A 115343-nucleotide genomic window follows, 5' to 3' on the forward strand; every position below is an offset into this window, starting at 1 on the left:
AAAGGCTCATCAGGCCGCCGCCACGGGAGGCGGATTCGCGCGGCGGGGTATAGCGAAGCGCAGAGTTCGGCACCAGCAACACATCCTTCACGTCCTCAACGACGATGTTTGCGGTCGCCGTCATACCCGGGCGAAGCAGAAGTTCCTCATTGTCGACCGTCAGAATGCCCTTGTAGGTCACGACATTGGAGACCGTTTCCGAGGCAAACCGCACGGTTTCGATTTCTGCCGGGAAGCTGCGGTCGGGATAGGCATCCACATTGAATGTGGCCTTCTGTCTTGCCTCGACCTTGCCGACATCAGCCTCATCGACGGATACCTGCAATTCCATGTGCCGCAGATCGCCGGCAATGGTGAACAGAACGGGCGCGTTGAGTGAGGAGGCGACGGTAGCACCCGGATCGACATCACGGGTCAGGATCACGCCATCGATCGGCGAAACGATCTTGGCCTTGCCGAGATTGACTTCAGCCAGTCTCAGATCCGCCTCGGCGGAAAGCACGGTCGCTTCGTTGACCTCAAGCGTGGCGGCTGCTGCATCGTGGCTGAACTGGGCTGCATCGAGATCCTGCTGGCTGGACACCCGGTTCTGCACCAGAGATTTCAACCGTTCGAGCGATGTCTTGGCGGAGCCGAGATCGGCGCGCGCCTTCAGCACATTTGCCTTGGCGGAGGCAAGCTTGGCACGGGCGCTCTGCACGTCGGCTTCAAGTTTGTTCGTATCGAGTTCGGCCAGGATGTCGCCGGCCTTGACCGGCGAGTTATAGGTCACATTGACCTTGCGCACGGTGCCGGACAGTTCGCTCGATATATCCACTTGATCCGTCGGCTGAACGGAGCCGGTGGAGGTGACGATTACCGCAAGATCACCGCGTCTGGCAGCCTCTGTCGTGTAGCTATAGGCAACTCCAGCGGTCGCGGAACGATAATAATAGGCGCCTGCGGCACCCACCAGCAAAAGACCGGCGACGATGTAGATCGAGCGGCGCGATTTTTTCTTGCCCGACCGTGCAGAGCCGAGAATTTCTCGCAAATCGGGCTGGTTGTTGTTCGGGTTCGAGCCGTTACCGTCTGCTTCGCTCATTTTCATCACCTGAAAAACCCGAAATACCACGGTGGATTGTTTCCAGCCGTCTTTCTGTCTCGGATATTGCTGTTTCTATTCCTCTGATTGTGGGGAGTGGCACAGCTTGACGAAAGGGGGAAGTGAAAACTTGGTAATATTTCTTACAGTCGTCGATGCTTATAGATAAAATGAAACATGCCAGACATACGAGCTTACTTCCTTAGCCGGTTTGACTGGTGACCTCTGAAAAATGATACGCAGGACATGAAACAATGAACGACAACGTGGTGCAGTTCCGCAAGCCGAAGCCACCGAAACAGCCGCGCAAGCCGCTTGGGCCGAATGCCAAAAAGGCGCTGACGATTGCTGCTATCGTTCTCTTCTTCGCCGCGACTTACGGCTACTTTACATTTGTCGGGCAGTGAACCTGCCCGAAACACATTGCCTGTCAGCATTGTTCGAATTGCCGTGGCGCATGACGTTACGGCAATTCAGGGGGAGATTTTGCTCTGCGTCGATCCTGCTGATCGCGGAAGGGTAGGTGACGATACCGGCCTTGCTGCCGACTGCTGCAGTCGTGAAAACGGCGCGCGCATTTCCCGCATCTCTCTTGTCGAGAGCCATCAAGCCTAACTTTTGATTTTTTGGGAAAAGCCAATCACATCAACAAGATGTTGATGGTCGGAGTGGAGAGATTCGAACTCCCGACCCTCTGGTCCCAAACCAGATGCGCTACCAGACTGCGCTACACTCCGCCGAAGCGATGGGTGGGGAGATACACGGTTCATCTCGATACCGCAACAACAAAAATCGACTTTTTCCACATTGTTTCATTGTCAGCAGAAACCATCGTGCAAATGCGGGCCATTCAACAGAATCGAATGGCCGCTGGCGGCTTGACTCTCACATGGAGTCGGTCCATTCCAGATTTATCGTACATGACACGATTTGGTTACGTCGTTCCTGTACGCCAATAGTCGTTCAAGGGTAAAAGCCCGTCGTCTCACCGGAGTCGTTTCGAAATGTCTGCGAAGATCTATCGCCCTGCAAAAACAGCCATGCAGTCCGGCAAGGCGAAGACAAATATCTGGGTTCTGGAATTCGACGCCGAGGTTCCGCGTAAGATCGATCCGATCATGGGTTACACCTCCACGTCCGACATGAACCAGCAGGTCAAGCTGACGTTCGAAACGCAGGAGCAGGCGGAAGCTTACGCTCAGCGTAAAGGTATTGAATATCGCGTTATCCAGCCGAAGGAAGCGACGCGTAAGGTCGTGTCCTACACGGACAATTTCCGCTTCACTCGCACGCAGCCCTGGACGCACTAAAGATTATTTGACGCCGAACTCAATCGGCGTTTCGGCCCCTTAGCTCAACTGGATAGAGCAACTGCCTTCTAAGCAGTAGGTCGCAGGTTCGAGTCCTGCAGGGGTCGCCACTTTCCAAGCGTATCCTGCCCCGGTTTCTCCGTTTGGGCAACAAAATGGGCAACACTTTGCAGTGTTGCCCTGTAACTAGGCTCAGTATATTGTAAAAAAAAGCGGGCGAGGCGCCCGCTTTTCATTTTTGTGATTTCAAGGCCGCGTTGCAATCCAATTATCTATTTCAGTTACTAGGAAGCCAATTCGACGTGGCCCTAATTTTCTTGCTCTTGGAAAATTCTCATCCAAGCGGCGCAATCGGCTGATTGTAGGACGAGACAGACTGGTTTTTTGCATCAGTTGTCTCACTGTCAAAAATACTTGGTCCTCAATTTTTCGCATCGTGTACTCCATACAATCACGCAATGGTGGTGGACTTCAGATACTGCAAGGCAGGCTTGGAGGTTCTGCCTCGCCCGTTTCTTACACCAATCTGCATAAAAAAGCAAATTTTCGCGACTATGAAACTGTAATTGTTGACATCAAATCAGATAGTTAGGTTTTTTCTACGAAAAATGTGGGTGTATCGAATCTTTGGGTGAATGTAATTTTTTGTAAGAATATCGATTGACATTCTATTTGTTTATGATCATTTTGATCACTGCATGATCTTTTTGCTCTAATTGGGTGGTGGCATTAAATGTCTACTCGGTAAACATGGTCAATCCCATCTGCACTCTTTCGAAGGCCAGCGAGTCTTTAGAAGTCTCACTACGTAAGCCAAGCATTCGGGCTGAGGTTGACGAATCCAATAAGTCCTTGGTTTCACAGATATTTGTGGAGGTCACTATTCGACCTGTAGATGGCGTTACGTGACTAATGGAATAAAAAAGAGGGCTCGCACATCATTCTGAGCGAGTTCTCGATGTCAGTTCAGTCATGTTGAACATGCATTTGCCTAGGAGGTAGAAATGAAACTTCAATATGCTCCGGCCGATACCATTTCTCGCTTGGCTGAGGACCTCCGGTTTGTAGAGGCAGGCGTTTTGCTACCATTTGACCTATCTGAAGCTCCAATCATCTACAATCATAGGATTCAAAGACTTCCAGTGGGATCCCTTGAGGGGGTCGTAGAAGGTCATCCGAGGCTTGGCTCAGGAAAAAATATTACGACGAGCCAAGTGTTTTTCATCGATACCGAATGGGGAGTCGCAAGAACGCTAAGCCGTTGGTATCGCCTGGATCCTTCCCCACAAGGGAAGGGCCGCTGACATGGGCTGCCTGCTTCACTAGCGATGGTAAACCGATCGTATCAACCGTAAATGCCCCTTGTATCCGAAAGGAACTAAGATGCGTCGGAATGGTCCCAGTCAGCGTCTCGATAAGCTCCGACAAGCCCCGTCGGTTTTTCTCGCATATTCTGGTCTGCGCCGTGCACTCAGGAAAGCGAACGCGTTTGGGCTCATCGGTCAAGGTCTCGTAATTTTCATAACGCCGGCAGGCTATAGGCAGAACGAGTATTGCACCGCAGCGAGATACCTTCTTGAGGGCGTTCCAGAGTTCGATTGGGTCGAGGGCAATTCCAAGATTAGGACTGCGATCCCTAAGCATTCGAACGGAAGGTTGGAGAAAAGTGTTTCCGCCTTCGACCTCGAAGGACTCGCGATTTTGGTGGCTATGAACATTGAGGAAGTTCCGCTGGAGGTGCGCTTCGCTGCGGCCGCAATCTTGGCAATAGAACTTCCTACTCCATCTGAAATCCAGGCAATTCGACGACTTACCGGTAGAAGTCCCTTGCCTGATCGTGTTACTGCTTTGTTGACAACCAGCACGCAGAGCATCCTTCTTGCGGCGATCGGGCGTCAGACTATCGACGAAGAGCACATCTCTATGCTCAGCGATATACAAAGCTCTTCTTTTCACGCGCCGAGCCTTTTTGAGCTTCCCGGTTATGAGGCACTGAAGGATTGGGCAAGGCAGCTCGCCAAGGATGTCAATCTTTGCCGGGAAGGCAAACTGTCGTGGAAAAAAATACGCACAGGCGTTCTGATCCACGGTCCGACAGGTGTGGGAAAGACCTTTGCCGCAAAAGCGCTAGCAGAGTCTCTTGGGATGAAATTCGTCGAATCATCCGTTGGCGCCTGGCAGTCGAAAGGTCATCTCGGAGACATGCTAGCGGCGATGAGGGGGTGCTTCCAGGCAGCGCAGGACAGTCGCGGAGCTGTACTCTTCATCGACGAACTGGACAGTATTGGTAGCCGGGGCAATTTCACCGATGATGCCCACGGCCAGTACTGGCAGTTGGTTGTGAATGAATTTCTAATCCGCCTCGACAAGTTGCAAGATAATGTATTGTTGATTGGAGCGACTAATTTCCCGCTGCTAATTGACCCTGCAGTTTTGCGAAGCGGACGCATAGAGAACAAGTTCGCGATCTCGTTGCCAGACAGTGAGACTCGCGCCGCGATACTGAAATGGCATACTTCCGGTAAGATCGAATTTGAATCCTTGCTAGAAATAGCAGAGCACCTAGAAGGTTGGTCTGGCTCCGATCTGGAAAGGCTCGTTCGAGATGCCAGCGCAATATCCCGTAACCAAGACCGCGACCTCGAGATAGGCGATCTACTTGCCAAAATTCCGGAGCGAGGATCGTTTTCACCAAATGATATGTTTCGCTTGTCCGTTCATGAGGCAGGCCACGCGCTCGTTGCCCTATCTCTGGGTTACGCTACGAGCGCAGTGATTACAATCAAGCCGACCTTTGATCCTGCCTCACCCGGTCGATTGGGGGGCGTTACTGAATACGAGTATGAAGAAAAGCATATTCCAACCGATGCCACTCTCTGCAACGGCATTGCCGTATCCTACGCGGGCATGGGGGCCGAATTCGTAGTGTTTGGAGACCGCTCGACTGGGTCAGGGAGTGATGTCGAGCGAGCAACGACGATTGCTCGGAGACTGGTCTATTCATACGGTCTGGGAAATACGCCGATTTTTGCAGAAATGAATCCCAGAGTGAAAGACAGCGCTATTAACTGGCGTTTGGAGGACAACGTTTTCGAAATCCTTGATGCCCAATATGAGAGAGTTCTAGCCATGCTTGAGCCACAGCGAGATAGGATTATTGCTCTCGCGAAAGAAGTGATGTTGAGCCTACATATCAAAATCGAGTGCGCGGAATAATTGTTGCAGCGTAGGGACGATATCGGTCTCCAGCGAATGTGGTCTCGTCGGAACAAAAACGTTATCAACGCGGAACAGAAACATTCTGTACCTGGAAACGTCGTGTGGAGTGAACCTTTCGGGCTGGACCTCGGGAGTTTATGAGCCTCCTCCGATTGAGGCCCATAGAGCGTATCAGTTTTTTCGTGTCCGTGGTCCAGCCCCAAGGGGTTCACTCCAACGCCGGTCAATTCTCAGTGGCAAGGCCACACTCGAATGGATTCGTTCAAATGTGATCCACGAATGATTTCACGTGGCAGGGTACGTCATTAGCCGGAACAAACAAGGTGCCCTGCGACCGGAGTTTGCTGACAAGCAGCGAGTATCCCGAGGACTGGGTGCTGCGCCTATTTGTTGCTAATGATGGTTGCGATAATAACGACGGTTGGCTGTTTGTCGCTACGAAGATCACCGAAGAGCTCTTCCAAGGTGATTCATGGGTCGCTGAATTCAGGAAGATACTTCTTATTGCCTCGTCATCGACAAGCTGATGGCGCATACGGCTCATTTCTCGTCCCGTTGAAACTCGCTAGAGCCCATCGCCGTCCATCGCTAGTGAGGGTCATAGTTGCCAAAGGGGCCGCCGATATTTTCCAGAGGGAACTTAGCGGAGCATCGACAACGTCGAGGAAAATCAGTCGGAAGATCATACTGTGTGTAACGGCGAGTGTGTGTCCGCCGTTAGCAAGTTCTCCCGATACCCACTCTCTCGCACGCTTCTGTCCAACTGAGAGAGTTTCGCCTCCGTGAGGAGCAGACTCTGGATCTTCAATCCATCGTTGAAGTGCCTCCGGCCATCGCGTAGCGACATCGCTGAGATTTAGTTCATTCCAACAACCGTAATCGACATCTCGTAGGGCAGGGCAAGATCGAGCATTTTCTGAAAATGCTGTCGCGGTCTCTTCTGCTGCAACGTCCGGTGCGTGCCAGACGGTGTTGAAACGAGGCGAACGTGCGGCAATAGCTTCCAATGCGGCGCGCTCTCTCGAAAGCAGCCGGCCTTGAGAAGAGAAGACCACATCGTGGTTGGCTTGTGTCGCACCGCGGCACAGGATCGTAAGGCGAGTGGCTCTCGTACTCATCGTGTGTTGCTCCGGGGAAGACCACTGTTTCGGGAAGGTTTAAGCGCTCGGGCATATGGCGCGAGACCAAAACGTCGATTGTGTTGTGCGTTTAATGCACGATGGATGGACGTTGTTGAACGTTTATTCGATAGCGAGGTCACAGTATTACAGAGGTGTCGATGCTGAGCCGATACAAGCCAATCGACCGTTCGTGGCAGGTGATACGCACAATCTGGACCATGCGCGCGCAAACAATCATTTAGAAGCCAAGACAATGCAAACAATAATTGAAGCTGTGCTCCAGGCGGGACGCAGCGCGGTCGATATCGCTCTATACACGCTCCTTCCCATCATGTTGGTTATGATGGTTCTTATGCGTTTCCTGCATGGAGCGGGTGTCATCGACCGAGCGGTGAGGATAATGGAACCAGCGTTGTCACCGTTCGGGCTCAACGGGCTTTCGGTGCTGGTCATGATCCAGATCAGTCTTGTGAGTTTTGCAGCGCCTCTACCGACGTTGACCCTCATGGAAGATCGGGGAACATCAAACCGGAGGCTGGCTGCTGCGCTTGCTGCTGTACTCGCAATGGCTCCAGCGAACGCAACATTTCCGATGGCGGCAATTGGAGTTAACGCGGGCTTGACAGTTCTACTCTCCGTAATCGGAGGGCTCGTCGCATCATCCTGCTGTTTTTACGTCTTCGGAAGAAAACTTTCGGCTGACCCGCTGGAGCCGAACGCGATCGAGAAACGCGCCACTACAAAGCCTTCGATCTTGAAAACCATTGAGATAGGAGGCTCTGAGGCAATGCTTGTAGTGCTACGGGTGATACCAATGCTGCTTCTCTCGCTTTTCGTAGTCTATTCTGCGCAATCGGCTGGTGTAATAAATATCCTGAAGACGGTTCTTGCACCATTGTTCTCGTTCCTGGGCCTGTCGACCGATCTCATTCTGCCAATAATCACGAAATATTTGGCTGGTAGCACCGCTCTGGTCGGGCTTTACACCGACCTCGACCGTAGTGGCACGGTTTCATCGATCCTCACGAGTGACTCGACTATCGGCTTCCTTCTGCATCCATTCGATCTACCCGGAATAGCAATTCTACTTTCCGCTGGCCCGCGGATCGCACGGTGTGCCCTGCCAGCGTTGGTTTCGGCCCTGGTGGGAATAGGTATTCGCTCCGCGCTTGGTTTCGTAGTCGCCTGAAGTTATTTCAGTTCAGAAAAGGGAAGGGCGATCGGTCGCCCTTCAAACCAAACGACAGTCAAGAGCGATACAGTCTACTGATGTACGAGAAATCTCTTAACGCTGAGCCAGACTCCAGGTTGGAGCACATCGAGTACAGGCTCCTCGCGAGTGCACCCATCGGCGTGGTGTAGCGCGATGACTGAGCACAATCCAGGGCGAGATCCAAATCCTTGAGCATCAGACCCAATTGGAAGCCGCTCTTGTAGTCATTGCTTGCAGGTGCGTCCGGATCAACACCCGGCCAAGGATTCCATCGAGTTAGTAGGTTGCTCCCCCCAGTACTGCTTTGCATGACTTTGGTAAGGGCGCTGGGGTCGAGGCCATTGCGAACACCCATGCCAATCGCCTCGGCGGTCCCGGTCATAATGATGGCCGCCAGCATGTTGTTGCATTGTTTCGCTACCTGACCAGCACCGTGGTCCCCCATGTGCACTATGGAAGTGCCCATCGCCTCAAGCAAAGGGGTGACACGCTCGAGTTGGCTAACGTCACCGCCCACCATAAAAGTAAGCGTGCCGTTGCGAGCGCCGATCGGTCCACCAGAGACTGGCGCGTCTAGCGTGGCCGCGCCGAATTGCTCAACGGATAACGCCAGCTTTTTTGTCACATCGACTGAGACACTGGAGCAGTCGACAAATAGGGTGCCGGCAGCGACACCTTCCAGAAAGCTTGGATCAGCAAGAAACAGGCTCTCTAGCACAAGGTCGTTTGGCAGCATCGTGAAGACCACTTCAGCCTTCGAAATGGCTGTGCGGGGATCGGCGGCAGTGCGTCCACCATCCGCTTCAAAACCAGCAACGGCATCAGCGCTCAAATCGAAACCAACGACATCGAAGCCTTTTCTAAGAAGATTACGGGCCATGTGTCCGCCCATCGTGCCTAAACCAATAAATGCGATCTGCATCGTTTTCACTTGCCTCCTCCAGGTTTTCACTCAGGCAACGACGCTATCACCCGAGATCAACTTGTTCCTCGATCTAATTCGTGTATCGCTTGTGCGTAGATGCACAGCCTGATCGCTAAGGGAGGGTGATTGATGGAATGGGACGATCTTCGGTACCTTCTCGCGCTTGCTCGAGCCAAAACACTTGCTGGCGCGGCAAGGAAGCTTGGTGTCCGTCATACGACCGTGGCACGGCGCATTAAAGGACTGGAAGCGTCTCTGAATTGCCATCTCTTCGACCATTCTTTCGAAGGCTACATCCTGACGGAGAAAGCAAGGCAGCTAGTTGCTGCGGCAGAGGTCATGGAGCGCGAATTCGTGGCGGCCTCCCGTGCTGCGGACGCTGTGACTGATGACACAGTTGGAACTGTACGGATCGGATGTGCTGAGGGATACGGCACTATGGTGTTGCCTCGTCACCTTGCTCAGTTCCAAGCAAAGAACCCAAACACTCTGGTTGATCTGCTCACGGTACCTAGGCCAATCCACATACCGAAAAATGAGGCCGACATCGTTATCACGATCGATCGGCCCAAGCCGGGACCATATGTAATAACGAAACTCGCCGACTATAGTTTGAGGCTCTACGGTTCATTGGGCTATCTAGAGGCATCGTCTCCGCTAAAGAACTTGGAGAGTTTGAGAGAGCACCGATTTGTCTCCTACATAGACGAGATCGCAGTAGCAAAATCATTGCCTAATCTCATTGGAACACTCGACAAGCGCCCGGCGATTAGAAGCACAAGCTTGATCTCCCAAGTTGAAGCTGTGCGTTCCGGTGCCGGCCTAGCGATCCTTCCGTGCTATGTTGGGAACAGGCATAACGATCTAACGTCTGTACTTGAACGCGAGATGAGCTTCATTCGCACTTACTGGATGATCATGCCGATGGAGTTGAAGGGTGACAGGCGGGTCCGCGCAGTCTGGGACTATCTGCGCGATGCTGCTCGATCCGAAAAACTTACAGATGATCGTCGGTGAAGAGGTGCCTGTCCGCTAGGCCGCACGAAACGCTTTCCAATATTTGAGTGTGAATAGTTGACTACCATCATTGTCAGTAGTGGGCGTTCTAGCGCCCTCATAGTGTAGCTTCCCTTTGTTTGCACTGTCTGTTCTGCGTTTCGTATTTGAGCTGTGGCAAATGTCAGATTTGAAATCATTCCATTGACAGCCTGCGCCAGTCGTGATGCTAAATTGCAAATCGAATTCAGCGAAAGTGCGAAAATGGCGCCTGCCAAATTGTACATTGGACGCAAGGTCCGACAGATTCGCGAGCAGAACAACGCGACGCAGGCGTTCTTTGCTGAGCGGCTCGGAATTTCGACGAGCTACCTCAATCAGATCGAGAACAACCAGCGACCTGTCTCTGCGAGTGTGCTCATTGCTTTGGCCGATCGTTTCCGGATCGACATTGCGGAAATTTCTGCGGGAGAGAATGAGCGACTGCTTTCCGCGCTGTCAGAAGCATTCACGGATCCGCTCTTCGATGCCTATTCCCCGACTGTTCAGGAATTGAAACTGATCACGCAGAACGCACCAACCTTTGCTCATGCTTTGATCACCAGTCATCAAGCTTACAGACGGAAAAGTGAGCAACTGGCTAGTTTCGATGACAGACTGGAGCGTCCCGGTGCGTACCCGGAAACGACACCGTATGAGGAAGTCCGTGACTTCTTTCACTTCGTGGACAACTACATCCATGATCTTGATCTAATCGCTGAAGCCCTGGCCGAGAGGCTGTCTGTCGGTAACCGTGACTCGTATCTCGCGCTTACGACATTTCTCGAGAGCGAATTCGACGTTCGAACGATCGTTGGTGAACGAGGTGAAGATTTCATTCGACGTTTTGATGCTCAGGCACGAACGCTCACACTAAATCCATATCTGCCCATCGCGACAAAAGCTTTTCAGGTCGCTTTCCAGATCGCGAACCTTCATGCGGGTGCCAAGATCGAGGAGATCGCCTTCGCTGCGAGTTTTCGAAGCGAGGAGGCTCAGGAAATCTGTCGGGTGGGCTTGCAGAACTATTTTGCGGGTGCGCTAGTGTTGCCATACCGGAAGTTCCTACTCGCTGCACGCGAACTCCGTCACGATATAGAACTCTTGGCAGTCCGGTTCGGGACTTCTCTGGAGCAGGTTTGTCATCGTCTCTCAACGCTGCAGCGTCCCGGTGAAAAGGGCGTGCCTCTTTTCTTCGCTAGGATCGACCGTGCCGGCAACATAACAAAAAGGCATAGTTCCGCAAAACTGCAATTCGCAAGATTCGGAGCAGCCTGTCCGCTTTGGAACGCCCATCAGGCATTCGAAGCGCCGGGCAAGATCATCAGGCAGTTGGCAGAAACCCCGGATGGAGTTCGGTATCTCTGTCTTGCCGTTCAGGTGAACAAGGGGCTCGCTGGTTTCAAGGCGACACAGACACCTTATGCACTCGCGCTGGGGTGCGAGATCTCCTACTCCGACGAATTCGTATATGCAGATGACATCTATGTGGGGAGCGGTACGGGGTTCGACCCCATCGGGATTTCTTGTCGCATCTGTGAGCGAGTAGCTTGTCCCAGTCGGGCGATCCCACCCGTTAAAAGGAAGCTCTCGGTTGACCACAGTGAGCGGGGAATTCTTCCCTACAACTTGCCGTAAAGGCCTCACTATCCGTGGCAGCGGATTACAGGACACCGGACATGACAGGCACACCAATGGATTGGAATGATCTAAAGTACTTCCTTGCGGTCGCGAGGGCGAAAAGCCTAACTGGGGCTGCTACTAGGCTGAAAGTCAGTCAGGCCACTGTTTCTCGGAGAATCACTGCGTTGGAAAGCTCTTTGAAAACGAGCCTATTCGCGCGCGGAATTGGCGGTTTTCTCCTCACTGAAACCGGGCAAGCCCTTGTGGCTCACGCCGAAGAGGCTGAGGCGCATATGCTATGGATAGAGCGGGGTGCGACATCTCCTGCGGATTCTCTATCAGGAACCATTCGCCTGGAAGTGCCGGAGCTGTTGGGGCAGTATTTCATCATTCCCGAGCTAGCAGAGTTCGCTCTTCGCCATCCTGATATTCAACTCGAAATTATCGCAGATGTTCGTTCAGCTCGACTCTCAAAAGGCGAGGGGGACGTACTCATACGGCTTTCCCGTCCGGACCATGGCGACTACACCATCCGAAAAATCGGCCGACTGACGTTGGGTCTTTATTGCGCTCAACAATATATTGATCGGTACCCAGATTGGGATCGCGCGTCACTCACCGGTGACCATAGGCTGATTGGGTGGGAGGCATCCCTTGGCTACCTACCGATGGCACGATGGCTTGAGGAACAGGGCGGCGGCTCCGGCCTCAATTATTCGGTACGGTCACATACAATGGGCAGTCAGCTAGCTGCTGCACAGGCTGGCATCGGGATGGCTGTGTTGCCAAGCTTTCTTGCCAAGCGAGCCGGATTGGAGCGCGTCCTGCGAGGTGCGCAGCCGTTTGAAACCGATATCTGGCTATTGCAGCAAAGCGATTCTCACAAGCTGACCCGCGTCCGCGCATTGTCTGATTACCTAAGTGAAGCGTTCGCCAAGGCATCGAATGAACTGATTGAGTCCTGACGAGACTTGGTGGGATTGAGAGAATGTACTTAAATAAATATTCAGCTTCGGGTAGCAATTGCATTAGTCAATCTTCCTGCGACTTGAACATGCGGTGTCATGATCCGAATTGATCGCTCCGTTTATCCAGACGCTCATGGAAAGCGGCATAACGAGTCCAGCAGCAATCGGTTGCTTCGAAGGTTAGGGCAAGATTGAAGCATATCCTCCCTTTGAGGAGAATAATCTTTATAACTGCGTTTCAACTCTCTGATCGGATTTCTCAAGAAAGTTTCAGATGAGAATGGAGTCTTGTTTGTGACTTACAGTCCGGCATTCGCGGTATAGGAGTGGTTTATCTCGGATTTTGCCACTACTGGTACTGTAAGGTATTCAGTTCCATCATTCCGCAACTCGCGTTTGACCCGTCTGCACTGTTCTTTTCTCGAGGAAAAAATGCATATTGACACGCTTACTTTTAATGCAGGTTCGACAGAAGGAGAACCTGCACTCCGTATTTCTCCTAAGCGCGTTACAGTTTTCGTCGGCCCAAATAATGGGGGGAAAAGTGCTTCGTTGAGAGAGATCCACCACAGCATCACGACGGGGCGGGACGCGGGGGTTATCTTTTCAAGAATTGATCATTCAATACCAGAATTAGAGGATCTCGGCGCCTTACTTGATCGGTTCACTTTTCGAGACATACCTGCTTCGAATCCTGGACATGTCCAATTTGGGTATCGCGGCAATCGTCAAGAAGTGAACCTTCAGTTCCTTCGCGAAAGGTTCTCCATGATTAATGGCCGACCTTCCGATTATGCCTACGCCATGGTGCTACAACACCTAGTACTGAGCCTCGGCGGTGAAAACCGATTGGGAATGGTCAATGGTGGCGGAGCGCAGCCGCTAACACAAAAGCCGCAATCCACAATCGCCGCGATATTCTTGGAGGACGAATTACGGAAAAAAGTTTCCGACATCGTTTTTGAGGCATTCAATCAGCATTTGGTTGTAGACCCCACAAACATGGGTTTTTTGTCATATGTATTCTCGGACGACTACCCCTCAAGTGAGATTAGTCAATCGTTCGGGCGAGCCTCGATCGAATTCTTCTCCAAGTGTTCACCCGTAGTCGCGACCTCAGATGGTACTAAGGCCTTCGTCGGCATAATGACAGAAGTGATCGCCGGATCGCATGATATTTTGACTATTGATGAACCTGAAGCATTTTTGCATCCAGCACTCGCGTACCTGCTGGGGCGCGAAATAACGCGCAATCTGGCCGACAAGAAACAAATGTTTGTTTCCACCCATAGTCCTCACTTTCTCATGGGCTGCATTTCAGCAGGATTGCCTGTCGATATAGTCAGGCTGACATATAAGGCGAAAAAAGCGACAGCAAGACTACTGCCATCAGATCAAGTAAAGAGGATGATGTACGACCCGCTTCTCAAGTCGATTGGGGTTATGGGCGCACTTTTTTTCGAGAGCGCGGTGGTCGTAGAAGCGGATAGCGACCGTGCGTTCTACGAAGAAATCAACAGCCGCTTGAACTTATTCGGTGACGAGGGGGTCCGGCACGCTTCTTTTCTAAATGCTCATAACAAGCAAGAGGCTGTCCATATTGCCAGAGTATTGCGCAACATCGGGATTCCCGCTGCAATAATACTCGATCTCGATTGGATTAAGGAAGATGGAAAGGTTGCTCAACGTTATTTCGCCGCGGCGGGCGTGCCAGTAGGCTTGCGGCCCGGTTTGCTTGATACACGCCGCCGAGTGAGAGCGTCGCTTGACGCGGCAAATGAGCAATACAAGACTAAAGGCGGGATCGGTCTCCTTAAGGGAGAAGAACTTGAGACCGCAAAGTCTTTCTTCGACCAAATGGCGGCCTATGGATTATTCACCGTGCGAAACGGAGAACTCGAGAACTGGCTTCCTCACCTTGGTATAGATGTCCGCAAAGATTTATGGTTGAGCGCGATGTTCGAACGCCTTGGCTCCAATCCCGCTAATGAGGGTTTTGTTAAGCCCGCCGAGGGCGACGTATGGCAAGAAATTCGAGCGTTGAAAAACTGGATCCAGAAAACTGACAGGCAGGGAATGACCTACGTTGATCCCGCAGAATTGTGAAAAGTCGCGCCTTCTCAGACCTTTCCATGGGATACGATTTTCGTGTAGCGTTTGATTGAACTCCGAGCACCGTTGAACTTGCGCGAGGCATCGGTACGCGTGCAATAGATTTCGTTTCTATACCGATTTCCGAAGACGCCGTCGTACTCGTATGATCCCTGAACGATCATAGTTTGTCCTTGTCCGTTGACTGATAACGGAAAGCGTGCTCGCCAATCTGTTGAACCGAGTTGGCCTCGTATCATTCGAGTGGATGCCTGATATTTTCCGCGTCGATCTTCGGTAATCGAAGAAATGCGGTAATTTCGTTGTCGTCTACGGCATCGAGTGCATTCGGCACCCAGCGTGGGTGGCGATCCTTATCAATGACGGCTGCGCGAACACCCTCATAAAAATCTGGCGTTTCGAGAATCTGGAGACAGGCTCCGAGCTCTCGGTCAAGGCACGTGGCAAGACTCGAACTCGTACGGCCGAGCCGGAGAAGGCGAAGGGTCAATTTCAAGCTCGTAGGCGAACGGCTATCGAGGGTTTGCATAGTAGAGGCCGCGAACGCTTCATCTTCTGTGCGTAGTGCGGCTCGTATGGCCTCAATCTTGTCGAAGGCGAATGTCCGATTGATCAAATCTACGTACGGCTCGAGTCGAGCCTGCGGAGGGCTGATGGCGAACTCTATCACTTCTTCGCGGATTTTCTCCGCACTTATCCACGATGGCATGCGCGATATTGCGTCAATTAGTCCCGGGAGGTCTGAAGAGTGAACATAGTAATCCGCAAGCCCGGCCAGAATTGCGTCAGCGGCTCCAACGGTAACTCCCGTTAGGCCGAGATACGTACCAATCTCGGAGTCGCCGCGTGATAGTAGCCAGGTGGCACCTACGTCTGGAAAGTAGCCGATCCCGGTCTCTGGCATTGCCAGCCGGGTTCGTTCCGTAACGATCCTAATGTTGCCGTGTGCCGAGAGACCGACTCCGCCTCCCATCGTGATACCGTCCATTATCGCAAGGTAAGGCTTTGGATAGTTCGCAATAACCTGGTTCACGAGAAACTCGGTCTGCCAGAACTCCTGCGCGTAACTTGTTCGGTTGCTCCCACTGTTATGGAGCGCACGGATATCTCCTCCTGCGCAAAATCCTCGTTCCCCGTTGCCCAAGATCACAACGCTCGCGATCTCGGGATCCGCCGCACAATTATCTAGCGCGGCCGCAATGGCCTGAACCATAGGCAGCGTAAGACTGTTGAGAGCATTTGGTCGGTTAAGGCGAATGTGACCTGATGATCCCTGTTTCTCGAATATTACCTGCTCGTTCAGCGGGTGATGCAAACCGATCTGCGACATTTTTACCTCCCAGTGCGGTCGAAACTCTCCTCCAGCTCGACTGCATGTCACCGATGAGGATTTGCATTCGCTGCGACTAAGCAATCCTCAAAAATGAAAAATGATATTTCATTATTGGTGATTGTCGATCTTTAGCTCCTGAGCGCGATGTTTGCAGATTTGCAAATAGCAAAACATGCCTTTGCAAATCTACGCAATGTCACATCATCTGATCTTTTCAGGTCGCTATGAACAGGTACCTTCCTCGTCATTTACTTGATGGAGGCCCTCGAATGCTGCACCTCAATACGGACTGGCGAATTGTCAGTTCAGACCGCAAAACTACGATCCACTTAACCGACGAAACCTTCCCAGCATATTCGGAAGGGGCGGTCTGATGCGCGACATTCTGGAACAACTTGAGGACCGTCGCTCGAAAGCAAGGCTAGGTGGGGGGCAGGCCCGCATCGACGCTCAGCATTCGAAAGGAAAGCTTACCGCGCGTGAACGTATCGAGGTTCTCCTCGATGAGGGATCATTTGAAGAATACGACATGTACGTAACCCACCGGGCCACAGAGTTCGGTATGGCCGCGCAGCATTATCCAGGTGATGGCGTTGTGACTGGATGGGGAACGATCAATGGCCGACAGCTTTATGTTTTCAGTCAAGATTTTACCGTACTCGGCGGATCTCTCTCTGAAACCCACGCGCAGAAAATCTGCAAGATCATGGACATGGCCGTCAAGAACGGCGCGCCCGTCATAGGACTCAACGATTCTGGTGGTGCCCGAATACAAGAAGGGGTCGCATCGCTCGCCGGCTATGCCGACGTATTCAAGCGAAACGTGGAGGCATCGGGGGTCGTGCCCCAGATTTCCGTCATCATGGGGCCATGCGCAGGCGGTGCAGTGTACTCCCCTGCGATGACAGATTTCATCTTCATGGTTCGTGACACGTCATACATGTTTGTAACTGGCCCTGATGTCGTCAAAACCGTGACAAACGAGATCGTCACTGCTGAGGAACTGGGGGGCGCACGGACACACACGCAGAAATCATCCGTCGCAGACGGGGCCTATGAAAATGACGTTGAGACGCTCGAGGCTGTGCGCGCACTCTTTGACTTTTTGCCATTGAACAACAGGGTCAAGCCACCCGTGCGGCCTTTCCACGATGATCCGGGCAGGTTGGAAGCTAGGCTCGATACCCTGATCCCTGATAGTTCCAACAAGCCATACGACATGAAGGAGCTTATCCTTGCCTTGGCTGACGAGGGCGACTTCTTTGAAATACAAGAAGCTTTCGCTCGCAACATAATAACTGGCTTTCTCCGTCTTGAGGGCCAGACTGTCGGTGTGGTGGCGAACCAACCAATGGTCCTTGCGGGTTGCCTTGATATCGACTCTTCGCGCAAAGCCGCGAAGTTCGTGCGGTTCTGCGATGCTTTCAACATCCCTATTCTTACGCTCGTAGACGTGCCGGGCTTCTTGCCTGGAACCAGTCAGGAGTACGGGGGAGTAATTAAGCACGGAGCAAAGCTTCTGTTTGCGTACTCCGAGGCGACGGTTCCAATGGTGACGCTGATTACCAGAAAAGCGTACGGCGGCGCTTACGATGTGATGGCATCGAAGCACATAGGTGCCGACATCAACTACGCTTGGCCTACAGCCGAGATCGCGGTCATGGGTGCGAAGGGTGCCGCGGAGATTCTATACCGATCGGAGCTCTCTGACCCTGACAAGATCGCTGCCCGCACGAAGGAATATGAACAGCGCTTCGCCAACCCGTTTGTGGCTGCGGAGCGTGGATTCATTGATGAAGTGATCATGCCGCATTCCTCGCGAAAGCGGATAAGTCGGGCTTTTGCTGCCCTCCGGACAAAACACATAGAGGGGCCTTGGCGTAAGCATGACACGATCCCTCTCTGAACTCATCGCTGGCGACGTGGCCCCTGGATCATTGTCAATCCGCCCTGCAAGCCAGGGGGATGAGGCCTTCATCCTTTCCTTGGAGCGTTCTCACTCTAGCTCCTTCATATCCGACCGATGGGGGAGACCCGCGATCGAGCGTCCTGGGTTGGGAGACGCATTTCCGCACGCGTATTTCATTATTCAGAACGCGGGTCAGGACATCGGATGCATCGCGTTGTTTGAGGAACACGATGTTCTTCAGATCGAACAACTCTACGTAAAGGTCTCGGAGACAAAGGAACAAGTAGTCACCGAGGTTCTCAATCATCTGCTGCTGAAATCCGCCAATGCGTTCCAAAGGGTGTGTGTGATCGACGACAAGGATAGTCCGTCGCTCCGCGCATTCGAAAAGGCAGGATTTAAAGCAGTTTCCGCAGAGTCCCATAAGGCATTGCTCGAGCGGAAGATAACAATAGAGGATGGGGTCTCCCGCTATGTTTAAGAAGATTCTGATTGCAAACCGTGGCGAGATCGCTTGCCGAGTTATCAAGACTGCGAAGAAGATGGGGATCGCAACTGTAGCGGTGTACTCTGATGCGGATGCGGAAGCTCTTCACGTCAGAATGGCTGATGAAGCCGTGCACATCGGCGCGTCGCCGTCATCTCAATCGTATCTCGTTATCGACAAGATCATGGACGCTATCCGCACTACCGGCGCAGATGCTGTCCACCCGGGCTACGGGTTTCTTTCCGAGAACCCTATTTTCGCCGAGGCCTTGGCGAAGGAGGGGGTCGCGTTTATCGGCCCCCCGCCGACAGCTATTCATGCGATGGGTGACAAGATCACGTCCAAGAAAATCGCTGCCGAAGCTGGAGTGTCGACAGTTCCCGGTCACATGGGAATTATCGATACGGTCGATGATGCTGTGCAAATCGCCAGCTCAATTGGTTACCCTGTCATGATCAAGGCTTCGGCTGGCGGTGGTGGCAAGGGAATGCGAATTGCCTGGAGCGATGCCGAGGCGCGTGAAGGCTTCCAGTCATCCAAGAACGAGGCGAAGAGCTCGTTCGGCGACGATCGGATATTTATTGAGAAGTTCGTCACTGATCCCCGCCATATTGAGATTCAGGTGTTGGGCGACGCGCATGGCAATTGCCTGTATCTCGCGGAACGAGAATGCTCGATCCAAAGGCGAAATCAGAAGGTGATCGAGGAGGCTCCGTCACCCTTCCTTGATGAAGCGACTCGGAAAGCCATGGGCGAACAGGCTGTCGCTCTTGCCAAGGCTGTGGGATACACGTCAGCCGGGACCGTGGAATTCATTGTCGACGGAAATCGCAATTTCTATTTCCTTGAAATGAACACGAGACTCCAAGTCGAGCACCCGGTGACAGAACTCATTACGGGAATAGATCTCGTTGAGCAGATGATCCGCGTTGCGGCGGGTGAAAAACTGTCGCTCACGCAGAACGATGTCAAACTCACAGGCTGGGCAATCGAGAGCCGCCTTTACGCTGAGGATCCATACCGCAACTTCCTTCCCTCAATCGGGCGGCTTACACGATACCGGCCACCTGTCGAAGGTGAAAGGGATGACGGAACCATTGTTCGCAACGATACAGGGGTTTTCGAGGGTGGTGAAATCTCGATGTATTATGACCCCATGATTGCCAAACTCTGCACCTGGGCGAAAGATCGCTCAACTGCAATTGAGGCGATGGCCGACGCACTCGATAATTTCGAGGTAGAGGGAATTGGCAACAACCTTCCGTTCTTGTCTGCTGTCATGGGGCATGAGCGCTTTCAGGCAGGGCGACTGACAACAGGATTTATCGCCGAGGAATTCCCTTCCGGGTTCACGGGCATAGAGGCAAACGAGATCGTCTCGCGGCGTCTCGCGTCGATTGCGGCTTTTGTTCAGAACAGCCTTCAACAGCGTGCTGTTCAAATCTCCGGGACTATCGACAACCACCGCAGGGTCGTTCCAGGCCAATGGTCAGTTGAGCTTGGACAACGAAATGAAATTCTCACTGTACAACAGACCAACGCAGGATTGCTCGGAACATTCAATGATGGTGAACAGCAGACAGTTGCATCCGATTGGGTGCCGGGATGCAAACATGCCAGCTTCGTTGTCGCTGGGCAGGTGATGGGTGTAAAGGTCGATCTCGTCGGATCCAAGATCAGGCTGCGCTGGAGAGGCATCGACGTTTCAGCTCACGTCCGTAGTCGTCGTGTCGCCGACCTCGCGCGCCTTATGCCCCACAAGGAGCCCGCCGACACCTCAAAAATGTTGCTGTGCCCAATGCCCGGCGTACTTACATCGGTAGTCGCTGTTGAAGGCGACGTGGTTGAAGCGGGCCAGGCGCTTGCGACCGTAGAAGCGATGAAGATGGAAAACGTCCTGCGGGCGGAAAAGAAATCTGTCGTCAAGAAAATCGCTGCGTCCGTGGGGCAAAGCCTGTCGGTCGACGAACTGATCATGGAGTTCGAATGACAATGATGCGCGACAATACCAGCAACGGGAGTTCTTAAGCATGACTGCAAAGACCGTAGAGGACTGGTCGACGCTTGCCGAAAAAGAACTCAAGGCTCGTCCGGAAACAATAACCTGGCACACGCCAGAAGGGATTGAAGTCAAGCCTCTGTACACAGAGGCTGACATCGCCGATGCGCAGCATGTCGGATCACTCCCGGGCTTCGCGCCGTTTACGCGTGGTCCTCGTGCCACGATGTACGCGGGCCGCCCTTGGACGATTCGTCAGTACGCTGGCTTTTCGACTGCGGAAGCATCAAATGCTTTCTATCGTAAAGCGCTTGCTGCGGGACAGCAGGGTGTCTCTGTTGCATTCGACCTCGCCACTCATCGCGGCTACGACAGCGACCACCCGCGTGTCGAAGGCGACGTGGGAAAGGCGGGCGTGGCGATCGACAGCGTCGAGGACATGAAGATCCTTTTTGACGGCATTCCGCTCGAGAAAATCTCTGTCTCAATGACCATGAACGGCGCGGTTATTCCGATCCTCGCCAACTTCATTGTCGCTGGGGAGGAGCAGGGCGTATCGCGTGCTCTTCTCTCCGGAACCATTCAGAACGATATCCTCAAGGAATTCATGGTCCGCAACACCTACATCTACCCTCCCGAGCCCTCAATGCGCATCATTGCGGATATCATCGAGTATACTGCCAAGGAGATGCCCAAGTTCAATTCGATCTCCATCTCCGGCTACCACATGCAGGAAGCGGGCTCGACACTTGTGCAGGAACTGGCCTTCACGCTTGCTGATGGTAGAGAATACGTTCGGGCCGCAATCGCAAAAGGGCTGAATGTCGACGATTTCGCAGGCCGCCTTTCTTTCTTCTTCGCTATCGGAATGAACTTCTTCATGGAGGCCGCGAAGCTCCGCGCAGCACGTTTCCTCTGGACACGCATCATGGAAGAGTTCAATCCGAAGAAGGCATCGTCGCTGATGCTGCGAACCCATTGCCAGACTTCTGGAGTATCTCTCCAGGAACAGGATCCATATAACAACATCGTGCGGACAGCTTTCGAGGCGATGTCTGCAGCGCTCGGTGGCACGCAATCCCTACACACGAATTCGTTCGATGAAGCGATCGCTCTACCCACTGAGTTTTCGGCTCGCATCGCGCGCAACACGCAGCTTATTTTGCAGCATGAAACGGGTGTGACGAAAGTCGTCGATCCACTCGCGGGATCGTATTACGTCGAAAGCCTGACCAAGGAACTGGCAGACAAAGCTTGGGCGTTAATCGAAGAGGTTGAAACTCTGGGAGGGATGACGAAGGCCGTGAACGAAGGCCTTCCGAAGCGGTTGATTGAGGAGGCTGCAACTCGCCGCCAAGCCGCAGTCGACCGTGGCGAGGAGGTCATTGTCGGTGTCAATAAATACCGACTCGAGAACGAAGATGAAATCGAGATCCTTGCGATCGACAACGCAATTGTCCGGGCTGCTCAGGTCAAGCGGATCGCGGAGACGCGGCGGCGACGCGATCCACTAATGGCGCAGCAAACACTGGATGCTTTGGAGAGATGCGCTCGGACTGGTGTTGGCAATCTTCTTGCTGCCGCGGTTGAGGCTGCCCGTGCCCGTGCGACTGTAGGCGAGATTTCCGATGCGATGCGCAAGGCATTTGGGGATCACGCGGCAGTGCCCGAAGTGGTAAAGGATGTCTACGGACAGGCCTACGATGGTGATCCCGAAATGCAGATCCTCTCCGACCGCCTTCAGGAGTATAATAAGGCGAAGGGAGGTACACCGCGAATCCTTATTGCGAAGCTCGGTCAGGACGGGCATGACCGTGGAGCTAAGGTCATTGCATCAGGTTTCACCGATATAGGGTTTGATGTCACCATGGGCCCGCTGTTCCAGACACCAGACGAAGCAGCCGATCTCGCAATCGCAGAGAAAGTGAATGTCGTCGGCATTTCTTCCTTGGCTGCAGGCCACAAGACGCTTGCTCCCCAGCTTGTCGAGGCTCTGAAATCAAGAGGTGCGGGAGATGTTGTCGTTGTCGTAGGCGGGGTCATTCCTAGACAGGACTACGATTTCTTGTTGGAACGAGGCGTTTCAGCCGTCTTCGGCCCCGGAACGGTGGTCATAGACGCGGCGCGCTTCATCCTCGATCTGGTCGAGGGCCGGATGCGAAACTAAAGGTAGTGACCATGCTTGAACGACTGAACCATATTGCCATTGCAGTTCCTGATCTCGAGAGCGCCATAGCGTCATACAAGCGGCTGGGATGTACCGTCTCGAGCCCGCAGACTCTTCCAGAGCACGGAGTAACCGTGGTCTTCATCGAACTTGAAAACACAAAGATCGAACTGCTTCATCCTTTCGGTCCGTCATCACCGATCACGTCGTTTCTTGAGAAGAATCCGGCGGGTGGGATACATCATTTTTGCTTGGAGGTTTCGAACATCGAACAGGCAAGCGAAGCGACCCGAAACAGCGGTGTGCGTGTGCTGGGGGACGGTACGCCAAAGATTGGAGCACACGGCAACAGGGTAGTGTTCCTGCATCCCAAGGACATGAACGGAGCACTCGTCGAACTTGAAGAGACAGGACTTCACTAGATACTCAGGCTTGGTCGCAGCTCTGGAGGGACCACGTAATGCCACGTATTGCTGCTGGCGTACTCGACATAGCTTACAGTGACGTTGGTCCTGTCGACGGCCCCGTTGCCATACTGTTGCACGGCTTCCCTTACGATGTGCGGTCCTATGATCAGATCGCAACGCACTTGGCAAATTCTGGTATCCGATGCGTGATACCCGAACTTCGCGGCTATGGTGCTACGAATTTCCTTTCCCATGAAACGTTTCGTTCTGGGCAGCAGGGCGCACTCGCGTCAGACCTCATCGCTATGATGGACGCTTTGAAAATTTCAAAGGCGGTGCTTGCAGGATACGATTGGGGCGGGCGCGCAGCTTGTATTGTTGCGGCTCTCCGTCCGGAAAGAGTTTTGGGATTGGTAAGTTGCGGAACGGGATACAACATTCAGGATTTGCGTAATCCGGAGCGGCCTATAGCTCCGGATCAAGAGCACCGCTTCTGGTATCAGTACTACTTCCATTCCGAGCGCGGAAGAGCCGGACTTACGCGTAACCGGAGCGATCTCTGTCGACTTCTATGGAAGCTCTGGTCTCCGTCATGGGATTTCAATCAGACCACTTTCGACCAGACGGCAGTGTCCTTTACCAATCCTGATTTTGTCGATGTGGTGGTGCATTCCTACCGGCATCGCTTTGGTCTGGTCGCAGGCGATCCAAGATATCAAGACATTGAGCGTGAGTTACTTCGCCAGCCCACAATTTCGGTTCCAACGATCGTCCTCCAGGGACAGGACGATGGCGTTGATCCGCCGACACGAGCAGGCGAGTTGGGTGCCAAATTTACGGGTGAATACGAATACCGTTTGCTGCCCGGGGTGGGGCATAACGTTCCCCAGGAGGCTCCGTACGAGTTCAGCGCGAGCGTAGTGAACCTGCTGAAAATCTCCTGAGCTGTTGATTACGTGTCATGACGTGGCTTTGTAGTGGGAGTGAAAGCGCAGACTGTCAAAAGTTCTTCGAACATAGCGGAGACCCACATCTCTGAAAAATGAACCTGCACAAATATGCGTGGGAATGCGTAACCTTACGGGCCATTGTTAGGATCCCTAGTCAAATGAGGATCTCCGATGGCGACGACCGCGCAAAGCTTCAAATTTCAAAAAACGGGTTCGGCTGAAGTACTCGAATGGAGAGAGGAGCCGCTGAGTGCGCCGCCAGCAGGTCAGGTGCAGGTTCGCCACGAGGCGATTGGTGTTAATTACATTGATATCTATCATCGTAGTGGAACCTATCCACTGCAGCTACCAAGTGGCATTGGGGTTGAAGGCGCAGGAACGATCGAGGCTGTCGGGGAAGGTGTCGAAGGCTTCAAAGTTGGTGACCGTGTCGCCTACGTTGGCGGTGCGCCTGGTGCCTACTCAACTGTTCGCCACGTCGCAGCAGCTCGTGTAGTCAAGTTGCCCGACGCGATCAGCGCTAAAACCGCCGCAAGCCTAATTTTCAAGGGGCTGACCGCTGAGTATCTCATTCGGCGGTGCCACGAGGTAAAGGCTGGTGACACTGTGCTTTGGCATTCGGCCGCTGGTGGTGTGGGGAGTATCGCCTGCCAATGGCTTCGTCAGATTGGAGCCACCGTCATAGGGACGGTCGGATCAGAGGATAAGGTGGAAGCCGCGAAGGCTAACGGTTGCGCCCACGTCATCGTGTTGAAAGACGTGGATCTGGCTGCTCGGGTCAAAGAGATTACCAACGGCGAAGGCGTATCCGCCGCGTATGACGGCCTTGGTGGGGATGTCTTCTACAAGACACTCGATTGCGTGCGTCCTCGTGGCATCGTGGTGTCGTTCGGAACCGTGGCTGGCCCAGTCGCACCGCTTGATCTCGGTGCCCTCGGTTCTCGAGGCTCGCTATATGTGACGAGACCCTCAATTGCCCATTACACGGCGAAAAGAGAGGAACTTGAGGCCGGAGCAAAGGCTCTGTTCGATATGATCGACAATGGTCACGTCACTGCAGGGGAACCCGTAACATACACCCTTAGAAATGCTCAAAAGGCACATCGCGACCTCGAATCTGGGAAGACCAAGGGATCCGTTCTTCTAATTCCTTGAATTAGGGGCAGGACTAGAAAGGCGCGCCGAACGGGCGCGCCAGATGTCCCGTGCATAGGAGGATCGATGGGAAACAGGAAGAAGGACAACACCTGGGACGGATTTAGATACTTTCTGGCCGTAGCGCGAACGGGCACGCTCTCGGCTGCAGCGCAGCAGCTCGAAACAGAACACACCACGGTCGGTCGGCACATCAGGATGCTGGAAGAAAATCTGGGGTGCCAACTCTTTCATCGAAGCAATCACGGTTACGAGTTGACAGATCCCGGCGCAAAGCTTCTGAGCAAGGTCGAAGCTGTCGAAGGAGCTATCGTTGAAGCCCGAAGCGCGACAGCGGATGAAAAAGAGATATCCGGTATCGTAAGGATAGGGGCTCCCGATGGTTTCGGTACGGTGTTTCTCGCGCCAAAACTCGTTGAACTGCGCCGGAGGCATCCGGGCCTTCATGTCGAAATCTTCGCGACCCCACGCGTGTTCAGTCTCACGAAACGTGAGGCAGAGATAGCTGTGAGCCTTTCGGCACCCAGCCAGCTTCGCGTCGTCTCCCGGCGGCTCACCGACTACCGACTGTTCGTGTTCGCTTCGGAAGAATACCTTGCCTCAGCTTCGCCGATCACGTCAGTCCGAGACATGGAAAGACATGAGTTCGTCGGCTATTCGGAGGAGCTTATGTTTTCTCCTGAGGTAAGCTATCTGAAAAGCGTGGGGCCTGACGTTGACGCTGGAATACGAAGCGTGAGTTTAGTTGCGCAGGCATATGCTGCTCTCGCCGGAGGCGGCCTCTGTGTCCTTCCCGCCTTCTTCCACGATGCCTTTCCTCGGCTTATCCCGGTTTTGCCAACGGCGTTTTCGCTGCAACGACAATTTCACATGCATATCCACGAGGACCACAAGAAAGCGCCTCACGTAAGAGCTGTCGCGACCTTCATCGCCGAACAGGTTGCCCGCGCATCGACTCAGTTCGACGGTAGCCAAGTCCTCGAAGGCGCATAACCAGGGAAACCACGCTGGTCTTTTTTGCACAACGGGTGGGCGGCTATTCGACTTTATTGCTCGAAGTTACGACGTACTCTGCCCCACGGTGTCGGTCACATCTCGCCGACAGAGGATAACTAGGAGGAGTTAGACAATGACGAAAATTGCTTGGATCGGACTTGGCTTGATGGGTAAGCCGATGTCGAAACACATGCAGAACGCTGGATACGAGGTGGTCGGATTCGATATCGATGCGACTGCACGCGAGCAGTCCCGCGCCCTCGGCCTGCCAGTTTCCGACACTCTGATTGCAGCAGTCAAGGATGCAGATGTTGTGTTCACGATGGTGCCTACTGGGAGCGATGTGAAGGACGTTCTCCTTGGGCCGAACGGTGTATACGCAAATGCCCCGAAGGGCGTTCTTGCAATTGATTGCTCAACAATCGGTGTCGACAACGCTCACGAAATCCATGCGGCAGCCAGAAATGTTGGCTCGGAATTCATGGAGGCTCCGGTTTCCGGTGGCACCGAGGGTGCTCGTGACGGCAACCTGACCTTCATGATCGGTGGCGACAAGAAGAACGCGGATCGCGTGACAGAGCTCCTACAGCCAATTGGTGACTATATCGCCTACGTCGGTGGCGACGGAGCAGGTCAGGCAGCAAAAATCGTGAACAACCTCATCATGGGCGTTTGCGTGACCGTCAACTGCGAAGCGACCGATTTGGCTAACCGCCTGGGTCTCGATCTCAAGGCGCTTTACGAGATCGTTTTGCGTTCCTCAGGCAACAACTGGGCCTTCAAGCTCTGGAACCCAGGGGTCGGCGTTGTACCCGAATCTCCTGCATCGAACGGCTACAAAGCTGGTTTCAAAACTTGGCTGCTTGCAAAAGATCTTTCGCTGGCCTTGGAGGTCGCACGCAATGCCGGCTCGAATGTCGCAACGGCTGAGGCCGCGTACGAGTTGTTGAATGCGCATATCAAGGATGGTGGCAAGGATATGGATTGCACCTCGCTCGTGCTATCTCTTGCCAAGCAGGGTCACGAAGCGCAGCGCAAAGCATCGTAAGAGCTTGCGCTCACCAAGCCGAGATCCGGGCGGAAATCAGTTGCTCACTGCCCTAATATCTTCGGCTCGTTCGGGACTGCGTGCTGACCGCAGGCGGTCCCGAACAGCTTGACCCAGCAAAACGTCCTGCCGCAGCCGAAAGGCAAACATAGGACCTCCGAAAGGCGTAAAATGCACATCGCTATCTATTGCATAGATAATCCAGCTACACCGGGGCTCCGGCAGAAGCATTACGACGAACATCGCGCATATCTTCGTGATCAGAACACCGTGAAGATCCTGATCGCAGGCCCACTGCTTGCGGAGGGATCTGAGGAAAAAATTGGAAGCTTGCTTGTCGTTGAGGCCGACGACCTCGTAGCCGCACGAAAGTTCAGTGCGAATGACCCATTTGGAATTAATGGTGTCTGGCGTGATGTGAACATTCATCCCTACTTGAAATCGACAGACAACCGCTAGACCGTTAGTTCGGTAGGTTCCCGAAACCGTTATGTCGGCACACCAGCCTCCGGCGTGCCGATTTTTTTTGGCATTTATTCTGGGGTGCGGCTAAATCCGCTTGAGGAAGCGCAAGCTACCATCTCCATCAACATTGGGTGTTCACGCGTTTGGTCGGCGGGTACACGAGCAGTATGCCAAGTGCCGATCAGCAACAATTGGCAATGCTCAACTAATGTCGTTCAGATCTTCTCGTTATACTTGTGTTCTTTCTGAGACTCACGTCTTGTTCCGTGAGCTTGAAGGAAATTGAAATTGACGAACGTAATCAAGAAAGTTGCTATTCACGATCTCGAAGCTGCCGAACGGGGATTTGGGATCAAACTCGGTAAGAATGACCTTGCCGTAACGAACACGGCTCAACGTGTTATTGATCTACTATACAGTCTTTACCACCGCCGAGCATCGAAGTCGCATGGCAAGTTTGCTGATGACGAGACCAACTACCCGACACAGACGCATGTCCGGGAGTATGTTGATTCCAACTACGGTGATTTCAATGCATTAACTTCCGCCATGATGCTGACCCTTAAGAAGGAGGCCAGTCAAAAAAATGCGCGCGGCGGTCACGTTTTTTTTGCCCACTTTGAACGAGACGCGAAAGACTATCTGCTTGTCGCGATCATCAATGATACGCTCGGCGCAGCCCTCACTGAAGAGCTGGATGTCGAGGATGTGAAGCATCTGGACATGGAAGGCTTTCGTTTTGCTGGCCGCATAAACATGACAGGGTGGTTGGCTGGCGAAGACCGCTACATCAGCTTTCTCAAAGGCAAGGGCGATATCGCCGAGTACTTCAAGGAGTTCTTGGGTTGCGATACCTCCGTCGCGGAGCGATACGATACCCAGGCCTTGGTGAAGGCAATCGGTGACTATGCGGAAGCGAACGGATGGCGAGGCGAGGAAAAGCAGGCTTTCTTAAAGAAAGCGAAGGATATTTGCGAGAGACTGGCAAAGGGTCAGCAGGAGCTGTCGCTTTCGGCGTTCTCCAATGAAATGGAGCCGGAAAATCCGGATGCACTGCTTGAAACTCTGACAGATCCGGAGAGAAAGCTAAACGATCACTTTGTACCACATCGCGGTAGTCTGGCGCGCTTGGTGCGGTTTCAGGCGAAAACAAAACACTGGAGCCTAGAGTTTGATCGTGAGGCTTTGAATTCCGGTCCCATTTCTTTTGACAAGGAAAACAACGTTCTGATCCTTCGCGAATTACCGCTAGATTTGTTGAATGATCTGCGTTCAGATATTGATGATGGAAAATCTCTCGTTTGAGCATTTATTAGAAGTCTACAAGCGAATGGTCATCGAAGATGACCGTGAAGGGACTCTTACGCTCAACGACGACAACATCGTTTCCATCGTAAAACTCGTAACAAAAGAAGAAAACCACAGCGCGGCGCAGATTTCCTTACTGGAAGGCGAAGACAGCGACATTGTCCTCGGGCGCACGCTTCGCCTCCATCTAGCTGCGCCTAAAAAATCACTTGGATGGTTGGTCAATGATTTTGACGCGCTGCTAAAGGTTGACGGCGCGCTCCTTAGACAACCGGATAATTATTTTATCATCGGGCCGAAGATAAGCAGCAAGGACCATCCACCGCAGTCCCTTCAAATTCGATACCGACAAATGATTTCGGTGATGGAACTTGTTGCGGAGGCTGCTGCTTACGTCGATAAAACACGTCAAGAGATGGTGTTCGTAACCGATAGCAAGGTCGCTATTCCTCTCCGGCTTTCTGAACGGCAAATGCTCGATATCAACTTGTCCGATGTGGCAAAGCTTTGCGCGGTGTTCTCGGATTCAATGCATAAGGATCAGAAGCTTGCGATACTGTCTCAGGCGGTGGTCAAGCTTGTGGCGAGTCAAAAGCCGCAATCCAGGCTAGCGTATCTCTTGCGCAATCTTGATGCGATAGTTGAAGAGGTCGCGAACGGTTATCGGCTCTTTGCATCGAGTTTCTCTTACTCGAAGATCAAGGGTGAAATGGAAGCCGCCCGTGTCGATCTAATCGGGAAGATTCACAAGACGATCGTTGACATCCAAGGTCAGTTGCTGGGTATCCCGGTCGCAACCATTGTTGTCGCGACGCAACTGAAAGAGGCTCCCAATTGCGGCCTGCCGTTCTGGAGCAACACTGCAGTAATTTTCGGTGCCTGGGTGTTTATCGCACTGCTTACCGTCGCAATAATCAATCAGTATCTCACATTGACGGTAATTGAGCAGGATGTCTCACGACAGCAAACAAAGCTTCGTAACGAATTTGCTGCCTTAGGAGATTCCATCACAACCGCCTTTGATAATCTTCAGTGGCGGATTACCTATCACAAGATTGCGCTCGTCGTTATTGCCGTCGTGGCCATAGGGGCTGCCTGCATAGCGACCGCCTCATATTCTTACCTCAATGGCAAATCCGTTATTTCGTGCATCGCAGGCTAAGCCGACTCCTGCATAACGTGATCTTTGGCAGAAATGACCACCCAATGTTGGTCGAAGGTGTGGTAGCCCGGCAACCGCACAGTTCCCGGGCTCTGTGACACTTATCGCCGATACGCCCCTTCGCCCGTAGCTTCATACGCTGCTGCTGCCCTAAAGATGGTAGCCTCATCGAAATGTCTCCCGACAAGCATCATGCCGACGGGCATTCCGTTGATTCCGCCAGCCGGCAGGGTGAGAGCAGGGTGGTGGCTAATATCGAACGGCGCAGTATTGAACGCCATCGGATGGGATGTTTTGAGCTCGACTTCCAGCGAAGTATTCTCGTCAGGAAGCGGGAGAGCAGTCATTGGCGTAGCGGGCATCAGGAGGAGATCTACGTCCTCCAGAAGTTTGTCGTACTCCGCACGGAGCATGCGCGCCGCATTCCAGCCCTTCGCATAGCCCACATATCCAACATTCTTTTTCACGTGCTCTGCGATGAAAAAGAACAGCTTGATGCTCGCTGGAGCGTCCTTCACACCAGACACATTGTCACGAGCCCATTCCATGAGCGAGATCGGGTACTCGTCCGGGCGGAAGATAGAGATCCCATGGGTGTTCAGAGCGGTCTCGGACATTCCGATCCAGCCCAGCGTGATCCAGATATCGAGACCATGCTTATGCAGTGGCGCGGAGACATCGACCAATGTCGCACCGAGACTTTCGAGTGTTTTTGCCGCCTGACGAACTTTCTCAGTCACGAGGGGGTCGCTGCCCGGGACCTCGAAACCTTCCTTGAGAATGCCAATCCGCAGCCCTTTCACGCCTTGTGTGAGGGCTGCCATGTAATCACCTGGCAGATGGCCTTTCTGCCGTTCGTCCACACCGTCCGGCCCTGCTATTACGCTTAGCAGCAATGCGCAGTCTGCCACGTTTGCTGTCATGGGCCCAACGTGGTCGAACGATGCGTCGAGCTGAGCAATGCCAGTGTATGGAACGAGGCCGTAGGTTGGTTTGATGCCGACAATGCCGCTGAACGAGGAAGGCATGCGGATCGATCCTGCCTGATCAGCTCCAAGGGCCATGTCCGCTTCGCCTGTTGCAACAACTGAGGCCGAACCCGACGATGAGCCCCCCGCCGAAAGTCCTTTGCCCCAGGGGTTTTCGATGCGCCCCGCAGTGGAGGTGTGGCTGCTGCCCGAAAAGCACAGGTACTCGCAATGGGCCTTGCCCGCAATTGTACCGCCTGCTGCCAGGATGCGACGTACGACTTCGGCATCGAAATCTGGCACGTAGCCGTCGAAGATGTTTGATCCAGCCGTCATAGGAAGCCCTGCAACAGGGATACTATCCTTGATGGCAACAGTTCGTCCGGCAAGTGGTCCTGTCGCCGTTTCAGTGATGGATGCTTTGACGTACCAGGCGTTGTTTGGATTTTCTTCCTTGGTAGGTACGGTGTATTTGCGGCTTGAGTAGTCGGGCACTGGTCTCGACGCGACGATCTTGTCGACGATTTCGTAGTTCAACACGTTCGTGCCGACAACCTCGGCGAAGTATTTTGCGTCGTCCGCGCTTACGTTGAGTCCGAGCTTGTCGGAGATCGACAGGATTTCATCGATCGTTGGTGCAGGTATGGCCAAAGCTAACGCTCCCAGTTTAGTCCAGCGGGAATCCCCTGCGGCGACGTATGCCGAAATTTGGCTACGATCGCTCACGCTCCCGGAAGGATTTCAGTTTCGATTGAGTGCTCGACGACGCTGTCGAAACGAGGCCATTATGCTCGCGCAGTTGACGAGATCGACCTCGGTGTGCCGGACTATACAGCCGGACGGCGCGTGGCCTGTTGCTCAAGGGACGCGTTTACCGTGGGACGATATTAGCGACGATTTTGTGGTTTTGCCTAGTGGTCGAACATCGAAGTTTAAATTTTTTTTTGAGTGCGCTTTCCCCCGACCGTAGGTCGGCAGCAAAATGCGCCCTTCCGAGGTGCGTTGACATGTCGGCAAGCTCGTTGATAGTCGTGCATGTAGTAGGGGTGCTAACCTAGGCGCGAACTCTCGTCCGCCGAGCAACCATCCTCCAATCGAACAGGCTACGACATGACGCAGGAAATGTGGCGGATAGGAGTGATTCTTTCCGAAAGCGGTGTCACCAAGGACATGGAATTGCCGCAGCGAGCGGCAATTCAGCTTGCTGTCGACGAAATCAATGATCGCGGGGGCGTGCTCGGACGCAAATTTGAAGCAATCTTTCGCGATCCTGCATCAAAGCCTGCAAGGTACGGAGCCATAGCTCAGGAGCTTTGCAGAGACGAACGGGTCAACGTGATATTCGGCGCTCACATGTCGAGTTCGAGAAAAGCCATTGTGCCCGTTGTCGAGGCGAACAACGCATTGCTATTCTACCCCACGACTTACGAGGGTTTCGAATACTCCCGAAACTGCATCTATGCTGGGGCAGCTCCAAATCAAAACTCAGTCCCGCTTGTGGACTACCTGATGGAGCATTGCGGGAAACGGATTTTCCTTGTCGGTTCTGACTACGTCTATCCCTACGCCTCGAACCGGATCATCTCCGATCTCGTCAAAAACGAGGGAGGGCAGGTGGTGGACGAGCTTTACGTTCCATTGGAACTGGAGCAACGGCATATCGAACGGATTATCGCGAGAATTCGCGATGCTAAACCGGACGCTATCTACTCAACGATCGTAGGCGAGGGGATCCCGGAATTCTATTCGGCGTTCTACGCCGCAGGTTTCGATCCGAAGCAAACACCGATCGCGAGTCAGTCTACCAGCGAAGTAGACATCGCGCTGCTTCAACCCGGAGCGGCCGAGGGACATATCATCGCAGCGCCGTTTTTCGATAGCCTGCAAACACCGTCCGCGCAGGCTTTCGCATCGGCAATGCGATCACGAACGGGTGGCACCCTCCCAGCGACTGCCCCGGCAGAAGCAGCTTACTACTCGGTTCATCTCTTCGCGACGGCGTTGGCGATTGCGGGAGACGATAGCATCGATGCGCTCCTTCCGGCTCTTTACGAGGTCGAGTTTGATGCACCGCAGGGGCCAGTAAGAATAGATCGATCTACAAACCACGTCTTACTTTGGCCAAGAGTCGCTCGCGTAAAGGAAGGCGCACCTTACGAGATCGTAAGCGCTCCCGAAGAGCGTGTCATGCCGGATCCTTACCTTCTGGACTTCATCAAGCGATACGATGATCGACTTGACCAGGAGGAATCTGATCTCGCCATTTTGGGGTGACGAATATGTCTTACGCCATTCTGCGCGAATTGAGGGATCTACCCGTTGTCGTTGTACATCCATTGGACAACGAAGGTAAGGAACTTACGGAACACCTACGCCGTATCGGTTGCAAACCTCAGCTCGTCTGGCCAGTACCGCAGTCTCTTCCCAAAAAGATCGATATGTTGATCATCGCAATACGAGACGAGCAACGTGCGGAAACGAGGGCCTTTCTCAAACAAATTCCCAACCCGCGACCGCCTATTGTTGCTGTTGTCGGCTATGAGGATCCGTCGACACTGCAACTCGTACTGGAGTCCGGCGCACTCGCGGTTATCAGCTACCCGATCAAGCCGTTTGGTCTGCTGACAAACCTGGCTATTGCGCGAAATGTTTGGAACCAGGTCGACAGCAACGCCCGTGATGCCCGTCGCCTCAAGCGGAAAGTGCTGGGCGAGCAAGTGGTTGTCCGCGCCAAGACAATCCTGATGGCGACCAAAACCATCACTGAGGACGAAGCCCATCGCGAACTCCGCGAGCAAGCCATGGCAGCACGGTTGTCTATCGAGCAGTTTGCACAGCGGATTGTTTCAGAGGCATCACTGAGTTCAGACAAGGTTGCAACCCCTCCGGAAGCCGAAGGTTCCTGAACCCGGTTTCCCAGCGGATTCTATCTCATTTTAGAGGATTTCTTCTATCTTATTGTTTTTAAATGAAAATATTTTCTATGTGCATGCGACTTTCCATCTTGTGAAGTCGAAATTCATGGACTAACGTTTACTCATCGAAAGCGTCCCCTCCAGATTTGGTGGCCACGCTACGGTTCCTGATCCAGGAAAATATATGGCATCGTTGCCCGCTGCGTCCGTGAAAACCGGACCTGCGGGCTTTTTGCTTTTGCGACATCGGCGTCGCTGGGACCAGAAATTTACCATCACAAAGAATGGGGAACTCTATGGAAACGACGCGTCGCCGCTTTCTCGGCACCACTGGCATTGCTGCCACCGCACTCTTCGCTCCAGGCATTCTGCGCAACGCGCAAGCCGCCGATCCGATCCTTGTTGGATCGCTTCATGATCAATCTGGCCCACTGGCCGCGAACGGTATCCCGATGGTCGAAGCTCTCAAGCTTGGCATCGGCGAGATCAACGCCAAAGGTGGCCTTCTTGGTCGGGAACTTAAGCTGATCCACTACGACCCGCAATCCGACAACCAGATCTATACGCAGTACGCCCAGCAAATTGCGGTTCGTGACAAGGCGAACGTGGTATTTGGTGGCATCACGTCCTCTTCGCGCGAAGCGATCCGACCGGTGTTTTCGCGTTTCAAGACGCTCTATTTCTACGGCTCGCTGTATGAGGGCGGGGTTTGCGACCGCAACACCTTCTGCACTGGGACAACACCAGCTCAAACGGTGCAGAAGCTGGTGCCGTTCGCGATGGAGAACAGCGGCAAGAAAGTCTACATCGTGGGTGCCGATTACAACTTCGGCCAAATCTCGGCGAAGTGGATGCAGAAGTTCGTTCGAGACAACGGTGGCGAGACGCTTGCCGTTGAATTCTTCCCGCTCGACGTGAACAACTTCGGCGCTACCATCTCGAAAATTCAGGCGGCCAAACCCGATCTCGTTCTTTCGGTTCTTGTCGGTGGCAACCACATTTCGTTCTACCGTCAATGGACCGCCGCTGGGATGAAAGGGCAGATCCCGATCGCCTCGTCGTCCTTCGGGCTCTACAATGAGCCGCAGGTCCTCGATCAAGCCGAGACAGAGGGCGTTTATGGAACGTTCGGTTATTTTGAAGAGCTTGAGACGGATGCAAACAAGCAATTCGTATCCAAGCTCAAAGCCCAAATGCCAGCTATCCCGTATTTGAGTGAGACGGCCGCGACATCTTACGAAGGTCTTTACCTGTGGGCAAAAGCCGTAGAGAAGGCCGGAACAGTCGACCGCGTTCCTGTCATTGAGGCGCTCGAATCGGGCATCTCATTCGATGGACCAAGCGGCAAGGTCACCATCGATCATCAGACACACCACACGATCCGAAACACGTTCCTTGCGCAGGTCAAGGATCGGAAATGGAACGTTATCAAGAGCTATCCTGACGCGAAGCCGGAAGACACCGCAAGCGTCTGCAATCTCATCGAAAATCCAAACGAGAACAAGCAGTTCGAAATCTCGTTGTGATGGCCCGCGCCATCACTGTTCCTGGAATTAATCGAATGAAAGTGCGATGGATCTATATCTCATTATCCTGCTGGATGTCCTGAATAGGGCATCCGGTTTATTCATCCTATGTCTTGGGCTCGCAATCCTGTTTGGCATGATGCGTGTCATCAACCTTGCACATGGCGAATTCGTAATGATCGGCGCTTACGCGACGGTCATCTCCGCCAACGCTGGCGTAAACATTTGGATTTCAATCCTGGTGGTCGCTCCCCTTGTTACGGGTGCGGTTGGGATCGTGGTCGAACGGGTGCTTATCCGTCATCTTTACGGCCGTCTTGTGGATTCAATGCTCGCCACCTGGGGGCTCAGCCTGCTGCTCATAGGCTTGGTAACGACGTTTTTCGGTAACACGATGCAGGGTGTGCCGACACCGCTCGGCAGCTTCCGAATTGGGCTCTATTCAGCAAGCTGGTACACGATCTTCACTATTGGCGTTGCGCTGGCTCTCCTAGCCGCGACATATGGTGTGTTACGGTTCACGCGAGCAGGTATGGTCGCGCGCGCCGTGATGCAAAATCCAGCAATGGCCCAGACCCTCGGTGTGAATCCTAGTACTGTTTACATGACAACCTTTGCCGTCGGTGCGGCCGTCAGCGGACTCGCCGGAGGGATAATTGCTCCTGTGTCCGGTATCACTCCCGTTATGGGCATGGCTTTCATCGCCAAATCATTCATCACGGTGGTCAGCGGTGGCTCTGCCATTCTGGTTGGTACTGCGACAGCGTCGGGCATTTTCGGCACGATCAACCAGCTTGCAACGTTTTTCACAACGCCCGTCTACGGCGAGGTAATTCTCTTCGTCTGTGCGATCATCCTGATTAGGTTGCTGCCACAAGGCATTACTGGCCGCTTCTTCAAGGGGAGGCTGTAATGGCGCTCATTACTAAAGCAACCAAAATTGCTGCACTTATCGCTGTATGTGTAATCACCGCGTTGATGCCGTATCTGGTCGATCTGTTCACGCTGATGCAATTCACGCTCTATGCGTCAATGTCGGTCCTTGCCTTGGCTCTGGCGTTCATATGGGGCTTTGGTGGCATCCTTTCCTTTGGTCAGACCGCGTTCTTCGGGCTTGGTGCGTACGCTTACGCCATAGGAGTAATCAACTTTGGTGACTCCACACTGGCTATTCCTGTCGCCATTTTACTCCCTTCGATCTTTGCTGCACTCCTAGGGTACTTCATGTTCTACGGACGGGTAAGCGACGTTTATCTTGGCGTGATAACGCTGACAGTAAGCCTCATCCTCTTCAACGTTGTTAACTCAACGTCGGGTGACGAATACAAGATCGGAACAGCCCGTATCGGCGGCTTCAACGGTATTCCGTCTGTTCCAACGTTCAACGCAATCGGTGATCCGTCTTACGTTTTGTCTCCTGAGCAATCGTGGTGGTTCACGGGCGGTTGTGTGATTGCCATTTATCTCGTCCTCAAGCTGATCCTTGCAAGCACATTCGGCCGTATTGCCGTAGGTGTCCGCGAAAATGAAACGCGCGCCGCACTCCTAGGCTACGATCCTCGGCTGATCAAACTGGGCATGTTTGTACTCGGTGGTGCCATATCTGGCTTCGCAGGTTGCTTGTTTGTGAACTGGGGTGCGTTCGTTAGCCCTGCAGTCTTTGCGCTATCGCTGTCTGCGCAGACAATCATCTGGGTAGTCGTGGGTGGTCTCGGAACTCTCGTTGGTCCTGTCATTGGCTGTATCTTCATACAGCAGTTGGTCGCATGGGTTGGTACGCAGCAGACGCTGAACTCTTACCTGGCTTTGGGTATCGTTCTCGTAGGCTTCGTGCGGCTGCTCCCCCAGGGTATCGCTCCCACGATCGAGCGCCTCCTTGCGAGAATATTTCGTCTCAAAAAAGCGAAACCTACCGAGACCGTTGTCACCAATGGGAGGCACGCATGAGCGCGACAGCTATTCTTACTGCCTCAAACCTTACGATGCGTTTCGGAGGTGTCGTAGCTAACGACAACGTAGATTTTGTCCTAGGCGACAGGGAGCTGCGTTGCATCATCGGGCCGAATGGTGCTGGCAAAAGCACTTTCTTCAAGATGCTCACTGGTCAACTCACTCCAACGCAAGGCTCAATTGAACTCAAGGGGCGGTCGGTCGCGGGTCACAGTTCCCACGAGATCGCCCGCCTTGGAGTTGGGATTAAAAATCAGGTGCCTTCTGTATTCGAAGGTCTCACGGTCAGGGAAAACGTCTGGCTTGCTGCTCGCCGTCGCTTCTCGGGACGACAGTTGCAGGAGAAGGTAGAAGAGCAGCTCGAGCTCATCAGGCTCGGTGCTTATTCATCACGCGTCGTCGGGACATTGTCACATGGCCAGCGTCAATGGGTGGAGATCGGGACGGTCTTAGCGACGAACCCTGATCTCGTTCTCCTTGATGAACCCGCTGCCGGTATGACCGATGAAGAAACAATCCGTACGGCTGAGATCATTCTCGACATGAATCGAACGCGCGCTGTTGTCGTGGTTGAGCACGACATGCAGTTCATCAAGATGATCGCAAAGAAGGTGACCGTGTTTCACCAGGGGAAGGTGTTGGTGGAGGACGAGTTCGCAAAAGTCGTCGCAGATCAGCGTGTCCGTGACGTTTACCTTGGGAGGACAGTCGTATGAGCAGCGTCCTCGATGTTCGCGACCTTCGTGCCGGCTATGGTCGAGTCCCCATTCTCGATGGCATTAGTTTCTCGATGGGAGAGTCCGAATTCCTCGGAATTCTTGGTCACAACGGAATGGGAAAGACCACGTTGATGAAGGCGTTGATGGGCCGGATTCCATCAACGAGCGGCAGCGTCAAATTTCTCGGTGCTGAGGTAACGCATAAAAAAACGCATGACCGTTCGCGCGCTGGAATGGGCCTCGTTCCACAGGGACGAGAAATATTTCCAGCCCTCACGGTTCTCGAAAATCTCCGGATGGGAACTGCAGCGCTTCCGAAGGAAGACCACGGCATCATCGACAAAGCTTTGAGCGACTTCCCAAGGCTGAAGCGTCTACTCGACCGTCCCGGCGGAGCGCTCTCTGGCGGAGAACAACAGCTTCTCGCCTTGGCGAGATGCCTGTGTACGCAGCCGAAGTTGGTGCTTCTGGACGAGCCCACTGAGGGTATCCAACCGTCGATCATCGATGAGATCATCGATACGCTCTTGGCGAAAAAAGCTGCTGGCGAGCTGTCTATCGTGATCGTCGAGCAGAATCTCGAGTTTTTGACATCTCTGTCAGACCGCATTCTCAGAATTCAAAAAGGAAGGATCGTCGGTGTCGTCGACCCCCATGACCTTGATCAGCACGAATTGCTGGGGGCGTAGAAGCCGACAACATCAGGAATGAGAAAAAGCAAGAGGAAGAAAGGGAACAATAATGATTGGGATTCATGACTGCGGCGGGTTTCACAACCTCGGCCCAATTAACCCCGTCGATGACGAGGTATTTCACGAGCGTTGGGAGGGCATGGTTTTCAGTATGCTCTTCGTGGCGGCTATCCAGGGAACCTGGGCCCTCGATGAGTTTCGACACGAAATCGAACTTATGCCAGCCGACCGCTATCTGAACACGATGTACTACGTTCACTGGCTCGAATCTATGGAAGAGCTCGTTATCCGGGACGGTCACGTCACGCGTGCTGAACTGGAAGAGCGTCAGAAAATGGTGCTGGCAGGGACTTTACCCGAGCCGCCGACAGCGGTGGATCCGGAGGTCCTCGAGAAACTGCGGCAAGGTGCAAAGGGTATCGCCTACGTCGGGCTGCAAGCCCGTCGCCCGGATGGCATCCAGAACTACAAGGTCGGCGACAAGGTGACGGCCCGTTTGAAGGCGGTCCCGGGCCACACACGCCTGCCACGGTTTGTTTGGGGCAAGACAGGCACGATCGTCTCTTATGCCGGTACCTACCCGATGCCCGACACAATCGCACATCGGAAGGGTGAAAACCCAGAGCCTTCCTACACTGTCGTGTTCGACGGCAAGGAACTCTGGGGTGAGCAGGCCGAGCCGAATTCTTCTGTCGTTCTCGATCTTTTCGAGAGCTACATGGACCCTGCTACCGATCTCAAAACTGCTGCTTGAAAAGGATTAGACTATGAACGTTCACTCTCACGATCATGGTGATGGTCATCACACGCACGATCTCTCGGAAGGTGAGGTCCGCGCTCGCGCGTTGGAATCCCTTCTCCGGGAAAAAGGAGTCCTGCAGGGGCCGATCATCGATGAAATCATCGATATGTACACCAACGACATCGGTCCGATGAACGGTGCTAAAGCTGTCGCGAAGGCATGGGTAGACCCGGAATACAAGCAGCGTCTTCTCGCCAACGCTACCGAAGCGGTTCGCGAACTGGGTTTCAGCGGTATGGAAGGTGAAAACCTCCGCGCAGTGGAAAACACCGACAAGCAGCACCACGTCATCGTATGCACTCTTTGCTCTTGTTATCCATGGCCAGTCCTGGGGCTTCCGCCGCGCTGGTACAAGGATACGCCGTATCGTTCGCGTGTCGTGCGTGAGCCCCGAAAGGTTCTGGCAGAGTTTGGCACGACCATCGGTGACGAAGTCGATGTCAAGGTTCTCGATAGCAACGTGGAAGTGCGGTATTTCGTCCTTCCGAAGCGTCCTGCAGGCAGTGAAGGCCTGTCGGAGGATGAACTGGCGAAGCTCGTCACACGCGATTCCATGGTTGGCGTGACGGTCCTCGCGCCGGTTTCCAAGGCTGCGGCGTGATGAGCGCGGCGGCGGTGGAATGCGCGACCGATACAGCCGGGGCGCGCGTCGACAAAAACATCAGCTCGATGACAGGCGAGATCGCAGTGCCGCGTAGCAACGGCGAACTCGTGTTTGATGCGCCATGGCAAAGCCGTGCCTTTGGTATGGCAGTCAGCATGTGCCAGGCGGGTTATTTCCCTTGGGACAAGTTCCGTGCGGAACTTGCAAAGGCGATCAAGGAGCAGGGGCAGAACGGGGTAGATGAATACTACCACCGCTGGCTTGATGCACTCGAAGCATGCCTGGAGCCTGCGAAGCTCTTCGAGCACGATGCGCTGCATGAACGCGAACACGAGTACCGCGATCACGTTCGTGATGAGGTGTTTTAAATCGCCAACCTCGAAGAAAGCGGCGACCAATAGGTCGCCGCACCACGAATAATAATCGAATAAACCCTTCAATGAGGAGAACAACATGCCTGCCTATCCATTCAATTTTCCGACCACTGAAACCGTCTATGAGCCGATCCCGGTCGCAAAAGTTGCGCCGTGGGCGATTTTTGGCGGTCTGATGCTCTTGCTCGCCATCTACTTCGTCGGCGCAGAGGAGGGCGTTGCCTCGATGCTGAACCTAAATCAGGTTCATGAGTTCGTGCACGATGGGCGGCACCTGCTCGCCTTCCCCTGCCACTGAGGGTCTCGATCATGGCCGGACAACTCCTTCTCAGAGGTATGATCGTTGGCCTGATCGCTGGCATTCTTGCCTTCGGGTTCGCTAGGTATTTCGGCGAGCCTTTGGTCGATCAGGCAATTGCTTTTGAAGAACAACAAAGCGAGGCGGCCGGCTTGGTTGCCGAACCCGAAGTTATCAGCCGGGCCACACAAGCCGGGCTCGGTCTCTTCACCGGGATTGTCGCGTTCAGCACGGCAGTTGGTGGGATTTTCGCACTCGCTTTCGCATTCGCTCACGGGCGGCTGGGGTCTTTGGGTCCAAGGGCAACGTCCGGGGTGCTCGCGCTGGCTGCATTCATCTCGCTGGTCACCGTTCCAATGCTGAAGTATCCAGCAAATCCGCCTGCTGTCGGGAGCGCGGAGACTATCGGCGCTCGAACGGAATTGTTCTTTGTGATGATTGTGGCATCAGTCTTTGGCATGGTCCTGGCTATCCTGGCGGCGCGGAGCCTTTATGCGAGGTTCGGCGGATTTAGAGCCATTGTCGTTTCGGGGCTCTTTTATGCTGCCTTCGTTACGATCGCGCTTTCACTGCTGCCTTCAGTGAACGAGGTGCCGGAGAACTTCTCCACATCCTTGCTCTGGGGCTTCCGTGCCGTGTCGCTCGCGATCCATTTTATCGTATGGCTGACGATTGGTGGTTTGTTCGGGTGGCTCGCAGAGAGAATCTTGGTCCAACAAAGCGTCCCCGCATCCGTCTACAATCGGTGATGTGCGCGCAAAAGGTTCGAGGGAGACTGCACTATGCATCTGTACCGGATCCTGATCCTCTTGCTGACATTGAATGTGTCAGCAGGGGTGGGGTGGGCTCACGGCAGCTATAAGCCTGGAAATACATCGGGCGTGGAGATCGGAAGTCTATCGCACGGTGAGATGGGCGTTGTGGCAGAGTTTCGAACTTCCATTCTCGCCGTCGCGAGAACAGTGGAGAAGACAGACTCGAAGTTTAGGTCACTTTTGAATTTCGAGGGCATTCAAAGAACGTACTGTATGTGGGGGATCATGCCTGGATCCAACACGGACGAGGGGAGCCCTTTCAATGAATGCTCCCACGCATACCTATCGGCTGCCAAAGAACTGCTCATGCATATGCGCACGATGCCAGATGTATCAAACCAAGCTGGCGATTTGATATCAAGGATTGATAGGGAAGCCACACTTCGTGGTGTCGCGTTCATAGGCTGCGAATACTCGGGCGAGGTATTCAATAGTGCCGAGGTGGTGACACCGCACTGGGAGAACGTTGCGGCTCATATGCCAACAATGCTCGCGTTTTCCGGGTTGACTGCTTTTCTCGCAGTCACGGCAGGTGCGGGATTTGTACGATTAAAGGCCTCTCCAAAGTCGGAGATTTAGCCGAAGCCAATAAGGCTCGGGCTGGGCATTTGGAGTGATTTTGATGATGGAGGACCTCTCCATCGTTCCTGAAAAATTGATGTAGTCGATACGGGAGGGCATCGCTTGGTCTCACGGTAGAGGATCCGTGTCTAACAAACTGCAGAACCAAACCTGCGAAGTGGCAGTCGTTGTTGCTCCGCATGGCTTTTGGATTGGGAGAACTAACTGGCCGCCAGGCGGTTCAGCTATAAACAAAGGGGAAATCGTATGAACATACGCTTCGGAATCAACGTCGGTCTATGGATCGGTGCGACGACTGGACTTTACTCTTTTCTCTACGCAATGACACCTTTAGGCGCGGCGGGGCTGCTACCCGTCACTTTCATTGCGCTTCCGATTTTTTTGAATGGTGGTGCCAAGAAGGAGGAATTCTTCAATTACTGCAGCAGTGCCATCATCGGAGTCGTGTGGGCAGCAATATTCATCTATGGGATTGGCTATGTTTCATCTCATGGAGTGCCGTCCGCAGCAACGACCGGAATCGTAATTTTCGTCGTCACGTCTGTTCTATGCGCGTTCCACTTGATTGTTACTCCGAAGGGACTTTGCAGCAGTATTCCGATGATGTTCGGAGCGATCGCGAGCACCTTTTTGATCGGTCTGGACAAATGGTACTTTATCGTCCCGACGCTCCTTCTTGGCATTACGCTCGGCTACATTAACAGCCTCGGCTTCAAGCTGGTTGACGCAGAAGGACGCTGGGTTTTCTTGGGTCGATCCAAGGCTGCTTGAAATGAAGGGGCGCTTTCGAGCGCCCCAAACGCAGTTTCAAATACTGGATCGTTGTTGTTCCAGTATTTGCGCGATGCGAAGACCAGCTTCTACAATTTCGTCGCGCGGGTCAGCGAAGCCACCGTCCATCCAGTCCACGCCAAGACCTAATAGCGCCCTAACAATGCCGCTCCGAAGGATTGGTGACGTATCAGACAGACTTCCACCCGTGGCTCGAACCAGGATCTGCCCAAACGATGTTCTCCATGAGGCACAGACTTCACTTGCAGATCGGCTGATGAAACCAGCGTCCACGGCGAACAGCTTTGCCGAGACAGGATCATTCATGATGTCTTGGAAATAAGCTTCTATGACAGCTCGTAGCGGGTTCCTTGATCCGTCCAGCGCCTCGGACAGCGTCGAAATGATCCTGTCACTCGTCCGCTTGTGCATGGCTATGAAGAGAGCCTCGTTTCCTGGAAAGCTCTCGTAAAAATACCTTTCAGTTAGTCCTGCTTCCTCACAGATGGCTTTGACGGTGGTCGAGTGAAATCCGCGCTGACCAAACAGCCGTTTTGCTGCGTCGAGAAGCTTCGTCCTTCTCTCGAGCCGTCGCGCTTCAGCGCTATCTCCTCGATATTGTCGTTTCACCTTGGTGACAGTCATCGAACAACCTTCTCGTTCCACGGCATCCCTACCACATCGAATACGCGTGCAAAAGGATGGTCTGACAGGCACGCATATAGGTTGGGCAAGCCTGAAATGCAATATTTGACAATATCTGTTGTCAGATGTATTTCCTCGATTAAGTTAAGGATAGCCCGCCATTGGAAGGCGGTTCCGTACCAAAGAACGAGGTAACGTACTGTGTCCGTGTCTGATTTGTTTGAGCCTGTGCCACTGCTGCACGGCGCGCCGATGAAAAATCGATTCATGTTGGGACCCCTTACAAATAGGCAAAGCGAACCCGACGGATTGGCGACCGATTATGATGTCGACTGGGTTACACGTGCTGCGCGCGGTGGTTACGCACTGACGCAGACTTGCGCCACTACTGTGGAAGCCGGGGGCAAAACCTTTCTCGGACAACTGGGAATTCACGACGATCGCCATCTGGCTGGTTTGAAGCGAATGGCTGAGGGGATCAGGCGCGGTGGCTCATTGTCAGCAGTCCAGATCCACCACGGAGGACATCGGGTCGACCCAGCGCTGGGTGGCATACCTGCGGCGGCCTCCGATGATCCCGTATCTGGCGCGCGGGCGATGTCAATCGAGCGCGTCGAAGAGCTTCGAGATAGCTACATCATGGCTGCCGTTCGTGCCGAACAGGCTGGTTTCGACGGAGTTGTTCTCCATGGAGCGTTCGGATTTGCCCTATCACAATTCCTGTCTCCCGCTCTGAACAGAAGGAGCGACCGCTACGGCGGATCTTTGGAAAATCGCTCGAGGATCATCTTTGAGATTATTGACGGCATCCGGAAGTTAACTGGTCCGAGTTTTCAGGTCGGTTTACGGCTGTCTGTTGAGCGTTTCGGTCTTGATCCGGAGGAGCTTCGAGACGTGGCCGCAGAAACGTTCCGGAGGCAGGCGATTGACTATCTCGACTTGGCTCTTTGGGATTCGAAGCAGCGGATGACCGATTTGACAGGAAGAGACAGGACGACTCTGAGCCTCTTCACGGAACTTTCTCGAAACGGGGTGAAAGTTGGTTCAGCCGGAAAGATCATGAGTGCAAAGCGGGCTGGAGAACTTGTCGACGAAGGTTGCGACTTCGTCGTGATTGGACGAGCGGCGATCCTCCATGCCGACTTCCCGCATCGAGTGCGAGACAATCCTGAATACGTTTCACCAACGCTTCCGGTTACGAAGCAATTTCTCGAAGGCGAAGGTCTTAGCCCACCGTTCATCGAGTACATGCGCTCTACGTGGCCGAACTTCGTTGATGTCGACGCAGCCTGAAAATCGATCGACCGCAGCAACCTCAAAGACAGGAAGAAGCATATGCTGAGTTATGTCATGGTGGGCTCTAACGATATTCCGAGAGCCGAAATCTTCTATTCTTCGTTTCTTCCCCAACTGGGATACGAACTAGAGATATGGAAGGGCAGGCTAATCTATTCACTCCCAGATGTGCCCGACCAACACAATGGCCCCGGTGCGTTCTATGTGATGCCCCCATTCGATGGAAAGCCTGCAACGGTTGGAAACGGCTCAATGACCGCGTTCAGAGCTCAAACACATCGTGAAGTAAACACGCTTCACGCTGAGGGCATTGCTGGTGGAGGTAGGGATGAGGGGGCTCCAGGGTTTCGGGAGGAATACGGCAATCACTTCTATGTCGGCTACCTCCGTGATCCCGATGGGAACAAGCTGGCGATTTTCTGCACTAACAAGAATGAGCCATCGCGCGATGACAGCCCGCTCCTAGGGAAACGCCATACCTAAAGTGAAGCCGCACAATGAAGATTGTGCGGCTTTCCTCGTTTTAATATTCACGTGCAAGTTTCCGCGCCCATTTTGTCCCGCTCACGCGAAGCGTGCAGATGCCTCATGGACGGCTTGCGAGATGAAGTCTGCCACGACGCGCACCCGGCTCAGACTACGGACGGATTCGTGATAGGACAGCCAGTACGACCGCGTTACCCGGACTGAAGGGAGGACTGGTATCAAGTCATCCCATTCCCGTGCGATGAAGCTGTGAAGAATGCCAATGCCTCCGCCAGCTCGAACGGCCTCGACCTGACCCAATGCGCTCGAAATCTCAAAGCCAGCATTCCAATCACGCGATACTTCCGGCGCATAGTGGAGTGACGGAGTGACGACGAGGTCCTCGACGTACCCTATTAGTCTATGGCCAGACAACTCGGACACATCGCCTGGGGCAGGGTTGCCATTCAAGTATGATTCACTTGCAAAAAGTGAGAGGCTGTAGTCGACCAATTTTTTGGCCACGAGTCTTCCCTGACTTGGTGGCTCCACGGTGATCGCAATATCAGCGTCACGCCTGGACAATGAAAAATAGCGCGGAACCGGAACGAGTTGAACTCTGAGGTCAGGGTGCCGGAGCACAAGTCGAGAGAGCGCGGGAGCCAGGAAGCTCACTCCGAAACCATCTGGCGCTCCGACCCTAACAGTTCCGGCGACTGTTACATCTTCGCCGCCCAGAGCGGATCGCGCAGAGTTCATCTCCGTCTCGATCCGTTCCGCAGAGAGAAGGAACTCTTCTCCCGCTGGAGTTAACTCACAACCATTCGTGCGTCTGAAAAAGAGCCTAGTCTTCAATGCGTCCTCGAGCGAGGTCACGCGTCGACTAACAGTCGCATGGTTTAACCCCAAGCGCTTTGCTGCCGCAAGGATTTGCCCGGCTCGCGCGACGGCAATGAAAACACGCACATCATCCCAGTCCATTTTCCACCTACTTCAATTTTTGCACAACGGATACGCATTTGCTGAGCTTGCATCAAGTTTTTTGAGAAGTCATTATCCCGGCCATCGCACGAACAGGAGGATCCAAATGCGTGAAGTCGGACATTTTATCGGCGGAAAGAACGTCGCCGGAACCAGTGGGCGGACAGCCGAGATTTTTCAGCCAATGGACGGCACTGTCCAGGGCACAGTGGCGTTAGCAACCCCTGTTGAGGTTCGTGCCGCTATTGAAAACGCAAAGGCTGCGCAACCCGCTTGGGCTGCGGTCAATCCACAGCGCCGCGTTCGCATTCTGCGTAAGTTCCTCGAACTCGTTGAAGCTGAGATGGATTCCCTGGCCGAATTGCTCGCTCGCGAACACGGCAAGACTATTCCTGACGCAAAGGGCGACATTCAGCGCGGCCTCGAAGTTGTCGAAGTCTGCCTGGGCGCAGCTCACATGCTCAAGGGTGAATTCACCGACAACGCTGGTACTGGAATCGATGTTTACTCCATGCGCCAGCCGCTGGGCGTTGTTGCTGGCATCACACCGTTCAACTTCCCTGCCATGATCCCACTCTGGAAGGCAGGCCCGGCGATTGTTTGCGGCAACGCATTCGTGTTGAAGCCTTCCGAGCGTGACCCGGGCGTTCCGATGCGTCTCGCCGAACTGTTCATCGAGGCGGGTTTGCCTGCGGGCATCTTCAACGTTGTCAACGGCGACAAGGAAGCCGTAGATTCGATCCTCGACGATCCGGATATCAAGGCGGTAGGTTTCGTGGGCTCTACGCCGATCGCTCAGTATATCTATAGCCGTGCATCGGCCAATGGAAAGCGTGCGCAGTGCTTCGGTGGTGCGAAGAACCACATGATCATCATGCCAGACGCTGACATGGACCAGACGGTCGACGCACTGATCGGTGCTGGATACGGTTCTGCCGGCGAACGCTGCATGGCCATTTCGGTCGCTGTACCAGTTGGTCAGGAGACTGCGGACCGACTGCTTGAGAAGCTTATTCCGCGTGTCGAGAGTCTTAAGGTCGGCCCGTCTACGGACCTCAAGGCCGATTACGGTCCAGTCGTTACGAAGCAGGCTCTCGAGCGTATCAAAAGCTATGTCGACCTGGGCATCAACGAAGGCGCAAAGCTGGTTGTCGACGGCCGCGGCTTCAAGATGCAGGGCTACGAAGAGGGCTACTACATGGGTGGGTGCCTGTTCGATAACGTCACGCCTGACATGCGCATCTACAAGGAGGAAATCTTTGGCCCGGTGCTGAGCGTAGTTCGCACAAACAACTACGACGAAGCGCTTCGCCTGCCCAATGAACACGAATACGGCAACGGTGTCGCGATCTTCACCCGCGACGGCGATGCTGCACGCGATTTCGCATCGCGGGTTCAGGTCGGCATGGTCGGTGTCAACGTTCCGATCCCTGTTCCGATCGCTTACTACACCTTCGGCGGCTGGAAGGCCTCCGGCTTCGGCGATCTCAACCAGCACGGACCAGATGCGTTCCGCTTTTACACAAAGACTAAAACCGTAACTTCTCGCTGGCCGTCTGGCGTGAAGGACGGAGCGGAGTTTGTAATCCCGACAATGCGATAATCCCTCCCAAGAGGCTGTCCGAACCGCCGCGTAGATCGTACGCGGCGGTTTTTTTATCTCGAGATCTAGGTGACGCGCGTCTGGTGCACACAGAGTTTGCAAACAATCTATCACTCGCCGCAACGGGGTTCGTTCAGGATTGACGGGAGCACAGGAGGCGGGAAGCGTCTTGATCGGGCGGTTTGAAATGGACGTGTGGTAGTGTCTCAACAAGTTGGCGGCCCGCGTGCGACAGTGCATCACGGGCCGCCAAGTCTGGCTAGATCAACCTCTCTTGTCTTAGGTCGGTAACGCTGTCGCCTGCCAAGTCAGCATTTTAGGCCCGGAAGCGGTCTTCACCCAGTTGCAGCAATAACGGATGTGCAGATCCGCCTGAACACCCGCACGCAATACAATCATGTCCAAGACACCTGCAATGGCGACCGCGTCACCGCACGTAGCAACACTTTCGACTGCGTTCCGAATATCCAGATAGCGCAAGCGCCCATCCTTAACTTTCGCAATGAAGTCGGTCTTGGTGTCGATGTTTCCTGCGGTATGGATGTAAAGGCAGCCGTCGGCCATCATTACGTCAAGCATGTCAACATCCGCATTCAAACAAGCTTGAATGCGCTTCTGATCGGCCTCAAGCGCTTCATTCTTTGTCACGTCCATTCCTCCTAAGAGCGGGTCAATCTGGTTCATTTTGGAAAGCTTGTGCCAATGTCAGAAGCTTATGCTCCTCAAACTTCTTGCTCACGAGCATCATGCCAACGGGCAGATCGCCGATGGTGCCGCAAGGTATCGAAAGGGCAGGGTGTCCGGTTACATCGAAGACCGCGGTGTTGTGCATCATGGTCAGTGCGTTATCCAGCACGAAGGATTCATCAGCATCAAAGTCATGGGGGTAAGCGGTCCTGGTAATCGTGGGCATGACCAGGATATCCACGTCTTTGAAAACATCGTCATATGCTCTGAGCAATTTGAATCGGAGATTCTGTGCGAAAGCGTATAGTGATGTGTTGTGGCGCTCGCTAAGATACTTTCCCAACAAAGCGACCGACTTCACGGTCGGGGACATCTCGTCTGCGTTTTCTTGTTTGGCTCGCGCGTAAGTATTGACGAGATCGATGTCATGGGTCCCATTGGTACCCAAAGCCACCGTATTTTGTTCCAGCATGACTCCCCATGCACCTTCCGTGGCAATCATTCCCCAAACGTCAATACCGTCCATGTGCATCGGGATTGAAACATGATGTGCCGAGCACCCTAAGCTTTTGATTTTCTCGATTGCCCGATTGACTAATTGGTAGACCGCTGGATCCCCTGAGGAATCTCGAAAACCCTCTTCAAGTACGCCAACCTTCAGCCCTGCTGCTGATGTGGTAATGGCGGCCATGTAATCTGGAAGAGCGGCTCCAAGAGAGTGTTGTCTTGCATCTATCCCATCAGGACCCGCCATGACGGTGAGCAATCGCGCGATCTCCTCGACGGTATTTGCCATTGGGCCAAGATGATCGAGCGTTGGTTCGATAGGAAACGCACCAGTATAGGGAACCAGGCCCCAGGTTGGCTTTAAGCCTATCACACCGCACCAAGCACTTGGTATCCGAATAGAGCCTCCTTGGTCTCCTCCCACCGCCATATCGCATTCTCCGGCGGCGAGTAGTGCTCCGCATCCGCTAGATGAGCCTCCCGACATGTGTCTAGGATTGCGCGGGTTGAGGACTGGAGAAGGCTTTGACGTATGAGACCCGCCCGAGAAGCAGAGGTCTTCATTGACAGCTTTACCGACGATCTCGCCGCCTGCTGCCAAAATGCGATCGATCACCGTGGCGTTGGCGCTAGGGCAGTAGCCTTTCAGCAGATTGCTACCATTCTCCATTGGCATGCCGGCAACTGCGACGTTGTCTTTGACAACAATGCGCTTGCCAGAAAGCAGTCCCTCATTTGCCGACTTGATCGAACCTTTCCAGGCCCATGCTCCAAAGCTGTTCTCTTTTCCACTGGGGCGGTACCCCAGCGTTTTGCTGGTAGTGGTTGCACGGAGCGGAGCGTACTTTTGCAAAATGCGGTTGTAGCTCTGGACACTCTTCGCGGCTGACGCGAGATAGGTATCCTTCTCTCGCTCGCTCAGGTTTAGACCGTATAACGATGCTATTCGCTCAAAATCGGCTTTTGTAGGGTTTTCAATCACATGCTTCTCCCAGTTCTTTTGTAGTTGGGCCATGCCAACCTCTGCTTTATGCCTCCTCCAAATAAACTGCTCGAAACGAGTGGGCTGATAAGTATATTCATAGGAAGCCATCGTCCGGTTCTACCAGCTCAAGCAATTCTCATTGGTTATGCAAATCTGTGTACTGCCTGTGCACGCATGCACAGGCAGTAGTCTGCGAACATAGCAAAACCGCCCCAAGTGGGGCGGTATCGAAGTATGATAGAATGATGGGTTAAAGCGCTGCCGCCCCATGGGCTGGGTCACGGCTCGTAAACTGTCTCTACAGTCCAATCATCTACTGATTGAGCGTGCAGCTTCCAGAAGTGTTCTGCAATGTCCGAAGTTTGGCTCGTTCCTGGTGAAACAAAGCCTGCCACCGTTACGGTTGCGACGTGTACGCCGTGCGCCTTGTAATCTTCGAACAGACCCTGAGCGAGTGCCCGAATGCCTGCCTTGCCGATGCTGATCGACAAATATTCTGGATGCGGGAACAAGGCGAAGCCACCGCCTGTCAGCAGGATCGTTCCCTCCTTCTTTTCGCGCATTGCGGGACCGGCAGTCTGGATCGCCGCCAGTGCACCACCGATGTTGACGGCGAGGTCATCGACGAATGTGCCGAGTGGCTGGTCAGCAATTGTCGCGTGCCGAAGGGTTGCAGCGTTATAGTGAAGTACGTCGATCTGGCCGAAGTTTTTTTGAACATTTTTGACCAGCGTCGCCACTGCGCTTGGCTTTGAGGCATCGACATGTTTGACGACTACTTCGCCACCCTTTGCTCTGATTGCCTTAGCGATTTCATCCGTTTTGCCTGTGTCGCGGGAAGCCAAAACTACGCGGAAGCCCTCAGATGCGAAACGGGCAGCCGTTTCGATACCAATGCCAGGGCCAGTGCCGATGCTCAGGAAAGTTTTCATAGTGTGCTCCTTGTGAAACGATGAATGGAGCATACACTGGCTTCGAGGTCGCATAATCTGGGTTGAAGGCAGTAGACAGATGCAAAATTTGCAGCAATTTGATATCGAGGGTTTTCAGATTGAGGAGTTGCAAGCCTTCGTCGCGGTGGTGCAAACCATGAGCTTTGCGGCGGCTGCAAAGGCTTTGCAAAAAGACGCGTCGGTAATCTCGAAACGTATCAAGAGCCTTGAGCAAAGACTGCAAACGCCGCTTTTTGTACGCACGACGAGGCGGGTGGGGGTAACCGAGGCTGGAGAGCTCTACTATCACCGCATAGAGACAATCCTAGGAGAACTGCTGAGTGCAGGGAGGGAAATCACCGATCTTGCCGCGCGCCCACAGGGCCTCCTACGCATTTCTTTGCCGAATACATTCGGCCGTCGGCGCATTTCTACGCTCTTACCGCAATTCATGAAAATGTACCCTGATCTGCGAATAGACGCACGCTTCACGGATCGTTTCGTCGACGTTGTGGCGGAGGGCTATGATGTTACCATTAGGTTGGGCAAGATGAGCGATAGTTCGCTAACGGCGCGGAAAGTCGCAAGCTACCGCAATGTTCTCGCAGCTTCTCCAAATTATCTTAACGAGAGGGGGCGACCACAGCATCCGGACGATCTGAAAGCCCATGCTTGTCTAGGCTTTGTCAGTCATGCATCCTGGCCAGACTGGCCACTCAGGAAAGGTGGTCTGTCTGAGACCGTCCGCCCCACAGGACCTCTTGTTACGGATAATTCGGAACTGGTCCTCGAAGCCGCACTACAAGATGCTGGCATCATCCTCGCACCAGACTGGCTTATCGGGATGCACTTGGACTCTGGAACCCTTGAAGAGATCTTGCCTGGCTGGGCGGGGCCGTCGGATTTCGGAGTCTACATCGTTTTGCCCCCTGGAAGGATGATTCCAGCCAAAACGAGGGCGTTTATTGACTACGTCTCAGATGCATTTGCATCCTATCGAAAACTCGATGGCGGGGTTGAAAGGTGATATCCCCCGTCGACCCAGAATGAGGGGGAAGGCGCTTCAGAAAACAGCGCTGCAACATTGACGGTATCAAAGCGCCACCAGCCGTCGCGCATGAGGTTTATTCGTCTTCTCCAGCCAAATTGAAACGGAACGGCCCAGCAGACACTGATTTTCTAATGTAGAATGGCAATTGTTTCCCCCAACGCTCCCAAATGCTGGAATCCCTGCCGCCCCAAGCTCTCGCGTTTATGTTTAAGCATATTGAGAATAAACGGTGAAGTTGCTTTCCCGAGTCTGGACCGCAACGCTTGTTTGTGCATCATTCGCATCAAAGGGAATGGGGTAGTGCATGTCTGATAGTATTGTCGACGAGAACGTTGTTGAGCAGTCTGTGTTCAACAGCAGCTTATCTGTAGAAGCCAAAATTGAACGGGCAAGGACAGAACTGCTTGATCTGTCAGCAAGGAACAGGCTCTTGAACGTTCCGCGCTTTTCCAAAAGCGCCAAGACTGTCGACATCGTAGATGAGCACTCATCAGAGATATTCAAGATACTTGTAGTAGATGGAAAGGCCATGACGTTCCTTGCGGGCGCAAAGGGGCGTGAACAAAAGGATGGCGAGCCGAGCGAGGAGCTGATTGAGCTCGCGCTCCCTGACGACGATGATCGGGATGAGAGTGGCAAGCTGGTCCGTCACAGTGACACCAAGCTACAAACCCGGATGACCCCCAATGCACTACAGAAGCGTTTGCTCGACCTCTACTTTGACGCTCGGACTCTCGAGGAAGAACAAGGTGTCAATATTCTGTACCTTGGCCTCGGAACGTTGAAATGGATCGATCCTAACAACGCCGAAAACATTCGATATGCGCCCCTAATCCTCGTTCCGGTGTTCTTGGAGCGGGCAAGCGCAGCAGAACGTTTCAAACTGCGAGCCCGATCGGAAGATTTTGCATCGAACCTTTCGCTGGAGGCTTTTCTCGATCGCGTACACAAGATCCGCATGCCGGAGTTCGAAGCAACTGATGACTTCTCCTTGGATGAGTATGTCAAGCAGGTTGCTGCAGCGATTACGGTTAAGCCTGGCTGGTCCGTGCAGCAGGACGACATCGTTCTCGGATTTTTTTCCTTCGCAAAATTCCTCATGTATCGCGACCTTGATCCTACACTTTGGCCCGCGGATGGAAAATTCACTGATCGCCCTCTTATCACGTCCCTTGTCTCGGACGGGTTCTCTCGGCACGAGGATCTACTTTCAGAAGATGATAAGATCGATGCCCATATCCAGCCGTCGGAAATGACGCATATCGTCGATGCCGACAGCTCGCAGACCATTGCGATTCACGAGGCTAGACGTGGGCGCGACATTGTTATCCAAGGGCCGCCCGGCACAGGCAAGTCGCAGACTATCGCCAATATCATTGCTTCAGCGGTAGCAGATGGCAAAACCGTCCTTTTCGTAGCCGAAAAGATGGCAGCACTCGAAGTCGTGAAACGCCGCCTGGATCAAGCAGGTGTGGGCGATGCTTGCCTTGAACTCCACTCCAGTAAGGCAAATAAGCGTGCAGTACTTGGAGAACTTCAACAGGTCTGGGAACTGGGTGCTCCCAAGGGAGAAACCGCGGATGCGGTGAACAGACGACTTCTTGAAGCTCGCGACGACCTTAACGCCCATCCTGAGCGGATGCACCGCGTATATCTGCCTTATGCGCTCACGCCGTACCAAGTCATAGGACATCTGTCTCGCCTTCGGCAAATGGGGATACCTCCATCGGAGATCGAACTGCCGGAGTCTGCGAGTTGGTCGCCTGAGGTTCAGGGCAGAATTGTCTCAGTGCTCACTGAACTGGCGCAGCGCATTGATGATATCGGGCTCCCCGCGCAGCATGCCTGGTACGGCACTGGGCTTGAGGCAATCACGCCTCTCGACCTAGAGCGTCTCATCAAACGTTTGCGCGAAGCAGTAAACGATGTCGGCTTGCTCCGCGAAGCAATGAACGCTGTGACAGAAGCTCTCCATCTCGAGCCCGTTGCGTCTATTGCTGAATTTTCTGGTGTTTATGAACTTTCCCGCCGTGTTGCGACCGCGCCGGATGAAATTTCATCTGAGGCACTCGCTTCACCTGTTTGGGAAACGTCCGCAAGTGAGATCACTGGGATCGTCCAAGAGGGTTCAAAGTTCTACACGTTGTCGAACGAGATCCGTGCAAATCTGACTGACGACGCTTGGAGCGTAGATCCGCAATCCATGCTGCGACAGTTCAAGCAGCTTCCTGTCGAATTTCCTCACAGCGGCTTCAAGGTGATTCAGCAGATCGACACGTTGTTACCCCGTTTCCTTCAGGCGGTTGTCTCTTTGAAGCAGATGCTGGGGGTTGATGCGTCTTCAACGATAGGATCGATAGGGCGGCTTGTCGCCATCGGCGAGCGCGTTGCAGAGGCACCTGACGCAAGTCCGGATGCATTCGTTGCCGCGATCTGGGAACGTGGATTGGAGCAGGCAAGTGACCTTGCCGAGTCTGTAACTGTTTACAGGCGGATCAAATCTGAATTGGATGGTAAACTGGCTGACCAGGCCTGGGACATTGACCTCACGCAGGCCCGGACAGCCGTCGCCGTCCATGGCCAGAAGATGTTCAAATTCTTGAGTGGCGATTGGAGAAAGTCGAAAGCCATCCTTCGCACAGTCATGCCCGAGTCTACGCCAGAAGAAACGGTTCGTTTGCTCGACCTCCTGCAAAAAGGAAAACAGGCTCGTCTCGCAATAAAGGATGGAGATGGCCTTGGGAGGGGGGCATTCGGGGCGGATTGGAGAGGTGAACGAACTGACCCGCAACCGTTGGAAAACCTCGTCCTATGGATGAGAAGCTTGCGCGGACTTGGGCCAGAGGCTCGTACCATTGCAAGCAGATTGACCGACAAGGGGGCGCTGAAGGCGCGATGCGAGCAGGTTAGAGGGTTGCTGGAGGAAATGCGCCGTCTCCTCCTGTCTCTCTGGGCTGATATGGGAGATCAAGCCGGACCGCTTCTGCGCGACGCGGCAGGTCCAGAAGACGTTATGCTTGCCCAGGTCGCTGCCGTCCTGAAGGAAGTAGCCGCTGCCGATGATGCTTTTGTCCCACTGGCTCGCAGTCTGCCAGAATGTAACGGTGACCGAGTTGAATGGCTGGAACGTCTTTCAGATGCGCAGGCGCGTAAGAAGTATCTCGACGGTGCAGGCGAAACCGCAGCCGCGGCGTTCGGCACTCTCTGGAATGCTGATAAATCTAAATGGGAAAGCCTCTCTGCCATAACCGAGTGGGTAGCAAGCAATCGCGATATCCGCGTTCTCGCAGCCCGTGTGCTAGACCGGATTGATGTCGCTGCCAGGGCGAAGAAATCCTCGGACGAGGCGACCGCATTTGGGGTGCAGATCTCGGAAATTCTGTCATTTCTTCAAGCAGACAGCCAGTTTCTTTTCAATGCCGATGAAATTGCCTCAGTGTCTCTCGCTTCACTGAGTGATCGTATGAATTGCTGGATTGAAAACGAAGAGCAGCTATCAAAGTTTGCCGCCTATAACGGTCGTGCACACGACGCTACGCGTCTTGGAGTCGGATTGGTCGTTGAACGCCTTCAAGATGGGCGCATTCTGACTTCCGAGGTAATCCCACATTTCGAGATGGCTTTCTATGAAGCCATCCTTCGGCATCAGCACTCTCGGGATCCCGAGCTGGCAAGATTCGACGGCGAAGTTCATGGTCGCTTGGTCAGCGAGTTCGCAGATCTCGACCGGAGTCGAATGCGGCTTTCGAGACTGGAAGTCGTTAGGGCGCATCATCGAAAAATCCCGCAGGTTAGTGGTATTGGACCAGTGGGCATTTTGCGTGGAGAAATGGCGCGCCGACGCAACCACATGCCAATTCGCCAACTCATGCAGCGGGCATCACCGGCGATACAGGCACTGAAGCCTGTGTTCATGATGAGCCCACTTTCGATCGCACAGTTTTTGCCGCCAGGCGTTCTCGAATTCGATATGCTGGTCATGGATGAGGCTAGTCAGATTCAGCCTGTCGACGCTCTAGGTGCAGTCGCACGCGCCAAACAGGTCGTAGTCGTCGGCGATGAACGCCAGCTACCGCCGACGAAGTTCTTTTCGAAGATGACTTCGAGTGGCTCAGACGATGACGACGAGCAGGAAGGCGCGAACGTTTCGGACATCGAAAGTATCCTCGGGCTCTTTTCTGCACGAGGACTGCCGGAAAAAATGCTCAGGTGGCATTATCGTAGTCGGCACCAGTCGCTCATTGCTGTTTCGAATTCGCAATTCTACGACAGTAAGTTGTTCATCGTACCCAGCCCGTACACCCAGGAAGCTGGCATGGGTCTGAAGTTCCACCCGGTAACAGGCGGAGTGTTTGAAGATGGAGCGAACAAGGTCGAGGCGAAGGCGGTGGCTGAAGCTGTTATCCGCCATGCGCTGCATTCACCACAGCTTTCGCTAGGTGTGGCGGCGTTTTCCATCAAACAGCGGCGCGAAATTCAGGATCAGGTGGAATTGCTCCGCCGCCTGAATCCTCAGACAGAAGAGTTCTTCCACGCACATCCTCACGAGCCTTTCTTCATTAAGAACCTTGAAAATGTTCAGGGTGATGAACGTGATGTCATTATCATTTCCGTCGCTTATGCAAAAAATGCGCAAGGCTATATGGGGATGCGATTTGGTCCGCTGGGTGCGGACGGCGGCGAGCGTCGGCTGAATGTCTTGATCAGCCGAGCCAAGCGCAGATGTGAAGTGTATTCTTCGATCACGGATGAAGACATCGATCTTGATCGTGCTAGAGGGAAGGGTGTTTTCGCCTTCAAGCTTTTTCTGCACTACGCGCGCACAGGTCGTCTCGCTATGAGTCAGCGCACTGACCGGGAGATGGACAGCGTATTTGAAGAGCAGGTCATGACCGCCCTACAAAACCGCGGTTACCAAGTTCATCCGCAAGTCGGTATCGCAGGGTTTTTCATCGATCTTGCTGTCGCTGACGAAGCCGTGCCTGGACGCTATTTGCTTGGAATTGAATGTGATGGTGCAGCTTACCACGATTCAAGATCCGCGCGAGATCGGGATCGTTTGAGACAGGCCGTTTTGGAGGATCACGGCTGGACGATCCATCGCATCTGGAGCGCTGACTGGTTCCAACGCCCGAAAGCCGAACTCGAGCGGCTTGTCGAAGCTATCGAAAAAGCAAAAGCCGATGTCCTTGCGCACGGCAGCGAGGGCCACGCTAACGCCCGGGCGGTTCCGGTTGAGGTAGTTACCATTGAGCGTTCGACAGTCACGGAAATCGGACTTCAGCCTGTCTCTTTCGAGAGTTCCACACCTGTGTACGAAGAAGCTTCGCTGAAGGCGAACTTCAAATACGAGCTTCACGAAGCGCCGATGGGCATCCTCGTAAGTCTCGTCAATAACATGGTTGAACTTGAGGGGCCCGTTCATCGCGATGAAGTCATCACGAGAATTCGTTCAGCGTGGAACCTTCAGCAAGCAGGAAGTCGGATCCGATCACATGTTGGTCGCGCTATCGATATGGCGGTGAAAAGTGGGCAAGTTTATCTCTCCGGTGATTTCCTCACCTGGCCGGGAGTAGACGTGAAGCTGCGCGACCGCAGTTCGGTGACTTCACCAAGCCTGCGCAGGATCGATATGATACCGCCCATGGAAATTGATGAGGGGCTTCTCGCGGTTCTTGAAACGAGCTTTGGCGCGACTGAGGATGAGGCGGTGAATGCAATAGCGCGCGGACTTGGATTCAAATCAACGAGCAGCCAACTGAGAGATGTGATCAGCAAGCGCATCCATCTGTTGAAGTCTGAAGGCAGGATTCAAACGAAAGACGGTATGCTGACCACAGTTCAATGAGCGCCGTGATGCATAATGTCCGTAGATACCTCACTCAGCCCAGATCGAGCTTGAGAAATTTCGTCATTCTTACTCTGTTGTCGCTTGCAGGTTTTTCTACAACAGCTCTTGCCGCTAATACTCCTTGTAGCGGCGGCAAGGGCGGCATTGCGAGGTGTCAGGGCGAAACCTTCATATGCAACGACGGCTCGGTCAGTGGCAGCAAAAGATCGTGCACGGCTTACATGGGTGGAGCAGTAGGGCTGATGGGCAACGGAAGCCAATCCAATATGTCGCCGGCAGCGGGCGGTGAGTGTAGTTGCAGATCTGGCGCGTACTGCACGGGTCCGCGCGGGGGGCGTTATTGCATTTCTGATGACGGATCAAAAAGCTATCTACGAAAATGAACTGCAGAGACAAATGAGCAATTCTTGGAACGCGAGCCTTTTTGGGCCGCCGGAGGGCTCCTATGGACGAAGTTCGTTTTTCATCCCGGATGTTCTGATGAGCAGATACTAGGCGGGCTTGCGAAGAGGACGGAGCGTTCAAGGAGTTCATCTATTTTCATTCGCTCGGGATTATGGAGAGGTGTGAAGCCTGCTCCGAACCACGAGCCTTCCGCGATTTCAACGCTAGTTCGTCGACAGCGGATCCTTGGGGTTGCGAGTCCTTCTTGAGGACGGCTTCACCGCTGTTGGAGCCTGGACTGACTCCTTCGAAAGGTTGAGGATGTTTTCCACGACAAGCGATATCGCCGGCTCTTCGTTGGCGATATAGGAAGGACTTCTATCTTCGATTCTGGGGACCGGTTTCTTCTCGGCCCATGGAATTGCCTTACCGTCGGAACCCTTACGCTTCCTCTTCTCAAAGATGTCGCGGTAGCGGCGAGGGGAGATGCCAATGAACGGCTCGAAGAGAACCTTCGTATATTGTTCGGATGGTGAGAAGGTTATCGAATCCTCGTGGAGGTCTTTCGCGTGGCTCTTGGGATAGGGCTCTAGGAAGACGACTCGCCGTACACCGGAGGACACGATGTGCTTCGCGCACATGTGACAGGGGAAGGTAGTCGTGAACATGATCGAGTCCGCCAAAGCCTTTCCCTTGCGGGCGGCGTCCGTGATCGCAGACATCTCAGCATGGATAATGCGGCCGAACTCAATAATATCCATGATCCTCGAATCCGAGATGAGCCGCTCGGTCATCATCTTTTTGACCTGGTTCGCGGTGGCTCCCTCTTTCTCGAGTTTGTCGGAGAGATATTCGAGCTGGCCCATGCGGTCGACTAGGTCATGAAGCAACCGGAGCTTTCGGCTATGATTGCCATCCTCTCCTTCCTCGAAATCTCGGTGGGGCGAGCCAACATCGTCGCACCAGTAGGTTCCGCCAAATGCTTTCGGCACTTCGTTGCAACCCAGCGTGATGACCTCTCCCCGTTCCGAGAAGATCGCCGCTCCGATCTGCCGTGATAGGTCAAGCGACCGTAGGGACGCGCCTGCGGCAGCATACATTCCGTACTCGGCCTTTGTTGGTGACAGGCCATTATGGCCGAAGAACGCGTTCACGAATCTTTCTACCACTTCCTTCGCCTCCCGTCCTCCCCGGCCAGGAACGAAAACGTCCCCGAGAGGGAAGACATCGGATACGCGTTGACCGAAGACCTCATCGACCTCATTGTGATCTCGGGCGATAAGGCCGATGGCTTCCTTCTCCGCCTCCTCGTCTTCGATGATGGCGGTACCAAATCCCTTTATCTTCCTCATGAGTTCGCGGCGACGTTCGTCGGGATCGGAATAAATCGAGACCTGGACGAACTTCCGACCATAGACTGCGCGGAGAAGGGTGATCTCCTCCTCTCGTTTGAGCTGCCGAATGATATAAGCTGTACCTAAAGCCGGCTGGTCGGGTTGGTGCTTACCGTTGCGGCGGGTTCTCACGCGTCGAATGTCGCTAATTGCTAGACAGGCGAGTGCGGCGTTATTGTTTACGCTGCGTCGAACCGTGTCCGCTTGACTGATGAGCGACGCATATCTGTTCACGTAGCTGGATTCATCAATCACAATCTGCGGCAATACGTCTCGCATTACCTGTGTGATGTGGATGACCTCGCTGGCGTACTGGACTTTCGCCAGTGCTTCCGTCAGAAACGCCATGACCGCGTCGAGGTCGACACCGATCGGGCCGACGAGTCCTATGACTATTTCCGGATTGTCGACTGTCGCTGTAGTTGTCACTCTAGCTCCTAGGGAACATTTAAGACTCTGGTGCGATTATCCATATCGCTAGTTCGTTAATATCGGTATTATCGAGTCGGATCACTTGGAGGGTGTAGTGATGAAATTAAACCTTGCCGTGCAAGATAAATCCTCAAGCCAGCAGCGTGGCGACGAACTGCGCGCGATTATGAGAGACGCTGTCAAAAACGTGCTCGAGCGCCCAGAGACCCTCCGCGGTCCTTACGTTATCCGCGACGCAGATCTGAAGGCTAGTAGCGGTCGCTGAACAGCTACTGAGCGCCTTTGGGGGCGAGGACAGGCGCTCGCAGGGCTTCCATGTGTCTTCGTGCTCCCACTGTCGCTTTGGCTAAACCGCCTAATTTTCACGAAGAAGTTCACTGATATCGAGCATTGTCGACTGTGGGGAGATCCGCAAAGAAGGGTTCTGTGCTTTCGCGACCGTAACTGTAGAAAATCAGTCGCGAGCAATCCGGTACCAACGACGACTCCGTGTTCGCTTCGTCGTGATACGAAGCTGACTCTGTGGGTATGTTTGCTGAAGGGTTTGTCCGCCTCAACTCAATGAAGTAGCGCGTTGTACCCGACGTGCGTTTCATCTGTAACAAAAGACATTTTTCGCCTGACCGTGTGAATCCTTAATTGTTGACAACAGGATACGATGTCGGCTGGGATGCGAACATGGATTCGATTTCTGAAATTACGCGCACGATGCGTGCCGCTCGAGCTCTTCTTGGAATTAGTCAAGAGGAGCTAGCTGCGTGTTCCGGGGTGAGCAGGCAGATAGTTGCGCGCATGGAGCGAGGCGAAGAGAATATCACCGCAGATAGCATAATGATTGTTCGCAGAGCCCTCGAGGCGAATGGGATCGTGTTCCTTCCGTCGAACAAAGAGAGAGGTCCTGCCGTTGCAGAAAGGAGATCAGTGCAATCTGCAGCAGTATTGCCTACGGTGAGTTCGGAATAGGGTCTGCTGCAGCGAATGTTTCTAGTTGGTTGACTATCGTGTCCAATTTTCTGAAACAGTTTCTGTCTTCAATCTCAGTCCAAGTAAATTCGCGATCGATGCCTCCAATTCGAGCGCAGGCAATTAGTTGCAGCGACTGCGACGGTATCCACGACTGCTGCGTCCAAGAATGGCCGACGATATGCCGGTCTAAGCCAGGTTGTTGGGGCTCAAACTTACCGTATCCCACGTATCTCATATTTTGCATTACGCAGTTCTCGACCAAGGCCAGCCCGACCGGGATGCCACCGATGTCGCAAACAGTCGGTGATAAGGTCCTCCAAAGGGGAGCAGACAGTGGTTGTTTCTCACTCTTCGGATATCTGGGATCGACGAGGTTTCTCAACGTCGTGCCACGTGCTGAGGCAATGAGAGTTGCATATCCTCTTTTATCGAGGGTGGAGATTAACTCCGCAAACAAACTCAAGGAGCGCTCGAGCGTACGCACGGAGACTATCAGGTCCAGCGTATTCCTCCGCCTAGGCTTCAGATATCCGTTAGCATCAGATGTAGCGTCTGTGAGAGCTTCCCGCGTATGGCGAATTGCCACACCTGATGGAATGTCGTCTAATTTCGGCGCGAGACGATACAGTGGCGAGAGATTCTCGCTGCGCCCCCGGGCCGGTCCCCCCCAGTTGTTGGGCCTTAGCGGAGAGGCAGGTGGTAGCGCCGGCTTTTCTCCGTGTATACCGGCTCGAACCTTCGCCCAATACCCTCGAGGTGGTCTGGGAACATTCAGTGCAATGCAAATTTTGGCAAGGTATACATCAGACACGCATACTTGCTCTGCAGCTTGTGTCCCAGGCATGGACCAAACCAGGTCATATAGCTCCTCTCGCGTCATCGCGCACCTCTCTTAAGGTCGATAAGTAAGGCGGGTTTCGGTTTTGGTGGAATTTTCTTAGGATTTTTTCGGCTTAGGGAGTAGTTGTCACCGATCTCCGGGCTTTGTCCGGATGCCTTCAGGTGCTCTACATAATCCGCCCATTTTTGTAGCGCGTCATCCATTTCCCCTAGATACAGATACTGATCATAGACTTTCTGGATGCCGATCTTTCCATGGCCGAGAACAGCCTCAGAAACATGAGGCGCTATCTGTAAGAAGGCTAATTTCGTTCTTACTGTTCGACGAAAGTCGTGAAGTGTCCAGTGAGGTATACGTAAGCCCGGGTTCTCGGTCGAGAATTCGATTTGTCCAAGCTCACGAAGCCTGTTCACTGCACGTGAAAAGCAGTTGATTTTGGTGGTTCCGTTGGTGAAGGAAAATACGAATGGCCCGTATTGCCCAGGAAGACCTTGTCGTATGTCAACTAATAGATCTCGTACTTGCCTCGAGAGAGGTACGAACTGATCGACCCCAGTTTTGTACCGCGCTGATGGGATCGTCCACAAATTCTCATGGAAATTGATCTCTGCCCACGTCAGTCCAGCGACATCGTCCTTTCGTTGTCCTGTTAGCAACAACATGTAGCAATAGCTCCCGAACGGATACCCCATCTTATCGATTGCTTTAAGTAGGGCGCGGATCTCTCGTGGATCGAGATGACGGCTTCGGGACCTTATGAAAAGACTGAGTTCTTGAACGGTGAGTTCCGCTGTCGGATTGACGTTGATTCCGTAGTGTTCTCTTCGTTTTGGAGATCGAGCCCAACGGAAGCACATCCTCAAATGCTTCAAGCACTGAATTGCCTCGACACGTGCTGGTCTATCTCGGATTTCTTCTATGAGGGCTGTGATGTGAAGGTCTGTTACATCCGCCGCTGGTGTTTCGAGGAACTTGTTATGTTTCGGATTTAAGAGGCTCCGTTTGAATAGTCCAATGTCCCTGTTCGCATGCCTGTTCCGCTCCCTCCGCGGTAGCGTGCTCATGTAGTCAACGAGTAGCGAATGAAACGTTTGGCGTCGCTTTGTCTCTTCTTGGTCGGCTATTTGTTTAAGTGCCACCCGGGGATCGAGTCCGTTTCGGATATATACGTTCCACTCTCTTGCGGTGGTTCGGGCTTCATCCACTGACATTTTGGGGTAAGTGCCGATTGTAAGTCTTGATGGATTATCTTTATTCGGGAGGCGACAGACGAGGATAAATGTCTTCTCTTTTCCGACCCGGATCGCTAGTCCCGGGACATCCTTATCCATAAGGTCGTACCTGCGGCCGTTGCGTCTTCTCTCCAGCCTCTCGATTACAGCTTCGGTAAAAACTTTTCGAACCATCTTGACCTCCTGTGAGTGTGTCGGTGCTGGGCAACTCCCTGGGCAACGTCAGGCGAAAACCACTACCCCTGCTTCCATGGAGATTTCAGCAAGGAAATGGATATAGGTCAATAGTTTCAATGTGTTAGATGCGTTATGGTGTCAAAAGACACCTCTCGATACAATGCGATCTAACGCCTTCTAAGCAGTAGGTCGCAGGTTCGAGTCCTGCAGGGGTCGCCACTATTCTCCGAAGTTTCTGATTGTATGGCCTTTTTCCATGCGTCCCTGAAATGGCGTGAGGAAAGGGCCGTTTGCATTTGGCGCGGCTTCTGCGGAGCCTGAGCTTTTTGGTCGGCGCTTCTGGAGAGATTGGTCTCAACGCTCGCTTGACGGGCCTGCCAGTGTGCTCTCCGCTGTGCCGATCGTCATGACGTTACCGCGCCAGGCGACTGGTGCACCGATCCAGCTTCGCGCCCAGATCAGCGGCATGGTGAGATCGCGGACGATCATGGCGGGCAGGGTGTGGAAAGACACTGGCCAGCCCTTCAGCAGCGCAAGCGTCAGTTCCGGCCCATACATGATGGCGATCACCGCAAGCGTCGTTGCAACAAGGTCAATATCGGCAAGGCTTGCGGCGATCAGTGAAAGGACCAGCGGAGGAAGTGCGCCGGTCAGGATCTCAGGGGCGAAATATTGCGGGAAGGTCACGCGGCGCAATCTTGCCCATCGTGTCTGCCGAGACCAGATTTCGGCGCCACGGCGTTCTCCAAGTGGTTGTTCGAAGGGGGAGGAGACCAGACGGACCTTGAGGCCAGCCTGTCTCACGAGCTTGGTCGAGGCGGCGTCTTCGGCGATTTCTGCCGCCAGAGCACGAATGCCGCCGCGTGATTCCAGCATCGGCTTGTTCCACAACATCGACTTGCCCTGGGCAAAACCCATGCCGATGGCTTCCGCCGCATATTGCCAGCGGGCCTGTGAGCCATTCAGGAAGGCGCACTCCACATGTGCCCAGAAGCCTTCCGGGCGGGAGCCGAGGGGTGGCGAGCAGACAAGGCCCGTATCATTCTGCCAGGCCGACAACAGCCGCTCGATGTAATTCTCAGGCATCAAAACGTTGGAGTCGGCGAGAATGACCCAGTCATGGTGCGCTTCGCGCCAGCCCTTGACGCAATTGTTCAGCTTCGGATTGGCGCTGATCCGGTCATCGCCAACAAGCAATTGCGCCGGAACCATGGGAAACGCGGCTTGCGCCTTGCGGACTTCCTGGATGACGGGATCGAACTCGTCAGCCACACAAAACAGCAGTTCATAATTCGGCCAGTCGAGCTGGAAGGCGCGGGCGAGGGTGAGCGGCGTGAAGTTTTCGATACCGCGCAGGGGAATCACGACGGAGACCGCCGGTTTTTGGCGGGTGAGTTCGTTTCCGCCGCCTGGTCGAGAAAGACGCCAGCCTGCCAAACCCATGCCGAGGAGATTGAAAGCCAGAAGCAGAGCTGCGCAAAAGCCAAAGACTGTTTCCATGCCGTACAGTTCCACTCCCGAGATTTTCACGGCGCATTGGCCGGGCGATTCCATGGAATTCGTCTCTGCCGATTATAACGTTTGCGTGACAGCCACATGTCACACGGCATGCGCATCGCGCCCGTGAGCGGGTTTCTCACAAGCCGTGTCTTCATGAAGATGTGAAAAGAGAAAAGAGCCCTTCATGACAGAAGGGCTATAGGCATGTCAGTGGACGTTCAGAATGTGGGCGTGACTGCTGGCAATCAGGAACGATTCCCGTGCCAATTCAATGTCACATCTTCCCGAAACTGCTGCCAGGCAGTTCTTCCGTGCCTGCGCATATTCCGGCCCGTGATCTTCCGGCCACCGGTACATCAGCATGTCTAGCGCCACCAAGGGGCTGTAGATTTCTACCGCTGCGGACAGCGGCAGGTGGATGGCCACCGGTTTCATCCACAGCGCATGGTGACACGGTTGCGTCTTGTCAATGAGCATAACCTCCTCCTTTCCTGCTACAGCCGCGAAATGCCGGCCTCACGAAATGGTTCCAGACCTTCGAAAATGTGATCGAAAAGGGGGTTCCAATTTTCCAAGATGAATGGAAGATGAACGAATTGATGAACCGGAGATGAACAAATCGGTTTTTGAGACGTTACTGTCCCTAGAGAAGGAGAACGCATCATGTTCAATCTGTCTGGTATACAGGAAAGCTTTTTCGGCGATCGCATGGCTGGCGTTTGCCAGGCGATCACATCCGCACTGGCATTTGAGTCCGGACTCGAAAAGTCGCAGATTTCGGCAATCGCCGAAAATGATGTGATCTATCTTGAAGGAACGGCTGATTCCGTTGAAGCGATCGATATCGCCATCAGCCTGGCTTCGTCCATGTCGACGTGCCGTATTCTGAGCCACGTCGAGCCAGTTTACTGAAACCCTCTTGCCGGGTGAAGATGCACCCGGCAGCCCATATCGGTTTAATTGCCGATCTGGCGGCTTCGAACGACATCGCCGGTCTTGATGCCGTAGCGTTTTGCACTGCCGCCATTCAGTTCAAGAACATATTTCACGGCGCCGCGGGAGCTGATGATGGCTTCCGAATGCGGAACTGCATTTTCGTGAATGTGGCTGATCTTGCCGTCGCGGCCGATGAACAGCATGTCGAGCGCGAGAAGGGTGTTCTTCATCCACATCGTCACATTGCGCTCTTCACCGAAGTCGAACAGCATGCCCTTGTCCGGAGACATCGTCTTGCGGAACATCAGCCCTTGCTGGCGCTGGGCATCGTCCAGGGCCAGTTCGACAGTAAATTCATGTTTCTCACCCGAAGCGGATTCGATTGTCAGCGTTTCGGTCGAGAATTTTTGCTGGGCGACGGCATTGTTGGCCGCAACAACAAAAAGAAGCGCCACAAAGGCGCTTCCCAACATGCGACGTGTCGCGATCATCAGTGCGCCATCCCGATTGGCGCCGGATTGTCCGGATGGATTTCCGCCGCCATCAGGCCTTTGTCACCATCACCGTAACGAACCAGAACGACCTGGCCGGGACGAAGCTCCGTGAGGCCAAAGCGGCGCAGCGTTTCCATGTGAACGAAAATGTCTTCCGTTCCTTCGCCGCGCGTCAGGAAGCCGAAGCCCTTCGTGCGGTTGAACCATTTGACGATAGCGCGTTCAAGCCCGCTCGACGGCGTGACCTGAACGTGAGTGCGCACCGGCGGAAGCTGCGAAGGGTGAACGGCTGTCGATTGATCCATCGACAGGATGCGGAATGCCTGAAAACCGCGGTCACGCCGCTGAATCAGGGCAACGATGCGCGTACCCTCGAGAATTGTCTGGTACCCGTCGCGTCGCAGGCATGACACGTGCAAAAGCACGTCCTGTATGCCGCTATCGGGAACAATAAAGCCGAAGCCCTTGGCGACATCGAACCACTTCACCACGCCGGTGATTTCGGTCAGATCGACGGCATCGCCCGAAAGGTCCTCGACATCGACTATCGTTTTCGATGACATCCTATCAGCCATATCCTGCCAACCCCTCGATTACGCGCCACACTATCGGTCAACTGATTCCTGTGCCGCAGATTAACATCTTGGTAACGGTTTTGCGCAAGCCCTAGTTTTTGATTTGCCCAAGTGCTTTTATGTTGCCGTCCTTGTCCGGGGCTTGCTTCCTGGCTGCAAAAGCGGGCCGGAATATCCCGGAATGCATATTGGAAGGGAATAAAATGCGGTATCTGCACACCATGGTTCGCGTCAAAGACCTTGGCGAATCACTGAAATTCTACGGTGATCTGTTCGGCCTTCAGGAAGTCCGCCGGATTGAAAACGAAAAAGGCCGCTTCACGCTGGTTTTTCTCGCGGCCCCCGATGATGTTGCTGCGGCAAAGGAAAACAAGGCGCCCTGCCTTGAGCTGACCTACAACTGGGATACCGAAGACTACAAGGGTGGTCGCAACTTCGGGCACCTGGCCTATGAGGTCGACAATATCTACGAAACCTGTGCGCACCTTCAGGCCAATGGCGTAACGATCAACCGTCCACCGCGTGATGGTCACATGGCTTTCGTTCGCTCTCCGGACGGCATCTCCATCGAAATTCTGCAAAAAGGCGAAAGCCTCGCACCAGCCGAACCGTGGATATCTATGGAAAACACCGGCTCCTGGTGACGTAAGTTCCCGCCGGTCAGTGCGGTTTCTGCTGCTATTGCCTTGTCCCGACAGGATGAGGCATAGTCCGCGAATCGAAACGACATGTTCCGTTTTGGGACGACGCAGGCGATTCCGTTCCCGTGCTGCGGCTGGAAATACAAGATACGGAGGCCATTCATGAAGACTGTCGACGGCAAGAGAAGGCGCGCTTCCTGTCACCGCCTCGTCGTCGCGGTTTCGCTGCTCGGTCTGTCAGGCTGCGTTTCAGCCGTGACGGATGATGAGATGGCGGCCGACGTCAAAAAGCCGGAAGTTGTTGCAGAACAAAAGGTTGCGGCTGCCAATGGCAGCCCTGCCTCAAAGCAGCAGGGACATTATGTCGACCCGGCAATGGTCTCGGCAGCAGGTGCTGGCGCTGCGGCCGCAAATGCTCAACTCGCTCAACAACCGCAAGGTGCCCAGGGGCAGGTCTATGGCGCGCCGGCCGATATCGGCGGTCTTGTGACGCAACCCACGGGTATTTCGGCAGGGACGACGAGCATTTATTCCACGGGATCAGCCGCGACGGCTGCTGTCGCAGTTCCCGCAGGCACCGGCACCCAGCCGAGCGCCGTTCCGGGGCAGAGAATCGTCCCTGCTGTCAGCAGCGTTTATTCCGCACCTCAGCAGGTTCAACAGCAGCAAGTGCCGGTGACGGCAGAGCAGCATTCGCAGAACAGCCAGCCGGTGCCTGTGCCTCAGGCTGCACCGGAAGTGGCCGCGGCTGTACCGGTTCCCGCTTCGACGGGCACGCCTAAGCCCGAAGGCTCGACCGACAGCGTGACGATGGCGGCATTTTTTGCTGGCGCCGCCAAAAAACGGCTGCCGAAAGCGCTGGAGAGCGGCCCTGCGGAAAGCAAGGAAGTGGCTGCACTCCCAAATGGTGATGTCGATACCATGGGCATTGCGCTTTCCGGTCGCTCGATGATGTCGGATGAGTTCGACGATGCGCATCTTGATGAAGAAGACGACCAGCCTACAGGCCTGATGAAGCTTGCGTCTCTTTCCGGCCTGACGCGCATTGCACCAAACGGGCTGTTTCTCCAGACGGATCGCGTCGAGGTCGGATGCTTCAAGCCCGAACTCGTAAAGATGATCAAGGACGTCGAGGGTCATTATAACAGCCCGGCGATCATCACCTCCGGTTACCGGCCGCCAAAGGGCGTTCGGCGCGGTTCCAAGCATTATACCTGCGACGCGGCCGATATTCAGATCAAGGGTGTTTCCAAGTGGGAGCTTGCGACCTATCTGCGCTCGCTTCCCAATCGCGGTGGCGTTGGCACCTATTGCCATACGGAATCGGTGCATCTCGACACGGGTGAGCCACGCGACTGGAACTGGCGCTGCCGCCGCACAGCTTCGCGAAAGTAATTTTCCGTCTGATTCTCAAAGTCATTCCTGGCTGGTATTCCTTCCCGACATTCCTGCGGGGAGGGACTGTTTTGTCGTGTCCGGTGGTGTTAGGGAGACTGTCTTGATATCTGGTACCCCCCACATGACGACATATCAGTTCCCGATCTACATCATCTCCATTGAACGAGCGCGTGCACGTCTTGAAAAGATGCTGGATGGCGCGTCCGGTCTGGGCTTGAATCTAAGGCCGATCGAAGGAGTTGACGGCAAGGCGATCCCCGCCGATCAGTGGACTGGTTTTGACAGGCCCGGTTTTGAATTGCGCAACGGCCGCCATGCCTTGCCCGGCGAATATGGCTGTTATGCCAGCCATCTGAAGGCAATACGGATCTTTCTCGAGAGCGATGCGCCTTACGCCGTCATTGTCGAGGACGACGTTTCGTTCTCAGCAGACTTCGGCGCCAGGGTCGAAGCCATTGTCGCCGTTACGCCTGAAAATTCGATAGTGAAGCTCACCAATCATCGCCGCGGCGGTTTCCGGGGCAGGGTGACGAGTTCGCTCGGCGATACGGTGGGACGCTGCATCTACGGCCCGCAAGGTTCGGCTGCATGTTATCTCGTTTCTCGCAGTGCAGCAGAGCATTTGCTGAAAAAGGCCGAATTGATGACGTTGCCGTTTGATCGGGTTCTGGAAAATGGATGGAGTTATGGAACGCGGGTATTTGTTACAGACAAAGACCTTCTTCCTTTTGGCAACCCTGATTCATTGATTGCCTCCAGAATCGACTATCGCGGCAGCAAGTTTACCCGCCTCAGGCGTATCCCTGCTTATCTGTCGAGCATGTACGACAACATTGCCAGGTATGTGTACGCGTTTCTATGAGGATGACCGATGCGGGGCGCCTTGAAGGCCTGTTGAAACAGCTTTTTTCAGAAGCTCATTTCCTGCGCTCGCCTGATGGCAGGCGGGCCGCATTTTTTGAAATTTGAAAAGCATGACCTAACGTTAAGCGAACGTTCGTGCCGTCTTCTATCTCACTGAAACTTCTTTGGAAAAGTGGTGAGAGCGCAGGGATTCGAACCCTGGACCTACTGATTAAAAGTCAGTTGCTCTACCGGCTGAGCTACGCTCTCCCGTGTGTCGGGCGAAGCGCCCTGCGGAAGTGGGCGGAACATAGGTAGAGCGACCTCTCCGGTCAACCCATAAAAAGCGCTTTTCACAATCATTCCGGTTTTTTTTGTCGCACCCGCAAAAAGGTGATTGGTGACAAGGCTTTGCTAGGGCTAAAAGCGGGCAGACGAAAGAGGAGCTTTTCCTTGTCCATTGCCGATATTTCCCTGTTCAGCGCCTTGCTGGCTGGTGCCTTGTCCTTTCTTTCCCCGTGCGTATTGCCGCTGGTGCCGCCTTATCTCTGTTATATGGCCGGTGTGTCCGTCGAGCAGTTCAAAACCCAGGACAGCGCGCCGCAGCCAGAGATTCGCAAGGCGGTGCTGTTATCCGCCTTCTTCTTTACGCTGGGATTCGCTACGGTGTTCGTGGCGCTCGGGGCAGGCGCGTCAACCATCGGCACCTTGCTGCGTCAGAATCTTGATATTCTGGCAAAGGTCGGCGGCGCCATCATCATTCTGATGGGACTGAATTTTCTGGGTGTCTTCAGGATAGGGCTGTTTTCGCGCGAAGCGCGCTTTCAGGGCAGTGGCAAGCCGGCCACGCTTTCCGGCGCCTACATCATGGGACTTGCCTTCGCGTTTGGCTGGACCCCCTGCATCGGTCCCGTCCTCGGTGCCATTCTCGGCGTGGCGGCGTCGCGCGAGACTGTGGGAGACGGTGCGACGCTGCTTGCCGTCTATTCGCTCGGCCTTGCCGTGCCGTTCTGGATCGCGGCCGGATTTTCCGGCTCCTTCATGCGATTCCTCGTGCGGTTCCGCCGTCATCTCGGTCTCGTGGAAAAGATCATGGGAACGCTTCTGGTCCTGACTGGCCTTGCGTTCATGTCGGGTTTCATCACCAATATGGCGATCTGGTTTCAGGAGACTTTCCCGATTCTGATGCAAATCGGCTAATCGGAATCTGCTCTGAATGATGTGAAGGGAGCAGGCCGTGGCCGCCATCGTGGGATTGTTGCTGCCGTTTTTCGGCCTGATCTTCATTGGTTATGTCGCGGCGCGCATCAGCAAACAGCCCATCGAAGCGATGGGCTGGCTCAATATCTTCATTATCTATGCCGCGCTACCGGCGCTGTTTTTCAAGCTCGTATCGAAAACCCCTGTCGAACAACTGGCGCGCATGGATTTTGTCGCTGCCAGTCTCGTCTGCACCTATGGCATATTCGTGTTGGTTTTCCTCATCGGCCGGTTCTTGCGGGGCAACAGTCTTGCTGAGACAACGATTCAGAGTTTTGCCGCAAGTTACGGAAATATCGGCTATATGGGGCCGGGCCTTGCCCTTCTTGCCATTGGCGAAAAGGCGGCTGTCCCTGTTGCGCTAATCGTCTGCCTGGAGAATGCGATGCACTTCATCGTGGCGCCGGCGATGATGGCTTTTTCCGGCGGCGACAAGCGCTCTCCGGCCAGACTCGCACTGGATGTAACGCGAAAGGTCTTGACCCATCCGTTCATCGTTTCGGTCATTGCCGGCTTTGCTGCTGCAGCCTTTTCGTGGCAGCCGCCGGAGCCTCTGCAGCGTCTCGTTGATTATCTGGCACAGTCGGCAGCACCCTGTGCGTTGTTCGCCATGGGCGTGACGCTGGCGCTCAGGCCGATGAAGCGTGTACCCGTTGAAATCAGCTATATCGTGCCGGCAAAGCTGATCCTGCATCCTGTTCTGGTTTACGTCTTCCTTACCGCGCTTGGGCGGTTCGAGCCTGTCTGGATTTACTCCGCCGTTCTCCTTGCGGGATTGCCGACCGCGACGAATGTGTTCGTCATCGGCCAGCAATATCATGTCTGGCAGGAGAGGGCGTCAGCCACCATCCTGATCTCGACCATTCTGTCGGTCTTTACGCTGACGGCCGTGCTTTATTTCATACAGCCCTTTTAAGGCCGCTCCATAACAGGGAGGGCAGTGCCTTCAGGCCGCGTCCGGGCTCGATGCCCTCGCGCATGACAAGGCTGCGCAGAGGTCCGATGCCGGACAGTACATGCAATCCCGCAGCGCGCGCCACCTGCATGGGCAGCATATCCGAAAGCAGCGAGCGGTTCAGAAGATCGACGCTGAGGGTGCGGCTGTAGACATCGGCGCGCCGTTTGCGGTCGAACCGGCTTCCGGCATCCGCAGCGATCGGCTTGTCAGAGGTCGAGCCCAGCAGGTCCGTCAGGGCAATGATATCGCGCAGGCTGAGGTTGAGGCCCTGCGCACCGATTGGCGGGAAGCCATGGCCAGCCTCGCCGACAAGCGCGACGCGCCCCTTGCCGAAATGATGCGCCGTCATCGATGAAAGCGGCCAGGCCTGAACGCTGTCTTCAACCGTGACGGTTCCGAGCATGGATTGCATGCGCTCTTCAATCCGCAGCCCAAGATCGGCCAGGGACAGAGACGTCAGCTCTTCAGCCTCGGCGGGTTTGACCACCCAGACAAGGCTGGAGCGGTCTCCGGGGAGGGGTACCTGGGTGAAAGGGCCGGTCGGTGTGTGAAATTCCGTCGAAATCTGCTCATGCGGGCGCGTGTGGGTGAAATTCAGTACGATTGCGGTTTGCGGATAGGACCAGGTTTTTACCCCGATGTCTGCAGTTTCACGAACCTTCGAATTTCTGCCATCGGCGCCAATCAGGAATGCTGCGCAGACCGTTTCGCCGCTTTCCAGCGTCACCGAAACCCGGTCATTGCCGATATCGATCATTGCGGCCGTGCCATCGAAGCGGCTGATATTGTGCTCCTGCGCGACGGCGTCGTGCAGAACCGACAGCAGTGCTTCATTGGGAATGTTCCAGCCGAAGGCATCCAGGCCGATTTCGGAAGAGCGGAACTGAACGGTCGGTGCACGCAGCAGGCGATCCGTCCCGTCGATGATCTGCATGGTCGAAAGACGTGCGGCGGAGGGGACGATGCGCGACCAGAGGCCAAGGCGATCCATGAAGCGGATCGACTGATCCATCAATGCCGTCGTGCGCCGATCCTTCCTTGCCGCCGCCGGCGCGACAAGCGCGACATGCCGTCCTGCGCGTGCCAGTGCGATCGCGGCGATCTGGCCGGCAAGTCCTGCACCGATGATGGCGATATCGAAGTCTCTCATGGTCGTGTGTCCATTCCTGTTACGCTGTCCAGCATAAAGGCTTTGTGGTCGCAAATCCACTTGCCGGATGATGCATTTGACGCCCTGGATATGCCGATACGCCAGCAATCCCCTTAGGATAAGGGGTATCAGGTGGTTGCAAAGCGTGGTGAATGGCCGCATACCGGAAGAATATCGAGGCGGATGAAAACGGGGCGCTGACGCTGACCATGAAACTTTTCAAGTACAAGCGTGTTCCGTACGCAGAAATCCGCGCCTTTTCCGTTCACATTCTGACGGCTTCCGGCTCCTTCCTGGCATTCCTGGGTGTTGTGGCGGCCGCCGAGCATCGTTTCGTGGACATGTTCTGGTGGCTCGGTCTGGCGCTGCTGGTCGATGGTATCGATGGTCCCATTGCCCGCAAGGTTCGCGTCAAGGAAGTGTTGCCGAACTGGTCGGGCGACACGCTCGACAACATTATCGACTATGTGACCTATGTTCTCCTGCCCGCTTTCGCGCTCTATCAGAAGGGCATGATCGGCGAGCCATGGTCCTTCGTCGCGGCCGGCATGATCGTCGTTTCCAGCGCCATCTATTATGCCGATATGGGCATGAAGACGGATGAATATTTCTTCTCCGGTTTTCCGGTGGTGTGGAACATGGTGGTGTTCACGCTGTTCGTCATCGATGCCAGCGCCACAACGGCAATGGCGGTGGTCACGGTATCGGTCGTGTTGACATTCCTGCCGATCAATTTCCTGCATCCAGTCCGTGTGGCGCGGTTGCGGCCACTCAACATGGCGATTTTCCTGCTCTGGTGCGCGCTTGGCGGTTATTCCTTGCTGATGCATTTCCAGACGCCGTCCTGGGCGGTGATCGGCGTTGTTGTCACCGGAATCTATCTTTACGTCATCGGCGGCGTATTGCAGTTTTTCCCATCGCTCGGCGCCAAGTAAAAAACCGCTAAGACTGTCTTTCAGTTGTGTAAATCCGGCTTCGTACCTTTGTTTTTCAGTTGTGCGCAGCAGCAAAACAGTTATCAATACCGGTTGATCGCATCAGCATTGAATACGAATGCACACCGCGATTGGGAACAAGAACGCAGCCGTTTGGGAATGCTTCGCAGAAAGCAGCACGGCCGGTCAGAGAGGGATCAGTGACTGGAACTTTGGCGCCCGAGGCCGTGCCTCTCCTTTCCGTGCGCAAACTGACCAAGCTTTTTGGCACCTTCGCGGCCTGCAACGGGATCGATCTGGATATTGCGCCCGGCGAAATCCACGCGCTTCTGGGTGAAAACGGTGCGGGAAAGTCCACGCTCGTCAAGATGCTGTTCGGTGTGCTTGCACCAACCAGCGGTGACATTCTCTGGCAGGGAAGCCCGGTTTCTATCGGTTCTCCGAGTGAGGCGCGCAAGCTTGGCGTCGGCATGGTGTTTCAGCATTTTTCGTTGTTCGAAGCGCTGACGGTGGCCGAAAACATTGCCCTTTCGCTCGATCCGAAGGTGTCGCTCAAGGAGATTGCCAAGGAGGCGGAAGCGCTCTCCAAGGCCTACGGCTTGCCGCTTGACCCGAATGCGCATGTGGCCGATCTCTCGGTTGGAGAGCGCCAGCGCATCGAGATCGTACGCGCACTCTTGCAGAACCCCAAACTCATCATTCTGGACGAACCGACCTCGGTTCTGACCCCGCAGGAAGCCGACAAGCTGTTCGAGACGCTTGCCAAGCTCAAGGCCGAGGGTCGTTCGGTCCTTTATATCAGCCACCGTCTCGAAGAGGTTCAGCGCATCTGCGACCGCGCCACGGTGCTGCGCCATGGCAAGGTGACGGGCGCTTGCGATCCGCGCAAGGAAACGCCTGCATCGCTGGCGCGCATGATGGTCGGTTCCGATGTGGCAGGCGTTTCCCGCGAGGCGGGTGCCCCGCTGGGTGAACCGCAGCTCGAAGTGATGGGACTGTCGGTTGCGCCGCGCACGCCGTTTTCGGTCGCTTTGCGATCGATCTCCATGAGCGTTCGCGCCGGTGAGGTTCTGGCGATTGCCGGCGTTGCCGGAAACGGTCAGGGCGAACTTTTCGATGCGCTGTCCGGCGAATATCCGGTTGCCAATGACGAGGCGATCTACATTCGCGGCAAGGCGGTGGGGCGCACGGGGATCAATGGCCGCCGGCTTCTGGGTGCGGGTTTCGTGCCGGAAGAACGGCATGGCCATGCTGCGGTTCCCGGCATGAGCCTTTCGGACAATCTGTTGCTGGCGCGTTCGCGCTCCGACCGCAAGGCGTTTTTGTCAGGTGGTATTTTGCGGGTCATTCGCGGTTCGACCATCAAGACTGCCGCACGGCGTATTTCCGAGACCATGGATGTGCGCAAGAGCGGAGCCGATCCACTGGCCGGATCTCTCTCCGGCGGCAATCTGCAGAAATTCATTGTCGGGCGTGAGCTCGATCGCCAGCCCACGGTCCTTGTCGTCAATCAGCCGACCTGGGGTGTCGATGCGGGTGCCGCCAGCCGCATCCGCCAGGCTCTTGTCGATCTTGCCAAGGCCGGTTCTGCCGTCATCGTCATCAGCCAGGATCTCGATGAAATCTTCGAGGTCGCCACCAATATCGCGGTCATTTCCGATGGGCACCTTTCTGCGGCCCATCCGGTTGAAGACATGACACTGGAAAAGATCGGGCTGCTCATGGGCGGTATTCACACAGCACATTCGGGAGCCACCGAACATGCGCATTGAGCTTGAAAAACGGGCGGGTGTCTCGAAGCTTTTCGCTTTTGTCTCGCCACTTCTGGCGCTGGCGCTGACGCTGGTTTTCGGGGCGATCATGTTCGCCTTGCTCGGAAAAAGCCCCCTGAACGCGCTTTATGCCTTTTTTGTCGAGCCGCTGCTGGAGGTCTGGTCGCTGCATGAGCTGGCCATCAAGGCAGCGCCGCTGATCCTGATCGCGGTCGGTCTATCGATCTGTTATCGCTCGAATAACTGGAATATCGGCGCCGAAGGCCAATTCACCATCGGCGCCATTACCGGCTCGATCCTGCCGGTCCTTTATCCCGACTGGCAGTCGCCTATGCTGCTGCCGCTGATGCTGGTGATGGGGGCTCTGGGCGGCGCGCTTTATGCTGGTATTCCGGCATTGCTGAAGACCAGGTTCAACACCAATGAAATCCTGGTCAGCCTGATGCTGGTTTACGTTGCGCAGCTTTTTCTCGACTGGCTGACGCGTGGCATCTGGCGCGATCCGGGCGGTTACAACTTTCCGCAGACCAAGCCCTTTAATGAAAGCGCCGTTCTGCCGGAAATGCTGGCATCCGGCCGCGCCCACTGGGGTTTCGTCTTCGCCATGGTGGCGGCCATCGCCCTTTGGTTCATGATGCGCTACATGCTCAAGGGCTTTGAAGTAACCGTTCTTGGTCAATCGGCCAGGGCAGGGCGGTTCGCCGGATTTTCATCGTCGCGCATGGTGTGGTTCGCGTTCCTGCTGTCCGGTGCACTGGCGGGCCTTGCCGGTATCTCCGAAGCATCCGGCTCGATCGGCCATCTCCAGCCCAGCATTTCGCCGGGATACGGTTTTACGGCCATTATCGTCGCCTTCCTGGGACGTCTCAATCCGCTCGGCATAATTGCTTCCGGCCTCGTTCTCGCCTTGACCTATCTCGGCGGGGAGGCGGCGCAGCTTTCCATCGGCGTGTCGGATAAGGTTACGCGTGTCTTCCAGGGGTTGATGCTGTTCTTTGTATTGTCCTGCGATACGCTGATCTTCTACCGCATCCGGTTCATTTTCAGCGGCAAGGCCGGCACACAGAACACCAATCAGCAAGGAGCGGCATGATGGATATGCTTCAGGCCATTCTCCTTACCGTTATCACCGCCGCCACGCCGCTGGTGATTGCCGCATCGGGCGAACTGGTGACGGAACGTGCTGGCGTTCTCAATCTTGGCGTCGAGGGCATGATGATTATTGGTGCGGTCTGCGCTTTCGCTGCCGCCCATCTGACCGGCTCGCCCTATCTCGGCATTCTGGCGGGTATCGCAAGCGGTGCGGTCTTTTCGTTGCTGTTCGGTTTCCTGACGTTGACGCTGGTGACCAATCAGGTTGCGACCGGTCTTGCGCTGACCATTCTGGGGCTTGGCGTTTCCGGCATGCTGGGGGAGAGCTTCGTTGGTCTTCCCGGCGTCAAGCTTGCGCCGATCGTTTTTCCTGTATTGTCGGATATTCCCTTTATCGGACCGCTGCTGTTCCGGCAGGATCTGATTTTCTACATGTCGATCGCGCTGGTTGCCGGTATTGGCTGGTTCCTGTTCAAGAGCCGCACAGGTCTCAAGATCCGCGCCATCGGAGACAATCACGGCTCTGCCCATGCGCTTGGCATCAATGTCATCCGTACCCGTTATCTCGCGGTGATGTTCGGTGGTGCCTGTGCCGGGCTTGCCGGCGCGCAGCTTTCTCTCGTTTACACACCGCAATGGGTGGAAAACATGTCGGCTGGCCGCGGCTGGATTGCGCTTGCGCTTGTTGTTTTCGCCTCCTGGCGTCCATGGCGGGTGCTGGCAGGCGGTTATCTCTTCGGCGCCGTCACCATCGGCCAGTTGCACGCGCAGGCCTTCGGCATCGGCGTTCCCTCGCAGCTGCTTTCGGCGCTGCCCTATCTTGCCACTATTGTCGTGCTGGTCATCATCTCGCATAATCGCCGCACGACGCTCATCAATACGCCGGCTTCGCTGGGAAAATCCTTCGTGCCGGATCGCTAAGGCATCGGACCGGAAAGTGTCATGCAGTTTCCGGAAAATTCGATGCGAACTCATCATTTCAAGGCTTCAAACCAGACAGGGGTAAAAATGAAAAAACTGATCATCGCACTCGCTGCTTCCGCAGCGGCACTCGGCAGCATGGTTCCTGCTGCGCAGGCCGCCGACGCGAAGAAGATCTGCTTCATCTACGTCGGTTCCAAGACCGATGGCGGCTGGACGCAGGCGCACGATATCGGCCGTCAGGAACTCCAGGCACATTTCGGTGACAAGATCGAAACGCCGTTCCTGGAAAGCGTTCCGGAAGGCCCGGATGCCGAACGCGCTATCGAACGCATGGCCCGTTCCGGCTGCGAACTGGTCTTCACCACCTCGTTCGGTTTCATGGACGCGACGGTCAAGGTTGCGCAGAAGTTCCCGAAGGTGAAGTTCGAGCATGCAACCGGCTTCAAGGCTGCTGAAAACGTTGCGACCTACAACTCGCGTTTCTATGAAGGCCGTTACATTCAGGGCCAGATCGCCGCGAAGATGTCGCAGAAGGGTCTTGCAGGTTACATCGCCTCCTTCCCGATCCCGGAAGTGGTGATGGGCATCGACGCGTTCCTGCTCGGCGCTCGTTCGGTCAATCCTGACTTCAAGGTCAAGGTTGTCTGGGCAAACACCTGGTTCGACCCCGGCAAGGAAGCCGATGCTGCCAAGGCGCTGATCGACCAGGGCGTCGACATTCTGACGCAGCACACGGACACGACTGCACCGATGCAGGTTGCAGCAGAGCGTGGCATCAAGGCGTTCGGTCAGGCATCCGACATGATCAAGGCTGGTCCGAACACGCAGTTGACGGCGATCGTCGACACCTGGGGCGCTTATTACATCAAGCGTACGCAGGCGCTTCTCGACGGCAACTGGAAGTCCGAACAGGTCTGGGATGGCCTCAAGGATGGCATCCTGACCATGGCGCCTTACACTAACATGCCTGATGACGTGAAGAAAATGGCCGAGGAAACCGAAGCCAAGATCAAGTCGGGCGAACTTCACCCATTCACCGGTCCTGTGAAGAAGCAGGATGGTTCCGAGTGGCTGAAGGCTGGCGAAAAGGCTGAGGACGGCGTTCTGCTCGGCCTCAACTTCTACGTCGAAGGCGTCGACGACAAGCTGCCGCAGTAATTCGGCCCAGCAATCTGCAGCCGAAGCCGCGCGTGGAATGCATGCGCGGCTTTGTCATTTTGACATATGTCTACGAATAAACGTATTTGAGCGCTGCCTTCATCCCGGCGGTTTGTTTCTGACGATCCATCCGCCTTTGCAGCGCCCTGGTTTTTCATCCCAGGGTTTTACGATATAAAGCGGCCACACGCCGTTTCTTTGAAAGGACATCACTCTTGCAGCGTGGAATGCTTGATGCGGCGATCGGTCTTCGCAAATTGCGCACCAATCATGCAAAGGTCGTGCACAAGCTCGGTCTCGATATCGTGTCCGGCGCGTTCAAGATCGGCGAAATCCTGCCCGGTGATGCCGAGCTCATGGAGCGGCTCAAGGTCTCGAGAACCGTCCTGCGCGAAGCGATGAAGACGCTGACGGCAAAAGGCATGATCTCGCCGAAGGCGCGTATCGGTACCCGCGTTACCGAACGCGAGAGCTGGAACATGTTCGACAGCGACGTTTTGCTCTGGCATTTCGAATCGGGCGTCAGCGAGGATTTTCTCCTCCATCTTTACGACATCCGGCTGGCTTTCGAGCCCTATGGTGCGGGACTTGCCGCTCAGCGTGCCACGGATGCCGACATCGCGCGGCTGATCGGCCTTGCCAACGAAATGGGCAACACCGCCTATTCCAAGGAAAAGCGGGCCCTTGCCGATATGAATTTTCACGTGCTCATCACCGAAATGTCGGGCAACCCGTTCATGCGAACAGTCGGCACACTGATCAAGGCGGCATTGGCGGGCATTTTCCGGATGAGCAACCCGGATACGGACCCACATGAAATTTCCGATGTTTCCGCCTCTCACCTGAGGCTGGTTGAGGCATTTCGAATGCGTGATGCGGCCGCAGCGCGCAAGGAAATGGAAAGGCTCATTGAAAACGGGCGTCGCCAGATTCTGGAGTTTACCGCCGGCAAGGTTCGTCGCTAGGGCATTTTCCGCCCGTAGCGAACACCGTTTCGATCACGTTTCATGAAAACAAGCCGGGAAAATTGGTCCGGATTTGCATGGTTTCTTAAGTACGGCGTCGTTATAGCAATGCTGCAATGAAATCACGTCCCGCCTTGTCCGATCTGCGGAAGGTGCGGGCGAAATCGAATGTTATGCCGATGTGCCGGTCAGATCAGGCCGGGATGCGGCGCACTGGAGGTCTTATGGAGCGCAGCTCTCTTGCCGTTATTCTTGCCGCTGGCGAAAGCACGCGCATGAAATCATCGATGTCCAAGGTGCTTCATCCTGTTGCCGGACGGTCGATGATCGCGCATGTGGTTGAAGCGGTTGCGGGTGCCGGTGTCGGAACGGTGGCGCTTGTTGTCGGCCGGGATGCGGAGAATGTTACCAAGGCGGCCAGCCTGCCTGGCGTCTCGGTGGAAGGCTTTCTCCAGAAAGAGCGCAAGGGAACGGGCAATGCGGTTCTCGCGGCGCGCGACGCGATCGCGCGCGGGTTCGACGATGTCATCGTCGCTTATGGCGATGTGCCGCTGATTACCTCTGCGACGCTGAACAGGGCGCGCGAGGCATTGAACACAGGCGTCGATGTCGTCGTCATCGGTTTTCATACGGATCGCCCGACGGGTTACGGCCGCCTGCTGGTGGAGAACGGCGAACTCGTTGCCATTCGCGAGGAAAAGGACGCCACCGAGGAAGAGCGCAAGGTTACCTGGTGCAACAGCGGTTTGATGGCAATCAACGGCCGCAATGCGCTGGACCTTCTGGAGCGGATTGGCAACAACAACGTCAAGGGCGAGTATTATCTGACGGATCTGGTGGAAATCGCCCGCTCGCTCGGTCGCCGTACCGTGGCGATCGATGCGCCGGAAAGCGAGTTGACCGGCTGCAACAACCGCGCCGAACTCGCGGCCATCGAAAAGCTCTGGCAGGAACGCCGACGCTACGAATTGATGGTTGATGGCGTTTCGATGGTTGCGCCGGAAACGGTCTTCCTGTCCTGGGACACAAAGATCGGCCAGGACGTGTTGATCGAGCCGAATGTTGTGATCGGTACAGGCGTCACAATCGAACCCGGTGCCGTCATTCATGCGTTTTCGCATCTCGAAGGTGCCTATGTCAGCGCGGGTGCCGCCGTCGGCCCCTATGCCCGCCTGCGGCCTGGCGCCAACCTGCATGCCAATTCGAAGGTCGGCAATTTCTGTGAAGTGAAGAAGGCCGAGATCGGCGAGGGCGCCAAGGTCAATCACCTGACCTATATCGGCGACGCGTTCGTTGGTGCAGGCAGCAATATCGGTGCGGGCACCATCACCTGCAATTACGATGGTTACAACAAGTTTGAAACGCGGATCGGTGCCAACAGCTTTGTCGGCTCGAATTCGTCACTGGTTGCACCCGTCACCATCGGTGACGGTGCCTATATCGCATCTGGCAGCGTCATCACCGATGATGTGCCCTCCGATGCCCTGGCATTTGGCCGGGCGCGGCAGGAGGTCAAGTCGGGCAGGGCAGTCGTGGTCCGTGAACGGGCAAAGGCGCTCAAGGAAGCAAACAAGAAGGCCAAGTGACCTTCGTTACGTTACGTCACCCAAAGTGACCGGCGGAAGAATTGCCGATTTCTAAGAAACGGTTAGTAGTTTCGGCGAAAGTGATCGTCGTCTGGAGAAATATATGTGCGGAATTGTCGGAATTGTCGGAACCCAGCCTGTTGCTGAACGGCTTGTCGATGCGCTGAAGCGCCTTGAATATCGCGGTTACGATTCGGCAGGCGTCGCCACCATCGAAAACGGTGCGATGGATCGCCGCCGTGCGGAAGGCAAGCTGTTCAACCTCGAGAAGAAGCTCTCCGAAGAGCCGCTTCCCGGTCTTGTTGGCATTGCCCATACGCGTTGGGCAACCCACGGCGTGCCAAACGAAACCAATGCCCATCCGCATTTTGTGGATGGCGTTGCCGTCGTTCACAACGGCATCATCGAGAATTTCGCGGAATTGCGCGAGGAGCTGACGGCGGAAGGTGCGACCTTTACCACCCAGACCGACACGGAAGTGGTGGCACAACTTCTGGCCAAATATACTCGCGAGGGCATTGGCCATCGCGAGGCGATGCTGAAGATGCTGAACCGCGTCACCGGTGCTTATGCGCTGGTGGTGATGTTCCAGGACGATCCCGGTACGCTGCTCTCGGCGCGCTCCGGTCCGCCACTTGCCGTTGGTTACGGTCGTGGTGAAATGTTCCTGGGCTCGGACGCCATCGCGCTGTCGCCCTTCACCAACGAGATCACCTACCTGGTGGATGGCGATTGCGCCATCATTACCCGTCAGGGCGCCGAAATCATCGATTTCTCCGGCAATCCTGTGAAGCGTGAGCGGCAGATTTCGCAGGCCACCGCATTCGTGGTCGACAAGGGCAACCACCGCCACTTCATGGAAAAGGAAATCTACGAGCAGCCGGAAGTCATTTCGCATGCGCTCTCCCACTACGTGGATTTCGCCTCCAGAAAGGTGAAGGACGCCGACAAGGCAATCGATTTCTCCAAGCTGTCGGGCCTTGCCATCTCCGCCTGCGGAACGGCCTATCTCTCCGGCCTCATTGGTAAATACTGGTTCGAGCGTTATGCTCGCCTGCCGGTCGAAATCGATGTCGCGTCGGAGTTTCGTTATCGCGAAATGCCGCTGTCGCCATCACAGGCCGCTCTCTTCATCTCGCAGTCCGGTGAAACGGCCGATACACTCGCGTCGCTGCGTTACTGCAAGGATGAGGGCCTCAAGATCGGCGCGGTCGTCAACGTGCGTGAATCGACCATTGCACGCGAGTCGGATGCGGTGTTCCCGATTCTGGCCGGGCCTGAAATCGGGGTGGCCTCCACCAAGGCGTTCACCTGCCAGCTCGCGGTTCTTGCGTCGCTGGCGATTGCTGCCGGCAAGGCACGCGGAACGCTGACGGCTGAGCAGGAAAGCGAACTGGTGCGCCATCTCATCGAGATGCCGCGCATCATGAGCCAGGTGCTCAACATCATCCAGCCGCAGATCGAGGGCCTGTCGCGCGACCTGTCGCGCTTCAAGGACGTGCTCTATCTTGGCCGTGGCACCAGCTTCCCGCTGGCGCTGGAAGGTGCATTGAAGCTCAAGGAAATCTCCTACATCCACGCCGAAGGTTATGCCGCGGGTGAGTTGAAGCATGGTCCGATCGCACTGATCGACGAGAACATGCCGGTGATCGTGATTGCACCGCATGACCGGTTCTTCGAAAAGACCGTTTCGAACATGCAGGAGGTTGCCGCACGCGGCGGCCGCATCATCTTCATTACGGACGAGAAGGGCGCTGCCGCCTCCAAGCTGCCGACGATGGCGACGATCACGCTGCCGACCGTCGACGAGCTGATCGCGCCAATGGTGTTCTCGCTGCCGATCCAGCTTCTCGCCTATCACACCGCTGTCTTCATGGGCACGGATGTTGACCAGCCGCGTAACCTCGCAAAGTCGGTCACCGTGGAATGATCGTTCGCCCGGAACGCTCTGGAGACGAAGCTGATATTTCTCGCGTTACGGAAGCTGCTTTCCGTAACATGGCCTTTAGCGATCAGACGGAACATCTGATCGTTGGGCGGTTAAGGCAGGCGGGAGCGCTGGCGGTTTCACTGGTGGCTGAACATGGCGACGAGATTATCGGCCATGTCGGATTTTCGCCGGTCACCCTGTCGAGCGGTGAGGCGGGCTGGTTTGCTCTCGGCCCACTGTCCGTCCTCCCCGAAAATCAGGGGCAGGGCGTCGGTGCGGCGCTTGTTCGTGCTGGCCTGTCGGCGTTGGATGGGATGGGGGCTTCGGGCTGTGTACTCGCTGGAAATCCGGCCTATTACGGACGCTTCGGTTTCGCCAATGTGGCCGGTCTCACAAGTGACGGTATTCCCGACGAATATTTGATGGCGCTGACCTTGCACGGTGGAACTCCATCCGGCATTGTCGGTTTTCACCAGGGCTTCTACGGCGATGCCGTATAATTACCGATTGGTACATGACCGAAAATCCACTTAAAGTTTCCTTTGCGGCCCGCCTGCGCAACAGCTTCCTCACGGGTGTGCTGATCCTCGCGCCTGTCACATTGACCATGTGGCTGGTGTGGAGTTTCCTGCAATGGGCCGATAGCTGGGTCAAACCCTATATTCCGGCGCGTTATGATCCGGAGCAGTATTTCGATGTTGCGATCCCCGGTTTCGGGCTGCTGATCGCGGTGATTGCCATCACAATGATCGGCTTTCTGGGCAACAACCTGATCGGCAAGTGGATTGTCGGTCTCGGTGAGTCCGTTCTCAACCGCATGCCGCTGGTGCGGCCGATCTACAAGAGCATCAAGCAGATCTTCGAATCGGTGCTGCGCGAGCACTCGAATTCCTTCAAGAAAGTCGGTCTGATCGAGTTTCCGTCATCCGGGACATGGGCGCTGGTGTTCGTGGCGTCCGAGGCCAAGGGAGAGCTGGCTCACCGTTTCAACGAACTCGGTGAAGAAATGGTCGCGGTCTTCCTGCCGCCGACCCCGGTTCCGACGGCGGGCTTTCTGCTGTTCGTACCGAAAAAGAAGATCGTCATGCTCGACATGACGCCGGAAGACGCGGCAAAGCTGTTGATCTCCGGCGGTCTCGTCGCCCCCGATTTCACCCCGCCCAAGACTATCGCGCCGGTGTGAGGTGTGTCTCATACGACTGGCGTGGCTTTTCGCGCCGATCAATTAATCAATCGTCGTCGTCATCCAGGTCGTCCAGATCCGTGGTCACGGTGGTCGAATGAAATACCGGGACGAAAAGGCGCATGTAAACGAGCTTGACGCTCCAGCCTTCTTCCAGCGCTTTCATCCATGCTTTCTTGCGACCGGGTTTCTTGAAAACCTTGCCGATTGCTTTCTTTTCGGATTTCGCAAATGTGTCCGGCTGGAGAAGATTGTCCGGGGAGCATAGCGCATAGCCCTTCTGGAAAGCGGGCGGCGGGCGTGAGACGTCGTGCATGTTCATATCGTGTGTTCTCTTTATCCGGCGTGCAGGAAGCGGATCGCTTCATCGCGACGGTGCAGGTAGAGCAGGGTACGCAGGCTTTCGCCGCGTTTGCCGGTCAATTCGGGGTCGCGCTCTATCACATAGGCGGCGTCCTTGCGGGCGATTTCCAGGAGATCGGCATGCGCCTCGAGGCTGGCAATGCGGAAGCCGGGCGTGCCGGATTGTCGGGTGCCGAGAAGCTCCCCTTCGCCGCGCAGCTTCAGATCCTCTTCGGCGATCAGGAAGCCGTCCTCGCTATCGCGCAGGATCGACAGACGCGCCCGACCGTTTTCGCTGAGGGGTCCCTTGTAGAGCAGAATACAGGTTGATGCCTCGTCGCCACGCCCGACACGGCCGCGCAACTGGTGAAGCTGGGCAAGGCCGAAACGCTCGGCATGTTCGATGACCATGATTGTTGCATCGGGCACATCGACGCCGACTTCCACCACGGTGGTTGCCACCAGCAGACGCGTCTCGCCGTTCTTGAAGGCCAGCATGGCGGCATCCTTGTCCGGACCGCTCATGCGCCCATGGATGAGGCCGATATCAGCTCCCAGTGCCTTGCTCAGAACCGCGTGACGCTCTTCCGCCGACATCAGGTCGGATTCCTCGGATTCTTCCACCAGTGGGCAAATCCAGTAGGCCTTCTTGCCGTCGGAAAGTGCCTTTCTCAGACGATCAACGATATCGCCGATGCGTTCGGTTGGAATGGTCACGGTCTGGATCGGTTTGCGACCGGCCGGTTTTTCGGTGAGCTTGGAAACATCCATGTCGCCGAAGGCGGCCAGAACCAGCGTTCGCGGAATGGGGGTCGCGGTCATCACCAGCATATGCGGGGTAATGCCTTTGGCGGTGAGACGCAGGCGCTGGTGCACACCGAAGCGATGCTGTTCGTCCACCACTGCCAGAACCAGATTTTTATAGGCGACGCTATCCTGGAACAGCGCGTGCGTACCGATGATGATCTGTGATTCACCGGAGGCAACGCGCTCCTCGATTTCGCGGCGCTCCTTGCCTTTGGTGCGCCCCGTCAGAACCTCGCAAGTGAGGCCGGCTGCGGCCGCATATTTTGAGATTGTTGCAAAATGCTGGCGTGCCAGGATTTCGGTCGGGGCCATCAACACGGCCTGTCCACCGGCCTCGACCGCCGTTGCCATGGCCATCAGGGCAACAAGGGTCTTACCCGCGCCGACATCACCCTGCAGCAGCCGTAGCATGCGGTCTTCACCTGCCATGTCGGTCAGGATTTCCTTGACGGCGACATTCTGGCTCGGTGTCAGCGAGAAAGGAAGTTGCGAGAGAATTTTTGCGGCAACATCGCCCTTGGCGCGGATCGGTTGCCCTGCCACCTTGCGCAACCGTTGTCTTACCAGCGCCAGTGAAAGCTGTCCGGCCAGAAACTCGTCATAGGCCAGCCGTCGTCTGGCGGGCGCACGCGGATCGATATCGGTGCCGTCGCGTGGATCGTGCAGTTCGCGGAAGCTTTCCGCAACACCGGCAAAACCCTGTTTGGCGATCAGCGTCTCGTCGATCCATTCGGGGAAGGCGGGCAGTTTGGAGAGGCCACCATCGACAGCGCGTTTCAGAACCTTTGATGAGAGCCCTGCGGTCATCGGATAGACGGCTTCCACCAGTGGCAGATTTTCCGCCTCGGACAGTTTCACCATGAAATCGGGGTGCACCATCGAGGCGCGGCCGTTGAACCAGTCGACCTTGCCGCTGACGAGCACCTCTTCATCGACAGGCAGGGCTTTCGACAGCCAGTCGCCCTTGGCACGGAAAAAGGTCAGCGCCAGCTCGCCGGTGTCGTCATGCAGGAATACGCGGTAGGGAGCCGATCGGTTGCCGGGCGGTGCCGGCTGGTGGCGATCAACGCGTCCCTGGATGGTGACAATGGCGCCCGGCTGTGCCAGCGCAATGCCCGGACGGTTGCGCCGGTCGATGACGTTTGACGGAGCGTGAAACAACAGGTCGATGACGCGTGTGTCTTCCGCGTTCTCGCGGCCAAGAAGTTTGGCCAGAAGATCGGCAAGCTTCGGCCCCACACCGGCAAGGGTGGAGACGCTGGCGAAAAGGGGATCGAGTATGGCCGGACGCATGGCCTGCAAAATCGGGGAAGGGCGCGCGCATTGCAAGACCGTAGCGGCGACAAAGGCCGTTTATCACCCGCAGTTTTTGTACGCGGCGACGTAATTTCAGTAAAAACCGGTTCCCAACCGTTCCCGACATGTTCTATAGGAGGTCGCAATCAACATCTTGTTGAATAGCCAACCGAAAGGTGAATGCGATGACTGGACTGGTGCGGACGAGTGCGGACCTCGAACCGAGGCGCAGGCGGATACTTTATCGCTGTTGGCACCGGGGCATTCGCGAGATGGATCTGGTGCTTGGCCAGTTCGCGGAAGACCACATTGCCGATCTGTCTGAAGAGCAGCTCGATGAGCTGGAAATCATCATGGCGGAAGAGGATAACGACCTGGTCAAGATGGTGACGGGCGCTCTGCCGGTGCCGGAGAAATTCCAGACGCCGCTGTTCGAGAAGATTGCGTCCTACCGTCCGGACTTCGACATCGTCACAGCCGAAAAAGCGAAAGCCTGAAACATGATTGCCGGATTCGATGTCAAGCTGGTCGCGTCGGCCGATACGCCGCTGACCATCGGAAACGTGCCTTCGGGTATGGAAGCGCTGCTGCTTGCAGACATGGCGCGGGCGGGAAGCTCCGTTGCCTACGTCATGTCGGACGGGCAACGTGTGGCCGATCTGGAGCAGATCCTCGGTTTTGTCGCGCCCGATATTCCGGTCCTGACGCTGCCGGCATGGGACTGCTTGCCCTATGACCGCGTGTCGCCCAGCGCCGATACCTCGGCGCGGCGGCTGGCAGCGTTGTCCGGTCTCATCAGCCACGCGAAAAAGCCGCATCCGGCGATCGTGCTCGTCACCGTCAATGCCATGCTGCAGAAGATGGCGCCCCGCGACATCATCGAAAGCCTCGGCTTCTCGGCAAAACCCGGCAATCAGATACGTATGGAAGAGATTGCCGCGCGGCTTGAGCGCAACGGTTTCGACCGGGTGGCGACGGTGCGCGAGGTCGGCGAATTTGCCGTACGCGGCGGTATTCTCGATGTGTTCGTGCCGGGTACGGAAGAACCCGTGCGCCTCGATTTCTTCGGCGATACGCTGGAAAGCATCCGTACCTTCGATCCCGCCAGCCAGCGCACCATCGGTCAGGCCCGTTCTCTCGATCTCAATCCGATGAGCGAGGTAACGCTGACGCCGGATACGATCAGCCGCTTCCGCAAGAATTATCTGTCGCTGTTTGGTGCGGCGACCCGCGACGACGCGCTCTATCAGGCTGTGTCCGAAGGCCGCCGTTATGCCGGCATGGAACATTGGCTGCCGCTGTTTTATGAAACGCTGGAAACCGCCTTCGATTATCTCAAGGGTTTCCGCATCGTCACCGATCATACGGCGCGCGAAGCGGCCAAGGAACGCTCCAAGCTCGTTCTCGATTACTACGAAGCGCGCCGCAATTCCGGTGAAACGAAGGGTGCGACGCAGGGCGCACCTTACAAGCCCGTTTCGCCCGGTCAGCTTTATCTCGATGGCAAGAACTTCGATGCGGCTCTCGCCGAGGTCAATGCCGTTCGCCTGACGCCGTTCAACGAACACGACACGCAGGGCCGGCCGGTCGCCACGCTCGATGCGCATGTCGGGCCGCGTTGGGCACGTCCGCCGACCGAGGCAGGCGATGAAGAGCGGATCAATGTCTTCGATCTCGCCGTCAAGCACATTGCCGAACGGCGAGCCAAAGGCTGGAAAGTCCTGATTACCGGCTGGTCGGAAGGTTCGCTCGACCGTCTGCTTCAGGTACTGAACGAACACGGGCTTGAGAAGATCAAGCCGGTGGCATCGCTGAAAGAGATCGAAAAGCTCGGCAAGGGGGAGGCGGGGTCCGCCGTACTCAGCCTTGAAGCCGGTTTCGAAACAGGCACTCTCGCCGTCATCGGTGAGCAGGATATTCTTGGCGACCGCATGGTGCGCCGGTCCAAGCGCCGCAAGCGCGGTGCCGACTTCATCTCCGAAGTCGCGGGTCTCGATGAGGGATCGCTCGTCGTCCATGCCGAGCACGGTATCGGCCGCTTTGTCGGCCTGCGCACCATCGAAGCGGCGGGTGCACCACGCGCCTGCCTGGAACTGCATTATGCCGATGAGGCCAAGCTGTTCCTGCCGGTCGAAAACATCGATCTTCTGTCGCGTTATGGTTCGGATGCAGCCGAAGCGCAGCTCGACAAGCTCGGCGGTGGCGCATGGCAGATGCGCAAGGCCAAGCTCAAGAAGAAGCTTCTGGACATGGCGGGCGATCTTATTCGCATCGCTGCCGCGCGCATGGTGCGTCATGCACCGGCGCTGACGGCGCCGGACGGCCTCTATGATGAGTTCGCGGCCCGGTTCCCCTATGACGAGACGGAAGACCAGCTCAACGCCATCGACGCCATTCGCGAAGATCTGGGTGCCGGGCGTCCGATGGACCGCCTGATTTGCGGCGACGTCGGTTTCGGCAAGACGGAAGTGGCGCTGCGCGCTGCCTTCCTCGCCGCCATGAACGGCGTGCAGGTGGCTGTGGTCGTGCCTACCACGCTTCTGGCGCGCCAGCACTTCCGCACCTTCTCGGAACGTTTCCGTGGTTTGCCGATCCGTGTGCAGCAGGCATCGCGGCTTGTCGGCTCCAAGGAACTGACGCTGACCAAAAAGGAAGTGGCAGAGGGCAAGACCGATATCGTCGTCGGTACGCATGCGCTTCTCGGCGCGGGCATCAGCTTCGCCAATCTCGGCCTGCTCATCATCGATGAGGAGCAGCATTTCGGCGTGAAGCACAAGGAACGGCTGAAGGAACTGAAAAGCGACGTGCATGTGCTGACGCTTTCGGCCACGCCCATTCCGCGTACTTTGCAGCTTGCCATGACTGGCGTGCGCGAACTCTCGCTCATCACCACGCCGCCGGTCGACCGTATGGCGGTGCGTACCTTCATTTCACCGTTCGATCCGCTGGTGATCCGCGAAACCCTGATGCGCGAGCATTATCGTGGTGGCCAGAGCTTCTACGTCTGCCCGCGTCTTGCCGATCTCGCCGATATCCACGCGTTCCTGCAATCGGATGTGCCGGAGCTGAAGGTGGCCGTGGCGCATGGCCAGATGGCAGCTGGTGAACTCGAAGATATCATGAATGCCTTTTATGACGGCAAATATGACGTGCTTCTGTCGACCACCATCGTCGAATCCGGTCTCGATGTGCCGACCGCAAACACGCTGATCGTGCACCGTGCCGACATGTTTGGCCTCGCGCAGCTTTACCAGCTTCGCGGTCGCGTCGGTCGTTCGAAGGTGCGCGCTTTCGCGCTGTTCACGTTGCCTGTCAACAAGGTTCTGACCACGATGGCGGAACGCCGCCTGAAGGTTCTGCAATCGCTCGATACGCTGGGCGCCGGTTTCCAGCTTGCCAGCCACGACCTCGATATTCGCGGTGCGGGCAACCTGCTTGGCGAGGAGCAGTCCGGCCACATCAAGGAAGTCGGTTTCGAGCTTTACCAGCAGATGCTGGAAGAAGCTGTTGCGGAAGTGAAGGGCGATGAAGAGGTGCAGGACACCGGCTGGTCGCCGCAGATCTCCGTCGGCACCTCGGTGATGATCCCGGAAGATTACGTACCGGATCTGCATCTGCGTATGGGTCTCTATCGCCGCCTCGGCGAACTGGCCGATATTTCGGAGATCGATGGTTTCGGCGCGGAAATGATCGACCGCTTCGGCCCGTTGCCGAAGGAAGTCCAGCATCTTCTGAAGATCGTCTACATCAAGTCGCTGTGCCGCATCGCCAATGTCGAGAAGCTGGATGCCGGCCCGAAGGGCGTTGTCGTGCAGTTCCGCAACAAGGAATTCCCGAACCCGGCGGCTCTGGTCGGTTATATCGGCAAGCAGGGTTCCATGGCGAAGATCCGGCCGGACCACAGCCTGTTCCTGACCCGCGATCTGCCGACGCCGGAAAAACGTCTTACGGGTGCGGCCATGGTCATGACCCAGCTTGCGGAATTGGCAAAGAGCTGAGGTTTCTCAGCTCGCCTTGCTGTCGTCGCCGTCTTGCGGTGTCATTGCCACCGCGACGTTCTGGTCGGTGGCGGCAATGGATGTGGGCAGGGGAACTTTGCGCTGCTTTTCGCGAACCAGCGTCAGGAGACCTGAGCCGACGATGAGAACGATGCCCACCAGCATCCAGCCATCGACGTGGTCTCCGAAAATCAGGTAACCGAAAAAGATCGCCCAGAGCATCTGGCTATATTGCGTCGGTCCAATCATCGCGGCCGGCGCGTATTGTGCTGCATACATGATCAGCACGTTGGCGAGCGCGCCAAGCAGGCCGTACCCGGCGAGAAGCAGCCATTGATGACCGGTTGGCGGGGCGAATGTCGGCACCATGGCGATGCCGCAGATGACGAGACAGCCCAGAACGCCTGCGCCATAAAGCGAGATATTCTTTTCCGACGGTCCCATCGCACGGAAAATCACGATGGTCAGCGCGCCGCCGAAACCGCCGAGAATGGCGCCGAGATGGCCGATCGACAGCTCACGGAAACCGGGACGCAGGATGATCAGAACACCGGCAAAACCGATGAGGACCGCAGACCAGCGCTTGATGCCGACCTGCTCCTTCAGAAACACCACCGACATGATGGTAACGAAGGAGGGAAGCAGGAAGATCAAAGCGAAGGCTTCGGCCATCGACAGATGGGTAAAGGCGGTGACGCTGCCGACCGCGCCGATACCCGAGGCGAAAAAGCGGATCAGCCAGAGCGGACGATTGGTCGTCCTGACGATGTCAATCCAGCGGTCGTTGCGTTTGCGAATGAAGGGCAGGGCAAACAGACCGAAAAAGGCGCCAAAAAACGCTGATTGAATCGGCGAAAGCTGCCCTTCGATGAGTTTTACGCTGGCATCACTCCAGGCGTATGCGGCGAAAGCAGCAAAGGCGAGCAGGATGCCCTTCAGGGACTGGTCTGACATGGGAAAACACCAACAGCATATCGTTCAGGATAGAACTGCCGGCGTTTGCCGTCAGTTCATCGCTCTATGCTCTTCAGCCTTCATTTTTGCAATATCCCGCAGTGCAGCAATCAGGACATCGGGCGTTTGCGCGCCGCTTATCGCGTATTTCTGATCGAGAATGAAAAACGGCACGCCGGAAACGCCCATCTGCTGTGCGGCATCGATTTCTGCCAGTACGGTGTCCTTGTCGGCATCCGATGCCAGCAGTCGCGAAACGACGGCACGGTCCATGCCGGCCTTTTCAGCAACGTCGGTCAAAACCGCATGGTCGCCGATATTGCGGCCTTCTTCGAAATTCGCCTTGAACAGGCCGTTGACGACCTTCTCCTGGACGTCGCGACCTTCGGCGTGCGCCCAGAGTGAAAGGCGGTGCGCATCGAGCGTGTTCGGGCCGATCTTGATGGCATCGAAATCGTAATGAATGCCGACTTCCTTGCCGAGCTGCGTCAGCGTGGTGTGCGCCTGCTCCAGACGCTCCTTGCCGAGTTTCTCCTCGAGAGCGGCTTTCTGGTCGACGCCTTCCGGCGGATAATCCGGGTTGAGGCGGTAGGGACGCCAGTTCACGTCCACACTGACCTCATCCTGCACTTCGGCGATGGCAAGATCGAGTCGTGCCTTGCCGAGGTAACACCAGGGGCAGACCATATCCGATACGACGTCGATAACGATGCGTTCCATGGTTTTTCTCCGAATTTCCGACCGGCGGCGCGGCTATTGTGCGCGCGCATCCCACCAGGTCTGTTTCTGATTGCCGAACACCGGTGTCATGTCCGGTCGTTCGATATACTTCCAGCGTGCCACCCACTGCGCTCCGATGTAATAGAGCGGGATGACGAAGTGTTCGGCGACGAGCAGGCGGTCATAAGCGCGAACAGCCGCCTGAAAATCTTCTGTCGAGCGGGCCTGTAACAGGGCATCGATCATCCGGTCTATATCGGGATCAGCCGCACCCGCATAATTGAAGCTGCCCTGGGCGTCTCTCGATAGAGAACTCCAGCGGTTCAACTGCTCCGCACCCGGTGACAGGGACGAGGGGTAGGAACGGATAATCATGTCGTAGTCGAAACTGTTCGACCGCGCCTGATATTGGCCATCGTCAACAGAGCGGATCGCCATGTCGACCCCGATCAGCTTCAGTGATCGCTGATAGGCAAGTGCGATGCGCTCCTGTGCCGGATTCTGGGTCATCACCTCGAACGTCAGCGGGCGTCCGTCCGCATTGCTCATCCGGCCGTTCTTGATGGTGTAGCCCGCTTCTTTCAGCGTATCCACGGCCATCTTGAGAACCTTGCGGTCGACGCCGGAACCATCGGTTTCCGGCAATGCGTAGGTGCCGGCCAGCAACTCTGGCGACAGTCGTTTTGCTGCGTCGCCAAGCAGGGTGAGTTCCCGCTCATCGGCCGCATTACCGTAAGCGCCAAGCGGCGAATTCTGCCAGTAGCTCTGGGTGCGCTTGAAGGCACCGCCCAGAATGTTCCTGTTCAGCCATTCGAAATCGAGCGCATAGGACAGACCTTCGCGCACCTTTTCATCGGCGAAGACGGAGCGGCGCGTGTTGAAGATGAAACCGAACATGCCTGATGGCAATTTCGGCTGGAAGACGTCCTTGGCGATGTCACCACGATGCACGGCGGGGAAGTTATAGGCCTGACCCCAGTGCGAGGTGTCGGAGGTGCCGTTGATTGCATCGCCTTCCGGGTAGATGTCGATGTCGCCCTTCTTGAAGGCTTCGAACATTGTCGGCACCTGCAGGAAATACATCACGCTGATTTCATCATAATTGTCGAAGCCGACCTTGGCCGGAATGTCCTTGCCCCAGTAATCCGGGTTCCGCTCCCAGACGATTCGTTCGCCTGGTCGCAATGTCTTGATTCGATAAGGGCCGGAGCCGATGACCGGACCAAGGCCTGCCTGTTCGAATTTTTCCGGATCGATCGCGTGTTTGGGCAGGATCGGGGTGGAGGAGGCAAGAATCAGCGGCGTTTCGCGGTTCGCCTTGTCGTTGAAGGTGAAACGAACGCTGTGATCGCCGACCTTTTCCATTTTCTCGACGCCATTCAGGCGGCTGTCGAAGGGTGGGCGGCCTTTTTCCTTCAGAAGATTGAAGGTGAAGATCACGTCGTCAGGCGTTACCGGCTGGCCGTCAGACCACTTCGCCTTGGGATTGAGGTTGAACTGGATGAAGGTGCGCTCCTCATCCCATTCGGCGGTTTCCGCCAGCAGGCCATAGAGCGAGAACGGCTCGTCATTCGAACGCTGCATCAGGGGTTCGTAAAGCAGATTGCCGAATTCAGGGTCCCATACGCCGCGTGCGGTCGTGCGCATTCCTTTGAGGACAAAGGGATTGAGCGCGTCGAAGGTGCCGACGACGCCATAGGAGACGCGTCCACCCTTCTTCACGTCCGGGTTGACGTAGGAGAAGTGTTTATAGTCCGGCGAAAGGGCGGGAGTACCGTGCATGGAAATCCCGTGAAGCGGCTGCGCAAAGGCGACGCTCGAAAAAAACAATGCGGGAATAAGGGCCGCAAGGTTACGCATTTCACTATCCTGTCTCAACTGCCGGTCTGATTCTGGCCGGACTGTAACACAAGCCCGCCGGGAACGCAGGCAAGGGCCCGAAATCTTGCCTCCGCTCAAGAAAAAGTTAAAGAAACGCTGGATATCGCGCCGAACGGCATGTAACAGGGTGGCCGGAAGAGACGGGTCACGCATTTGCCTCATTTAAACGACAGTTGAACGGGCAGAAGGATACCGCCATCGACAAGCAGGACCTTGCGTTCTGTTCCGGCAGACATTCAGGAGACGGAACTCTTATGATGCAAAAGGCAAACATTTTCACCCGGACGGCTCTGTCCGCTCTCGTTCTTTCTCTGGGCGCGGTTGCTGCTCCGGCTGTTTCGCAGGCGCAGGAAGCTGCCGCACCGGCTGGCGCTCCGCCGCTCGGCTGGTTCAAGACCTGCTCCAAGCAGGAAGACAACGACGTCTGCGTCGTGCAGAACGTTGTTCTTGCCCAGAACGGTCAGATGATCACCGCTGTCGGCCTCATCACTGTCGAAGGCAAGGTCAACCGCAAGCTGCTTCAGGTTTCCGTACCGACCGCGCGTCTCATTCCTCCGGGCGTGCAGATGCAGATCGATGGCGGCAAGGGCCAGAAGCTTGACTACGCTGTCTGCCTTCCGGACAAGTGCACCGCCGAAATCCCGCTCACAGATGCAATGATCGCTTCGCTGAAGAAGGGTAGCGAGGTTGTCTTCACCTCGATCAACTTCCGCCGTGCGCCGAACCCGATCAAGATTGCCCTCACTGGCTTCACCGGTGCCTATGACGGCGCGCCGATCACCCAGTCGCAGCTCGCTGAAAGCCAGCGTACCCTGCAGGAAGGCATGCAGAAGAAGGCTGAAGAGGCTCGCAAGAAGCTCGAAGCTGCTCAGGACGCTGCCAAGGCTGCTCCGAAGCCCTGATTTCTCGCTTATGGCGAAAGAAAAAACCGGTCTGGAAACAGACCGGTTTTTTTATGCCCTGGTGTGCGATGACCGCTTGTCGTCAGGCGCTTAGTGCGCAGTCGACATCTTCGGTCGCCATTCACCGTTTGGCGCCTTGTCGAAGAGGCGTCCGATGTTCGGGTTTCTCAACGGTGTCTCGTTGTCATCATGAACAAGGTTCTGTTCAGAGACATAGGCGACATATTCCGTTTCCTCGTTCTCAGCCAGAAGATGATAAAACGGCTGGTCGCGATCCGGTCTTATTTCCGCAGGGATGGCATTCCACCATTCCTCGGTGTTGGCGTATTCCGGGTCGACATCGACAATCACACCTCGGAACGGAAACACCTTATGGCGAACGATCTCACCAAGCGTGAATTTTGCGTCTCGTTGTTTCATGGCATGACCTTCCTTTCCCTACATGATGTGGGGGCGCGCAAGGAAATATCAAGTCCTTGAGGTGTCGGGCCGGCGGATCGCGGCCTATCGGCGCCCGATTGGCGCCGTGGAAAGGACGACACCGCCAGTGACCAGCACGATGCCGATGGCATGGTAGGTTTCAAAGGTTTCGCCGAGGAACATGGTTGCCATGACGATCGAGATCGGCGGCATCATGTAGAGCGTGATGCCTGCCGTCGCAGGGCCGAAAACCCGCACCGTATGGGTGAAACAATAAAACGCCAGCAGCGACGCGAAGAGGATGATGCCGCCGATCTTGGCCCAGGCGGTGAGGGTGGTTGGCAGCATGCCGCCGTGCGCGACCTCGATTGCTGCAGGCGGCAAGAGAACCAGCGCGCCGGAAAAGGCGATCAGGCCAAAAAGGCTGAGGGAAGCCATGCTGCGGGCTGCGGGCTCACGCAACAGCATGGAATAGATCGCAAACGAAATCGCCCCGGTCAGGATGGCGAAATCGCCGATGTTGAAATTCAGATGCCACAGCGCATTGATGTCGCCTTTGAGAACGATCACACCGACGCCGACAAAGGCGATCATCATGCCGATCATTTCCAGTGGCTTGATCTTCCGTCCCTGAAAGATCCGCTGGAAGAGGATGATGAACAACGACGAAGTCGTGTAGATCAGCGTGCCGTTTGAGGCGGTCGTCTCCGTCAGCCCCCAATAGACCACACCGCCGCAGATACCCATGCCGAGAATGCCGAGGCAGAGCCACAGCACGGTCTTCTTCGTGATGAACTGAACGCAGTTGCGCCAGTCGGCAATCATGAAGGGTGCAATGATCAGGCTGGAGCCGATCCAGCGAATGAAAGCCGTCGTAAACGGCGACACTTCACCAATGACGCCGCGCCCGAAAATGACGTTGCTGGAAAAGAAGATCGGAACGGCCAGAAAGATCAGCCAGTCGGTCGTGCGGGCAGCGGGCTGGGAGGCGGGGGATGTGGACATGGTTTTTATCAGCAGGCTTTGTTTCAAATGAAAACGGCGGCTTTCCTGGGAAAGCCGCCGAAACCGGTCCGGGCGCCTTGATACGGCGTCCGAAGGGTAATCAGGCCGAGTAGTACATGTCGAATTCGACAGGATGCGGCGTCATTTCGAAGCGCATGACTTCCTGCATCTTCAGCTCGATGAAGCTGTCGATCTGGTCGTCATCGAACACGCCGCCGGCGGTCAGGAACTTGCGATCCTTGTCCAGGCTTTCAAGTGCTTCGCGCAGCGAACCGCAGACGGTCGGGATCTTCTTCAGTTCCTTGGCCGGCAGGTCGTAGAGATCCTTGTCCATCGGCTTGCCGGGGTGGATCTTGTTCTTGATGCCGTCGAGGCCAGCCATGAGCATCGCCGCAAAACCGAGGTAAGGGTTCTGGGTCGGGTCAGGGAAGCGAACTTCGACGCGCTTTGCCTTCGGGTTGGAGCCGAACGGAATACGGCACGATGCGGAACGGTTGCGCGCGGAGTAGGCGAGCAGAACCGGCGCTTCGTAACCCGGCACCAGACGCTTGTAGGAGTTGGTGGTCGGGTTGGTGAAGGCGTTGATTGCCTTGGCATGCTTGATGATGCCGCCGATGTAGTAGAGGCAATTTTCCGACAGGCCAGCATATTCGTCGCCTGCGAAGGTCGGCTTGCCACCCTTCCAGATCGACTGGTGAACGTGCATGCCCGAGCCGTTGTCGCCGAAGATCGGCTTCGGCATGAAGGTTGCCGTCTTGCCGTAGGCGTTGGCGACCTGGTGCACAACGTACTTGTAGATCTGCATCTTGTCGGCGCTGGAAACCAGCGTGTCGAACTTCACACCCAGTTCGTGCTGGGCGGATGCCACTTCGTGGTGATGCTTTTCAACAACGACGCCCATTTCGGCCAGAACCGTCAGCATTTCAGAACGCATGTCCTGGAGGCTGTCGACCGGCGGTACGGGGAAGTAGCCGCCCTTGACGCGCGGACGGTGGCCGAGGTTGCCTGTCTCGTAGTCGGTGTCGTCGTTGGACGGCAGCTCGGAAGAATCGAGCTTGAAGCCGGTGTTGTAAGGGTCAGCCTTGTACTTCACGTCGTCGAAGACGAAGAATTCAGGCTCAGGGCCGACATAGACGGTATCGCCGATACCGGAAGCCTTGAGGTAGGCTTCTGCCTTCTTGGCGGTGCCGCGCGGGTCGCGATTATAGGCTTCGCCGGAGATCGGGTCGAGGATATCGCAAAGGATAACGAGGGTGGACTGCGCGAAGAACGGGTCGATGTGGACAGTTGCCGGATCGGGCATCAGCACCATGTCGGACTCGTTGATGGCCTTCCAGCCTGCGATCGAGGAGCCGTCGAACATGACGCCGTCAGCGAACATGTCTTCGTCGACGCACGAAATATCCATGGTGACGTGCTGCAGCTTGCCCTTGGGATCGGTAAAGCGCAGGTCTACGAACTTGATATCGTTGTCCTTGATCTGCTTCAGGATATCGTTTGCGGTCGTCATATAGGATTTCCTTGAGTGTGATGATGACGAGGTGAAAAACCTGAGCCTCCCCGGCTCAGGATTTGGTTTTGATTATATGGCGTCCACGCCTGTTTCACCGGTTCGAATTCTGATGACTTCTTCCACATTGGAAACGAAAATCTTTCCGTCGCCGATGCGCCCGGTCTGAGCCGCGTTGCGGATTGCCTCGATAACGGCTTCCGCATTTTCATCCGCCAATACAACTTCGACTTTCACTTTCGGCAAAAAGTCCACAACGTACTCTGCACCGCGGTAGAGTTCAGTGTGGCCCTTCTGACGACCAAAGCCTTTTGCTTCCGTGACCGTGATTCCCTGCAGTCCGACTTCCTGAAGGGCTTCCTTCACTTCATCGAGCTTGAAAGGCTTAATGATCGCTTCGATCTTTTTCATGAGAAAATATCTCTCCGCTTCTCCCGTTAAAGCAGGTTATTCCCGCTCTGCGACAAGAATGCACGTATTGTGCCAGATCGGAAGCGGGCGTGAAGAAAAAAGTTCGTTTCAGGGACAGTTGCAGGCAAAATGCATGCGCTTCCGGGTGGTTTTGAGAGATTTTCTCGCAAAAATCGGAAAAAACCGAGTTAAATGTGACGTATTTTCTGTATTTTAGAGCTGTGCCATATTCGCGTTGAAGTGCGGTTTGGAAATCATGTTGTGGTTATATTTTGTGCATTTGCATTAATTTATATCTTTCTGTTTTGCCCATTTTTGTGTCGATTGCCTTTCGGTGTGTTTTGAGGTGAATATTCGGGCATGATCTTCCAATCCTCTCTCTGCCTCATCGATCCTGAAGCCATGTCCCGCGTTGATGCGGCGGCGGGACAGTCCGGAATTGCCCTGTTTGGCCTGATGGAACAGGCCGGGCAGGCTGTGGCCGCGACAGCGCTCAGGCATTATCCCGACGCTCACCGTTTCGTGGTTCTGTGCGGGGGCGGCAACAATGGTGGCGACGGTTACGTGGCTACGCGCGCGCTAGCGGCCGCCGGCGCCGATGTCGCTGTCTATCAGCTGGGAGACGCTTCAAATCTCAAGGGCGACGCCCGTCTTGCCTATGAGCGGAGCGGAACGAGGCCTATGCCGCTTGCGAGTTACGAACCGCGTGTCGGTGATGTGGTGGTGGATGCCATCTTCGGGGCCGGGCTTTCCCGTGATGTACCTTTGGAGGTGAAGCGGCTGATCGAGGCTGTTGCGGCGGCGAAGCTTCCGGTCATTGCAGTGGATTTGCCTTCAGGGCTTTGCGGTAGACGGGGTGTTGCGCTCGGGGCGGCGTTCGCTGCTGCGCGAACCGTGACGTTCATGATGCGCAAACCCGGTCATGTCCTGTTGCCGGGGCGGGAATTGTGCGGCGTGCTTGAGGTGTTCGACATCGGCATCCCCCAACGTATTCTTGCCGCGCAGGCCGGAAAGGTGGCAGAAAATCATCCGCAGTTGTGGCAACACGCCTTGCCGCGACCTGACGCGGAAACCCACAAGTTCAAACGGGGTCATCTAACTGTCTTTTCCGGGCCGCCGCACGCCACGGGTGCGGCGCGCATGACGTCGCTTGCCGCATTGAAGGCTGGAGCCGGCATCGTCACGGTGGCTGCCCCGCAAACCGCACTGGATATCCTGTCTATTACGCTGACTGCGGTGATGACCTCACCACTCGACACCGTCGAGGAACTTGGTCTTTGGCTGCGGGATAAACGACACGCCACCTTTGTTCTCGGTCCCGGCTTTGGCGATCTTGAGAAGGCGCGTGCTTTCGTGTCTCTTCTCGGTGACGCTTCACTTGTTCTCGATGCGGATGGCATAACGGCGTTCAAGGAAAAGCCGGAAAGCCTGTTTGCGCTGATGGCGTCAGGCAAGGGGCACTTCGTCATGACGCCGCATGAGGGCGAATTTGCGCGGCTTTTTCCTGACATTGCGGGCGATGCCACACTTGGCAAGGTCGAAAGGGCGCAGGCAGCTTCGGCGCGCAGCGGGGCTGTCGTCGTCTACAAGGGAGCGGATACCGTCATCGCCGCGCCGGATGGCAGAGCGCTCGTCAATACGAATGCGCCGCCGTCTCTGGCAACGGCCGGATCTGGCGACGTGCTGGCCGGGATCATTGGCGCCTTGCTTGCGCAGGGCGTACCCGTTTTCGAGTCTGCTGCAGCCGGTGTCTGGCTGCATGGCGAGGCGGGGCAAAGGGCGGGGCTTGGTCTCACGGCTGAGGATCTGGTCCATGCCGTCAGGCCGTTCTCATGAATGTGGGGCGGTCCTGAACCTTGTCACCCGGATATGATCCGGCGGTAGCGCGATCATTGAAACCGATTGGCAGGAGGCAATGCTGAAGCCGCACTTTCAGTGCGCGGCTTTACCCTGGCTTGCTGCGGCCATGCGGGATGCGCTGAGCACCAGCTTGCGTTCGGCCCGTTCCTGCTGTGGGGTGCGGTTGTAGATTTCCCGGTAGCATTTGGAAAAATGCGAGGCGGAGACGAAACCACAGGCAACCGCGACCTCGACCACGGGCATGGCCGACTGAACGAGAAGGTGGCGGGCCCGGTCAAGGCGGATTTCGAGATAATAACGGGCAGGGGAGCGACCCATTTCCTGACGGAACAGGCGTTCGACCTGGCGGCGTGAAAGATCGGCGCCATCGGCGATGTCGAGCAGCGACAGCGGTTCGGCAAGATTGCTCTCCATCAGCTCGATGATCGACAGGACCTTGTTGTTCTGCACGCCGAGGCGCGCGCGCAACGGCAGACGCTGGCGGTCGTGCGGGTTGCGGACACGGTCGGTCAATTGCTGTTCGCAGACACGATTGACGAGGTTGTCGCCGAAATCCTGTCTGAGAAGGTTCAGCATCATGTCCAGCGACGCGGTGCCGCCGGCACAGGTGTAGATGTTGGAATCGACTTCGTAGAGATCGGCGTAGACTTCCACCTGCGGGAAGGCTTCGGAAAAGCCGGGCAGGTTTTCCCAGTGGATCGCACATCTCTTGCCGTTCAACAGGCCCGCCTGAGCAAGGATATGGGCGCCCGTACAGAGGCTTCCGATCGAAATGCCGCGGTTGTAGGCTTCGCGAAGCCAGGCGTTGACGGATTTGTTGTGGTATTGGTCGACATCGATGCCGGAACAGATGATCGCCATTTCAGGCCGGTTTTCACCGCTGACATAGCGCCGCTCGTCGGCAAGACAGGTGTCGGCCTCAAGACAGATGCCGCTCGATGACATGACCTTCTGACCATCGGCAGACGCAAGGCGCCATTCATAGGCCTTATAGCCCAGCATACGATTGGCGATGCGTAACGTTTCGACGGCGGCCGTGAACGGCAGCAGGGTAAATTGCGGAACAAGAAAAAAGACGATCGAGCGTTTCTTTTGGGACGATTTGCTCATTTGCCCGGCTCCTTTGCGAATACGCAATTCCTTGCTTGGAATTGGTGTTCTGGATATCCTGTATGCGACATATTAGACGCAAAATACGTCGCGGATATGGGGCTGTCAAAAAAGCGCTTTTGAAATATGCAAATTTTGCTGATCGCTTTGAAAAGAGGCGTCAGGCCGCTTTTAAAATAGGCATCGCCCGGTGCTGGAAGGGCTTCTTTCCGAAAATAAAAATGCGGCTCGCAATCATTTTTCGATTGCGAGCCGTCATTGTTCTATTTGCGCACGATACGGGCGCTGTTGTTGTCCGTCGTTGGCCATCCAATATCCTTCAATGTCTCAGGGGGTAGTGCTTCCAGTGCGCGCATCATTCTGGCGCGGCGCCGTGCGGCAGCAAACTCCGAAACATAGCCGGCCAGACGGTGCAGCCAGACAGTTGATGTTAGCCGTGCACTTGAACGGCTTGCGGTTGGATGCGTGTGTACCATGGTCATGTCTTGATCCTTTCCGTAACCACGATCTCGATTACCATTCCGGTATGCGCCTGGATTTTTCATCAATCAAACGAATGAATTTTATATCATTCATCAATGTTATGCATCGTTCTTGAGAACGTCTGTGCTGCAAGACAGGCTTGCTTTTCCGCGCACCAGGGGAAGCGGAGAACTTGGCGAGGTGGACGCCATGAATGTCGTGCATTCTTTGCTGGCGCCTCCTTGTTGACTGGGATCGTGCAGGATTGTTGACATTCAATCAAACGAAATGATATCCATCTATAAATCAAAATATTTGAAGGTGAGCGCTATGACCGTTACGTTCCGCCAACCCCTGCCGTTGTTGGACAACGACATTTTGAGAACCTTCGTGGCGATTGCCGAAACCGGAAACTTTTCCACGGCCGCCGAAGTGGTGTTCAGAACGCCATCCGCCGTTTCCATGCAGATCAAGAAACTCGAGGAACAGTTGAAGACGACGCTGTTCCTGCGCGATGCCCGCTCCGTGACGCTGACGGCGCATGGCGAGACGCTTTTGACCTATGCGCGACGCATGATTGCCTTGTCGAACGAGGCCGTGTCACGCTTCGTCATGCCGGAGCTTTCTGGCGTCGTGCGCCTCGGTGCGCCTGAAGACATTGGTGAGCGCGGGCTTCTGCCCGGCATTCTCAAGCGTTTTGCCGAAGCGTTTCCGGGCATCATGATCGATGTCACGATCGATTCCAGTTCCAATCTCTATAAGCGCATGGATGAGCAGCGTCTCGATCTGGCGCTTGTGAACTGTGCCTCCCATCCGCTGCGCGATACCGGCGAGGTGCTGATGCGCGAACGTCTTGTCTGGACGGGGGCAAAATGCGGAACGGCCCATCTTCGCGATCCGCTGCCGATTTCCATATGGGAAGAGGGTTGCATCTGGCGTTCCGAGGCAATCAACTCGCTTGAAAAGCGCGGGCGCAATTTCCGCGTCGCCTATCTCAGCGGTCACACCATGGCGCAGCGTGCGGCGATCATCGCCGATCTTGCCATCGCGCCGTTGCCGCGATCCTATGTGCAGAACGACATGGTCATTCTCGGGGACAAGGAAGGGCTTCCCGAACTCGGCTGTTTCGATATCCGCCTGATCGTCGGTGAAAAGCCGTCACGCCCCATCCAGGCCGTTGCCGAGAGCATTCGCAACGCGTTTCTGGATGCTGCCAAAGCCGCCTGATGGTGCGAAGGACCCTTACCCGGCGAGAGAGCCGGGTAGGTCATCGCGATCTTCGGCGTTCGATTGCCAGCTTCCGCGCTCCCTCAGCCATTCTGCCGATTTTTGCAGCCCGCCGAATGGGAAGACATGAATCTGGCGGATGGGGCCTGCCGGGTTTTCCTGCCAGTGTCTCTCGATCGGGCCGACAACACCTTCCGGCGAGTGGCCCTTGGCCAGCGCTGTCAGGGAGAGCGCGTTCTTCTTGAGATAGGCGATCGAGTTGCCGACCCCGCATAATGCTGCGTATTTCACCAGAGTGGTGATCTTGGCCGGGCCGGAAACGCCGATGTGCACAGGCAGATCGATGCCGGAGGCGGCAAGGCCTTCCGCCCAGCCTATGAAACGGGCAGCGTCAAAGCCGAACTGTGTGACGATATGCATCGAGGCGTCGCTGCGTTCGGCAAAATCCTGCTTGAACTTCAGGGCTGCGAGTGCGGTCTCCTCACTGAAATCGGGGCTGCCCTCCGGGTGACCGGCAACGCCGATACGCCTGATGCCGAGACTGTCGAAGATTCCCGTTTCCAGAAGCTCCATGCTCGACGAGAAGGGGCCTGCGGCCTTGTCCACGCCGCCGCCAATGACAAGCACATCTGTCAGCACCGCTTCGTCGGCGAGACGTTTGACCAGCGTCTCGAACCTGTCACGCGATGGCAGCCTGCGGGCGGCAAAATGCGGAACCGGGTTGTAACCCAGATCGCGCAGATGCTTCGCAGCCTCGACAAGCCTGTCCTGTGACGTCGGTCCGAGGTCAGTCAGGTAGACGGCGGTCGCGGGCGGAAAGAGGTTTGCGAGGCTCTCGGAGCCCAGCACCTGCGCCGGTGAGGCTTCTATGGAGGCTGAAATTCTGGACAATTTGTGCATGTTCCTTTTGATTATCATGCACGTTTTTTGCGGTTGCGTCTTTACCCGTTGCGGCAAGACAGCCTTGCATCTGCGACGCGGCTTGGGCGCTTTGCCCGGTGACGGATCACCAGATGCGCCGCGTCACGCCGTTCCACAGCCAGGTCCACAGCGGCGGCGGATATCGCAGTACGGATTTTCCCGGCAAAGGCGGCTGCGGCGACAGGCTTCCTGACAGTGCATCCTCGATGGCGCTGACGGCGATATCGATCGATCCGGCTGTGAGGAGCAGGGGGTAGGTGGAAATCGTGTCGTTGCGTGCCGGTTTCATGCGCATTTCATAAAGCGTTGCGCCTGTGTCTACGCCCTTGTCGACGAGATGCACGGTCGCACCGAAATTGCCTTTGTCATTTTCCACCAGTGCCCAGTAACCACCCATCTGGCCACGATAGGCCGGGTTTATACCGGCATGAAAGTTGATGACGGGGCATTCAAAACTTGCCAGTGTCCTGGGCTTCAAGATCCGGCACGAGATGGTGAAGATCACGGCAGGCTGCAGTTTTTCGGCTGCCCTGTGGCAGTCTTCATCGTTCAGGGAGGAAAAGCGCGCCACCGGGATCGCGCTGCCGATTTCTGCGTTGAGGCCGTGTTCGGCAATGATCTCAGCCGTTCGTCGGGCGGTGAAACGTTTGCCGAGCCTCGAGGCAACCATCGTGCCCATCTGGCCTGCAGTAGTCAGCCAGCCGAGGCGGCGTGCACGACGCTTGAAAATCTCGCCTTTGCCTTCAGGGTTTTCCAGAAAAACATGGATATCCGGAAAATGCGTTGCGAGAGCGTTGATCATCACGTTCGGGTTGGCACCACCCGCCGTCATCACCAGCAATCGCTTGTTCGGTTCGCTCATTTCGTTCACGCGCTTTTTCCAGTTTGAAAGACCATGCCTGCAGAGCTTCAAAACCCGGTTAATTTCGCGGTTGTATTTTTTGAATTGCCGATGGAACCGTTTTTTACGGCTCACGTTATTGTGAGGCTTATCACATTGGTGCTTGCCCTGGAGCGGCAAGCCTTAGGGGAGTTATTCACATGATCACACGCATCGTTTCTGTTTTTGCCGTCGCCATCGTAACAGTCGTGACACTAAGCTCTTGCGGCAACACCATCCGCGGCGTGGGCCGGGATACGGCAAATGCTGTTGATGCGACGCAGGATGCCGGCCGAAGCGTAGATCGCGCCGCCCGTCGCTAAGAATATCTTCCCTTTTCCGGATAGGGCGTCACCCTGCATACAGGGCGGCGCCTTTTCTTTGCCCGCATTCTGCCCGCAAAGTCCGCGCTGAAAGAATCGCGCCGTTGCTTTGGCGCGAAGGCGTGAACGGACGATTGATGAAAAGACTGATGACGTGGCTCGTGCCGTTGCTGTTGCCGTTTTCGGCTGATGCTGGCGCGCAGCCGGATTTTTGCAAGGCCATTGACCACGCCGGCGGCCGCTATCTTGTCTGCAGTTTCGATCCGACCCAAAACGATATCCGGATCTATGATCGCGATCATGTCTCCGGCGAGGGATATGGCTCTTTTGCCAGTCTCTCGTCCGGCCTGTGGCGACAACACATGTTCAGCGTCTTTGCCATGAATGGCGGCATGTACCATCAAGACTATTCGCCGGTTGGGCTCTTCATCGAAAACGGTGTCGAGCGCTCACCGATTGTCACCAATGATGGTTGGGGCAATTTCCATCTGCTGCCGAACGGGGTGTTTTATCTCAACGGGCAAACGGCCGGCGTGTTGGCGACAGAAGCCTATGTTGCGGCGGGAATGAAGCCGGATTTCGCGACGCAGTCCGGGCCGATGCTGGTGATCGACGACCAGCTTCACCCACGTTTCCTGCCGGATAGCGACAGTTTCAAGCGTCGCAACGGTGTTGGCGTTTCGCGCGACGGCGTCGTGCATTTCGTGATCTCGGAAAGCACGGTTCGCTTCTACGATTTCGCCACCCTGTTTCGCGATGTGCTCGATTCCCCTAACGCGCTTTATCTCGACGGCACGATTTCGAGCGTCGACATACCGGCGATGAAGCGCCGGGATTCGCTGTTTCAGATGGGACCGATCATCGCCGTGGTCGAGAAGGTGCCGGATTGAAACCCGGTACCCCGACCCCTTAGATCGGCGCCTTGGGGTAGGCTTTCTCAAGACCGGCCGATTTTGTCAGGCCTTTGCGGAATGCCAGATAGGCCGGATGCTGGCCGGCTTTTGCTATCTCTGCCAGCCTGATCTGCAGGCGGGCAGGCGCGTTGGCGCCGATCCACTCACCGCAGGCTTCCAGTTTCAGGCTGTTCAGGAAAGGAGCTCCCGCCTGCTGGTCGAGATAAAGATGGACGCCTTCCAGCAGGTTTTCGTCCTGCACGGCATTTTCCATCAACAGTGCGAGCCAGGATTTGTCCTCTGGAGACAAGGACGCCAGTTTCGACGCTACGGTTTCGCGATCGGGAAAAGATGACGCTGTTTGCATCGACTGTGTTGCCTCGTTTCCAGTTCAATTTTTCGACGAGATAAAGCAGCGGGACGGGGCTTTCAAGTCCTTGGCAGCCGTCGCTGAACAGAGGTTATCAACAGCCCGTTTTGCGCTGCATTCATCGAACAGTTACACTTTGGTCTAAATTGCGGCGGTCAGAAAATCGGACGGGAAAAATGCCCGCTGCTAAGGCCTTGTTTTTTCATGTAGCTATGCGCCTCGCGAATGGCAGCTTATCGCAAATGCCTCCATTTCGCCGTTTTTTGCATTTGCGTTCGCCGCGAGATTTTAATAAATGCTTCACCAACGGGCTGAGCTGAAGGCCGCCCGGAGAGTGAACAGCTGGAGTAATCATGGAAGAAACCGCTCAGAAATCTTGCTGGGGCGTTACACTACGCGCACTTGCAGGCTTTGCCGCATTTCTCGCATTGACGTACATTTTTGGCAGCCCATAAGCATTCTCCTGAATGACAGATTTTGAAACGGCACGGTTCTCCTCTGGAGACCGTGCTGTTTTCGTTTTGGCTTCGAATATGTCGCAGCCGTTTCAGCCCATGACGCTCTTCGTTCTTGCCGACACGTCGGATTTTTCCGAAAATTGCGTTCTGCCTTTCGGGCCAATGCACCGGTGGCGATCCGTCAGGGCATTGGATATGATGGCCATGTGAATCTATTCTTCAGGGCAATGTCATGTTTCTTTCGGTCTTCGACGTCTTCAAGATCGGTATCGGTCCTTCGAGCTCCCATACGATGGGGCCAATGACCGCAGCGAACCGTTTTCTCGATCTCATCCTTAGCGATGAATGGCCACGCCCTGCCGGCGCCACCGTTGCCCGTTTCCGCGTCACGCTGCATGGATCGCTAGCCTTTACCGGTATCGGGCATGGAACCGGCCGCGCGGTGATCCTGGGACTGACCGGTCAGCGTCCCGATCTCGTCGATCCGGATGCGATGGACGGCATCATTGCCGAGGTCGAGAAAAGCGGTATTGTCTCGCCACCCGGCCATCCGTCCTACACCTTCCGTCCGGCGGAAGATCTTGTCTATGACAAGAAGAATCCTTTGCCCGGCCATGCAAACGGCATGACCTTCTCGGCGTACGACAATCAGGACCGGCTGCTTGTGAAGCGTATCTATTATTCGGTCGGCGGCGGCTTCGTCGTCACCGATACGGAACTGGACGCCATTCGTCAGCGCGGCAAGACCATCGATAATGGTCCGCGCGTGCCGTATCCGTTTGCCACAGCACGCGAAATGCTCGACATGGCGCAGCGCTCCGGCCGCACCATTGCGCAGATGAAGCGCGCAAACGAAGAAACCGTCGTGTCCCGTGACGAGTTGAATGCTCGCCTCGACCAGATCTGGGAGGCGATGAACGGCTGTATCGAGCGGGGGCTGAAGGTCGAAGGCATCATGCCCGGCGGTTTGAAGGTTCGGCGCCGCGCCCATTCCATCTATGAAAAGCTCAATGCCGAATGGCGCAGCAACCGGCTCAATCCGGTCATGGCGAATGACTGGCTGAGCGTTTATGCGATGGCGGTGAATGAGGAGAACGCTGCGGGTGGGCGTGTCGTTACCGCCCCGACCAACGGTGCAGCCGGCGTTGTGCCGGCAACGGTACGCTATTTCCGCCATTTCCACGAAGATGCAACGGTCGACGATGTCAGGGACTTTCTGCTGACGGCTGCGGCCATCGGCGGCATCATCAAGCACAATGCCTCGATTTCCGGCGCGGAAGTCGGCTGTCAGGGCGAAGTGGGCTCTGCTGCCGCCATGGCTGCGGCGGGACTTGCCGCCGTCATGGGCGGTTCGCCAGAGCAGATCGAAAATGCTGCTGAAATTGCTCTCGAGCATCATCTCGGCATGACCTGCGATCCGATTGCCGGTCTGGTGCAGGTGCCCTGCATTGAACGCAATGCACTCGGCGCCGTCAAGGCGGTTACGGCGGCATCTCTGGCGCTCAAGGGCGATGGCCAGCATTTCGTGCCGCTCGACGCCTGCATCGAGACGATGCGGCAGACGGGCAACGACATGAGCGAGAAGTACAAGGAAACTTCGACCGGCGGTCTGGCCGTCAACGTCGTCGAATGTTGAACGGCGGGACTTCAGGTCCCGCCCACATTCCCATGCTTGACGCCCAGGCCAAAAAGGCATTGATAGAGCCATGCCTCTCCATCTCATAAAACTCTGCGTCGGCGCGGATTCGATCGAGGACCTTCGGGACTGGGTATCGCAGCGCTCGCTTATCAATATCGCGGCAGGCCTTGAGCCGCACAGCGTCCATACGACCCGGATGATTCCCAAGCGCGTCGAAGAGCTGCTCGATGGCGGCTCGCTCTACTGGGTCATCAAAGGGCAGGTGCAGGCGCGCCAGAAGCTTCTCGATATTCGCTCCTTCAAGGGCGAAGACGGTATTTCCCGCTGCGATCTGGTGCTCGGCCCTGAGGTGATCGAGACGTCACCCGCGCCAAAACGCCCGTTTCAGGGCTGGCGTTACCTGAACGATCCCGAAGCGCCACGCGATCTCGGCGGAACGAGTAGCGGCGGCGAAGATATGCCGCTGGAGCTGAGACGGGAACTGGCTGAACTCGGCCTTCTCTGAGCCGTCTTTAAAGTCTTGCTGAATCAGAAAAGCCGGTCCCGCTGGGGGCCGGCTTTTCTTTTACAGGGAGTTCTTGTCCGCCGACGTTTCAAAGCCGGCGATGGTCTTTTCAGGTCAGTTGATGCCGCCGACCGCCGTGGTGGCGCGGCCGTCCTGAATCTTCACCCAGCGGCCCGGATTGGCGCTGTCCTGACGCTTCAGGTAGGTATACTCCGTCTCAGACCAGTTCATGACCTTGTTGCGCATGTTATCGAGAATGAAGTCGCCGCGGTCGGTACGAACCGTCAGAACGGCATGGCCCTGGCCATTTGGCTGAAGAACGACGGTGATGAGCAGGTTGGAAGGGGAGATTCCCTTGTTCATCAGCATCTTGCGCTTCAGCAAAACAAAGTCTTCGCAATCGCCAGCCGTGGTCGGGTAAGCCCAGCGCTCTTCAACGCCGTAGATCTCCATGTCGGTCATCGGCGTGATCGTGGTGTTCACGGTGTAGTTGACGTCAAGAATGGTCTTCCAGCTATCTTCCGTCAGCTTCATCGGGCCGTTGTCGAGCGAGGTCGGACGGCATTCGCTCTGATAGGTCTGGCAGAACTCATAATGGCCGATCGGCGGGTTGGCTTTGCCGATGACGCGCATGACGGCTGCCGGTGACGCGAAAGCCTGCTGTGCGAAGGCGCTGGCGATGAATGCAATCAGAAAGAAACCGAAACGCTTGTTCTTGTTCATTGCTTGTCTCCCTGTGTTGGGGAGACATTCGCAGGTATATTTTGACCGTGCGGAAATATAGGCGGGTCAATTTGAGCTTCGTTTTAAGCAAATTTGCCGTTGTTTTGAGATGTATTTTCGATTGTTTTGAGGTTTATTTGAATCGAATTTTATTACAATTTTATCGATCACGCCGTTAGCCTTCTGGTAGGTATCTATCTCTCTGTATAAAATGATTTTTTTGGGTCCCGTCAGAGGTGCGAGCCTTAGGGACTGCATGAGAAAAGCTGTGGTTTTTGAGGATGCTTCCCATTTTGGGATGACCGTTTCAGCTTGGTACAGCCAGAAAAGGCATCGAAAAAAATCTTCGAAAAAATGATTTTTTTCGGGAAAAATACTTGGAGCCGGTTTCTGGTCCTGGGCTAAGCGTGGAATCCGGCCAGAAATGGTACAGGCCGATGGCGCATTTGCGGTTCTGTTCAGGAACGTGCTCGAAACGTTGTGGCAGTTCTCGTGCCGTCTCTGGCTCTGCCCTTGACGTGCGGATCTGGCGTTCACGTGCCGCAAACGAAAAAGCCTGCCGCGGGGAACGGCAGGCTTTTATAATCTGATGCTGAACGCGGTCGCGACGGTTTGCAGTTCAGAGAAACTCGATCAGTGCGTCGGCCGACTGAACCCGGTCGAACTCGATGGCGACGCCCTCCATGAAGTGTCGGACGATCTTGCCGGTCATGTGCTTGCCAAGCTGGACCCTGCTGCCGAGATCAGGACGGTCGTCTATCTCGACGGCTGCACCCGATAGCGACAAGTCGATAAGACGGCATGGCACGAGCGCGCCGTCTTCCAGCATCAACTGAGCCTTGGCGTTGCGTGGCGTCAGACGGTCGTGGCGACGGTCTTCCGGCAGGCCAAGCATCTGGCGCTTGGCGATCCAGGCGAGCTGGGCTGCGAGCTTTTCCCGTTTGCGCTCGGGCGCATTGATGGCGATGATAAATCCTGCCGTCGTTACGGTGACGATTGTACCTTCAATTCTGCCGATGTGCTGCAGATAGGCAATCACTCGATCACCGTTGCGCGCCATGGCCGAGCAGGTGAACTGCGCTTTTTCAGCGGTCATTTCCGTTGCGGTGCAATCATATTCCTGATGATCGGGCAGCATCAGCCGACCCGAGAAACCGATGCGAACGGCATTCTCGATACCGGTCTCCTCGACCGGGCGGACGACAGGGGCTGTATTGATCGAACGGGATGAGAACATTGGCCGCAATATAACGATAAAAGACGATGATTGATTGTCTTTACCGCATCCGAGTTAACAGACCATGTTTGTTAAAGCATAGAATTCTCACCAGTTTTGCGGGTCTTGTCTCTTTTGGTGACACATGGGCCACCAGCCCGCTTCAGGGGTGGCGATAACGATCCAGCGGCTCGCTGCCGAAGGTTTCGATGCGCAGGAGATTGCTGCTGATCAACGCCATGCTGTCGATCGGCGACGCAAATTCAGGGCGGGGCTTTTCTGGGAGGAGGGCTCCCAGAAGCCTTGGCGCTTCGCTGTGATCCGATCGCAGCGGCAGCAGCAGCATTTCGAAATTCAGCGGCGATGGCGCATACTCATCCTCGGCCTCGGCGGTGAACAGCACGGGCAACGTGTGTTGCATGACCCCCTGGGCGATCCGGCAGGCAAAGGCGGCGTTTTCCGCAAGCCAGAGATCCGAGAAACTGCTGTCGCGAAGTTCGCGGCCGAACAGGGCGCAGACACGGGTTCCCGCCAGGCGGAAGCGTGGACACGCCTGTCCGGCGTCCGAGAGGATGAAGAGATCCCCCAGATGGTGTTTCAGCTTTACCGGATCGATATCTTCACGCTTTGGGGCGGATCGTCCGCCGCGCAATTCGTTCCAGTAGGCGTATATGTCCAGGCCAGCCGTGTGCTTCATCGCATTCGTCCTTGTTCTCTTTTGGGACATTCATGTCCCTCAGGATGCCTCCTGAAGAGAGTGATGCGATTTTCATGCCAGCGCATTTTGTTAGGGTTGACAAATGGTTGACGTTGCCTTGCCGGCGTTTGCGTGGCAACCACAGGCCTGATGACGGGATAGCACTCTCCATCAGCACAATTGATGAATGACCGTCCCTGAAGGATGTGTCCGCAGCCGTTCCGCCTCGGGGGAACGGCTTTTTTTTCGCTGTTGCTTCCTATATTGGTCGGAGAGCAGAAACTTACCCAACGCCAAGGATGGGATCATGTCTTATGAGGACGGCGAGGTGCCGCCGGAGTCCGTATCGCCAAGGCCGAAAGACGATGATCGCAATCCTCCTGTCTTCAATCTTCCGCCCTTGCTGGTGGGGATTCTGGCGGTGCTGCTGGTCGCCTACGTCGTGCCGGCCTATCTGCTGTCTGAAGATGGGTACGGCTGGTTCATCTTCACCTTCGGTTTCATTCCCCTGCGTTACGCCGTGCCGTTTTCGCAGCAGGCACTGGAATGGCTCTGGACGCCGGTGACCTATTCATTCCTGCATGGCAGCGTGGAGCATATTCTGTTCAACGGATTGTGGCTGATGGCGTTTGGTGCGCCTGTGCTGCGCCGCATCGGCACATGGCGTTTCATTTTGCTCTGGGCCGTTTCGGCGGCTGTGGCGGCCTTCGGTCATGCCTTCTTGCATTGGGGCGATGTCACGGTACTGATCGGTGCGTCCGGTGTGGTTTCGGCTTTGATGGGGGCGGCTTGCCGCTTTGCGTTCCCGCCGCGTGGCGGTTACAGCGCCTCTTTCGGTCACCTGATGCCACGGCAGACCATCTTCGGCGCATTGACGAACAAGACTGTGCTGATCTTCACCCTGATGTGGTTGCTCGGCAATATTCTCATTGCCGTGGGCGTGCCGCTGTTCGGTGACATGGCGGGTGAAGTTGCCTGGGATGCCCACATTTTCGGTTTTGTCCTCGGTTTTGTGTTTTTTGCGCTTTTCGATCGGCAACCGGTGCGGCTCTAGGCCTTTTCCCGCGCCTTTTGGGGAATATCGGCGCGCTTTTTCATCGGGATATTGCTTTCGTCGGTGCCTCAGCGCACCATGTTCGCATGATCGGATAACGCTCGTGGAGGATACGGAGCGTTGCCGGTCACAGGCGAAAGGAGGAAGGCATGCCAACATTCGTGAAGGATCTTCTCGACCGTAAAGGGCGGGATGTCGTAACCGTGGGACCGGACGTGACGATCGGCGAAGCGGCGGGAACGCTGCATTCAAACCGTATCGGCGCTGTCGTCGTCACGGACGCCGAAGGTGTCGTTCTGGGTATTTTCACGGAACGCGATCTGGTGAAGGCTGTGGCAGGACGGGGCGCAACGTCCCTTCAACAATCCGTATCGCTGGCGATGACGCGCAACGTCATTCGCTGTCGTCACACGTCCACAACGGACGAGCTGATGGAAATCATGACCGGCGGACGGTTCCGCCATATCCCGGTTGAAGAAAATGGACGTCTTGCCGGGATCATTTCGATCGGTGACGTGGTGAAGGCCAGAATCGGCGAAATCGAAGCCGAGGCCGAACAGATCAAGGCCTATATCGCCGGCTAGTCCGCTGGCGTGGAGGAGGCGCTTGTAACAGCGCCTCTCAATACTGTCTGATCGTTAGCGCTTGAGCGCCTGTTGCATGCGCTCAAGCTCTGGAATGCGTGATCGTGTTTCTTCATAACCGCGATCGATCGCTTCACTGGCGCGATGGAATTCCGAAAGACCAATTTCGTTGATACGTGGGTGAAGCATCAGGTCGGGCGGATCGCCTGCCAGGCGCGAGCGCGAAATCCTGTCCTGAATGATGTTGAACGCCTGCACCATGACGCCCGGCAGGCCAAGCCGCGATTGTCCCGAGGTTGAAGGCGGCGACCCCGGCAGCCCGGCTGTATGCTTGACGACGGCGGAACGGCCGAAAAGGTCGTAATTGAGGTTCACGGCCACCACGAGCGCCTGTTCGTAGGCACGGCACACAGACACCGGAACGGGATTGACCAGCGCGCCATCGATCAGCGTGCGTCCATTGCACTGGACGGGCTCGAAAATGCCGGGCAGGGCGTAGGATGCGCGCAAGGCGGTGATGAGATCGCCCTGGTGAATCCAGACTTCATGACCAGTGCGAAGCTCCGTTGCCACGGCAATGAAGGGGTGGTCGAGGCTTTCGATGCTATGGCCTTCCAGATGCTCCTGCATACGCTTGGTCAATCGCATGCCGCCAAACAGGCCGCCGCCACCAATCGTCAGGTCGAGCAGTCCGGCAATGCGGCGCATCGTCAGAGAGCGGGCGAATTCTTCCAGTTCATCAAGTTTTCCGGCCAGATAACAACCGCCGACGAGGGCGCCTATGGAGGTGCCGGCAATCATGCCGATCTTGACGCCCGCTTCATCAAGGGCGCGCAGCACGCCGATATGAGCCCAGCCGCGTGCGGCGCCGCCACCGAGCGCCAGTGCAATGCGTCGCGTGTCCACGTTCTCGTTGACGATGGATGTCTCACCGGTGATGTCTTCGGAAGGCAAGACAGGATTGTTGCGATTGTTTCCCCATCCCAGCATAACCGCACTCCCTGTCAGTTTACGGGGCGCACGCACTGCCTGCTTCAAGCGGGTAAGAAAACGCGCACCACTGCTTCAATCGACGCGCTACGTCCAAAGCTGTTGGGCTGTCAAACGCGACGCCGGGAAACCGATATCCTCCCGGTCTCCCAGTTTATTGGTAGCAAATTGGTGCGGCGTGGGGAAGGTCGCGTCTTTACGCCTTCGAATAGGTTTCCGCCGGATCGAAGTGACGGGTGTCGTCGGTGATCTTCGTGACGGCCTGGCCGTTTTCGATTTCGACGATGCGGTAGAAACAGGAGCGTCTGCCGGTGTGACATGTTGCGTCATGGCCGGCGACGGACACTTTCAGCCACACTGCGTCCTGGTCGCAATCGGTGCGGAATTCCTTCACGGTCTGAAGATTGCCGGAGGTCTCACCCTTCTTCCAGATCTTGTCGCGCG

The 115343-nt window shown here is 55.6% G+C and carries 105 protein-coding genes and 3 tRNA genes (2 of these 108 only partly in view); 69 read left to right on the forward strand and 39 right to left on the reverse strand.

All coding sequences use genetic code 11. From position 1 onward, the window contains the following. A protein-coding gene (locus tag ACIQT8_RS00590; protein WP_138793853.1) for an efflux RND transporter periplasmic adaptor subunit crosses the window boundary here: on the reverse strand, positions 1-1084 show its 5' portion. 212 nt of this gene lie to the left of the window's left edge; only the first 1084 of its 1296 coding nucleotides appear in the window; the start codon lies at positions 1082-1084; the stop codon falls past the left edge of the window. Between the two features lie 254 nt (positions 1085-1338). Here ACIQT8_RS00590 and ACIQT8_RS00595 point away from each other — a divergent pair, with 254 nt between their 5' ends. Further along, complete coding sequence (locus ACIQT8_RS00595) at positions 1339-1491, forward strand: hypothetical protein (protein WP_178340841.1); 153 nt, start codon at positions 1339-1341, stop codon at positions 1489-1491. A gap of 253 nt (positions 1492-1744) precedes the next feature. Here ACIQT8_RS00595 and ACIQT8_RS00600 read toward each other — a convergent pair. Beyond that, positions 1745-1821: transfer RNA gene (locus tag ACIQT8_RS00600), tRNA-Pro, on the reverse strand. A gap of 267 nt (positions 1822-2088) precedes the next feature. Here ACIQT8_RS00600 and ACIQT8_RS00605 point away from each other — a divergent pair. Further along, positions 2089-2394, forward strand: a complete 306-nt coding sequence (locus ACIQT8_RS00605) for an ETC complex I subunit (RefSeq protein WP_138793851.1) — start codon at positions 2089-2091, stop codon at positions 2392-2394. Between the two features lie 33 nt (positions 2395-2427). Beyond that, positions 2428-2504, forward strand: a tRNA-Arg gene (locus ACIQT8_RS00610). A 136-nt stretch (positions 2505-2640) separates the two neighbouring features. On the opposite strand, the gene ACIQT8_RS00615 is transcribed toward ACIQT8_RS00610, so the two are convergent. After that, positions 2641-2841, reverse strand: a complete 201-nt coding sequence (locus ACIQT8_RS00615; RefSeq protein WP_400962279.1) for a helix-turn-helix transcriptional regulator — start codon at positions 2839-2841, stop codon at positions 2641-2643. 557 nt (positions 2842-3398) lie between these two features. Here ACIQT8_RS00615 and ACIQT8_RS00620 point away from each other — a divergent pair. Together ACIQT8_RS00620 and ACIQT8_RS00625 are read left to right on the forward strand one after the other, a co-directional pair. Further along, positions 3399-3698: a DUF6634 family protein gene (locus tag ACIQT8_RS00620; protein ID WP_400962282.1), complete on the forward strand. Its 300-nt coding sequence runs from the start codon at positions 3399-3401 to the stop codon at positions 3696-3698. Positions 3699-4050: 352 nt separating this feature from the next. Then, a complete protein-coding gene (locus tag ACIQT8_RS00625) occupies positions 4051-5610 on the forward strand; it encodes an AAA family ATPase (protein ID WP_400962285.1) in 1560 nt (519 codons plus the stop codon). A 515-nt stretch (positions 5611-6125) separates the two neighbouring features. Here the strand turns inward: ACIQT8_RS00625 and ACIQT8_RS00630 are convergent. Further along, entirely contained in the window at positions 6126-6731 is a 606-nt protein-coding gene (locus ACIQT8_RS00630) for a histidine phosphatase family protein (RefSeq protein WP_400962288.1), read from the reverse strand. 115 nt (positions 6732-6846) lie between these two features. Here ACIQT8_RS00630 and ACIQT8_RS00635 point away from each other — a divergent pair, with 115 nt between their 5' ends. Continuing rightward, positions 6847-7923, forward strand: a complete 1077-nt coding sequence (locus ACIQT8_RS00635) for a nucleoside recognition domain-containing protein (RefSeq protein ID WP_400962290.1) — start codon at positions 6847-6849, stop codon at positions 7921-7923. Positions 7924-7981: 58 nt separating this feature from the next. Here the strand turns inward: ACIQT8_RS00635 and mmsB are convergent, their stop codons facing one another. Then, complete coding sequence (mmsB, locus tag ACIQT8_RS00640; protein WP_400964319.1) at positions 7982-8869, reverse strand: 3-hydroxyisobutyrate dehydrogenase; 888 nt, start codon at positions 8867-8869, stop codon at positions 7982-7984. Positions 8870-9001: 132 nt separating this feature from the next. Between mmsB and ACIQT8_RS00645 the strand changes: the two genes are divergently transcribed. The 4 genes from ACIQT8_RS00645 (at position 9002) to ACIQT8_RS00660 (ending at position 14604) form a co-directional block, all read left to right on the forward strand. Then, the gene (locus ACIQT8_RS00645; RefSeq protein WP_400962293.1) at positions 9002-9889 is read left to right on the forward strand and encodes a LysR family transcriptional regulator; all 888 of its coding nucleotides are present in this window, start codon (positions 9002-9004) and stop codon (positions 9887-9889) included. A 243-nt stretch (positions 9890-10132) separates the two neighbouring features. Continuing rightward, the gene (locus tag ACIQT8_RS00650; protein ID WP_400964321.1) at positions 10133-11545 is read left to right on the forward strand and encodes a short-chain fatty acyl-CoA regulator family protein; all 1413 of its coding nucleotides are present in this window, start codon (positions 10133-10135) and stop codon (positions 11543-11545) included. 56 nt (positions 11546-11601) lie between these two features. Beyond that, positions 11602-12495, forward strand: coding sequence for a LysR family transcriptional regulator (locus tag ACIQT8_RS00655; protein WP_400964323.1), 894 nt, complete (start codon positions 11602-11604; stop codon positions 12493-12495). Positions 12496-12930: 435 nt separating this feature from the next. Further along, positions 12931-14604: an ATP-dependent nuclease gene (locus tag ACIQT8_RS00660; RefSeq protein ID WP_400962296.1), complete on the forward strand. Its 1674-nt coding sequence runs from the start codon at positions 12931-12933 to the stop codon at positions 14602-14604. Positions 14605-14845: 241 nt separating this feature from the next. Here ACIQT8_RS00660 and ACIQT8_RS00665 read toward each other — a convergent pair whose 3' ends face one another. Next, complete coding sequence (locus tag ACIQT8_RS00665; RefSeq protein WP_400962299.1) at positions 14846-15940, reverse strand: enoyl-CoA hydratase/isomerase family protein; 1095 nt, start codon at positions 15938-15940, stop codon at positions 14846-14848. A 376-nt stretch (positions 15941-16316) separates the two neighbouring features. Between ACIQT8_RS00665 and ACIQT8_RS00670 the strand changes: the two genes are divergently transcribed. The 12 genes from ACIQT8_RS00670 to ACIQT8_RS00725 all read left to right on the forward strand — a co-directional run bounded on the left by ACIQT8_RS00670 (position 16317) and on the right by ACIQT8_RS00725 (position 29996). Then, the gene (locus ACIQT8_RS00670; protein WP_400962302.1) at positions 16317-17849 is read left to right on the forward strand and encodes an acyl-CoA carboxylase subunit beta; all 1533 of its coding nucleotides are present in this window, start codon (positions 16317-16319) and stop codon (positions 17847-17849) included. Next, complete coding sequence (locus ACIQT8_RS00675) at positions 17830-18333, forward strand: hypothetical protein (protein ID WP_400962305.1); 504 nt, start codon at positions 17830-17832, stop codon at positions 18331-18333. The genes ACIQT8_RS00670 and ACIQT8_RS00675 overlap by 20 nt, the downstream gene beginning before the upstream one ends. Further along, positions 18326-20329 (forward strand): acetyl-CoA carboxylase biotin carboxylase subunit, encoded by a 2004-nt coding sequence (locus tag ACIQT8_RS00680; protein WP_400962308.1) that lies wholly within the window; start codon positions 18326-18328, stop codon positions 20327-20329. The genes ACIQT8_RS00675 and ACIQT8_RS00680 overlap by 8 nt, the downstream gene beginning before the upstream one ends. A gap of 40 nt (positions 20330-20369) precedes the next feature. Beyond that, positions 20370-22505: a methylmalonyl-CoA mutase gene (gene scpA / locus ACIQT8_RS00685; protein ID WP_400962311.1), complete on the forward strand. Its 2136-nt coding sequence runs from the start codon at positions 20370-20372 to the stop codon at positions 22503-22505. 11 nt (positions 22506-22516) lie between these two features. Then, a complete protein-coding gene (gene mce / locus ACIQT8_RS00690; protein ID WP_400962314.1) occupies positions 22517-22927 on the forward strand; it encodes a methylmalonyl-CoA epimerase in 411 nt (136 codons plus the stop codon). Positions 22928-22965: 38 nt separating this feature from the next. Continuing rightward, positions 22966-23856, forward strand: coding sequence for an alpha/beta fold hydrolase (locus ACIQT8_RS00695; RefSeq protein WP_400962317.1), 891 nt, complete (start codon positions 22966-22968; stop codon positions 23854-23856). Between the two features lie 177 nt (positions 23857-24033). Further along, complete coding sequence (locus tag ACIQT8_RS00700) at positions 24034-25017, forward strand: quinone oxidoreductase family protein (protein WP_400962320.1); 984 nt, start codon at positions 24034-24036, stop codon at positions 25015-25017. 66 nt (positions 25018-25083) lie between these two features. After that, positions 25084-26010 (forward strand): LysR family transcriptional regulator, encoded by a 927-nt coding sequence (locus ACIQT8_RS00705; protein WP_400962323.1) that lies wholly within the window; start codon positions 25084-25086, stop codon positions 26008-26010. Positions 26011-26146: 136 nt separating this feature from the next. Continuing rightward, on the forward strand, positions 26147-27061 hold the full coding sequence (locus tag ACIQT8_RS00710) for an NAD(P)-dependent oxidoreductase (RefSeq protein WP_400962326.1): 915 nt from the start codon (positions 26147-26149) through the stop codon (positions 27059-27061). Positions 27062-27232: 171 nt separating this feature from the next. Next, positions 27233-27520, forward strand: coding sequence for a YciI family protein (locus ACIQT8_RS00715; RefSeq protein WP_400962329.1), 288 nt, complete (start codon positions 27233-27235; stop codon positions 27518-27520). 294 nt (positions 27521-27814) lie between these two features. Further along, on the forward strand, positions 27815-28831 hold the full coding sequence (locus ACIQT8_RS00720) for a nucleoid-associated protein (RefSeq protein ID WP_400962332.1): 1017 nt from the start codon (positions 27815-27817) through the stop codon (positions 28829-28831). Beyond that, entirely contained in the window at positions 28809-29996 is a 1188-nt protein-coding gene (locus ACIQT8_RS00725; protein WP_400962334.1) for a hypothetical protein, read from the forward strand. Before ACIQT8_RS00720 ends, ACIQT8_RS00725 begins: the two co-directional genes overlap by 23 nt. A gap of 101 nt (positions 29997-30097) precedes the next feature. Here the strand turns inward: ACIQT8_RS00725 and ACIQT8_RS00730 are convergent, their stop codons facing one another. After that, positions 30098-31690 (reverse strand): amidase, encoded by a 1593-nt coding sequence (locus ACIQT8_RS00730; RefSeq protein WP_400962337.1) that lies wholly within the window; start codon positions 31688-31690, stop codon positions 30098-30100. Positions 31691-32074: 384 nt separating this feature from the next. Between ACIQT8_RS00730 and ACIQT8_RS00735 the strand changes: the two genes are divergently transcribed. The 14 genes from ACIQT8_RS00735 to ACIQT8_RS00800 all read left to right on the forward strand — a co-directional run bounded on the left by ACIQT8_RS00735 (position 32075) and on the right by ACIQT8_RS00800 (position 43012). After that, positions 32075-33238 (forward strand): transporter substrate-binding domain-containing protein, encoded by a 1164-nt coding sequence (locus ACIQT8_RS00735; RefSeq protein WP_400962340.1) that lies wholly within the window; start codon positions 32075-32077, stop codon positions 33236-33238. A gap of 5 nt (positions 33239-33243) precedes the next feature. Next, complete coding sequence (locus ACIQT8_RS00740; protein ID WP_400962343.1) at positions 33244-33870, forward strand: ANTAR domain-containing response regulator; 627 nt, start codon at positions 33244-33246, stop codon at positions 33868-33870. Positions 33871-34175: 305 nt separating this feature from the next. Further along, positions 34176-35405, forward strand: coding sequence for an ABC transporter substrate-binding protein (locus tag ACIQT8_RS00745; RefSeq protein ID WP_400962346.1), 1230 nt, complete (start codon positions 34176-34178; stop codon positions 35403-35405). Positions 35406-35451: 46 nt separating this feature from the next. Then, positions 35452-36318, forward strand: a complete 867-nt coding sequence (locus ACIQT8_RS00750) for a branched-chain amino acid ABC transporter permease (protein ID WP_400962349.1) — start codon at positions 35452-35454, stop codon at positions 36316-36318. Continuing rightward, complete coding sequence (locus ACIQT8_RS00755; protein WP_400962352.1) at positions 36318-37352, forward strand: branched-chain amino acid ABC transporter permease; 1035 nt, start codon at positions 36318-36320, stop codon at positions 37350-37352. Before ACIQT8_RS00750 ends, ACIQT8_RS00755 begins: the two co-directional genes overlap by 1 nt. Further along, positions 37349-38071, forward strand: coding sequence for an ATP-binding cassette domain-containing protein (locus ACIQT8_RS00760; protein ID WP_400962355.1), 723 nt, complete (start codon positions 37349-37351; stop codon positions 38069-38071). The genes ACIQT8_RS00755 and ACIQT8_RS00760 overlap by 4 nt, the downstream gene beginning before the upstream one ends. Beyond that, positions 38068-38763: an ABC transporter ATP-binding protein gene (locus ACIQT8_RS00765; RefSeq protein ID WP_400962358.1), complete on the forward strand. Its 696-nt coding sequence runs from the start codon at positions 38068-38070 to the stop codon at positions 38761-38763. The genes ACIQT8_RS00760 and ACIQT8_RS00765 overlap by 4 nt, the downstream gene beginning before the upstream one ends. A 52-nt stretch (positions 38764-38815) precedes the next feature. Next, positions 38816-39520 carry a nitrile hydratase subunit beta gene (nthB, locus tag ACIQT8_RS00770; RefSeq protein ID WP_400962361.1) on the forward strand — a complete coding sequence of 235 codons (705 nt, stop codon included), beginning with the start codon at positions 38816-38818 and terminating at the stop codon, positions 39518-39520. Between the two features lie 13 nt (positions 39521-39533). Next, a complete protein-coding gene (gene nthA / locus ACIQT8_RS00775) occupies positions 39534-40169 on the forward strand; it encodes a nitrile hydratase subunit alpha (protein ID WP_400962364.1) in 636 nt (211 codons plus the stop codon). Continuing rightward, positions 40169-40540 carry a nitrile hydratase accessory protein gene (locus tag ACIQT8_RS00780; RefSeq protein ID WP_400962367.1) on the forward strand — a complete coding sequence of 124 codons (372 nt, stop codon included), beginning with the start codon at positions 40169-40171 and terminating at the stop codon, positions 40538-40540. Before nthA ends, ACIQT8_RS00780 begins: the two co-directional genes overlap by 1 nt. An 85-nt stretch (positions 40541-40625) precedes the next feature. Continuing rightward, positions 40626-40844, forward strand: a complete 219-nt coding sequence (locus ACIQT8_RS00785; protein ID WP_400962370.1) for a CbtB-domain containing protein — start codon at positions 40626-40628, stop codon at positions 40842-40844. Positions 40845-40855: 11 nt separating this feature from the next. Beyond that, positions 40856-41593: a CbtA family protein gene (locus ACIQT8_RS00790; protein WP_400962373.1), complete on the forward strand. Its 738-nt coding sequence runs from the start codon at positions 40856-40858 to the stop codon at positions 41591-41593. Positions 41594-41626: 33 nt separating this feature from the next. Further along, on the forward strand, positions 41627-42238 hold the full coding sequence (locus ACIQT8_RS00795) for a hypothetical protein (RefSeq protein WP_400962376.1): 612 nt from the start codon (positions 41627-41629) through the stop codon (positions 42236-42238). 249 nt (positions 42239-42487) lie between these two features. Beyond that, a complete protein-coding gene (locus tag ACIQT8_RS00800) occupies positions 42488-43012 on the forward strand; it encodes a DUF1097 domain-containing protein (RefSeq protein ID WP_400962379.1) in 525 nt (174 codons plus the stop codon). Positions 43013-43048: 36 nt separating this feature from the next. On the opposite strand, the gene ACIQT8_RS00805 is transcribed toward ACIQT8_RS00800, so the two are convergent. After that, positions 43049-43657, reverse strand: a complete 609-nt coding sequence (locus ACIQT8_RS00805; RefSeq protein WP_400962382.1) for a TetR/AcrR family transcriptional regulator — start codon at positions 43655-43657, stop codon at positions 43049-43051. Positions 43658-43858: 201 nt separating this feature from the next. On the opposite strand from ACIQT8_RS00805, the gene ACIQT8_RS00810 reads away from it, so the two are divergent. Then, positions 43859-44950, forward strand: a complete 1092-nt coding sequence (locus ACIQT8_RS00810; RefSeq protein ID WP_400962385.1) for an NADH:flavin oxidoreductase — start codon at positions 43859-43861, stop codon at positions 44948-44950. Between the two features lie 42 nt (positions 44951-44992). Then, the gene (locus ACIQT8_RS00815) at positions 44993-45436 is read left to right on the forward strand and encodes a VOC family protein (protein ID WP_400962388.1); all 444 of its coding nucleotides are present in this window, start codon (positions 44993-44995) and stop codon (positions 45434-45436) included. 81 nt (positions 45437-45517) lie between these two features. On the opposite strand, the gene ACIQT8_RS00820 is transcribed toward ACIQT8_RS00815, so the two are convergent. After that, on the reverse strand, positions 45518-46399 hold the full coding sequence (locus tag ACIQT8_RS00820; RefSeq protein ID WP_400962391.1) for a LysR family transcriptional regulator: 882 nt from the start codon (positions 46397-46399) through the stop codon (positions 45518-45520). Positions 46400-46505: 106 nt separating this feature from the next. Here ACIQT8_RS00820 and ACIQT8_RS00825 point away from each other — a divergent pair, with 106 nt between their 5' ends. After that, positions 46506-48002, forward strand: coding sequence for a CoA-acylating methylmalonate-semialdehyde dehydrogenase (locus ACIQT8_RS00825; RefSeq protein ID WP_400962394.1), 1497 nt, complete (start codon positions 46506-46508; stop codon positions 48000-48002). 279 nt (positions 48003-48281) lie between these two features. Here ACIQT8_RS00825 and ACIQT8_RS00830 read toward each other — a convergent pair whose 3' ends face one another. From ACIQT8_RS00830 to ACIQT8_RS00840, 3 genes are all read right to left on the reverse strand, one after another. Further along, positions 48282-48650: a nuclear transport factor 2 family protein gene (locus ACIQT8_RS00830; protein WP_400962396.1), complete on the reverse strand. Its 369-nt coding sequence runs from the start codon at positions 48648-48650 to the stop codon at positions 48282-48284. Positions 48651-48672: 22 nt separating this feature from the next. Continuing rightward, positions 48673-50289, reverse strand: a complete 1617-nt coding sequence (locus tag ACIQT8_RS00835) for an amidase (protein ID WP_400962399.1) — start codon at positions 50287-50289, stop codon at positions 48673-48675. 170 nt (positions 50290-50459) lie between these two features. Next, entirely contained in the window at positions 50460-51113 is a 654-nt protein-coding gene (locus ACIQT8_RS00840; RefSeq protein WP_400962402.1) for an SDR family NAD(P)-dependent oxidoreductase, read from the reverse strand. Positions 51114-51192: 79 nt separating this feature from the next. On the opposite strand from ACIQT8_RS00840, the gene ACIQT8_RS00845 reads away from it, so the two are divergent. Next, positions 51193-52140 (forward strand): LysR family transcriptional regulator, encoded by a 948-nt coding sequence (locus tag ACIQT8_RS00845; RefSeq protein ID WP_400962405.1) that lies wholly within the window; start codon positions 51193-51195, stop codon positions 52138-52140. 328 nt (positions 52141-52468) lie between these two features. Continuing rightward, positions 52469-58012 (forward strand): DUF3320 domain-containing protein, encoded by a 5544-nt coding sequence (locus ACIQT8_RS00850; RefSeq protein ID WP_400962408.1) that lies wholly within the window; start codon positions 52469-52471, stop codon positions 58010-58012. Between the two features lie 611 nt (positions 58013-58623). Here ACIQT8_RS00850 and ACIQT8_RS00855 read toward each other — a convergent pair. Further along, positions 58624-60222 carry an anti-phage dCTP deaminase gene (locus ACIQT8_RS00855; protein ID WP_400962411.1) on the reverse strand — a complete coding sequence of 533 codons (1599 nt, stop codon included), beginning with the start codon at positions 60220-60222 and terminating at the stop codon, positions 58624-58626. A gap of 711 nt (positions 60223-60933) precedes the next feature. Between ACIQT8_RS00855 and ACIQT8_RS00860 the strand changes: the two genes are divergently transcribed. Further along, complete coding sequence (locus ACIQT8_RS00860; protein WP_400964325.1) at positions 60934-61188, forward strand: helix-turn-helix transcriptional regulator; 255 nt, start codon at positions 60934-60936, stop codon at positions 61186-61188. A gap of 879 nt (positions 61189-62067) precedes the next feature. Here ACIQT8_RS00860 and ACIQT8_RS00865 read toward each other — a convergent pair. The 3 genes from ACIQT8_RS00865 to ACIQT8_RS00875 all read right to left on the reverse strand — a co-directional run bounded on the left by ACIQT8_RS00865 (position 62068) and on the right by ACIQT8_RS00875 (position 65418). Continuing rightward, positions 62068-63438, reverse strand: coding sequence for a tyrosine-type recombinase/integrase (locus tag ACIQT8_RS00865; protein WP_400962414.1), 1371 nt, complete (start codon positions 63436-63438; stop codon positions 62068-62070). Between the two features lie 357 nt (positions 63439-63795). Further along, a complete protein-coding gene (locus ACIQT8_RS00870) occupies positions 63796-64941 on the reverse strand; it encodes a ceramide glucosyltransferase (protein ID WP_400962417.1) in 1146 nt (381 codons plus the stop codon). A 207-nt stretch (positions 64942-65148) separates the two neighbouring features. Further along, positions 65149-65418: a DUF982 domain-containing protein gene (locus ACIQT8_RS00875; RefSeq protein ID WP_138793849.1), complete on the reverse strand. Its 270-nt coding sequence runs from the start codon at positions 65416-65418 to the stop codon at positions 65149-65151. A gap of 186 nt (positions 65419-65604) precedes the next feature. Here ACIQT8_RS00875 and ACIQT8_RS00880 point away from each other — a divergent pair, with 186 nt between their 5' ends. Beyond that, on the forward strand, positions 65605-65853 hold the full coding sequence (locus ACIQT8_RS00880; RefSeq protein WP_138793848.1) for a BON domain-containing protein: 249 nt from the start codon (positions 65605-65607) through the stop codon (positions 65851-65853). A gap of 44 nt (positions 65854-65897) precedes the next feature. Here the strand turns inward: ACIQT8_RS00880 and ACIQT8_RS00885 are convergent, their stop codons facing one another. Together ACIQT8_RS00885 and ACIQT8_RS00890 are read right to left on the reverse strand one after the other, a co-directional pair. Beyond that, positions 65898-66368, reverse strand: coding sequence for a DUF192 domain-containing protein (locus tag ACIQT8_RS00885; RefSeq protein ID WP_138793847.1), 471 nt, complete (start codon positions 66366-66368; stop codon positions 65898-65900). Next, on the reverse strand, positions 66368-66946 hold the full coding sequence (locus tag ACIQT8_RS00890) for a cold-shock protein (RefSeq protein WP_138793846.1): 579 nt from the start codon (positions 66944-66946) through the stop codon (positions 66368-66370). The genes ACIQT8_RS00885 and ACIQT8_RS00890 overlap by 1 nt, the downstream gene beginning before the upstream one ends. 203 nt (positions 66947-67149) lie before the next feature. Between ACIQT8_RS00890 and gloA the strand changes: the two genes are divergently transcribed. The 3 genes from gloA to ACIQT8_RS00905 all read left to right on the forward strand — a co-directional run bounded on the left by gloA (position 67150) and on the right by ACIQT8_RS00905 (position 69847). Then, positions 67150-67590 carry a lactoylglutathione lyase gene (gloA, locus tag ACIQT8_RS00895; RefSeq protein ID WP_262522664.1) on the forward strand — a complete coding sequence of 147 codons (441 nt, stop codon included), beginning with the start codon at positions 67150-67152 and terminating at the stop codon, positions 67588-67590. Positions 67591-67749: 159 nt separating this feature from the next. Next, positions 67750-68982, forward strand: coding sequence for a YcbK family protein (locus tag ACIQT8_RS00900; RefSeq protein WP_400962424.1), 1233 nt, complete (start codon positions 67750-67752; stop codon positions 68980-68982). Positions 68983-69106: 124 nt separating this feature from the next. Then, positions 69107-69847: a glycosyltransferase family 25 protein gene (locus tag ACIQT8_RS00905; RefSeq protein WP_400962427.1), complete on the forward strand. Its 741-nt coding sequence runs from the start codon at positions 69107-69109 to the stop codon at positions 69845-69847. Positions 69848-70022: 175 nt separating this feature from the next. Here ACIQT8_RS00905 and ACIQT8_RS00910 read toward each other — a convergent pair. After that, a tRNA-Lys gene (locus ACIQT8_RS00910) sits at positions 70023-70098 on the reverse strand. Positions 70099-70281: 183 nt separating this feature from the next. Between ACIQT8_RS00910 and ACIQT8_RS00915 the strand changes: the two genes are divergently transcribed. Continuing rightward, positions 70282-71028 carry a cytochrome c biogenesis CcdA family protein gene (locus ACIQT8_RS00915; RefSeq protein ID WP_138793843.1) on the forward strand — a complete coding sequence of 249 codons (747 nt, stop codon included), beginning with the start codon at positions 70282-70284 and terminating at the stop codon, positions 71026-71028. Between the two features lie 37 nt (positions 71029-71065). Continuing rightward, a complete protein-coding gene (locus ACIQT8_RS00920; RefSeq protein ID WP_138793842.1) occupies positions 71066-72004 on the forward strand; it encodes an AEC family transporter in 939 nt (312 codons plus the stop codon). Here ACIQT8_RS00920 and ACIQT8_RS00925 read toward each other — a convergent pair. Continuing rightward, positions 71988-73196, reverse strand: coding sequence for a UbiH/UbiF family hydroxylase (locus ACIQT8_RS00925; protein WP_400962430.1), 1209 nt, complete (start codon positions 73194-73196; stop codon positions 71988-71990). The two genes, ACIQT8_RS00920 and ACIQT8_RS00925, sit on opposite strands and share 17 nt — an antisense overlap. Before the next feature lie 209 nt (positions 73197-73405). On the opposite strand from ACIQT8_RS00925, the gene pcsA reads away from it, so the two are divergent. The 10 genes from pcsA to ACIQT8_RS00975 all read left to right on the forward strand — a co-directional run bounded on the left by pcsA (position 73406) and on the right by ACIQT8_RS00975 (position 84741). Then, the gene (gene pcsA / locus ACIQT8_RS00930) at positions 73406-74131 is read left to right on the forward strand and encodes a phosphatidylcholine synthase (protein WP_138793927.1); all 726 of its coding nucleotides are present in this window, start codon (positions 73406-73408) and stop codon (positions 74129-74131) included. 212 nt (positions 74132-74343) lie between these two features. Next, a complete protein-coding gene (locus ACIQT8_RS00935) occupies positions 74344-75903 on the forward strand; it encodes an ABC transporter ATP-binding protein (protein ID WP_400964327.1) in 1560 nt (519 codons plus the stop codon). Next, a complete protein-coding gene (locus tag ACIQT8_RS00940) occupies positions 75893-76996 on the forward strand; it encodes an ABC transporter permease (RefSeq protein ID WP_400962433.1) in 1104 nt (367 codons plus the stop codon). Before ACIQT8_RS00935 ends, ACIQT8_RS00940 begins: the two co-directional genes overlap by 11 nt. Continuing rightward, positions 76996-77916: an ABC transporter permease gene (locus ACIQT8_RS00945; RefSeq protein ID WP_178340840.1), complete on the forward strand. Its 921-nt coding sequence runs from the start codon at positions 76996-76998 to the stop codon at positions 77914-77916. Before ACIQT8_RS00940 ends, ACIQT8_RS00945 begins: the two co-directional genes overlap by 1 nt. 87 nt (positions 77917-78003) lie before the next feature. After that, the gene (locus tag ACIQT8_RS00950) at positions 78004-79077 is read left to right on the forward strand and encodes a BMP family ABC transporter substrate-binding protein (protein WP_138793838.1); all 1074 of its coding nucleotides are present in this window, start codon (positions 78004-78006) and stop codon (positions 79075-79077) included. A 227-nt stretch (positions 79078-79304) separates the two neighbouring features. Then, positions 79305-80042 carry a FadR/GntR family transcriptional regulator gene (locus tag ACIQT8_RS00955; RefSeq protein ID WP_138793925.1) on the forward strand — a complete coding sequence of 246 codons (738 nt, stop codon included), beginning with the start codon at positions 79305-79307 and terminating at the stop codon, positions 80040-80042. A gap of 224 nt (positions 80043-80266) precedes the next feature. Then, complete coding sequence (gene glmU, locus ACIQT8_RS00960) at positions 80267-81628, forward strand: bifunctional UDP-N-acetylglucosamine diphosphorylase/glucosamine-1-phosphate N-acetyltransferase GlmU (RefSeq protein WP_400962438.1); 1362 nt, start codon at positions 80267-80269, stop codon at positions 81626-81628. A gap of 103 nt (positions 81629-81731) precedes the next feature. Next, positions 81732-83558 carry a glutamine--fructose-6-phosphate transaminase (isomerizing) gene (gene glmS, locus ACIQT8_RS00965; protein ID WP_138793836.1) on the forward strand — a complete coding sequence of 609 codons (1827 nt, stop codon included), beginning with the start codon at positions 81732-81734 and terminating at the stop codon, positions 83556-83558. Next, entirely contained in the window at positions 83555-84058 is a 504-nt protein-coding gene (locus ACIQT8_RS00970) for a GNAT family N-acetyltransferase (protein ID WP_400962441.1), read from the forward strand. The genes glmS and ACIQT8_RS00970 overlap by 4 nt, the downstream gene beginning before the upstream one ends. Positions 84059-84072: 14 nt before the next feature. Then, positions 84073-84741: a DUF502 domain-containing protein gene (locus tag ACIQT8_RS00975; RefSeq protein WP_262522656.1), complete on the forward strand. Its 669-nt coding sequence runs from the start codon at positions 84073-84075 to the stop codon at positions 84739-84741. 46 nt (positions 84742-84787) lie between these two features. On the opposite strand, the gene ACIQT8_RS00980 is transcribed toward ACIQT8_RS00975, so the two are convergent. Beyond that, the gene (locus tag ACIQT8_RS00980; RefSeq protein ID WP_138793833.1) at positions 84788-85063 is read right to left on the reverse strand and encodes a hypothetical protein; all 276 of its coding nucleotides are present in this window, start codon (positions 85061-85063) and stop codon (positions 84788-84790) included. A 14-nt stretch (positions 85064-85077) separates the two neighbouring features. Further along, positions 85078-87183, reverse strand: coding sequence for an ATP-dependent DNA helicase RecG (gene recG / locus ACIQT8_RS00985; protein WP_400962446.1), 2106 nt, complete (start codon positions 87181-87183; stop codon positions 85078-85080). A gap of 188 nt (positions 87184-87371) precedes the next feature. Here recG and ACIQT8_RS00990 point away from each other — a divergent pair, with 188 nt between their 5' ends. After that, positions 87372-87683, forward strand: coding sequence for a succinate dehydrogenase assembly factor 2 (locus ACIQT8_RS00990; RefSeq protein ID WP_138793831.1), 312 nt, complete (start codon positions 87372-87374; stop codon positions 87681-87683). Between the two features lie 3 nt (positions 87684-87686). Beyond that, a complete protein-coding gene (mfd, locus tag ACIQT8_RS00995; RefSeq protein ID WP_400962450.1) occupies positions 87687-91184 on the forward strand; it encodes a transcription-repair coupling factor in 3498 nt (1165 codons plus the stop codon). A 6-nt stretch (positions 91185-91190) separates the two neighbouring features. Here mfd and ACIQT8_RS01000 read toward each other — a convergent pair whose 3' ends face one another. From ACIQT8_RS01000 to ACIQT8_RS01010, 3 genes are read right to left on the reverse strand one after another with little or no spacing between them, the layout of a single operon-like run. Beyond that, positions 91191-92138, reverse strand: a complete 948-nt coding sequence (locus ACIQT8_RS01000; protein ID WP_400962453.1) for a DMT family transporter — start codon at positions 92136-92138, stop codon at positions 91191-91193. A gap of 51 nt (positions 92139-92189) precedes the next feature. Further along, positions 92190-92858 (reverse strand): DsbA family oxidoreductase, encoded by a 669-nt coding sequence (locus tag ACIQT8_RS01005; RefSeq protein WP_400962456.1) that lies wholly within the window; start codon positions 92856-92858, stop codon positions 92190-92192. 33 nt (positions 92859-92891) lie between these two features. Continuing rightward, positions 92892-94718 (reverse strand): extracellular solute-binding protein, encoded by a 1827-nt coding sequence (locus tag ACIQT8_RS01010; RefSeq protein ID WP_138793827.1) that lies wholly within the window; start codon positions 94716-94718, stop codon positions 92892-92894. 275 nt (positions 94719-94993) lie between these two features. Here ACIQT8_RS01010 and ACIQT8_RS01015 point away from each other — a divergent pair, with 275 nt between their 5' ends. Beyond that, positions 94994-95641 (forward strand): invasion associated locus B family protein, encoded by a 648-nt coding sequence (locus tag ACIQT8_RS01015; RefSeq protein ID WP_138793826.1) that lies wholly within the window; start codon positions 94994-94996, stop codon positions 95639-95641. Positions 95642-95731: 90 nt separating this feature from the next. On the opposite strand, the gene hspQ is transcribed toward ACIQT8_RS01015, so the two are convergent. The 4 genes from hspQ to ACIQT8_RS01035 form a co-directional block, all read right to left on the reverse strand. Continuing rightward, positions 95732-96061 carry a heat shock protein HspQ gene (hspQ, locus tag ACIQT8_RS01020; RefSeq protein WP_138793825.1) on the reverse strand — a complete coding sequence of 110 codons (330 nt, stop codon included), beginning with the start codon at positions 96059-96061 and terminating at the stop codon, positions 95732-95734. A gap of 84 nt (positions 96062-96145) precedes the next feature. Beyond that, on the reverse strand, positions 96146-97066 hold the full coding sequence (locus tag ACIQT8_RS01025; protein WP_138793824.1) for a DMT family transporter: 921 nt from the start codon (positions 97064-97066) through the stop codon (positions 96146-96148). 100 nt (positions 97067-97166) lie between these two features. Further along, entirely contained in the window at positions 97167-98576 is a 1410-nt protein-coding gene (gene glnA, locus ACIQT8_RS01030) for a type I glutamate--ammonia ligase (protein WP_138793823.1), read from the reverse strand. A gap of 72 nt (positions 98577-98648) precedes the next feature. Next, complete coding sequence (locus ACIQT8_RS01035; RefSeq protein ID WP_003515720.1) at positions 98649-98987, reverse strand: P-II family nitrogen regulator; 339 nt, start codon at positions 98985-98987, stop codon at positions 98649-98651. Positions 98988-99347: 360 nt separating this feature from the next. On the opposite strand from ACIQT8_RS01035, the gene ACIQT8_RS01040 reads away from it, so the two are divergent. After that, positions 99348-100823, forward strand: coding sequence for an NAD(P)H-hydrate dehydratase (locus tag ACIQT8_RS01040; protein WP_400962465.1), 1476 nt, complete (start codon positions 99348-99350; stop codon positions 100821-100823). A gap of 96 nt (positions 100824-100919) precedes the next feature. On the opposite strand, the gene ACIQT8_RS01045 is transcribed toward ACIQT8_RS01040, so the two are convergent. Both ACIQT8_RS01045 and ACIQT8_RS01050 read right to left on the reverse strand, forming a co-directional pair. After that, positions 100920-101957, reverse strand: a complete 1038-nt coding sequence (locus ACIQT8_RS01045; protein WP_138793821.1) for a GlxA family transcriptional regulator — start codon at positions 101955-101957, stop codon at positions 100920-100922. 263 nt (positions 101958-102220) lie between these two features. Next, entirely contained in the window at positions 102221-102439 is a 219-nt protein-coding gene (locus ACIQT8_RS01050) for a hypothetical protein (RefSeq protein ID WP_400962468.1), read from the reverse strand. Positions 102440-102707: 268 nt separating this feature from the next. Here ACIQT8_RS01050 and ACIQT8_RS01055 point away from each other — a divergent pair, with 268 nt between their 5' ends. Continuing rightward, a complete protein-coding gene (locus tag ACIQT8_RS01055) occupies positions 102708-103646 on the forward strand; it encodes a LysR family transcriptional regulator (protein ID WP_262522646.1) in 939 nt (312 codons plus the stop codon). A gap of 15 nt (positions 103647-103661) precedes the next feature. Here ACIQT8_RS01055 and ACIQT8_RS01060 read toward each other — a convergent pair whose 3' ends face one another. Beyond that, positions 103662-104564 (reverse strand): methylenetetrahydrofolate reductase, encoded by a 903-nt coding sequence (locus ACIQT8_RS01060; RefSeq protein ID WP_400962472.1) that lies wholly within the window; start codon positions 104562-104564, stop codon positions 103662-103664. Between the two features lie 88 nt (positions 104565-104652). Then, positions 104653-105429 (reverse strand): formyl transferase, encoded by a 777-nt coding sequence (locus ACIQT8_RS01065; protein ID WP_400964329.1) that lies wholly within the window; start codon positions 105427-105429, stop codon positions 104653-104655. Positions 105430-105608: 179 nt separating this feature from the next. Between ACIQT8_RS01065 and ACIQT8_RS01070 the strand changes: the two genes are divergently transcribed. Together ACIQT8_RS01070 and ACIQT8_RS01075 are read left to right on the forward strand one after the other, a co-directional pair. Beyond that, entirely contained in the window at positions 105609-105770 is a 162-nt protein-coding gene (locus ACIQT8_RS01070; protein WP_138793817.1) for an entericidin A/B family lipoprotein, read from the forward strand. Positions 105771-105907: 137 nt separating this feature from the next. Next, positions 105908-106660 carry a phosphodiester glycosidase family protein gene (locus ACIQT8_RS01075; protein WP_400962475.1) on the forward strand — a complete coding sequence of 251 codons (753 nt, stop codon included), beginning with the start codon at positions 105908-105910 and terminating at the stop codon, positions 106658-106660. Between the two features lie 19 nt (positions 106661-106679). On the opposite strand, the gene ACIQT8_RS01080 is transcribed toward ACIQT8_RS01075, so the two are convergent. After that, positions 106680-107030: a hypothetical protein gene (locus tag ACIQT8_RS01080; RefSeq protein ID WP_400962478.1), complete on the reverse strand. Its 351-nt coding sequence runs from the start codon at positions 107028-107030 to the stop codon at positions 106680-106682. A gap of 693 nt (positions 107031-107723) precedes the next feature. On the opposite strand from ACIQT8_RS01080, the gene ACIQT8_RS01085 reads away from it, so the two are divergent. Both ACIQT8_RS01085 and ACIQT8_RS01090 read left to right on the forward strand, forming a co-directional pair. Further along, on the forward strand, positions 107724-109127 hold the full coding sequence (locus tag ACIQT8_RS01085) for an L-serine ammonia-lyase (RefSeq protein ID WP_262522642.1): 1404 nt from the start codon (positions 107724-107726) through the stop codon (positions 109125-109127). A gap of 70 nt (positions 109128-109197) precedes the next feature. Then, positions 109198-109635, forward strand: a complete 438-nt coding sequence (locus ACIQT8_RS01090; protein ID WP_138793813.1) for a DUF1489 family protein — start codon at positions 109198-109200, stop codon at positions 109633-109635. A 114-nt stretch (positions 109636-109749) separates the two neighbouring features. On the opposite strand, the gene ACIQT8_RS01095 is transcribed toward ACIQT8_RS01090, so the two are convergent. The 3 genes from ACIQT8_RS01095 to ACIQT8_RS01105 form a co-directional block, all read right to left on the reverse strand. Beyond that, positions 109750-110358: a transglutaminase-like cysteine peptidase gene (locus ACIQT8_RS01095; protein ID WP_138793812.1), complete on the reverse strand. Its 609-nt coding sequence runs from the start codon at positions 110356-110358 to the stop codon at positions 109750-109752. 619 nt (positions 110359-110977) lie between these two features. Further along, positions 110978-111595, reverse strand: a complete 618-nt coding sequence (locus tag ACIQT8_RS01100; protein ID WP_138793811.1) for a PilZ domain-containing protein — start codon at positions 111593-111595, stop codon at positions 110978-110980. A gap of 142 nt (positions 111596-111737) precedes the next feature. Next, positions 111738-112271 (reverse strand): PAS domain-containing protein, encoded by a 534-nt coding sequence (locus ACIQT8_RS01105; protein ID WP_262526169.1) that lies wholly within the window; start codon positions 112269-112271, stop codon positions 111738-111740. Positions 112272-112578: 307 nt separating this feature from the next. Between ACIQT8_RS01105 and ACIQT8_RS01110 the strand changes: the two genes are divergently transcribed. Together ACIQT8_RS01110 and ACIQT8_RS01115 are read left to right on the forward strand one after the other, a co-directional pair. Then, on the forward strand, positions 112579-113325 hold the full coding sequence (locus tag ACIQT8_RS01110; RefSeq protein ID WP_400962485.1) for a rhomboid family intramembrane serine protease: 747 nt from the start codon (positions 112579-112581) through the stop codon (positions 113323-113325). 149 nt (positions 113326-113474) lie between these two features. Further along, positions 113475-113909, forward strand: coding sequence for a CBS domain-containing protein (locus ACIQT8_RS01115; RefSeq protein ID WP_138793808.1), 435 nt, complete (start codon positions 113475-113477; stop codon positions 113907-113909). Positions 113910-113963: 54 nt separating this feature from the next. Here the strand turns inward: ACIQT8_RS01115 and ACIQT8_RS01120 are convergent, their stop codons facing one another. Together ACIQT8_RS01120 and hisI are read right to left on the reverse strand one after the other, a co-directional pair. Further along, positions 113964-114899: a patatin-like phospholipase family protein gene (locus ACIQT8_RS01120; RefSeq protein ID WP_400962487.1), complete on the reverse strand. Its 936-nt coding sequence runs from the start codon at positions 114897-114899 to the stop codon at positions 113964-113966. A 196-nt stretch (positions 114900-115095) separates the two neighbouring features. Then, a protein-coding gene (gene hisI / locus ACIQT8_RS01125) for a phosphoribosyl-AMP cyclohydrolase (protein WP_400962490.1) crosses the window boundary here: on the reverse strand, positions 115096-115343 show its 3' portion. Its footprint extends 205 nt past the window's final position; 248 of the gene's 453 nt are visible here — the last part of the coding sequence; the start codon falls outside the window, past its right edge — the gene reads right to left on this strand; its stop codon occupies positions 115096-115098.

This window comes from Agrobacterium sp. NPDC090273, from assembly GCF_044772305.1.
Lineage (GTDB): Bacteria > Pseudomonadota > Alphaproteobacteria > Rhizobiales > Rhizobiaceae > Agrobacterium.

Coding starts and splice junctions, on each gene's coding strand:
- ACIQT8_RS00595 (WP_178340841.1), top strand. CDS start 1,339: ATGAACGACAACGTGGTGCAGTTCCGCAAGCCGAAGCCACCGAAACAG.
- ACIQT8_RS00605 (WP_138793851.1), top strand. CDS start 2,089: ATGTCTGCGAAGATCTATCGCCCTGCAAAAACAGCCATGCAGTCCGGC.
- ACIQT8_RS00615 (WP_400962279.1), bottom strand. CDS start 2,841: ATGGAGTACACGATGCGAAAAATTGAGGACCAAGTATTTTTGACAGTG.
- ACIQT8_RS00620 (WP_400962282.1), top strand. CDS start 3,399: ATGAAACTTCAATATGCTCCGGCCGATACCATTTCTCGCTTGGCTGAG.
- ACIQT8_RS00630 (WP_400962288.1), bottom strand. CDS start 6,731: ATGAGTACGAGAGCCACTCGCCTTACGATCCTGTGCCGCGGTGCGACA.
- mmsB (WP_400964319.1), bottom strand. CDS start 8,869: ATGCAGATCGCATTTATTGGTTTAGGCACGATGGGCGGACACATGGCC.
- ACIQT8_RS00645 (WP_400962293.1), top strand. CDS start 9,002: ATGGAATGGGACGATCTTCGGTACCTTCTCGCGCTTGCTCGAGCCAAA.
- ACIQT8_RS00650 (WP_400964321.1), top strand. CDS start 10,133: ATGGCGCCTGCCAAATTGTACATTGGACGCAAGGTCCGACAGATTCGC.
- ACIQT8_RS00655 (WP_400964323.1), top strand. CDS start 11,602: ATGGATTGGAATGATCTAAAGTACTTCCTTGCGGTCGCGAGGGCGAAA.
- ACIQT8_RS00660 (WP_400962296.1), top strand. CDS start 12,931: ATGCATATTGACACGCTTACTTTTAATGCAGGTTCGACAGAAGGAGAA.
- ACIQT8_RS00665 (WP_400962299.1), bottom strand. CDS start 15,940: ATGTCGCAGATCGGTTTGCATCACCCGCTGAACGAGCAGGTAATATTC.
- ACIQT8_RS00670 (WP_400962302.1), top strand. CDS start 16,317: ATGCGCGACATTCTGGAACAACTTGAGGACCGTCGCTCGAAAGCAAGG.
- ACIQT8_RS00675 (WP_400962305.1), top strand. CDS start 17,830: ATGACACGATCCCTCTCTGAACTCATCGCTGGCGACGTGGCCCCTGGA.
- ACIQT8_RS00680 (WP_400962308.1), top strand. CDS start 18,326: ATGTTTAAGAAGATTCTGATTGCAAACCGTGGCGAGATCGCTTGCCGA.
- scpA (WP_400962311.1), top strand. CDS start 20,370: ATGACTGCAAAGACCGTAGAGGACTGGTCGACGCTTGCCGAAAAAGAA.
- mce (WP_400962314.1), top strand. CDS start 22,517: ATGCTTGAACGACTGAACCATATTGCCATTGCAGTTCCTGATCTCGAG.
- ACIQT8_RS00695 (WP_400962317.1), top strand. CDS start 22,966: ATGCCACGTATTGCTGCTGGCGTACTCGACATAGCTTACAGTGACGTT.
- ACIQT8_RS00700 (WP_400962320.1), top strand. CDS start 24,034: ATGGCGACGACCGCGCAAAGCTTCAAATTTCAAAAAACGGGTTCGGCT.
- ACIQT8_RS00705 (WP_400962323.1), top strand. CDS start 25,084: ATGGGAAACAGGAAGAAGGACAACACCTGGGACGGATTTAGATACTTT.
- ACIQT8_RS00710 (WP_400962326.1), top strand. CDS start 26,147: ATGACGAAAATTGCTTGGATCGGACTTGGCTTGATGGGTAAGCCGATG.
- ACIQT8_RS00715 (WP_400962329.1), top strand. CDS start 27,233: ATGCACATCGCTATCTATTGCATAGATAATCCAGCTACACCGGGGCTC.
- ACIQT8_RS00725 (WP_400962334.1), top strand. CDS start 28,809: ATGATGGAAAATCTCTCGTTTGAGCATTTATTAGAAGTCTACAAGCGA.
- ACIQT8_RS00735 (WP_400962340.1), top strand. CDS start 32,075: ATGACGCAGGAAATGTGGCGGATAGGAGTGATTCTTTCCGAAAGCGGT.
- ACIQT8_RS00740 (WP_400962343.1), top strand. CDS start 33,244: ATGTCTTACGCCATTCTGCGCGAATTGAGGGATCTACCCGTTGTCGTT.
- ACIQT8_RS00745 (WP_400962346.1), top strand. CDS start 34,176: ATGGAAACGACGCGTCGCCGCTTTCTCGGCACCACTGGCATTGCTGCC.
- ACIQT8_RS00750 (WP_400962349.1), top strand. CDS start 35,452: ATGGATCTATATCTCATTATCCTGCTGGATGTCCTGAATAGGGCATCC.
- ACIQT8_RS00755 (WP_400962352.1), top strand. CDS start 36,318: ATGGCGCTCATTACTAAAGCAACCAAAATTGCTGCACTTATCGCTGTA.
- ACIQT8_RS00760 (WP_400962355.1), top strand. CDS start 37,349: ATGAGCGCGACAGCTATTCTTACTGCCTCAAACCTTACGATGCGTTTC.
- ACIQT8_RS00765 (WP_400962358.1), top strand. CDS start 38,068: ATGAGCAGCGTCCTCGATGTTCGCGACCTTCGTGCCGGCTATGGTCGA.
- nthB (WP_400962361.1), top strand. CDS start 38,816: ATGATTGGGATTCATGACTGCGGCGGGTTTCACAACCTCGGCCCAATT.
- nthA (WP_400962364.1), top strand. CDS start 39,534: ATGAACGTTCACTCTCACGATCATGGTGATGGTCATCACACGCACGAT.
- ACIQT8_RS00780 (WP_400962367.1), top strand. CDS start 40,169: ATGAGCGCGGCGGCGGTGGAATGCGCGACCGATACAGCCGGGGCGCGC.
- ACIQT8_RS00785 (WP_400962370.1), top strand. CDS start 40,626: ATGCCTGCCTATCCATTCAATTTTCCGACCACTGAAACCGTCTATGAG.
- ACIQT8_RS00790 (WP_400962373.1), top strand. CDS start 40,856: ATGGCCGGACAACTCCTTCTCAGAGGTATGATCGTTGGCCTGATCGCT.
- ACIQT8_RS00795 (WP_400962376.1), top strand. CDS start 41,627: ATGCATCTGTACCGGATCCTGATCCTCTTGCTGACATTGAATGTGTCA.
- ACIQT8_RS00800 (WP_400962379.1), top strand. CDS start 42,488: ATGAACATACGCTTCGGAATCAACGTCGGTCTATGGATCGGTGCGACG.
- ACIQT8_RS00805 (WP_400962382.1), bottom strand. CDS start 43,657: ATGACTGTCACCAAGGTGAAACGACAATATCGAGGAGATAGCGCTGAA.
- ACIQT8_RS00815 (WP_400962388.1), top strand. CDS start 44,993: ATGCTGAGTTATGTCATGGTGGGCTCTAACGATATTCCGAGAGCCGAA.
- ACIQT8_RS00820 (WP_400962391.1), bottom strand. CDS start 46,399: ATGGACTGGGATGATGTGCGTGTTTTCATTGCCGTCGCGCGAGCCGGG.
- ACIQT8_RS00825 (WP_400962394.1), top strand. CDS start 46,506: ATGCGTGAAGTCGGACATTTTATCGGCGGAAAGAACGTCGCCGGAACC.
- ACIQT8_RS00835 (WP_400962399.1), bottom strand. CDS start 50,289: ATGGCTTCCTATGAATATACTTATCAGCCCACTCGTTTCGAGCAGTTT.
- ACIQT8_RS00840 (WP_400962402.1), bottom strand. CDS start 51,113: ATGAAAACTTTCCTGAGCATCGGCACTGGCCCTGGCATTGGTATCGAA.
- ACIQT8_RS00845 (WP_400962405.1), top strand. CDS start 51,193: ATGCAAAATTTGCAGCAATTTGATATCGAGGGTTTTCAGATTGAGGAG.
- ACIQT8_RS00850 (WP_400962408.1), top strand. CDS start 52,469: ATGTCTGATAGTATTGTCGACGAGAACGTTGTTGAGCAGTCTGTGTTC.
- ACIQT8_RS00860 (WP_400964325.1), top strand. CDS start 60,934: ATGCGTGCCGCTCGAGCTCTTCTTGGAATTAGTCAAGAGGAGCTAGCT.
- ACIQT8_RS00865 (WP_400962414.1), bottom strand. CDS start 63,438: ATGGTTCGAAAAGTTTTTACCGAAGCTGTAATCGAGAGGCTGGAGAGA.
- ACIQT8_RS00870 (WP_400962417.1), bottom strand. CDS start 64,941: ATGGAAACAGTCTTTGGCTTTTGCGCAGCTCTGCTTCTGGCTTTCAAT.
- ACIQT8_RS00875 (WP_138793849.1), bottom strand. CDS start 65,418: ATGCTCATTGACAAGACGCAACCGTGTCACCATGCGCTGTGGATGAAA.
- ACIQT8_RS00880 (WP_138793848.1), top strand. CDS start 65,605: ATGTTCAATCTGTCTGGTATACAGGAAAGCTTTTTCGGCGATCGCATG.
- ACIQT8_RS00885 (WP_138793847.1), bottom strand. CDS start 66,368: ATGATCGCGACACGTCGCATGTTGGGAAGCGCCTTTGTGGCGCTTCTT.
- ACIQT8_RS00890 (WP_138793846.1), bottom strand. CDS start 66,946: ATGGCTGATAGGATGTCATCGAAAACGATAGTCGATGTCGAGGACCTT.
- gloA (WP_262522664.1), top strand. CDS start 67,150: ATGCGGTATCTGCACACCATGGTTCGCGTCAAAGACCTTGGCGAATCA.
- ACIQT8_RS00900 (WP_400962424.1), top strand. CDS start 67,750: ATGAAGACTGTCGACGGCAAGAGAAGGCGCGCTTCCTGTCACCGCCTC.
- ACIQT8_RS00905 (WP_400962427.1), top strand. CDS start 69,107: ATGACGACATATCAGTTCCCGATCTACATCATCTCCATTGAACGAGCG.
- ACIQT8_RS00925 (WP_400962430.1), bottom strand. CDS start 73,196: ATGAGAGACTTCGATATCGCCATCATCGGTGCAGGACTTGCCGGCCAG.
- pcsA (WP_138793927.1), top strand. CDS start 73,406: ATGAAACTTTTCAAGTACAAGCGTGTTCCGTACGCAGAAATCCGCGCC.
- ACIQT8_RS00940 (WP_400962433.1), top strand. CDS start 75,893: ATGCGCATTGAGCTTGAAAAACGGGCGGGTGTCTCGAAGCTTTTCGCT.
- ACIQT8_RS00945 (WP_178340840.1), top strand. CDS start 76,996: ATGGATATGCTTCAGGCCATTCTCCTTACCGTTATCACCGCCGCCACG.
- ACIQT8_RS00950 (WP_138793838.1), top strand. CDS start 78,004: ATGAAAAAACTGATCATCGCACTCGCTGCTTCCGCAGCGGCACTCGGC.
- ACIQT8_RS00955 (WP_138793925.1), top strand. CDS start 79,305: ATGCTTGATGCGGCGATCGGTCTTCGCAAATTGCGCACCAATCATGCA.
- glmU (WP_400962438.1), top strand. CDS start 80,267: ATGGAGCGCAGCTCTCTTGCCGTTATTCTTGCCGCTGGCGAAAGCACG.
- glmS (WP_138793836.1), top strand. CDS start 81,732: ATGTGCGGAATTGTCGGAATTGTCGGAACCCAGCCTGTTGCTGAACGG.
- ACIQT8_RS00970 (WP_400962441.1), top strand. CDS start 83,555: ATGATCGTTCGCCCGGAACGCTCTGGAGACGAAGCTGATATTTCTCGC.
- ACIQT8_RS00975 (WP_262522656.1), top strand. CDS start 84,073: ATGACCGAAAATCCACTTAAAGTTTCCTTTGCGGCCCGCCTGCGCAAC.
- ACIQT8_RS00980 (WP_138793833.1), bottom strand. CDS start 85,063: ATGAACATGCACGACGTCTCACGCCCGCCGCCCGCTTTCCAGAAGGGC.
- recG (WP_400962446.1), bottom strand. CDS start 87,183: ATGCGTCCGGCCATACTCGATCCCCTTTTCGCCAGCGTCTCCACCCTT.
- ACIQT8_RS00990 (WP_138793831.1), top strand. CDS start 87,372: ATGACTGGACTGGTGCGGACGAGTGCGGACCTCGAACCGAGGCGCAGG.
- mfd (WP_400962450.1), top strand. CDS start 87,687: ATGATTGCCGGATTCGATGTCAAGCTGGTCGCGTCGGCCGATACGCCG.
- ACIQT8_RS01000 (WP_400962453.1), bottom strand. CDS start 92,138: ATGTCAGACCAGTCCCTGAAGGGCATCCTGCTCGCCTTTGCTGCTTTC.
- ACIQT8_RS01005 (WP_400962456.1), bottom strand. CDS start 92,858: ATGGAACGCATCGTTATCGACGTCGTATCGGATATGGTCTGCCCCTGG.
- ACIQT8_RS01010 (WP_138793827.1), bottom strand. CDS start 94,718: ATGCGTAACCTTGCGGCCCTTATTCCCGCATTGTTTTTTTCGAGCGTC.
- ACIQT8_RS01015 (WP_138793826.1), top strand. CDS start 94,994: ATGATGCAAAAGGCAAACATTTTCACCCGGACGGCTCTGTCCGCTCTC.
- hspQ (WP_138793825.1), bottom strand. CDS start 96,061: ATGAAACAACGAGACGCAAAATTCACGCTTGGTGAGATCGTTCGCCAT.
- ACIQT8_RS01025 (WP_138793824.1), bottom strand. CDS start 97,066: ATGTCCACATCCCCCGCCTCCCAGCCCGCTGCCCGCACGACCGACTGG.
- glnA (WP_138793823.1), bottom strand. CDS start 98,576: ATGACGACCGCAAACGATATCCTGAAGCAGATCAAGGACAACGATATC.
- ACIQT8_RS01035 (WP_003515720.1), bottom strand. CDS start 98,987: ATGAAAAAGATCGAAGCGATCATTAAGCCTTTCAAGCTCGATGAAGTG.
- ACIQT8_RS01040 (WP_400962465.1), top strand. CDS start 99,348: ATGATCTTCCAATCCTCTCTCTGCCTCATCGATCCTGAAGCCATGTCC.
- ACIQT8_RS01045 (WP_138793821.1), bottom strand. CDS start 101,957: ATGAGCAAATCGTCCCAAAAGAAACGCTCGATCGTCTTTTTTCTTGTT.
- ACIQT8_RS01050 (WP_400962468.1), bottom strand. CDS start 102,439: ATGACCATGGTACACACGCATCCAACCGCAAGCCGTTCAAGTGCACGG.
- ACIQT8_RS01055 (WP_262522646.1), top strand. CDS start 102,708: ATGATATCCATCTATAAATCAAAATATTTGAAGGTGAGCGCTATGACC.
- ACIQT8_RS01060 (WP_400962472.1), bottom strand. CDS start 104,564: ATGATAATCAAAAGGAACATGCACAAATTGTCCAGAATTTCAGCCTCC.
- ACIQT8_RS01065 (WP_400964329.1), bottom strand. CDS start 105,429: ATGAGCGAACCGAACAAGCGATTGCTGGTGATGACGGCGGGTGGTGCC.
- ACIQT8_RS01070 (WP_138793817.1), top strand. CDS start 105,609: ATGATCACACGCATCGTTTCTGTTTTTGCCGTCGCCATCGTAACAGTC.
- ACIQT8_RS01075 (WP_400962475.1), top strand. CDS start 105,908: ATGAAAAGACTGATGACGTGGCTCGTGCCGTTGCTGTTGCCGTTTTCG.
- ACIQT8_RS01080 (WP_400962478.1), bottom strand. CDS start 107,030: ATGCAAACAGCGTCATCTTTTCCCGATCGCGAAACCGTAGCGTCGAAA.
- ACIQT8_RS01085 (WP_262522642.1), top strand. CDS start 107,724: ATGTTTCTTTCGGTCTTCGACGTCTTCAAGATCGGTATCGGTCCTTCG.
- ACIQT8_RS01090 (WP_138793813.1), top strand. CDS start 109,198: ATGCCTCTCCATCTCATAAAACTCTGCGTCGGCGCGGATTCGATCGAG.
- ACIQT8_RS01095 (WP_138793812.1), bottom strand. CDS start 110,358: ATGAACAAGAACAAGCGTTTCGGTTTCTTTCTGATTGCATTCATCGCC.
- ACIQT8_RS01100 (WP_138793811.1), bottom strand. CDS start 111,595: ATGTTCTCATCCCGTTCGATCAATACAGCCCCTGTCGTCCGCCCGGTC.
- ACIQT8_RS01105 (WP_262526169.1), bottom strand. CDS start 112,271: ATGAAGCACACGGCTGGCCTGGACATATACGCCTACTGGAACGAATTG.
- ACIQT8_RS01110 (WP_400962485.1), top strand. CDS start 112,579: ATGTCTTATGAGGACGGCGAGGTGCCGCCGGAGTCCGTATCGCCAAGG.
- ACIQT8_RS01115 (WP_138793808.1), top strand. CDS start 113,475: ATGCCAACATTCGTGAAGGATCTTCTCGACCGTAAAGGGCGGGATGTC.
- ACIQT8_RS01120 (WP_400962487.1), bottom strand. CDS start 114,899: ATGCTGGGATGGGGAAACAATCGCAACAATCCTGTCTTGCCTTCCGAA.